116 protein-coding genes and 6 pseudogenes (2 of these 122 running past the window's edge) are annotated in these 115,343 nt (G+C 42.0%); 100 read left to right on the top strand and 22 right to left on the bottom strand.

The window, feature by feature from the left end:
* Both MUN89_RS14805 and MUN89_RS14800 read left to right on the top strand, forming a co-directional pair.
* Positions 1 to 327 carry the end of an HAD-IIA family hydrolase gene (locus MUN89_RS14805; protein ID WP_244708557.1) on the top strand. Its footprint begins 501 nt before the window's first position, so the window shows 327 of its 828 coding nt (coding positions 502-828); its start codon lies off the left edge, out of view; the stop codon is at positions 325 to 327.
* A 171-nt stretch (positions 328 to 498) separates the two neighbouring features.
* Positions 499 to 2,220: a pyruvate oxidase gene (locus tag MUN89_RS14800; RefSeq protein WP_244708556.1), complete on the top strand. Its 1,722-nt coding sequence runs from the start codon at positions 499 to 501 to the stop codon at positions 2,218 to 2,220.
* Positions 2,221 to 2,246: 26 nt separating this feature from the next.
* On the opposite strand, the gene rnjA is transcribed toward MUN89_RS14800, so the two are convergent.
* Together rnjA and MUN89_RS14790 are read right to left on the bottom strand one after the other, a co-directional pair.
* Positions 2,247 to 3,914, bottom strand: coding sequence for a ribonuclease J1 (gene rnjA / locus MUN89_RS14795; protein WP_244708555.1), 1,668 nt, complete (start codon positions 3,912 to 3,914; stop codon positions 2,247 to 2,249).
* A 3-nt stretch (positions 3,915 to 3,917) separates the two neighbouring features.
* Positions 3,918 to 4,127 carry a DNA-dependent RNA polymerase subunit epsilon gene (locus tag MUN89_RS14790; RefSeq protein WP_244708554.1) on the bottom strand — a complete coding sequence of 70 codons (210 nt, stop codon included), beginning with the start codon at positions 4,125 to 4,127 and terminating at the stop codon, positions 3,918 to 3,920.
* A 433-nt stretch (positions 4,128 to 4,560) separates the two neighbouring features.
* On the opposite strand from MUN89_RS14790, the gene MUN89_RS14785 reads away from it, so the two are divergent.
* On the top strand, positions 4,561 to 5,349 hold the full coding sequence (locus tag MUN89_RS14785; RefSeq protein ID WP_244708553.1) for a Cof-type HAD-IIB family hydrolase: 789 nt from the start codon (positions 4,561 to 4,563) through the stop codon (positions 5,347 to 5,349).
* Positions 5,350 to 5,365: 16 nt separating this feature from the next.
* Here the strand turns inward: MUN89_RS14785 and def are convergent, their stop codons facing one another.
* Complete coding sequence (gene def / locus MUN89_RS14780; RefSeq protein ID WP_244708552.1) at positions 5,366 to 5,920, bottom strand: peptide deformylase; 555 nt, start codon at positions 5,918 to 5,920, stop codon at positions 5,366 to 5,368.
* Positions 5,921 to 6,124: 204 nt separating this feature from the next.
* Between def and MUN89_RS14775 the strand changes: the two genes are divergently transcribed.
* The 6 genes and pseudogenes from MUN89_RS14775 (at position 6,125) to lpdA (ending at position 12,087) form a co-directional block, all read left to right on the top strand.
* Positions 6,125 to 6,850 carry a YkyA family protein gene (locus tag MUN89_RS14775; RefSeq protein ID WP_244708551.1) on the top strand — a complete coding sequence of 242 codons (726 nt, stop codon included), beginning with the start codon at positions 6,125 to 6,127 and terminating at the stop codon, positions 6,848 to 6,850.
* A 422-nt stretch (positions 6,851 to 7,272) separates the two neighbouring features.
* On the top strand, positions 7,273 to 8,355 hold the full coding sequence (gene pdhA, locus MUN89_RS14770; protein WP_244708550.1) for a pyruvate dehydrogenase (acetyl-transferring) E1 component subunit alpha: 1,083 nt from the start codon (positions 7,273 to 7,275) through the stop codon (positions 8,353 to 8,355).
* A 3-nt stretch (positions 8,356 to 8,358) separates the two neighbouring features.
* On the top strand, positions 8,359 to 9,336 hold the full coding sequence (locus MUN89_RS14765; RefSeq protein ID WP_244708549.1) for an alpha-ketoacid dehydrogenase subunit beta: 978 nt from the start codon (positions 8,359 to 8,361) through the stop codon (positions 9,334 to 9,336).
* Positions 9,337 to 9,358: 22 nt separating this feature from the next.
* A pseudogene (locus MUN89_RS22095) lies at positions 9,359 to 9,526 on the top strand (biotin/lipoyl-containing protein); the annotation flags it as partial.
* A 228-nt stretch (positions 9,527 to 9,754) separates the two neighbouring features.
* Positions 9,755 to 10,672 (top strand): annotated as a pseudogene (locus MUN89_RS14760) (dihydrolipoamide acetyltransferase family protein); the annotation flags it as partial.
* 5 nt (positions 10,673 to 10,677) lie between these two features.
* Entirely contained in the window at positions 10,678 to 12,087 is a 1,410-nt protein-coding gene (gene lpdA / locus MUN89_RS14755; RefSeq protein WP_244708547.1) for a dihydrolipoyl dehydrogenase, read from the top strand.
* 236 nt (positions 12,088 to 12,323) lie between these two features.
* Here the strand turns inward: lpdA and MUN89_RS14750 are convergent, their stop codons facing one another.
* Positions 12,324 to 12,698: a hypothetical protein gene (locus MUN89_RS14750; RefSeq protein WP_244708546.1), complete on the bottom strand. Its 375-nt coding sequence runs from the start codon at positions 12,696 to 12,698 to the stop codon at positions 12,324 to 12,326.
* Between the two features lie 215 nt (positions 12,699 to 12,913).
* On the opposite strand from MUN89_RS14750, the gene MUN89_RS14745 reads away from it, so the two are divergent.
* Positions 12,914 to 13,123 carry a hypothetical protein gene (locus MUN89_RS14745; protein WP_244708545.1) on the top strand — a complete coding sequence of 70 codons (210 nt, stop codon included), beginning with the start codon at positions 12,914 to 12,916 and terminating at the stop codon, positions 13,121 to 13,123.
* Positions 13,124 to 13,125: 2 nt separating this feature from the next.
* On the opposite strand, the gene MUN89_RS14740 is transcribed toward MUN89_RS14745, so the two are convergent.
* Positions 13,126 to 14,658, bottom strand: coding sequence for a glycine betaine uptake BCCT transporter (locus tag MUN89_RS14740; RefSeq protein ID WP_244708544.1), 1,533 nt, complete (start codon positions 14,656 to 14,658; stop codon positions 13,126 to 13,128).
* Between the two features lie 21 nt (positions 14,659 to 14,679).
* Complete coding sequence (locus MUN89_RS14735; protein WP_244708543.1) at positions 14,680 to 15,759, bottom strand: FUSC family protein; 1,080 nt, start codon at positions 15,757 to 15,759, stop codon at positions 14,680 to 14,682.
* A gap of 141 nt (positions 15,760 to 15,900) precedes the next feature.
* On the opposite strand from MUN89_RS14735, the gene MUN89_RS14730 reads away from it, so the two are divergent.
* Both MUN89_RS14730 and MUN89_RS14725 read left to right on the top strand, forming a co-directional pair.
* Positions 15,901 to 16,755: a polysaccharide deacetylase family protein gene (locus tag MUN89_RS14730; protein WP_244708542.1), complete on the top strand. Its 855-nt coding sequence runs from the start codon at positions 15,901 to 15,903 to the stop codon at positions 16,753 to 16,755.
* A 202-nt stretch (positions 16,756 to 16,957) separates the two neighbouring features.
* The gene (locus MUN89_RS14725) at positions 16,958 to 17,068 is read left to right on the top strand and encodes a GapA-binding peptide SR1P (protein ID WP_244708541.1); all 111 of its coding nucleotides are present in this window, start codon (positions 16,958 to 16,960) and stop codon (positions 17,066 to 17,068) included.
* A gap of 493 nt (positions 17,069 to 17,561) precedes the next feature.
* On the opposite strand, the gene MUN89_RS14720 is transcribed toward MUN89_RS14725, so the two are convergent.
* Entirely contained in the window at positions 17,562 to 19,031 is a 1,470-nt protein-coding gene (locus MUN89_RS14720) for an aminotransferase class I/II-fold pyridoxal phosphate-dependent enzyme (protein WP_244708540.1), read from the bottom strand.
* A gap of 118 nt (positions 19,032 to 19,149) precedes the next feature.
* Between MUN89_RS14720 and MUN89_RS14715 the strand changes: the two genes are divergently transcribed.
* Together MUN89_RS14715 and MUN89_RS14710 are read left to right on the top strand one after the other, a co-directional pair.
* Positions 19,150 to 20,106, top strand: coding sequence for an NAD(P)H-dependent flavin oxidoreductase (locus tag MUN89_RS14715; RefSeq protein WP_244708539.1), 957 nt, complete (start codon positions 19,150 to 19,152; stop codon positions 20,104 to 20,106).
* Between the two features lie 14 nt (positions 20,107 to 20,120).
* A complete protein-coding gene (locus tag MUN89_RS14710) occupies positions 20,121 to 20,396 on the top strand; it encodes a UPF0223 family protein (protein ID WP_244708538.1) in 276 nt (91 codons plus the stop codon).
* Positions 20,397 to 20,911: 515 nt separating this feature from the next.
* Here the strand turns inward: MUN89_RS14710 and MUN89_RS14705 are convergent.
* A pseudogene (locus MUN89_RS14705) lies at positions 20,912 to 21,540 on the bottom strand (DUF1054 domain-containing protein).
* A 175-nt stretch (positions 21,541 to 21,715) separates the two neighbouring features.
* Between MUN89_RS14705 and MUN89_RS14700 the strand changes: the two are divergent.
* Positions 21,716 to 21,901 carry a hypothetical protein gene (locus MUN89_RS14700; protein WP_244708537.1) on the top strand — a complete coding sequence of 62 codons (186 nt, stop codon included), beginning with the start codon at positions 21,716 to 21,718 and terminating at the stop codon, positions 21,899 to 21,901.
* A 106-nt stretch (positions 21,902 to 22,007) separates the two neighbouring features.
* Complete coding sequence (locus MUN89_RS14695; RefSeq protein ID WP_244708536.1) at positions 22,008 to 22,817, top strand: inositol monophosphatase family protein; 810 nt, start codon at positions 22,008 to 22,010, stop codon at positions 22,815 to 22,817.
* 27 nt (positions 22,818 to 22,844) lie between these two features.
* Here MUN89_RS14695 and MUN89_RS14690 read toward each other — a convergent pair whose 3' ends face one another.
* On the bottom strand, positions 22,845 to 23,021 hold the full coding sequence (locus tag MUN89_RS14690; protein ID WP_244708535.1) for a DUF5325 family protein: 177 nt from the start codon (positions 23,019 to 23,021) through the stop codon (positions 22,845 to 22,847).
* 145 nt (positions 23,022 to 23,166) lie between these two features.
* On the opposite strand from MUN89_RS14690, the gene MUN89_RS14685 reads away from it, so the two are divergent.
* On the top strand, positions 23,167 to 23,547 hold the full coding sequence (locus tag MUN89_RS14685; protein ID WP_244708534.1) for a YlaH-like family protein: 381 nt from the start codon (positions 23,167 to 23,169) through the stop codon (positions 23,545 to 23,547).
* A 38-nt stretch (positions 23,548 to 23,585) separates the two neighbouring features.
* On the opposite strand, the gene MUN89_RS14680 is transcribed toward MUN89_RS14685, so the two are convergent.
* Positions 23,586 to 23,789 (bottom strand): YlaI family protein, encoded by a 204-nt coding sequence (locus MUN89_RS14680; RefSeq protein WP_244708533.1) that lies wholly within the window; start codon positions 23,787 to 23,789, stop codon positions 23,586 to 23,588.
* Positions 23,790 to 23,951: 162 nt separating this feature from the next.
* Between MUN89_RS14680 and MUN89_RS14675 the strand changes: the two genes are divergently transcribed.
* Positions 23,952 to 24,236 (top strand): hypothetical protein, encoded by a 285-nt coding sequence (locus tag MUN89_RS14675; protein ID WP_244708532.1) that lies wholly within the window; start codon positions 23,952 to 23,954, stop codon positions 24,234 to 24,236.
* Between the two features lie 29 nt (positions 24,237 to 24,265).
* Here the strand turns inward: MUN89_RS14675 and MUN89_RS14670 are convergent, their stop codons facing one another.
* On the bottom strand, positions 24,266 to 24,847 hold the full coding sequence (locus MUN89_RS14670; RefSeq protein WP_244708531.1) for a YhcN/YlaJ family sporulation lipoprotein: 582 nt from the start codon (positions 24,845 to 24,847) through the stop codon (positions 24,266 to 24,268).
* Positions 24,848 to 24,956: 109 nt separating this feature from the next.
* Positions 24,957 to 25,451, bottom strand: coding sequence for a hypothetical protein (locus MUN89_RS14665; RefSeq protein ID WP_244708530.1), 495 nt, complete (start codon positions 25,449 to 25,451; stop codon positions 24,957 to 24,959).
* 88 nt (positions 25,452 to 25,539) lie between these two features.
* Here MUN89_RS14665 and glsA point away from each other — a divergent pair, with 88 nt between their 5' ends.
* The 12 genes from glsA to MUN89_RS14605 all read left to right on the top strand — a co-directional run bounded on the left by glsA (position 25,540) and on the right by MUN89_RS14605 (position 39,236).
* Positions 25,540 to 26,472, top strand: coding sequence for a glutaminase A (gene glsA, locus MUN89_RS14660; protein ID WP_244708529.1), 933 nt, complete (start codon positions 25,540 to 25,542; stop codon positions 26,470 to 26,472).
* Positions 26,473 to 26,556: 84 nt separating this feature from the next.
* Positions 26,557 to 26,838 carry an Fpa/YlaN family protein gene (locus MUN89_RS14655; RefSeq protein ID WP_244708528.1) on the top strand — a complete coding sequence of 94 codons (282 nt, stop codon included), beginning with the start codon at positions 26,557 to 26,559 and terminating at the stop codon, positions 26,836 to 26,838.
* A 150-nt stretch (positions 26,839 to 26,988) separates the two neighbouring features.
* Entirely contained in the window at positions 26,989 to 28,170 is a 1,182-nt protein-coding gene (gene ftsW / locus MUN89_RS14650) for a putative lipid II flippase FtsW (protein WP_244708527.1), read from the top strand.
* The gene (gene pyc, locus MUN89_RS14645) at positions 28,158 to 31,601 is read left to right on the top strand and encodes a pyruvate carboxylase (protein ID WP_244708526.1); all 3,444 of its coding nucleotides are present in this window, start codon (positions 28,158 to 28,160) and stop codon (positions 31,599 to 31,601) included. The genes ftsW and pyc overlap by 13 nt, the downstream gene beginning before the upstream one ends.
* Before the next feature lie 423 nt (positions 31,602 to 32,024).
* Positions 32,025 to 32,963 (top strand): heme o synthase, encoded by a 939-nt coding sequence (gene cyoE, locus MUN89_RS14640; protein ID WP_305852458.1) that lies wholly within the window; start codon positions 32,025 to 32,027, stop codon positions 32,961 to 32,963.
* A gap of 78 nt (positions 32,964 to 33,041) precedes the next feature.
* Positions 33,042 to 34,100: a cytochrome c oxidase subunit II gene (coxB, locus tag MUN89_RS14635; RefSeq protein ID WP_244708525.1), complete on the top strand. Its 1,059-nt coding sequence runs from the start codon at positions 33,042 to 33,044 to the stop codon at positions 34,098 to 34,100.
* A 40-nt stretch (positions 34,101 to 34,140) separates the two neighbouring features.
* Positions 34,141 to 36,000 carry a cytochrome c oxidase subunit I gene (ctaD, locus tag MUN89_RS14630; protein WP_244708524.1) on the top strand — a complete coding sequence of 620 codons (1,860 nt, stop codon included), beginning with the start codon at positions 34,141 to 34,143 and terminating at the stop codon, positions 35,998 to 36,000.
* Positions 35,997 to 36,620 carry a cytochrome (ubi)quinol oxidase subunit III gene (locus tag MUN89_RS14625; RefSeq protein WP_244708523.1) on the top strand — a complete coding sequence of 208 codons (624 nt, stop codon included), beginning with the start codon at positions 35,997 to 35,999 and terminating at the stop codon, positions 36,618 to 36,620. Before ctaD ends, MUN89_RS14625 begins: the two co-directional genes overlap by 4 nt.
* 3 nt (positions 36,621 to 36,623) lie before the next feature.
* Positions 36,624 to 36,944, top strand: coding sequence for a cytochrome c oxidase subunit IVB (ctaF, locus tag MUN89_RS14620; protein ID WP_244708522.1), 321 nt, complete (start codon positions 36,624 to 36,626; stop codon positions 36,942 to 36,944).
* Between the two features lie 156 nt (positions 36,945 to 37,100).
* Positions 37,101 to 38,000 (top strand): cytochrome c oxidase assembly factor CtaG, encoded by a 900-nt coding sequence (ctaG, locus tag MUN89_RS14615; RefSeq protein ID WP_244713832.1) that lies wholly within the window; start codon positions 37,101 to 37,103, stop codon positions 37,998 to 38,000.
* Between the two features lie 78 nt (positions 38,001 to 38,078).
* Positions 38,079 to 38,534 carry a DUF420 domain-containing protein gene (locus MUN89_RS14610; RefSeq protein ID WP_244708521.1) on the top strand — a complete coding sequence of 152 codons (456 nt, stop codon included), beginning with the start codon at positions 38,079 to 38,081 and terminating at the stop codon, positions 38,532 to 38,534.
* 162 nt (positions 38,535 to 38,696) lie between these two features.
* Positions 38,697 to 39,236, top strand: coding sequence for a GNAT family N-acetyltransferase (locus MUN89_RS14605; RefSeq protein ID WP_244708520.1), 540 nt, complete (start codon positions 38,697 to 38,699; stop codon positions 39,234 to 39,236).
* A 49-nt stretch (positions 39,237 to 39,285) separates the two neighbouring features.
* Here MUN89_RS14605 and ytvI read toward each other — a convergent pair whose 3' ends face one another.
* Both ytvI and MUN89_RS14595 read right to left on the bottom strand, forming a co-directional pair.
* Positions 39,286 to 40,344: a sporulation integral membrane protein YtvI gene (ytvI, locus tag MUN89_RS14600; protein ID WP_244708519.1), complete on the bottom strand. Its 1,059-nt coding sequence runs from the start codon at positions 40,342 to 40,344 to the stop codon at positions 39,286 to 39,288.
* Positions 40,345 to 40,558: 214 nt separating this feature from the next.
* Positions 40,559 to 41,038, bottom strand: a complete 480-nt coding sequence (locus tag MUN89_RS14595; protein ID WP_318036085.1) for a YugN family protein — start codon at positions 41,036 to 41,038, stop codon at positions 40,559 to 40,561.
* A gap of 197 nt (positions 41,039 to 41,235) precedes the next feature.
* Here MUN89_RS14595 and MUN89_RS14590 point away from each other — a divergent pair, with 197 nt between their 5' ends.
* The 4 genes from MUN89_RS14590 (at position 41,236) to MUN89_RS14575 (ending at position 43,761) form a co-directional block, all read left to right on the top strand.
* Positions 41,236 to 41,664 carry a CBS domain-containing protein gene (locus MUN89_RS14590; RefSeq protein ID WP_244708518.1) on the top strand — a complete coding sequence of 143 codons (429 nt, stop codon included), beginning with the start codon at positions 41,236 to 41,238 and terminating at the stop codon, positions 41,662 to 41,664.
* Between the two features lie 122 nt (positions 41,665 to 41,786).
* A complete protein-coding gene (locus MUN89_RS14585; RefSeq protein ID WP_244708517.1) occupies positions 41,787 to 42,824 on the top strand; it encodes a CAP domain-containing protein in 1,038 nt (345 codons plus the stop codon).
* A 58-nt stretch (positions 42,825 to 42,882) separates the two neighbouring features.
* Positions 42,883 to 43,248 (top strand): YlbD family protein, encoded by a 366-nt coding sequence (ylbD, locus tag MUN89_RS14580; protein WP_244708516.1) that lies wholly within the window; start codon positions 42,883 to 42,885, stop codon positions 43,246 to 43,248.
* Between the two features lie 75 nt (positions 43,249 to 43,323).
* Positions 43,324 to 43,761 carry a YlbF/YmcA family competence regulator gene (locus MUN89_RS14575; RefSeq protein WP_244708515.1) on the top strand — a complete coding sequence of 146 codons (438 nt, stop codon included), beginning with the start codon at positions 43,324 to 43,326 and terminating at the stop codon, positions 43,759 to 43,761.
* On the opposite strand, the gene MUN89_RS14570 is transcribed toward MUN89_RS14575, so the two are convergent.
* Complete coding sequence (locus MUN89_RS14570) at positions 43,762 to 44,091, bottom strand: hypothetical protein (protein ID WP_244708514.1); 330 nt, start codon at positions 44,089 to 44,091, stop codon at positions 43,762 to 43,764. It abuts the gene before it with no gap.
* 86 nt (positions 44,092 to 44,177) lie between these two features.
* On the opposite strand from MUN89_RS14570, the gene MUN89_RS14565 reads away from it, so the two are divergent.
* Positions 44,178 to 44,453, top strand: coding sequence for a YlbG family protein (locus MUN89_RS14565; RefSeq protein WP_244708513.1), 276 nt, complete (start codon positions 44,178 to 44,180; stop codon positions 44,451 to 44,453).
* 50 nt (positions 44,454 to 44,503) lie between these two features.
* On the opposite strand, the gene MUN89_RS14560 is transcribed toward MUN89_RS14565, so the two are convergent.
* Positions 44,504 to 44,893 (bottom strand): DUF7147 family protein, encoded by a 390-nt coding sequence (locus MUN89_RS14560; RefSeq protein ID WP_244708512.1) that lies wholly within the window; start codon positions 44,891 to 44,893, stop codon positions 44,504 to 44,506.
* Positions 44,894 to 45,294: 401 nt separating this feature from the next.
* Here MUN89_RS14560 and rsmD point away from each other — a divergent pair, with 401 nt between their 5' ends.
* Both rsmD and coaD read left to right on the top strand, forming a co-directional pair.
* A complete protein-coding gene (rsmD, locus tag MUN89_RS14555; RefSeq protein WP_244713830.1) occupies positions 45,295 to 45,858 on the top strand; it encodes a 16S rRNA (guanine(966)-N(2))-methyltransferase RsmD in 564 nt (187 codons plus the stop codon).
* Entirely contained in the window at positions 45,855 to 46,334 is a 480-nt protein-coding gene (gene coaD, locus MUN89_RS14550) for a pantetheine-phosphate adenylyltransferase (RefSeq protein ID WP_244708511.1), read from the top strand. Before rsmD ends, coaD begins: the two co-directional genes overlap by 4 nt.
* 274 nt (positions 46,335 to 46,608) lie before the next feature.
* Here the strand turns inward: coaD and ylbJ are convergent, their stop codons facing one another.
* Entirely contained in the window at positions 46,609 to 47,835 is a 1,227-nt protein-coding gene (gene ylbJ, locus MUN89_RS14545) for a sporulation integral membrane protein YlbJ (RefSeq protein WP_244708510.1), read from the bottom strand.
* A 122-nt stretch (positions 47,836 to 47,957) separates the two neighbouring features.
* Between ylbJ and MUN89_RS14540 the strand changes: the two genes are divergently transcribed.
* The gene (locus tag MUN89_RS14540; protein WP_244708509.1) at positions 47,958 to 48,746 is read left to right on the top strand and encodes a patatin-like phospholipase family protein; all 789 of its coding nucleotides are present in this window, start codon (positions 47,958 to 47,960) and stop codon (positions 48,744 to 48,746) included.
* Between the two features lie 3 nt (positions 48,747 to 48,749).
* Positions 48,750 to 49,763, top strand: a complete 1,014-nt coding sequence (locus MUN89_RS14535) for a SepM family pheromone-processing serine protease (RefSeq protein ID WP_244708508.1) — start codon at positions 48,750 to 48,752, stop codon at positions 49,761 to 49,763.
* Between the two features lie 155 nt (positions 49,764 to 49,918).
* Here MUN89_RS14535 and MUN89_RS14530 read toward each other — a convergent pair whose 3' ends face one another.
* A complete protein-coding gene (locus MUN89_RS14530) occupies positions 49,919 to 51,136 on the bottom strand; it encodes a nucleotidyltransferase (protein ID WP_244708507.1) in 1,218 nt (405 codons plus the stop codon).
* 211 nt (positions 51,137 to 51,347) lie between these two features.
* On the opposite strand from MUN89_RS14530, the gene MUN89_RS14525 reads away from it, so the two are divergent.
* From MUN89_RS14525 to MUN89_RS14510, 4 genes are all read left to right on the top strand, one after another.
* Positions 51,348 to 51,872: a YceD family protein gene (locus tag MUN89_RS14525; RefSeq protein WP_244708506.1), complete on the top strand. Its 525-nt coding sequence runs from the start codon at positions 51,348 to 51,350 to the stop codon at positions 51,870 to 51,872.
* 48 nt (positions 51,873 to 51,920) lie between these two features.
* Positions 51,921 to 52,094 (top strand): 50S ribosomal protein L32, encoded by a 174-nt coding sequence (gene rpmF / locus MUN89_RS14520; RefSeq protein WP_244708505.1) that lies wholly within the window; start codon positions 51,921 to 51,923, stop codon positions 52,092 to 52,094.
* Between the two features lie 119 nt (positions 52,095 to 52,213).
* A complete protein-coding gene (locus tag MUN89_RS14515) occupies positions 52,214 to 53,005 on the top strand; it encodes an enoyl-CoA hydratase/isomerase family protein (protein ID WP_244708504.1) in 792 nt (263 codons plus the stop codon).
* Between the two features lie 61 nt (positions 53,006 to 53,066).
* The gene (locus MUN89_RS14510) at positions 53,067 to 53,543 is read left to right on the top strand and encodes an RsfA family transcriptional regulator (RefSeq protein ID WP_244708503.1); all 477 of its coding nucleotides are present in this window, start codon (positions 53,067 to 53,069) and stop codon (positions 53,541 to 53,543) included.
* A 52-nt stretch (positions 53,544 to 53,595) separates the two neighbouring features.
* Here MUN89_RS14510 and MUN89_RS14505 read toward each other — a convergent pair whose 3' ends face one another.
* Positions 53,596 to 54,084 (bottom strand): N-acetyltransferase, encoded by a 489-nt coding sequence (locus MUN89_RS14505; protein ID WP_396266024.1) that lies wholly within the window; start codon positions 54,082 to 54,084, stop codon positions 53,596 to 53,598.
* Positions 54,085 to 54,238: 154 nt separating this feature from the next.
* Between MUN89_RS14505 and MUN89_RS14500 the strand changes: the two genes are divergently transcribed.
* From MUN89_RS14500 to pyrE, 41 genes and pseudogenes are all read left to right on the top strand, one after another.
* Complete coding sequence (locus MUN89_RS14500; RefSeq protein WP_244708502.1) at positions 54,239 to 55,126, top strand: 2-dehydropantoate 2-reductase; 888 nt, start codon at positions 54,239 to 54,241, stop codon at positions 55,124 to 55,126.
* Positions 55,123 to 55,506, top strand: a complete 384-nt coding sequence (locus MUN89_RS14495) for a DUF3397 domain-containing protein (RefSeq protein WP_244708501.1) — start codon at positions 55,123 to 55,125, stop codon at positions 55,504 to 55,506. The genes MUN89_RS14500 and MUN89_RS14495 overlap by 4 nt, the downstream gene beginning before the upstream one ends.
* Before the next feature lie 86 nt (positions 55,507 to 55,592).
* Complete coding sequence (gene bshC / locus MUN89_RS14490) at positions 55,593 to 57,218, top strand: bacillithiol biosynthesis cysteine-adding enzyme BshC (RefSeq protein WP_244708500.1); 1,626 nt, start codon at positions 55,593 to 55,595, stop codon at positions 57,216 to 57,218.
* Between the two features lie 241 nt (positions 57,219 to 57,459).
* Positions 57,460 to 57,891, top strand: a complete 432-nt coding sequence (gene mraZ, locus MUN89_RS14485) for a division/cell wall cluster transcriptional repressor MraZ (RefSeq protein WP_244708499.1) — start codon at positions 57,460 to 57,462, stop codon at positions 57,889 to 57,891.
* A 23-nt stretch (positions 57,892 to 57,914) separates the two neighbouring features.
* Positions 57,915 to 58,895, top strand: a complete 981-nt coding sequence (gene rsmH / locus MUN89_RS14480; protein WP_244713826.1) for a 16S rRNA (cytosine(1402)-N(4))-methyltransferase RsmH — start codon at positions 57,915 to 57,917, stop codon at positions 58,893 to 58,895.
* A complete protein-coding gene (gene ftsL, locus MUN89_RS14475; protein ID WP_244708498.1) occupies positions 58,892 to 59,257 on the top strand; it encodes a cell division protein FtsL in 366 nt (121 codons plus the stop codon). The genes rsmH and ftsL overlap by 4 nt, the downstream gene beginning before the upstream one ends.
* An 18-nt stretch (positions 59,258 to 59,275) precedes the next feature.
* Positions 59,276 to 61,411: a penicillin-binding protein gene (locus tag MUN89_RS14470; RefSeq protein ID WP_244708497.1), complete on the top strand. Its 2,136-nt coding sequence runs from the start codon at positions 59,276 to 59,278 to the stop codon at positions 61,409 to 61,411.
* A gap of 92 nt (positions 61,412 to 61,503) precedes the next feature.
* Positions 61,504 to 63,425: pseudogene (locus MUN89_RS14465) on the top strand (stage V sporulation protein D).
* A gap of 84 nt (positions 63,426 to 63,509) precedes the next feature.
* Positions 63,510 to 64,985: a UDP-N-acetylmuramoyl-L-alanyl-D-glutamate--2,6-diaminopimelate ligase gene (locus tag MUN89_RS14460; protein ID WP_244708496.1), complete on the top strand. Its 1,476-nt coding sequence runs from the start codon at positions 63,510 to 63,512 to the stop codon at positions 64,983 to 64,985.
* Positions 64,982 to 66,340, top strand: coding sequence for a UDP-N-acetylmuramoyl-tripeptide--D-alanyl-D-alanine ligase (locus MUN89_RS14455; RefSeq protein WP_244708495.1), 1,359 nt, complete (start codon positions 64,982 to 64,984; stop codon positions 66,338 to 66,340). Before MUN89_RS14460 ends, MUN89_RS14455 begins: the two co-directional genes overlap by 4 nt.
* A gap of 42 nt (positions 66,341 to 66,382) precedes the next feature.
* On the top strand, positions 66,383 to 67,369 hold the full coding sequence (mraY, locus tag MUN89_RS14450; RefSeq protein WP_244708494.1) for a phospho-N-acetylmuramoyl-pentapeptide-transferase: 987 nt from the start codon (positions 66,383 to 66,385) through the stop codon (positions 67,367 to 67,369).
* Positions 67,366 to 68,712 (top strand): UDP-N-acetylmuramoyl-L-alanine--D-glutamate ligase, encoded by a 1,347-nt coding sequence (gene murD, locus MUN89_RS14445; RefSeq protein ID WP_256463991.1) that lies wholly within the window; start codon positions 67,366 to 67,368, stop codon positions 68,710 to 68,712. Before mraY ends, murD begins: the two co-directional genes overlap by 4 nt.
* 61 nt (positions 68,713 to 68,773) lie before the next feature.
* A complete protein-coding gene (gene spoVE / locus MUN89_RS14440; RefSeq protein ID WP_244708493.1) occupies positions 68,774 to 69,874 on the top strand; it encodes a stage V sporulation protein E in 1,101 nt (366 codons plus the stop codon).
* A 292-nt stretch (positions 69,875 to 70,166) separates the two neighbouring features.
* On the top strand, positions 70,167 to 70,952 hold the full coding sequence (locus MUN89_RS14435) for a cell division protein FtsQ/DivIB (protein WP_244708492.1): 786 nt from the start codon (positions 70,167 to 70,169) through the stop codon (positions 70,950 to 70,952).
* A complete protein-coding gene (locus MUN89_RS14430; protein ID WP_244708491.1) occupies positions 70,939 to 71,637 on the top strand; it encodes a DUF881 domain-containing protein in 699 nt (232 codons plus the stop codon). Before MUN89_RS14435 ends, MUN89_RS14430 begins: the two co-directional genes overlap by 14 nt.
* 5 nt (positions 71,638 to 71,642) lie before the next feature.
* A complete protein-coding gene (locus MUN89_RS14425) occupies positions 71,643 to 72,362 on the top strand; it encodes a DUF881 domain-containing protein (protein WP_244708490.1) in 720 nt (239 codons plus the stop codon).
* A gap of 3 nt (positions 72,363 to 72,365) precedes the next feature.
* Positions 72,366 to 72,734 (top strand): small basic family protein, encoded by a 369-nt coding sequence (locus MUN89_RS14420; RefSeq protein ID WP_244708489.1) that lies wholly within the window; start codon positions 72,366 to 72,368, stop codon positions 72,732 to 72,734.
* Positions 72,735 to 72,918: 184 nt separating this feature from the next.
* The gene (ftsA, locus tag MUN89_RS14415) at positions 72,919 to 74,208 is read left to right on the top strand and encodes a cell division protein FtsA (RefSeq protein WP_244713821.1); all 1,290 of its coding nucleotides are present in this window, start codon (positions 72,919 to 72,921) and stop codon (positions 74,206 to 74,208) included.
* 78 nt (positions 74,209 to 74,286) lie between these two features.
* Entirely contained in the window at positions 74,287 to 75,435 is a 1,149-nt protein-coding gene (ftsZ, locus tag MUN89_RS14410) for a cell division protein FtsZ (RefSeq protein WP_244708488.1), read from the top strand.
* 380 nt (positions 75,436 to 75,815) lie between these two features.
* Complete coding sequence (gene spoIIGA / locus MUN89_RS14405) at positions 75,816 to 76,748, top strand: sigma-E processing peptidase SpoIIGA (RefSeq protein WP_244708487.1); 933 nt, start codon at positions 75,816 to 75,818, stop codon at positions 76,746 to 76,748.
* A gap of 22 nt (positions 76,749 to 76,770) precedes the next feature.
* On the top strand, positions 76,771 to 77,490 hold the full coding sequence (gene sigE, locus MUN89_RS14400; protein WP_396266023.1) for an RNA polymerase sporulation sigma factor SigE: 720 nt from the start codon (positions 76,771 to 76,773) through the stop codon (positions 77,488 to 77,490).
* Between the two features lie 83 nt (positions 77,491 to 77,573).
* The gene (gene sigG / locus MUN89_RS14395; protein ID WP_244708486.1) at positions 77,574 to 78,353 is read left to right on the top strand and encodes an RNA polymerase sporulation sigma factor SigG; all 780 of its coding nucleotides are present in this window, start codon (positions 77,574 to 77,576) and stop codon (positions 78,351 to 78,353) included.
* A gap of 122 nt (positions 78,354 to 78,475) precedes the next feature.
* Entirely contained in the window at positions 78,476 to 78,751 is a 276-nt protein-coding gene (locus MUN89_RS14390) for a YlmC/YmxH family sporulation protein (protein ID WP_244708485.1), read from the top strand.
* A 55-nt stretch (positions 78,752 to 78,806) separates the two neighbouring features.
* Positions 78,807 to 79,607 (top strand): peptidoglycan editing factor PgeF, encoded by an 801-nt coding sequence (pgeF, locus tag MUN89_RS14385; protein ID WP_244708484.1) that lies wholly within the window; start codon positions 78,807 to 78,809, stop codon positions 79,605 to 79,607.
* 16 nt (positions 79,608 to 79,623) lie between these two features.
* Complete coding sequence (locus MUN89_RS14380) at positions 79,624 to 80,298, top strand: YggS family pyridoxal phosphate-dependent enzyme (RefSeq protein WP_244708483.1); 675 nt, start codon at positions 79,624 to 79,626, stop codon at positions 80,296 to 80,298.
* A gap of 21 nt (positions 80,299 to 80,319) precedes the next feature.
* Positions 80,320 to 80,763, top strand: a complete 444-nt coding sequence (locus MUN89_RS14375; protein WP_244708482.1) for a cell division protein SepF — start codon at positions 80,320 to 80,322, stop codon at positions 80,761 to 80,763.
* 3 nt (positions 80,764 to 80,766) lie between these two features.
* The gene (locus tag MUN89_RS14370; protein ID WP_244708481.1) at positions 80,767 to 81,036 is read left to right on the top strand and encodes a YggT family protein; all 270 of its coding nucleotides are present in this window, start codon (positions 80,767 to 80,769) and stop codon (positions 81,034 to 81,036) included.
* A 65-nt stretch (positions 81,037 to 81,101) separates the two neighbouring features.
* The gene (locus tag MUN89_RS14365; RefSeq protein WP_244708480.1) at positions 81,102 to 81,872 is read left to right on the top strand and encodes a YlmH family RNA-binding protein; all 771 of its coding nucleotides are present in this window, start codon (positions 81,102 to 81,104) and stop codon (positions 81,870 to 81,872) included.
* 93 nt (positions 81,873 to 81,965) lie between these two features.
* On the top strand, positions 81,966 to 82,499 hold the full coding sequence (locus MUN89_RS14360; RefSeq protein WP_244708479.1) for a DivIVA domain-containing protein: 534 nt from the start codon (positions 81,966 to 81,968) through the stop codon (positions 82,497 to 82,499).
* 247 nt (positions 82,500 to 82,746) lie between these two features.
* A complete protein-coding gene (gene lspA, locus MUN89_RS14355) occupies positions 82,747 to 83,220 on the top strand; it encodes a signal peptidase II (protein WP_244708478.1) in 474 nt (157 codons plus the stop codon).
* On the top strand, positions 83,220 to 84,128 hold the full coding sequence (locus tag MUN89_RS14350; protein WP_244708477.1) for an RluA family pseudouridine synthase: 909 nt from the start codon (positions 83,220 to 83,222) through the stop codon (positions 84,126 to 84,128). Before lspA ends, MUN89_RS14350 begins: the two co-directional genes overlap by 1 nt.
* A gap of 165 nt (positions 84,129 to 84,293) precedes the next feature.
* Complete coding sequence (gene pyrR, locus MUN89_RS14345) at positions 84,294 to 84,836, top strand: bifunctional pyr operon transcriptional regulator/uracil phosphoribosyltransferase PyrR (RefSeq protein ID WP_244708476.1); 543 nt, start codon at positions 84,294 to 84,296, stop codon at positions 84,834 to 84,836.
* A gap of 129 nt (positions 84,837 to 84,965) precedes the next feature.
* Positions 84,966 to 86,354 carry a solute carrier family 23 protein gene (locus MUN89_RS14340; RefSeq protein ID WP_244708475.1) on the top strand — a complete coding sequence of 463 codons (1,389 nt, stop codon included), beginning with the start codon at positions 84,966 to 84,968 and terminating at the stop codon, positions 86,352 to 86,354.
* Positions 86,355 to 86,490: 136 nt separating this feature from the next.
* Complete coding sequence (locus tag MUN89_RS14335) at positions 86,491 to 87,369, top strand: aspartate carbamoyltransferase catalytic subunit (RefSeq protein ID WP_244708474.1); 879 nt, start codon at positions 86,491 to 86,493, stop codon at positions 87,367 to 87,369.
* Positions 87,370 to 88,662: a dihydroorotase gene (locus MUN89_RS14330; protein ID WP_244708473.1), complete on the top strand. Its 1,293-nt coding sequence runs from the start codon at positions 87,370 to 87,372 to the stop codon at positions 88,660 to 88,662.
* Entirely contained in the window at positions 88,643 to 89,752 is a 1,110-nt protein-coding gene (locus MUN89_RS14325) for a carbamoyl phosphate synthase small subunit (RefSeq protein WP_244708472.1), read from the top strand. Before MUN89_RS14330 ends, MUN89_RS14325 begins: the two co-directional genes overlap by 20 nt.
* Complete coding sequence (carB, locus tag MUN89_RS14320; RefSeq protein ID WP_244708471.1) at positions 89,731 to 92,931, top strand: carbamoyl-phosphate synthase large subunit; 3,201 nt, start codon at positions 89,731 to 89,733, stop codon at positions 92,929 to 92,931. The genes MUN89_RS14325 and carB overlap by 22 nt, the downstream gene beginning before the upstream one ends.
* A complete protein-coding gene (locus MUN89_RS14315) occupies positions 92,931 to 93,692 on the top strand; it encodes a dihydroorotate dehydrogenase electron transfer subunit (RefSeq protein WP_305852457.1) in 762 nt (253 codons plus the stop codon). The genes carB and MUN89_RS14315 overlap by 1 nt, the downstream gene beginning before the upstream one ends.
* Positions 93,689 to 94,624 (top strand): dihydroorotate dehydrogenase, encoded by a 936-nt coding sequence (locus tag MUN89_RS14310; protein WP_244708469.1) that lies wholly within the window; start codon positions 93,689 to 93,691, stop codon positions 94,622 to 94,624. The genes MUN89_RS14315 and MUN89_RS14310 overlap by 4 nt, the downstream gene beginning before the upstream one ends.
* Positions 94,590 to 95,312: an orotidine-5'-phosphate decarboxylase gene (gene pyrF, locus MUN89_RS14305; protein WP_244713816.1), complete on the top strand. Its 723-nt coding sequence runs from the start codon at positions 94,590 to 94,592 to the stop codon at positions 95,310 to 95,312. Before MUN89_RS14310 ends, pyrF begins: the two co-directional genes overlap by 35 nt.
* Positions 95,287 to 95,919, top strand: a complete 633-nt coding sequence (pyrE, locus tag MUN89_RS14300; RefSeq protein ID WP_244708468.1) for an orotate phosphoribosyltransferase — start codon at positions 95,287 to 95,289, stop codon at positions 95,917 to 95,919. The genes pyrF and pyrE overlap by 26 nt, the downstream gene beginning before the upstream one ends.
* 250 nt (positions 95,920 to 96,169) lie before the next feature.
* Here the strand turns inward: pyrE and MUN89_RS14295 are convergent.
* Positions 96,170 to 97,890, bottom strand: a pseudogene (locus MUN89_RS14295) (Rqc2 family fibronectin-binding protein).
* Between the two features lie 153 nt (positions 97,891 to 98,043).
* Here MUN89_RS14295 and MUN89_RS14290 point away from each other — a divergent pair.
* The 14 genes and pseudogenes from MUN89_RS14290 to spoVM all read left to right on the top strand — a co-directional run bounded on the left by MUN89_RS14290 (position 98,044) and on the right by spoVM (position 111,572).
* Positions 98,044 to 98,925: a YicC/YloC family endoribonuclease gene (locus MUN89_RS14290; RefSeq protein WP_244708467.1), complete on the top strand. Its 882-nt coding sequence runs from the start codon at positions 98,044 to 98,046 to the stop codon at positions 98,923 to 98,925.
* A gap of 86 nt (positions 98,926 to 99,011) precedes the next feature.
* Positions 99,012 to 99,275 (top strand): extracellular matrix/biofilm regulator RemA, encoded by a 264-nt coding sequence (remA, locus tag MUN89_RS14285; RefSeq protein ID WP_079529790.1) that lies wholly within the window; start codon positions 99,012 to 99,014, stop codon positions 99,273 to 99,275.
* Between the two features lie 15 nt (positions 99,276 to 99,290).
* Complete coding sequence (gene gmk / locus MUN89_RS14280; protein ID WP_244708466.1) at positions 99,291 to 99,911, top strand: guanylate kinase; 621 nt, start codon at positions 99,291 to 99,293, stop codon at positions 99,909 to 99,911.
* A complete protein-coding gene (gene rpoZ, locus MUN89_RS14275) occupies positions 99,908 to 100,135 on the top strand; it encodes a DNA-directed RNA polymerase subunit omega (protein ID WP_244708465.1) in 228 nt (75 codons plus the stop codon). The genes gmk and rpoZ overlap by 4 nt, the downstream gene beginning before the upstream one ends.
* A 103-nt stretch (positions 100,136 to 100,238) precedes the next feature.
* Positions 100,239 to 101,432: a bifunctional phosphopantothenoylcysteine decarboxylase/phosphopantothenate--cysteine ligase CoaBC gene (gene coaBC / locus MUN89_RS14270; RefSeq protein ID WP_244708464.1), complete on the top strand. Its 1,194-nt coding sequence runs from the start codon at positions 100,239 to 100,241 to the stop codon at positions 101,430 to 101,432.
* A gap of 6 nt (positions 101,433 to 101,438) precedes the next feature.
* Complete coding sequence (priA, locus tag MUN89_RS14265) at positions 101,439 to 103,850, top strand: primosomal protein N' (RefSeq protein WP_244708463.1); 2,412 nt, start codon at positions 101,439 to 101,441, stop codon at positions 103,848 to 103,850.
* 17 nt (positions 103,851 to 103,867) lie between these two features.
* Positions 103,868 to 104,800: pseudogene (fmt, locus tag MUN89_RS14260) on the top strand (methionyl-tRNA formyltransferase); the annotation flags it as partial.
* Between the two features lie 6 nt (positions 104,801 to 104,806).
* Positions 104,807 to 106,153, top strand: a complete 1,347-nt coding sequence (rsmB, locus tag MUN89_RS14255; RefSeq protein WP_244713814.1) for a 16S rRNA (cytosine(967)-C(5))-methyltransferase RsmB — start codon at positions 104,807 to 104,809, stop codon at positions 106,151 to 106,153.
* 233 nt (positions 106,154 to 106,386) lie between these two features.
* Positions 106,387 to 107,151 (top strand): Stp1/IreP family PP2C-type Ser/Thr phosphatase, encoded by a 765-nt coding sequence (locus tag MUN89_RS14250; protein WP_244708462.1) that lies wholly within the window; start codon positions 106,387 to 106,389, stop codon positions 107,149 to 107,151.
* A 55-nt stretch (positions 107,152 to 107,206) separates the two neighbouring features.
* Complete coding sequence (gene pknB / locus MUN89_RS14245; protein ID WP_318036083.1) at positions 107,207 to 109,168, top strand: Stk1 family PASTA domain-containing Ser/Thr kinase; 1,962 nt, start codon at positions 107,207 to 107,209, stop codon at positions 109,166 to 109,168.
* A 12-nt stretch (positions 109,169 to 109,180) separates the two neighbouring features.
* Positions 109,181 to 110,062, top strand: coding sequence for a ribosome small subunit-dependent GTPase A (rsgA, locus tag MUN89_RS14240; RefSeq protein WP_244708461.1), 882 nt, complete (start codon positions 109,181 to 109,183; stop codon positions 110,060 to 110,062).
* A gap of 2 nt (positions 110,063 to 110,064) precedes the next feature.
* Complete coding sequence (gene rpe / locus MUN89_RS14235) at positions 110,065 to 110,715, top strand: ribulose-phosphate 3-epimerase (protein ID WP_244708460.1); 651 nt, start codon at positions 110,065 to 110,067, stop codon at positions 110,713 to 110,715.
* 198 nt (positions 110,716 to 110,913) lie between these two features.
* Positions 110,914 to 111,438, top strand: a complete 525-nt coding sequence (locus MUN89_RS14230) for a thiamine diphosphokinase (RefSeq protein WP_244708459.1) — start codon at positions 110,914 to 110,916, stop codon at positions 111,436 to 111,438.
* Between the two features lie 53 nt (positions 111,439 to 111,491).
* Positions 111,492 to 111,572 (top strand): stage V sporulation protein SpoVM, encoded by an 81-nt coding sequence (gene spoVM / locus MUN89_RS14225; RefSeq protein WP_244713812.1) that lies wholly within the window; start codon positions 111,492 to 111,494, stop codon positions 111,570 to 111,572.
* Positions 111,573 to 111,615: 43 nt separating this feature from the next.
* Here the strand turns inward: spoVM and rpmB are convergent, their stop codons facing one another.
* Positions 111,616 to 111,804, bottom strand: a complete 189-nt coding sequence (gene rpmB, locus MUN89_RS14220; RefSeq protein WP_244708458.1) for a 50S ribosomal protein L28 — start codon at positions 111,802 to 111,804, stop codon at positions 111,616 to 111,618.
* A 245-nt stretch (positions 111,805 to 112,049) separates the two neighbouring features.
* Between rpmB and MUN89_RS14215 the strand changes: the two genes are divergently transcribed.
* Positions 112,050 to 112,412 (top strand): Asp23/Gls24 family envelope stress response protein, encoded by a 363-nt coding sequence (locus MUN89_RS14215; RefSeq protein ID WP_244708457.1) that lies wholly within the window; start codon positions 112,050 to 112,052, stop codon positions 112,410 to 112,412.
* 27 nt (positions 112,413 to 112,439) lie between these two features.
* A complete protein-coding gene (locus MUN89_RS14210; protein ID WP_244708456.1) occupies positions 112,440 to 114,107 on the top strand; it encodes a DAK2 domain-containing protein in 1,668 nt (555 codons plus the stop codon).
* Between the two features lie 120 nt (positions 114,108 to 114,227).
* On the opposite strand, the gene MUN89_RS14205 is transcribed toward MUN89_RS14210, so the two are convergent.
* A protein-coding gene (locus tag MUN89_RS14205) for a DUF2515 family protein (RefSeq protein WP_244708455.1) crosses the window boundary here: on the bottom strand, positions 114,228 to 115,343 show its 3' portion. It continues 51 nt past the right edge of the window; only the last 1,116 of its 1,167 coding nucleotides appear in the window; its start codon lies off the right edge, out of view; it ends in the stop codon at positions 114,228 to 114,230.

The following is a 115,343-nucleotide window of genomic DNA, read 5'->3' as shown; positions in this document are numbered from 1 at the left end:
GGAATGCTGGGCGCCATTGAAGCATCCACGGGTGCGAGGGCTGATATCATTGTCGGTAAACCTTCTCACTATATGTTTGATAAAGCGATGTTAAAAATAGGATGTGAGGCGAGAGAAACCATAATAATTGGTGACAGCTTGACTTCAGATATCGCAATGGGAGAGTTATTTAGCATTTCTACGGGACTTGTTCTTACTGGGAATACCACTTTAAAGATGACAGAAGACTCCATTTACAAACCTGATTTCGTGATGGACTCAATTCGAGATGTAAGACAGAAGCTTCAGCTGATGAAAGGACTAAACCCGCTCAAGCCGCGGAAATAAATAGTAAATAGCGTAAACTAGAGGATGTCGCTGGGCATCCTTTTTGTTTTCATAAGACTGAGTAACCGCTTGCTAGGAAATCGCTGTGCTAAGCGGTTTATTTTTTTATCCTAGAGGAAATAAAGTATTTTATAGAGTTTATTAACCGTTATCTTAGAGAGGATGATGAGAATGTTTGATCAAAGAACAGGCGAAGTCTTGATTCAGCACTTAATAGACTGGGAAGTTAATCATATTTATGGACTTCCCGGTGATTCGATCAATGAATTTATCGACGATTTAAGAAATAGAAGTGAGGACATTTCTTTTATTCAAGTAAGGCATGAGGAGACTGGGGCATTAGCGGCATCTGCTTACGCGAAGCTTACAGGTAAGATTGGTACTTGCTTATCCATTGCCGGACCGGGAGCAATCCATTTACTCAATGGCCTGTATGATGCTAAAGAAGACCATGCACCGGTTCTTGCGATAGTGGGACAGGTAAGCAGTGATAAAGTAGGGACGCATGCCTTTCAAGAAATTAATTTAGAGCGGATGTTCGACGGCGTTGCTGTCTTTAATCGCCGGGCAGAAAGAGAAGACCAGCTCCCTGATTTATTAAATCAAGCTGTTCGTGAAGCGTATGACAAAAAGGGGGTATCTGTTCTAATTGTGCCTGATGACTTGTTCGCAGCTAAAAACACATCATCAGAAAGGTTGACGAACAGCACGTACTACCAACCATTGCAAGTACCAAGGAATGAAGATATCAACCAGGCTAGGAAGCTGATTGAAGAAGCAGATAAACCAGTCATACTGGCTGGGAAAGGGACGATTGATGCACGGGAAGAACTGCTGGAATTTGCAGAGAAAATTAACGCTCCGATCATTCTCAGTCTACTGGCAAAAGGAATCATTCCTGATCAGCATCCCTATTGTCTTGGACACAATGGGCAAATAGGAACGAAGCCAGCTTACCACGCAATGAAAGAAGCGGACTTAGTGCTGCTTGTCGGAACCCAATTTCCGTATCGGGAATTTTTCCCTGAGAAAGCGAAAGCGATCCAAATTGATGTTAATTCTTCTAATCTTGGAAGATATTACCCGATTCAAGCCGGACTTGCTGGTGACGCTAAAGAAACGTTAAAAATGTTGACGGACCAACTTGAACAGCAGGAATCTACTGGTTTCCTTGAAAAATATCAGGAAAAAATGAATGAATGGCGCATTTCCTTGCAAAGGGAGAAACGTATTCACGAAGATCCTGTTAAAGCTCCCCAAGTGATGTATCAGCTGGAACAGCTGATGGAACCAGGCGCGGTCGTTTCTGTTGATGTAGGAAATGTAACTGTGTGGGTTTCGCGTTTTCTACCTTTTGTTGACCAACGATTAGTAGTGTCAGGGAGACTTGCAACAATGGGGAGCGGACTTCCGGGAGCACTGGCTGCGAAGATTGCTCAACCTGATAAACAAGTCATCGGCATTTGCGGTGATGGAGGCTTTTCCATGGTTATGCAGGACTTTGTGACGGCCGTCAAGTATCAGCTGCCTATTAAGATTATTGTGCTTAATAATAGTAAGTTAGGACTCATTAAATATGAGCAGGCACAAATGGGACATCTTCCATATAAAACGGAGTTAGGAGAAATTGATTATGCTAAGATCGCTGAAGCATCTGGAGGAGTGGGGTATCGTATTGAAAGTCATGGTGAATTAGAAACGAAAATGAAGCAGGCGTTTGTATCCGATCAACCCGTCATCGTTGATGTAGTGGTTGAGGAGCAAGCCCCTCTTCCTGGTCACATTGATTATCACTCAGCAGTCCATTATTCAGAATATCTCATCAAAAATTTCTTTGAAACCGGAGGTATGGACCTGCCTGATATGAAAAAGGCAGTAAAAAGGCTGAAATAAAAAAACCCCGCATGGCGGGGTCTTTTTTATACTTCCATTATGATCGGCAGGATCATAGGACGTCGTTTTGTTTTTTCAAACAAGAATGGTGCTATCGTATCGGTAATTTCATTTTTAATTTCCGACCACTGTGTTGTTCGTCTATCCATTACTTTTTCGACGTGATTATTAACAAGTTTTTGAGCTTCCTTGATAAGATCCTCGGACTCTCTCATATAAACAAAGCCTCTCGAAATGATATCAGGACCGGAAGCGATCTTAAATTCCTTCATATTAATACTTACAACAACAATAACCAGTCCTTCTTCAGACAGGATCCGTCGGTCTCGAAGGACGATATTGCCGATATCTCCGATTCCACTTCCATCTACGTAAACAGACCCGGATGGAATCTTTCCGGCAATCATTGCTTCGTCTTTACCTAAAGCAAGTACGTCTCCATTATCCATAACGAAACAATCACCAGGATCTACGTCGCAGTCATGGCTTAATTTCGCATGTTCTTTCAACATTCGGTATTCACCATGAATCGGCATAAAGAACCTTGGGCGAATTAAGCGAAGCATCAGCTTCATTTCTTCCTGGCTTCCATGACCGGAAGTATGAATATCATTTAAAGGTCCATGAATAACATCTGCTCCTGCACGGTAAAGCTTATTAATTGTTCGGCTTACACTAATTGTGTTACCAGGGATTGGGGAAGAAGAGAACACAACTGTGTCGCCAGGCATAATTTGGATTTGGCGGTGGGTACCATTCGCTATGCGCGAAAGAGCCGCCATTGGTTCACCTTGAGAGCCCGTACACAGGATAACCACTTCATGGGCAGGAAGCCGGTTAATCTGCTGGGCATCGATAAAGGTTTCTTTAGGAGCGCGGATATATCCTAGTTCTTGACCAATAGCTATTGATGCCTCCATGCTCCGGCCAAACACCGCAACCTTACGATTATTTCTTACAGCTGCTTCAACGACTTGCTGTAAACGGTGAATATTAGAAGCGAAAGTGGCAAAAATCAATCGGCCGTTTACCCTTGTAAAGATATCCTGGATGCTTTGGCCGACGACTCGTTCAGACTTTGTAAAACCGGGTACTTCGCTGTTCGTGCTATCTGACAACAGGGCAAGAACACCTTCTTTGCCAATCTCAGCCATTTTGGCGAGGTTAGCGGGTTCTCCTACAGGGGTGAAGTCAAATTTAAAGTCACCAGTGTGAACGATATTGCCGGGTGGTGTTTTTACTACAATTCCGTAAGAATCAGGGATGCTGTGTGTCGTACGGAAGAAGGACACAGACGTTTTACGGAATTTAATAATGTCATCTTCTTGAATCGTATACATTTTTGTGTTTCGTAATAATCCGTGCTCTTCGAGTTTATTACGAATTAAACCAGCAGCTAATTTACCGGCATAAATAGGAATATTCACTTCTCTTAACAGATAAGGAATACCGCCAATATGATCTTCGTGGCCGTGGGTGATAAACAAGCCCTTGATTTTATCTTGATTTTGAACTATATAGGTATAGTCTGGAATGACATAGTCTATTCCTAAAAGTTCATCTTCTGGAAACTTAATTCCGGCATCGATGAGGATGATTTCGTCCTGAAATTGAATTCCGTAAGTGTTTTTACCAATCTCACCGAGTCCACCCAAGGCGAACACAGCGGTTTGGTCATTTTTAACAAATTTCATGAATTAAACATTCTCCAGAGAAAAATCTTCTGACTGCTTCTCGTAAGCCAAGTGATCCTCATCTAACACCTGGATATACTCAATATTTATATTTTTACTGGCCAGTTTTTTACGTACCTGTCTCTCTGTATCCGCTTCTACGTACAAGGCCTGTGTACGTTCGCGAACAGGAACTTCTTTCGCGAGTTCCTGATATAGTACTTTAAAAATCATTACTTTATCTCTCCTAACTAGATATAATTTCCACATTCTTGTTCTGCCACTAATAATAGCATGATTATTTACCCGCTGGTAATGATTAAAGATGCTAAAAGCAGATTGTTGTTTTTTATGCATACGTCTTCCGTTTTAATAAATCTTTCATACGTTTTCTAAGCTTTCTTCTAAGTCGTTTCATCATGGAGCACCCATCTCCTTTCGATGATAAAGAAAACCATTAAAAACGTTATACCGCCCAATCCCTGTTATCTCTAGTATAATACGGTTTGTATAAGAATGAAACAATTACATTGTATGAATTTCTTTTTTTATCCTGTGTTTAACTTCTCAAACCTATCCACTCGTGCTAAAGTATAGCCAATTGAATCATTATTTTATTCGTGTTTTTCCACTTTGTTAAACCTTTTTATATTTGGGAGGGGACTTAATGAGTAAGAAAATTGCTTTTTTTGATATAGATGGGACACTGCTGAATCACCAGAAGAAGCTCCAGGATGAAACAATTCAGGCTGTGAAGGAGCTGCAGAGGAGTGGTGTGTATTGTGCTATAGCTACTGGCAGAGCCCCGTTTATGTATGAAGATATTAGAAAAGTGTTGGGAATCGATTCTTATGTAAGCTTCAATGGTCAGTTTGTTGTGTTTGAAGGAACGCCTGTATTCAAAAATCCTTTAAATAGTGAACAACTTGAGCAGTTATCTGTGAAGGCAAGAGAAAGTGAACATCCGTTGGTTTACATGAATCACCAGGAGATGAAAGCCACCGATGCCGGCCAAGATTTTATTCAGGAAAGCCTGAGTTCTCTTCACTTTGATTATCCTGAAATTGATCCCACATTTTATAAAGATAGGGAGATTTACCAGTCCTTGTTGTTTTGTGAAGGGGATGAGATCAACAGATACCGTCAAGCGTATCCAGCATTTGATTATATCCGCTGGCATCAGTTTTCGTGCGACGTGCTTCCCAGTGGTGGTTCAAAAGCAAACGGGATTAGAAAATTAGTAGAAGCGGCTGGATTAAGCATGGACGACACGTATGCGTTTGGCGATGGATTAAATGACATCGAAATGATCCGGGATGCAGGAATCGGGGTTGCGATGGGAAATGCAGTAAAGGAAACAAAAGAGGTTAGTGATATGGTTACGGCAGATGTAAATGAAGGTGGGCTGGTAAAAGCGATTTATGATTTAAAATTATTGGAAAGAAGTAAAGTCTAGGGAGACCCCCTAGACTTTATCTATCTACCGGCAAAGCCCCTTCCGGTTCTTTAAAAGGCTGTTCCGCATCGATATGATCATAGAACATGATTCCGTGTAAATGGTCAATTTCATGTTGAAAAACAATGGCTGCATAATCCTTCAACCGCAGCTTCACTTCGTTTCCTTCCAAATCTGTTGCTTTAACGGTAATTCTTCGATATCTGGGAACATAACCAGGAACGTCCCTGTCCACTGATAAGCAGCCCTCTCCACTTGAAAGGTAAGTTTTCTCAACGGAGTGGCTGACGATTTTCGGATTGAACAAACCGTAGCTGTACGAACGGTCTTTTAAATCTGTAAAATGCACAGCGATCATGCGCTTGTTTACATTAATTTGCGGTGCAGCTAAACCAACCCCGGGTCTGAGGCTGTATCGTTCACACACAGCTTCGTCCTGGCTGTTTTTTAGATATTCGAGCATTTCGCTTAACGTATGGGTATCCTCTTCGGTTGGTGGTAGAGGTACTTCATCGGTCACTTTTCTTAAAGCAGGATGCCCTTCCCGTACAATATCATCCATGGTGATCATCTTGTTCATCCTTTCTCTACAACTTCTGCATTCAAAGTTTAACATACGATAGAGCCTGCAGCAGAAGCAATTGACGGAAATTATCCACAAATTGGAAAGTTTGTGGAAATGGCTCTTTCAATTTATTTTCATATATTATACTATGATAGAGATGGTGAGAATACAATTAGGATTCGTATGATTTTTTATTAAGGGGGAAGTTTTGTGCAGTCACGTTTTGTTTTGGGGATTATGGCTTTTGCGGTTTTGCTTCTAACTGCCTGCAATGGCAAGTCCGCGCAGGAAGAGATTTATGACCACTTGGAAAAAGCGGTTTCCTTAGAGGATACGTTTCGTGAGCAGCAGCAGCCATTAGTGGATTTAGAAAACAAAGAAAACGATCTCTATAACCAAATCATTGATTTGAGTATGGACGAATTCGATAAAATTAAAAAATTGTCTTCTAAAGCGGCTGATATTGTTGAGCAGAGAAAAGAGAAGCTCGAAATGGAAAAAGAGAGTATAGATTCCGCGAAGGAAGAATTCGATAAGATTAAACCTCTGATCAGTGAGATGGATGAAGATAAAAAAGAAGCAAAAGATAAAGCCGATGAACTCTATGATACCATGCAAAAACGGTATGATGCTTATCAAGACTTGTACAAGTCTTACAAAACGGCGTTAAAGCATGATTCAGAACTATATAAAATGCTTCAAAACAAAGACTTGAAAGAAGAAGACCTGCAGGCACAAATCAAGCAAATCAATAGTACGTATGATGAAGTGATTGAAGCTAATAAACAATTTAACAGCTATACAGAAAAATACAATCAATTAAAAAAAGAATTTTATGAAGCAGCAGGTTTAAAAGTTGAATATGAAGAATCTGGGAATAATAACTCCGGATCATCAAACGATAAGAGTGAAAGCGGCTCAGGATCGGGAGAGTAAGCAAAAACTTGAATAAAAATAACCGTCTGGATAAGACGGTTATTTTTATTTGCATCGAAAAATAAAACAAAGTAAAATTAATACAGGCTTAAAAATGAGGTGGTACAGTATAAGGGTACCACTGCTTATACAGCGCTCGATTTGTCGAAAATTGACATTTGTGCATCTCCATATATGATTATCCATTTCGAAGTAATTGACGAATCTTGTCATTTTGAGCTAAACTACTAAGAGGATTAACATTGTACCATTTTTTTTTGCTGAATGAATGTAACAGTTTGCAGTTGCTGCCGCACTGATGATTAGTGAAGAAGTGTACAGGGTAAAACGTAAAGAGCAAATCGGTACAGTTTTTTTTCATAATTGGGAAAGCTACTCACAGCATCCATTTTTTTAAAGTAGAAAGGAAGAGGTGAATTATTTTGAAACGCACTCTTGAAAACATTGAGAATCAATTTGAAACGTTTCAAATCCTGAATGAAGAAGGCGAAATTGTTAACGAAGACGCTATGCCTGAACTTTCAGATGATGATTTAAAAGAAATTATGCGCCGCATGGTTTACACACGTATCTTGGACCAGCGTTCGATTGCATTGAACCGTCAAGGACGCCTTGGGTTTTATGCTCCTACAGCCGGCCAGGAAGCATCACAATTAGGAAGCCAGTTTGCTCTTGAGAAAGAGGATTTCATTTTACCAGGTTACCGTGATGTTCCTCAACTGATTTGGCATGGACTTCCTTTATACCAGGCCTTTTTATTTTCCAAAGGACACTTTAAAGGAAACCAGATGCCTGAAGGAGTAAATGCCGTAAGTCCTCAAATTATTATCGGTGCCCAAATCACTCAGGCAGCTGGAGTTGGCCTTGGACTTAAAAAACGAGGAAAAGATGCTGTCGCAATTACTTATACTGGTGACGGTGGAGCGTCACAAGGTGATTTCTATGAAGGAATCAACTTTGCTGGTGCCTTTGCTGCTCAAACCATTTTTGTTGTTCAAAACAACCGTTTCGCTATTTCAGTTCCAGTAGAGAAGCAGTCAGCTGCTCAAACCATTGCACAAAAAGCTGTAGCTGCGGGAATTGAAGGTATACAAGTTGATGGTATGGATGTTCTTGCTGTTTACGCAGCAACTAAGGAAGCTCGTGAACGTGCCATTAATGGAGAAGGACCTACTTTGATTGAAACAATGACTTATCGTTATGGTCCGCATACTCTAGCAGGTGACGATCCGACTCGTTATCGTACAGAAGATATGGATAATGAATGGGAGCAAAAAGATCCAATTGTACGTTTCCGTAAGTATCTGGAAAACAAAGACCTATGGTCTGAAGATGAAGAAAATGAAGTGGTTGAACAAGCGAAAAAAGATGTAAAAGCAGCGATTAAAGAAGCTGACAATACACCAAAACAAAAGGTAACAGACCTTATTTCTCTAATGTATGAGGAACTTCCATCTAATCTGCAGGATCAAATGGAAGAATATAAGGAAAAGGAGTCGAAGTAGATCATGGCACAAATGACAATGATTCAAGCCATCACAGACGCATTACGCACAGAGTTAAAAAATGATGAAAACGTGCTGGTATTCGGTGAAGACGTTGGTCAAAACGGCGGCGTGTTCCGTGCAACAGAAGGTCTTCAGGATGAATTCGGTGAAGACCGCGTTTTCGATACACCTCTTGCTGAGTCAGGTATCGGCGGTATGTCTATTGGACTTGCCCTGCAGGATTTCCGTCCAGTACCGGAAATTCAATTCTTCGGCTTCGTTTATGAAACGATGGATGCAATCAATGGCCAAATGGCCCGCTACCGCTATCGTTCTGGTAACACTCGCCAGATGCCGATTACTATCCGTTCTCCATTCGGTGGAGGAGTGCATACACCAGAACTTCACGCGGACAGCCTGGAAGGATTGATGGCTCAACAGCCTGGGTTAAAAGTAGTCATTCCTTCATCTCCATATGACGCAAAAGGACTGCTAATTCAATCGATTCGTGATAATGACCCGGTCATTTTCCTTGAGCATATGAAGCTGTATCGTTCCTTCCGCGATGAAGTTCCTGAGGAAGAGTACACCCTTGAACTTGGAAAAGCAGAAGTGAAGCGAGAAGGAAAGGATGTCACTCTTGTAGCTTACGGTGCCATGGTACACTCTTGCCTGAAAGCAGCAGACGAATTGGAAAAAGACGGGGTAAGCGCAGAAGTAATTGATCTTCGCACAGTGAGTCCTGTCGATTATGAAACCATTCTTAAATCTGTAGAAAAAACCAACCGCGCTGTCGTAGTGCAAGAAGCGCAAAAACAGGCAGGTATCGCTGCTCACGTAGTTTCAGAAATTCAAGAAAAAGCGATTTTGCATCTTGAAGCTCCAGTCCTTCGTGTTACTGCACCGGATACCGTCTATCCATTCTCAAGTGCAGAAGAAGTATGGCTGCCAAATCACAATACGATAGTGGAGAAAGTAAACAACGTCCTGAACTTTTAATTAAACCTAATTTTAGGAGGTAATGACCTTGGCATTTGAATTTAAACTGCCGGATATCGGTGAGGGTATCCACGAAGGTGAAATCGCAAAGTGGTTCGTAAAAAAAGGCGATGAAGTTAAAGAAGATGACGTGCTTTGTGAAGTACAGAATGACAAAGCCGTTGTTGAAATTCCATCTCCTGTAGACGGTACTGTGAAAGATGTACATGTTGATGAAGGCGAAACGACTACTGTTGGAGAAGTCATCATCAGTTTTGACGCTGAAGGATACGAATCTGACGACAGCGAAGAAGAAAAGCAAGAAGAAACAAAAGAAGCTGAAAAAGATCAGCAAGCTTCTGAAGAAAAAGATGAGAAAAAAGAAACAAAAGAAGAAGCCCCTGCTGCTAAAGAAGAAGAAACGGCTGAAGAAGATGGAAAACGTGTCATTGCCATGCCTTCTGTCCGCAAGTTTGCTCGTGATAATGACGTAGATATCCGTCAAGTTAATGGCTCTGGAAAAAATGGCCGTATCTTAAAAGAAGATGTCGAAAGCTTCATGAGCGGCGAACAAACGGAAGAGCCAGCAGCTGAAGGAAAAGAAGAGAAAGAAGAAGCAGCTTCCCAACAATCGGTACCGGCTGCAGGTGAAGCTTATCCTGAAACTCGTGAGAAAATGAGCGGTATGCGCAAGGCAATTGCTAAAGCAATGGTTAATTCAAAACAGACGGCTCCGCATGTTACACTAATGGATGAAGTGGATGTTACAGAGCTTGTAGCTCACCGTAAGAAGTTTAAAGCTGTGGCCGCAGAACAAGATATTAAATTGACTTATCTTCCATATGTCGTCAAAGCTTTAGTATCAGCTACGAAGAAGTTCCCTGTGCTGAACACTTCCCTGGATGATAGTACAGATGAGATTATCCAAAAGCATTACTACAACATTGGTATAGCCGCAGACACGGATAAAGGCTTGCTTGTGCCTGTAGTGAAAGATGCAGACCGCAAGTCCATTTTCTCAATTTCAAGTGAAATCAATGAACTTGCTGTAAAAGCTCGTGACGGTAAACTCACATCTGAAGAAATGAAAGGTGCATCAACTACGATTACGAATATTGGTTCTGCAGGCGGTCAGTGGTTCACTCCAGTTATTAACCATCCTGAAGTGGCTATTCTTGGTATCGGCCGTATTGCTGAAAAACCAATGGTTCGTGATGGAGAAGTAGTCGTTGCTCCTGTTCTTGCACTGTCTCTAAGCTTCGACCACCGGATGATTGATGGTGCGACAGCTCAACATGCAATGAACCACATCAAGCGTTTACTAAACGATCCACAACTAATTATGATGGAGGCGTAAAGTATATGGTAGTAGGAGATTTCCCAATTGAACTAGACACATTAGTCGTAGGCGCTGGTCCAGGAGGTTACGTCGCCGCTATTCGCGCAGCACAGACTGGACAAAACGTAACGATTGTTGATAAAGGCAATCTGGGCGGTGTATGTTTAAACGTTGGTTGTGTGCCTTCCAAGGCTTTAATTCAAGCTGGTCATCGGTTTGAACATGCCAAAGGTGCAGAAGATATGGGAATTAAATCAGAAAATACAACGGTTGATTTTTCCAAAGTCCAAGAATGGAAAAGCAGTGTTGTTCAAAAGCTGACCGGTGGTGTAGAGGGTCTTCTAAAAGGAAACAAAGTAGACATCGTGAAAGGCGAAGTTTATTTTGTGGATAAGAACACTGTTCGTGTTATGGATGAGAAAAATTCCCAGACCTATACGTTCAATAATTGCATTATCGCTACTGGATCCCGTCCAATAGAGCTTCCAGACTTTAAATTCTCTGATCGAGTGATCGACTCTACAGGCGCTTTAGCTTTACAAGAAGTGCCTAAGAAGATGGTTGTAATCGGTGGAGGGTATATTGGTACAGAGCTTGGCACAGCGTATGCTAACTTTGATACAGAAGTAACGATCCTTGAAGGAATGAAAGAAATTCTTGGCGGATTCGAAAAACAAATGTCTTCCCTCGTTAAAAAACGTTTGAAGAAAAAAGGCGTAGAAATAGTTACCAATGCTATGGCAAAAGGTGTAGAGGAAAAAGAAGATGGAGTAACAGTGACGTATGAAGTCAAAGGCGAAGAAAAAACCATTGATGCAGATTACGTATTAGTTACTGTAGGCCGCCGCCCGAATACGGATGAAATCGGCCTTGAAGAACTGGGGCTTGATATGACTGATAAAGGCTTAATCAACATTGATAAGCAATGTCGTACAAGTATCGACAACATCTTTGCTATTGGGGACATCGTTGAAGGACCACCGCTAGCTCACAAAGCATCTTATGAAGGAAAAGTGGCGGCGGAAGTAATCGGTGGGGAGAACGCTGAAATTGACTATCTAGGAATCCCTGCAGTCGTATTCTCTGATCCTGAACTTGCCTCAGTAGGTTACACCGAGCAGGAAGCTAAAGATGCTGGATATGATGTGAAAGCTTCCAAATTCCCATTCGGAGCAAATGGACGTGCACTTTCCCTGAATGACAGTGACGGTTTCTTAAAACTGATCACTCGTAAAGAAGACGATCTTGTAATCGGAGCCCAAATTGCAGGACCGAATGCCAGTGATATGATTGCTGAGCTTGGACTTGCGATCGAAGCTGGTATGACTGCGGAAGACCTTGCGCTTACTATCCATGCTCACCCAACTCTAGGTGAAGTAACGATGGAAGCTGCAGAAGTAGCTATAGGTCAGCCGATTCATATCGTTAAATAATTTTGAAGTAGAAGCTTCCGTATTAGTTTTGAAGGCTGTCGAGCACTGCTCGGCAGCTTTTTTTAATTTCTGCACATCGTCCTTGAAGTTTGCGTCTTAGAATCGTTAATTGATGCGGTTTAGTGAGAATTGGATGATAAGTGTGAGGCGATAAAAAAACCCTTTGAAATTAGAGTCAAAGAGTCTGGATCTATTATATAGAATCACGGAATTCCGGTTGGAAAGGAAGAATGGTATTAATTATGATAACTGACGGATTGCTCAAGTTTTGAAAGGATGTTCTTTTGGTTACTATTCCCGGAAATTTTGGTTACCGTTTTCCCTTCTTTTTTTATAACTAATGCAGGTAATTCATTTTCTGAGACTTCAATGGAATTGGAGTCTGTTTTAGATTTTTTAAAAGCAAGCGTTCCATCATTGCCTTGTTTCATTTTCCAGTCCAAAAGTGCATTAAAATAACTTTCTGCCTTCTGTTTTTGGTCGGTCTGCGTATATAAATAGATATCATATCCTGATGGGCTTGCGCTAATAACTTCCACATTTTCTTTATGAGGGAAACACCCTGCTAGCAAAAAGACAAAGAGCATTGAAATGAAGATGTAAGGTCTCATGGGGCCTTTCCACTCCTTCCTTAATACATAGTTAGTGTATCAAAAAGAAGGAAGCTGGATGGGAATGTTATCTAATTGTTACGGAAATGAAAATACGCTGTTTCAAATTTAACGGCGCTGTTAATCATTTATACTTATGTAACAAAAAAGAGATGGGGGAAGGGTGGCTGCTGAAAACGTTCTTTCTCACTTAGAGGTGCTGTTAAAGTCTGGCGTTGATTCTTGCAAATCACTTATCGGTGGATGCTTGCCCCGGGCACTTTGATCAAGAAGAGCACTTGACGAAGTTAATCTTCGTCTCATGTGCCGAACGTCTCATCGATCGTATAAAAGAAGCCGAATTGAACGATCGAATCGTTCAATTCGGCTTCTATATTATGCATAAACTCAAAAGGGTGACTTCCGTAGTGCCTTCTCCTTTTTGATATTATTTAGATTTACTTTTTAGATCAACCACTTTGGCTTCTTCTTTAAATGCTTTCATTAGGGAGAAACAAATAAGAATCATAATGAAAGTAAATGGAAAGGCTGCAATAATCGCTGCCGTTTGCAGAGCTGTTAAACCACCTTGCCATAAAAGCACAGATGCGGCACCAGCCTGAATAATCCCCCAAACAAACTTAACCTGGTTTCTTGGGTTAAGGCTGCCTCCTGTCGTCTGCATTCCAAGCACAAAGGTCGCAGAGTCTGCAGAAGTAACAAAGAAAGTACTGATCAGTAATAGGCCTATGACGGACATAATTCCGCCTAAAGGTACGTGATCAAACATGGAGAATAAAGCAACTTCTGTACCCATATCATTCACATCAGAATAGATGTCAACACCATCAAAGAATTCCAGGGAGATAGTAGCTCCGCCGAATACTGAGAACCAGATGGCACCAAAAATAGTCGGTACGAGCAGTACTCCTAATATAAATTCACGAATAGTTCTACCTTTGGATACACGGGCAATAAACGTTCCAACAAATGGAGCCCAAGAAATCCACCATGCCCAGTAGAAAATGGTCCAGCTTTGTACCCAGGTGCTGTCCTCAAATGGAGTCAGTCTAAAACTCATATAAGGCAGGTCACGGATATACGAACCAAAAGTAGTGGTTAAATAATCCATAATGAAGTTCGTAGGACCTGCAAATAACATAAACATCATGAGCAGTATAGCCAGTACAATATTTGTGTTACTTAGATATTTAATTCCTTTATCAAGTCCGGTCATTGCCGAAACCATAAACAAAACAGTAACTACGGCAATGATAATCAACTCTAGGGTGAAATTATCTTCCAATCCAGGGATGGTAAATGCGAGTCCACTGGATATTTGCAATGCTCCCAAACCAAGTGATGTAGCAACTCCAAAAATGGTAGCAAAGACTGCGATAAAGTCTACGAGTGTACCTATAGGTCCTTTCACCCGCTTCTCACCTAAAATAGGCGTCAGAGCTGCACTAATCACTCCCGGGGCATTTTTTCTAAACTTAAAATAAGCAAGCGCAAGTGCGAGAATAGCGTAGATTGCCCAAGGATGGAATCCCCAGTGGAAAAAGCTGTATTTCATAGCCGACTGGGCAGCAGCTTCACTCATTGGCTCCTGAGAGGCAATAGGCGGCTCGTGGAAGTGTGAAAGTGGTTCTGCAGCTCCCCAGAAAACCAAACCGATACCCATACCGGCACTAAATAGCATCGCAAACCAAGTAATATACGGGTAGTCTGGTTCATCATCCGGTTTACCTAATTTAAGCTTTCCGTATTTAGAAAATATTAAGTAAATGGCAAACACTAAAAAGCCGGTAGCTGATAGGAGATAGAACCAGCCAAACTTATCTGTTAAAAATCCTTGTATATTCGTGGTGACATTTGATAAATTCCAAGTAGGCAGCACATCTTTTGGAATAATTCCCCAAATAATAAATAGAAATGCTACAACAACTGAAATGTAAAACACACGTGTAACTTGCTGCATTGTATCATCCTTTCTTCGAATTTACCGCTCAGCAGAAGGTTTGTAGCATTCTTCTACCATTCTATGCTGGCTTTTAGACATGCTGTGCAGCTCCTCTAGCACATCATGAAAACAAAGCAGCTCGTACATGAGAATGGTCTGAGGCGGCAGTTGATGACGGAATTTGGATTGTTTCTCCACGTGTTCTTCCTTCCATTTCCAGAATAGCTCGTCTAATTTTTCAACTCTTTGGAATTGTCCTTCGCAAATTGCGTGGGTTGGGTCTTGAAGCACTTGGACGTAATAATCCGTTAAAAGTTTCAATAATTCCTTCTCTTGCTCATTGAAATCGGTGTGATCAACGCGAACGTACTGCAAGTTTCCCAAATGGTAAACAATCTGCTGTAAAGCTCCCAGCTTCTTCTGGGCAAACTGAAACGCCCGCATCTCTTCCTTTGTATGGCGGTGGTATTTCCATTCTTCTCGTTGAAACTGTGAAAGCTGATAGGTTCGTTCCAGATGAGCAGTCAATTGACGATATGATCTCTGTATTCCCCTGTTTTTCTCTTTAGATTCTGCAATCGTGTCTGAAATTATTCGCTGGAGAAGAACACCAGCATGATTGTACAGGTCATTAATGTTTTTGTAAATCATCGGAGAATAATTGGGTGGAAGAAGGAAAAAATTCACAAGAGTTGAAACGACTATTCCAATAGACGTAGTACCCAATCTTGTGAAGAACGAAACAATGTAATGTTCATGAAACTCAGGAATCATTGCTGTAGCTGTAATGGTCGCAACAAGAATTCCTGCATCCAGTTTGAGTTTATGGCACACGGCAATCGTTACCATAGCTGCTAAGGCAAAGGTTAGAGCGCCTTTACCTAAAATGCCATAAAAGGAGGTGGCAAGTAAAGCCCCAATTGCCGAAGCAGGAAACCGTACCAGCGCTTTTTTAAGAGAGTCAGCAGCTGTATGTTCAACTGTAACGATCGCTGTGATGACCGCGAAAATAATTGGAAGATTAAAAAAGCCACAGATGAGAGCTGTTAAAAAAACGGAGATACCGGTTTTTAAGGTTCGTCCTCCTAATAATTTAAATCGTCTCAGCGAATGAATCATTGGGATCACCTAATTGTTGAATAGTTAATAAGTCACAATTTCATATTATATAATAAAAAGTGAAAAAACGATAGTGAAATTCTGAGTGGTTTCTATTTATAATGGAGGAGATGGAAATACATAACAGTTGGAGGGACACTCATGAAGAAATGGATCGGCCTCATTGTTCTCTTGCTTATTTTAGGCGCATGCAGCAATGCAGGCGGCAAAGGAAAGGAAACCAAGACGAATGAGGAACCGGATACAGAGGTAGCTTCGAATACGAATAAGGATCACGAGGCAGAGAAGGCAGATGAAAGTAAGGAAGCAAATAAAGATTCGGAGGATCAGCAGGCTGAAAATAAAGATTCCGAAAAGAAAACTCCTGAGCCTGAGTATCAAATAAATGAAAACTGGTTTTTTAAACCGATCGATGACGCCAACCCAAAAGTTGCATTACTGACATTTGATGATGCACCAGATGAACATGCTGTTCAAATGGCAGAAACTTTAAAGAAATTTAATGCTCCAGCCATATTTTTCGTAAACGGTCACTTTATTAATACTCCGGAAGGAAAAGAAAAACTGAAAAAAATTCATGAGATGGGGTTCATGATTGGCAACCATACGGAAACCCATTCATCTCTACCGAGTTTGACTAAAGAAGAACAAAAAAAAGAAATCGTAGCGTTAAATGATAAAATTGAAAAAATCATAGGGGAGCGCCCAAAATTCTTCCGCGCTCCTTTTGGGGAGAACACCGACTATTCTAAAAAGCTTGCTGCAGAAGAGAACATGCTGATTATGAATTGGACATACGGATATGATTGGAATAAGGAGTATATGGATGCAGATAAGATCGCAGATATTATGGTGAATACTCCTCTGCTTGCCAACGGATCCAATCTTTTGATGCATGACAGGGATTGGACTGCAAAAGCGCTTCCAAGAATTATTAAAGGGTTGAGAAATAAAGGGTATGAGTTACTTGATCCTCATTTAATTAAAACACCATAAGCAAAAAACTGACGGAAATCGATCCGTCAGTTTTTTTATGAATTAAACGTAACGTCAGACACATATAGTAAAATAATTAACAAGACAATTAGTATAACCTCTTTTTAAAAATGTTATACTTTTGGGCTTGAAAAAACCAATGTGACATATTAAAATAAGGTTATATTGAAACCGATTACAAAATTAAAGGAGTGGGATGTTAATGGGTACAATCGTTTGTCAAGACTGCCAAAGAGTCATCGAGCATTATGAGGATGAAAAAGTTTCTACTCTCTACAGCACCTGTCCTTCCTGTAACTCTGATAAAGAATAGCCATTTGAGCAAAGCCGCCTATGAAGGCGGCTTTTAAGCTGTTAGGAAAGTGCCATATCTGTATATAACTTTCTAAGCAGGTGCCTTATTTTAGAAAAGATCGTTAACATGAATGGGGATTATGAGTGATCAATTATGCTGGATACGACCGGAGTGAATGCCAGAGATAAAAATCGGTCCTCATCCATGCAAAGCTGTCCATTACCCCCTTGTGCAGTGAACCAAAACCAAAGGGGAATGCGTGTGTACAAAGACCACATGTTTGAAAACTGGCACGACCTGGCCTTATTCTCTAAAAAGACTCTCCTCCCTCTAGCTCGCTAGGGAGGAGAGTCTTTTCCGTTCTACATTTTTAGATGGGCAAATGTAGAAACACCATCAGATTTCTCTCCAAGCTTAAAGTCATCAAAAGGGAAATGAAGTCATTATGGAAAGGGATGACGGTCTGTTTCCCCAGGAATAGTTGTGGAGGATACATGGCGGTCTATATCAATCATTGAAAAGCACGGTATTCTTTAATAACTTGAATGGTCTCCAAGGTGTCATCTTCAGGCCCTTGTACGGGCAGTCCAGCTTCTATATTTTCATGAATGTACGTAATATTATCTTCGGTAATGATTTCTCCAGGAATAAAAATCGGTATTCCCGGCGGATAAACCATGACAAATTCAGCACTAATTCTTCCGGCAGCTTTTCTCAAATCGATCACTTCTGTGGAAGAATAAAAAGCTTCCCGGGGCGACATTGATAATAACGGAATCTCCGGGACTGTAACTTTCAGGGGCTGAAGGGTGTAGTTCGTTCGTTTTGTTTCAGCCAGCTGCTGAAGAGCATGAATTAAGAGATCAATGTCTTTTGTGCGATCCCCTGGTGTACAGAGACACAATATGTTATACAAATCGGAAAGTTCCACTTCGATTGAATAGTTCTCCCGCAGCCAAACCTCCACATCATACCCGGTAAGTCCCAGTTCTCTTACGGAAACAATTAATTTAGTCGGATCAAATCCATAAGTGGCTTCCGTTTCTAGAAGATCGGTGCCTGGACAATGCAAGTGGGGGATTTGGTTAATTTTTTTCCGAGCATAATCTGCTAAAGCAAGGGTTTCCTCTAATAAATGTCTGCCGTTAATAGCAAGGTTTCTTCTTGCAGTATCTAGAGAAGCCAATAGAATATAGGAAGTAGAGGTCGTTGTAAGCATGGAAAGCACTGCTTGAACACGTTCATGTGAGACAAGTCCCTCTCTTAAATTAAGTACAGAGCTTTGAGTTAAAGACCCGCCCAGCTTATGCACACTTGTGGCAGCTAGATCAGCTCCAGCTTGCATGGCTGAGAGAGGGAGCCGATCATGAAAATGAATGTGAACACCGTGCGCTTCGTCTACAAGGACAGGAATCGAATAGGAATGAGCAATAGTAACAATTTTTTTCAAATCCGCACTTATGCCAAAGTAAGTAGGGTTAATAACGAGCACAGCTTTTGCATCTGGATGAGCTTCACAAGCTTTTTTTACAGCTTTAGGCGTTATTCCATGAGAAATACCCAGCTTTTTGTCCAGTTCTGGATGGATAAACACCGGGGTGGCCCCTGAAAAAATAATGGCAGTTGTAATAGATTTGTGGACATTTCTCGGGACGATAATTTTATCTCCTGGATGGCATACGCTCATGATCATCGTCATGATGGCTCCTGATGTTCCTTGAACGGAAAAGAATGTATAATCAGCACCGTAAGCTTCTGCTGCAAGCTTTTGGGCTTGGTGAATCATGCCATGAGGATGATGAAGGTCATCCAAAGGCTCGATATTTATTAAATCTATGGAAAGCGCATTTTTGCCAATAAAATGCCTGAATTCTTCATCCATTCCTTTTCCGGCTTTATGGCCGGGAATGTGGAATTGGACAGGCTGTTTTTCAACGTGTTTTTTTAATCCCGTGAATAAAGGAGTTTCATTTTGGTTCATAACTGCACCTCTTTACTTTCATTAAAAACAATTGAATTATAGCAGTGTACTTCTTTCTTAGCCAGCATTATGTGAAAGTTTCTGTAAGTCATGTAAAATGACAGAGAGGAGGGATCCTATGAAATGGAATACACGTGTTACTGAATTATTAAACATTACATATCCTATTATTCAGGGAGGACTTGCCCATTTGGCTTATTCAGAACTTGCTTCTGCGGTGTCCAATGCCGGCGGATTGGGACAAATTACCGCCATGAGTATGGAAACCCCTGATCAGCTCAAAGAAGAGATAAAAAAAGTTAAAAATTCTACAGATCGTCCATTCGGAGTGAACTTTGCTATTGGTCAGCATGGAAGGCCGTTTGAGAAGATGGTTGAAACAGCCATTCAGGAACAAGTGCCTGTCGTATCTGTGACCGGGGGCAATCCTAAACCTGTGTTAGAGATGCTTAAAGAAACAGATATTAAATGTTTAGTGCTGGTGGCAGCCAAACGGCAGGCAAAAAAAGCGGAAGAATTAGGTGCTGATGCAGTGATGGTTGTCGGACATGAAGGAGGCGGCCACATAGGGAGAGATGATATAGGAACGTTTGTCCTCACTCCGCAAGTAGCAGAAGCTGTGTCCATTCCAGTGATTGCATCTGGAGGGATTGGTGATGGAAAAGGCTTGATGGCTGCATTGGCGTTAGGAGCGGAAGGGGTAGAAATGGGAACGAGGTTTATTGCTACAGAAGAATGCATTCACGCCCATGGTGCCTACAAGCAGGCTCTAATCCAGGCGGACGAAAATTCGACCTCTGTGATCAAGCGTTCGTTACGTGCTCCAGCCAGGGCACTGAAGAATACTTGGACAGACAAGATTTTAGAACTTGAAAAAGATGAACCGGGCTACGACCGGTTAAAAAACTATATCAGTGGAAAAGCCAACCAGAAATATATATATGAAGGAATTACAGAGGAAGGGTTTGCATGGGCCGGGCAGATAGCAGGCCGTATTCATGATATCCCTTCTGTAGAAGAGTTGTTAACACGTATGATCAAGGAAGCAGAACAAATCAGACATTCCTGGAGTTAGAAGGGAGGATGACCGTGAATTACCGTTATCCTATTGATGAAACCTTTTGGTCTAAAGAAGAAATTGTAGATGTAGTAAATTTTTATACGCTCGTAGAACAGGCTTATGAAAAATCGGTTAAGCGGGAAGAACTTCTTCTTGCTTATACGCGTTTTAAACAGATTGTGCCCTCTAAGAGTGAAGAAAAGAAGCTGTGTAACCAATTTGAAAAAGAATCAGGGTATTCTTGTTACCACACTGTAAAGAAAGCAAGAAGCTCTGCTCAAGAAGAAAAAATTAAGATGAATTAAGAAAAAGGGAGGAAACCAATTTAGTCTCCTTCCTCAGACTGTCGAGAAAGTTTCTCGGCAGTTCTTATTTTTCACTGCGTTAATTTGTTACACTACTTTTCATTTATTCCTAAAAAAAGTCCGTTCCTACTACTCTGAAGCCAATGGACGTCCTTCATAAAAGGTTGCCCTCCATCTAGCTAGGGTGAGCTAGGTGAAGGAGAGTCTTTTTTTGTCTTTCATGAATATCAAGGAGCGAGCTCTCTTCCACTCCTGAAGAAGAACGAGTGAGCCGAGATCGCCGAACGTGGGTTTCGCGAGGAAGATCGGGCGCTCGTCCGCGGAAAGGGAAGGGGCTATCGCTCCTTTCGGTAAGAAAAAAATTTGTAGAAAAACACGGGGTTTCTCTACAAGCTGAAAAGGAAGGAAACCATTTAGTTTCCTTCCTTTTTATGGTGAATGAAATGATCGTCTTGTCCAGTGATTAAGGACATTTCACATGAGTAAATTTGGTGTATTCAGTGCAAGCCAAGAGTTTATTTTTTAGCGTACGGATATAAGGTTGAGAGTTTTTGAAAAGTATTCCTGCATGCTTCTAAAAAGGCGTCATGACTTTTCAGACGCCCATCGTTTTTATCAATCGTCAACCCACACAGCAATTCCGCTTTTTTAACATTTTGCAAACGATCTGTCATCTTTTGAAATTGCTCCTCATCCACATCATGATGGGGGATGGTTTCCGGCTTCGTATGGTCGAGCGACCAAACGAATTCATTGGGAATATGGTCAAGTATTTCTTTTTTATGCTGCTGTAAAGCCTTGCCATAGTCTTCTTTGTTTGGATTTTCATAGATCACAGCAAACCAGATGAAAACGTGAGTCTCCCACAAGCCTATTTGAAAATGAGGGAGCTTTTTGTAACCTCGTTTATCCGCAGCGATGGCCGCCCAAGTATCATTGGGGGGTTTTTGCTCCGGCGGGCATGTCTTGCTACATGAACAAACATTTCGTCCCCAGTGAAGGCAGAGAGGTCGGGGGCAAGTTCAAGACCTAACGCTTCAAGCTTCGGAGAAATCTGTTCTTTAAGTACTTTCATGCGTTCTTCAAGCCCGGGTATTGAAAATACTTCAAAGTCTTTATGGGAAAAGCCTTCGAATTTTGTCATAACATCAACTCCTTTGTACACAGAAAGTGTATCATACCATAAACCGTCCTCTAAGTAATGTGTACCAATGGTTTGATTTATATGAAAATGGGTTACATATAAGTAATCTAATCGAAACTTCTTCCGGACTTTGCACATATATATAATTAAGGATTTTTTGAGGGAGGGAAAGGCAATGAAGCATGTCATGGAAGCGCTGCGTAAACGTGAAGCCGAAGAGAAGCTCCCAGTAATCCGCATGGAAATTGATTACGAATTGGTTACATTGCATGATGCAATGCTCGCCGAAGACAGGGAGCAGATGGAAGCTAGTAAAAAGAGACTGTCGGAACTTCGTAAACAGTTGATTGAATGGTCATAAATTTAAGGGCAACGATTAAGTTGCTCTTTTTTTGTTTTGATTAAGTGCAATCATGAAAACATTTTGATACGATAAAGTTTGAACTTATAAAAAGGAGTCCGTATTTATGGATAAACAATTGAGACAGGAACTATTTGAGCAAGCGCAAGAGTGGATGCTGGAAGCTGGTGAGAGGATTAGAGAGAAAATCGACGATCCTCGATCAATTGAGACAAAATCAAATCCTAATGATTTAGTTACAGAAATGGATCGTAATACGGAACAGTTCTTTGCTGAGAAAATTAAAGAAACTTATCCCGACCATTTATTATTTGGAGAAGAAGGATTAGGAGACGAAATTGAGGATTTAGCAGGAACGGTATGGATTGTTGACCCTATTGATGGAACCATGAATTTCGTTCACCAGAAGCGTAATTTTGCTATATCTGTCGGCATTTATGTAGAGGGAGAGGGTGAAATTGGTTTTATTTATGATGTCATGGACGACATCCTTTACTCTGCCAAAAAAGGAGAGGGAGCTAAAAAGAATGGGAAGGATTTACCGCAATTAAATGCGGAACGTCCGCTGCATGAATCCATTCTTGCATTTAACACGACTTGGCTTCTTCCGGAAAACCCACATGTGGATCATCAAGGGATGCAAAAGCTGATTAAACATCTCCGCAGTACAAGATCTTATGGTTCTGCTGCCTTGGAACTTGCCTATGTAGCAGAAGGGATTATTGACGGATACCTTACGATGAGTTTAATGCCTTGGGACATTGCTGCAGGAATCATCCTCATTAAAGAAGCTGGGGGGACGGTAGCGAGGGCTGATGGAAAGGACCTGGACATGTTAACAAAGACGACTTTGTTAGCTTCTCGAGCCAATATTCATGAAGAAATCATTTCTGAATATGTCACCCTTAAAAAATAACAAGCGGCCATAAATTGGCCGCTTGTTTCACGTTTGCTGACGTCTGCGCTTTCTTTTAAACCCTACTCCCATGAAAACAAATCCGAGGAGGAACAGGGAACCGGCAAGCCAGAATATGTGCTGACCGATTGCAAATCCAACGGAAGTGAAGGATAAGATAGCGAACAGAGCTAAGATTGCCATGTCCCATTGAAATTTATTCATTACGAACACCTCTATTCCTCCCCTATTATAAGGGATAGGTGAAAATAATTAAACTGTACGGCTTCTTTCAGCCTTGAAGAGAGGGTAGCATATTCCTGGACAATTTAGTATCATTAAACCCAGGAATGAATGGAGGAGGCAGGACATGAACGATTTACCCACCATCCAGGTGCCTACTGATTTATGGCCGGTAGCAGACTTCTTCTTTAGAGGCCTTGGGAATGAAGTGGATTTAAACAACGATCATCAAGTTGCATTGTTAATTCGATCCTTTCTTTTACTATACTTAACGACCGTCGTGCTGACAGCGATCACCTTTAAATTAGGATTCGCTCGAAAGCTTCCGCTGCTTCAAACTATTGTAGTTTATGCTGTCCTTGTGATAGGTACATTTATCATTACTCTAGTATTAGGATTAAATCTCCCTCTCCCTGAAAGTCTGTTTATAGCTGCTTGTATTCTTGGGCTCTATAGAATACGACTGCATAAAGAACGTCAGGGAAGACAAGAAAGCAAGGAAACTTAACAAAAGTGAACCCCGGCAATAGAATGCCGGGGTATTTTTTATAATAAATGTTTTTCAGCTTTCCGCTCACGATTAAACGTAAATTTTCCAGTAGCAAGGCGCTGCTTTGTTTTTTCTGCTATTCGTTCATGGCAGTCAGGGCACATATAAGTGTGGATTCTACGATTTCTTAATCTCTTCGCCTGTAAACAATAGCTGTCTATATTTTCAATGTTGTCACAAATGACACATTTCACACGCATCAAATCACCTCATTATAAACTATATTACCTATCCTATCATACAATAGGGCTTTCCGCATTTTACATTAGGATTACGACTTGGGAATTTGAGTATGCAGACGTTTCAATTTATCCATTTATGGGAACTTTAACAAGGGAAGAAGAAATTGAAAGGGTGATGATATGAGAAAAAGATGGATTTTTACAGCAGTAGGTGCAGTAGCTGGCGGAACAATCGCTTATATGATGAAAGATGAGGATAAGCGGAAAATGGCTATGGATAAGGCAAAATCCATTCAGGCAAATTTCACTTCTAAAGATGACATGCCTATACAGGAAGCGGGGAAACCTGAAGTGTCCGACTTAGAAAATGCAAAGATGGTATCAGAGGGCTCCCAATTCGGGGTTAAATACTATAATGAACTGACGGAAAAAGAACGGGAAATCTTAGAAAGAAGTAACAGCTAAATCCTGATCAGGATTTAGCTGTTTTTTTTTTATTGCTCTTTGGATTGGTTTTTTTCAACTTTATCTAACTGTTTCTTTTGCTTGCCGGGCACGGATTCTTTATTTGAGTTCGTATTCTGTGGATCATTGATTGGACCTTCCGGCATGTACCTTGCTACAATCTGACTCAGTTCATCAGTAAGAGCGTTGATTGGCTGCCCTTTGGACATTTTTTCACCGATTCCTCTCAACCGTTCAACACCGTCAGCGTCAGCGATGACTACTGCTTGCTTTCCGTACGGGTCATGACGGAGCGCTTCGGCTACGGAGTATTTAATAACACCTACGCGAGAGCGGTCCAGATCTTTGTCTACGTCAATCCCAACAGCCACGTATTTTCCAAGTACGACAGCTGTTGCATCGTGAACATCAGGAACGTCAGTAGCTAGTTTTGCTAAGTGCTGAGCAAGCTGTTTCCTTGATTTCTTAGGCAATTTGCTTGGATCAGCATCTGTCACATACCTAACTTTCGAATTCCCTTGTTTTTCCTGTAAAAGAGACTCTTCATCTGCCTGCTGCTGGCACGCAGCAAGAATTAGAGCCAGGCATAGAAACATCATTAATTTCTTCAAAAGGAACACCACTTTTTTATTTTAGCGTGTGTACCTTTTTTGTTTTTATTCAACGGATATAGGAATGTTCTAATTCAAAAAATGAAGACAGCCTATGCAGCTGTCTCCCTTACTCAAAAATAATTTTAGTTATCCCTTTGATGGGATCATGCTTGTTTGAACCGTCTTCAAAGTAGAGGTGAACGGGACCTCGTTCTTTTATGGGTTTTCCTTCCCTTGAGAAGAGCAGGAGTGCCTGTGCCAGGTCGTCCGTTTGCAGTTCAAGCTGTCCTTCGTCTGTCTCAAGATAAACTTTTTCTACTTTTGAATCAGGTTCACTAGTATGAATAAAGGGCTTAAGTGGCATAAGAAAAGTATCCTTTAATATCCTTTCTTTTTCATACCTGTTAATACTTTTATTTACAGGGGGGTTCAGCTTTTGCTGATAAACTTCACGGTCGAATCGCAATGATTTTCGTTTTAACTCGTTTTCTTCTTCGGCCTGTTTTTGAGCTTCAGCTTTATTAAATACTTCATCATAAGTACGCTTTCGATCATCAAATATCCAAATGGTCGGATCAAGAGTGATCGGGTATTTCACATTTCCTTTTATTTGCACGATCATGCAGGTACCACCTTTCGAAGTAAAAGATCTTACCTTTCAAACTATAGCAAAAATTGAATTCGATTTCATTAAAAGGAGGTTTGTAACAATGAAAAGAAAGCTCACAGCAAACGAATTGGAAGGTTGGCTGGATAATGTAAGGCCTTTTGCGCGGGATGGCAAGGTAGCTGATTACATTCCTGTACTAGGAAGGCAGGATCCAGAGGAGCTTGCGGTGGCGATCTATTTTATGAACGGCGAGGTTGTACACGCGGGACAATCCGATACTTGCTTTACTCTTCAGAGCATTTCCAAGGTGATTGCCCTGGCTCTTGCCTTATTAGATAATGGAGAAGAATACGTATTTAATCGTGTAGGTATGGAACCCTCCGGCGATCCGTTTCACTCGATCTACCGGCTGGAACAGCACCGTCCTTCCAAACCTTTAAACCCTATGATTAATGCTGGTGCCCTCGTGGTTTCTCATATGATTCATGGAGAGACTCCTGAAGAAAAGGTAGGCAGGCTTCTCAGCTTGATTCACGACATGACTGCAGATCACTCCATTGTTTACAATAAAGAGGTGGCATCTTCGGAATTTGAGACTGCTTTTTTAAATCGTGCGCTTCTTTTCTATATGAAACAGCATAAAGTTGTGACAGGAAGCGTTGAGGAAACGCTGGACGCTTATACAAAGCAATGCTCGATCGAAGTCAATGTCAAACATTTAGCAAGGATTGGAGCCATTTTTGCGAATGAAGGGAAGGATTTAGAAACTGGCAGGAGAATCCTGCCGAGGCATCTGGCTCGAATTTGCAAAACTTTTATGGTCACTTGCGGGATGTATGACGCTTCTGGTTCGTTTGCGATTAAGGTTGGCATTCCAGCTAAAAGTGGAGTTTCCGGGGCAGTGCTTGGTTCTGTTAATGGGTTTGGAGGGATTGGAGTATACGGTCCTTCGCTTGATGAAAAAGGAAATAGTGTTGTAGGGTTAAAGCTGCTTGAAATTTTATCAAATCGTTACGATCTTTCAATTTTTTAGTGGAAACCCCTCTATGATGTTGCAATTTTTTGTCCGAGGCGATAATATGATAAGAAGAAAGACTGTAAATGGAGGGGATTTTTGATGTTGTCTGATGTGGCTGTGGATCATCGGGAAAAAGCCTATGCCCTTCTAAAAGCGGACGCTGATAAAATTTTGCGGCTTATAAAAGTACAAATGGACAACTTAACCATGCCTCAATGTCCTTTATATGAGGAAGTTTTAGATACACAAATGTTCGGTTTATCACGAGAGATTCATTTTGCGGTTCGTTTGAATTTAATCAGTGATGAAGAAGGTAAGCGTATCCTTGATAACTTAGAAAAACAATTAAACGTCTTACATGAAGCTGCTCAAAAATCATGATGGACAAACTCAAATTACGACTACCTTTGTTGTGATTTGAGTTTTTTTGTTTATCTATGGCCGTGTTTAAGAAGTACCAGGAAATTAAATTGTCAGATAAGCAGGAATATTGTAATGCAAAGAGAAAACAAAAGGAGTAGGGATGAGGAAATGGTAAAAAAATTAAAAACCTTCGACTTTACTTTGTTATTTGCACCATTAGCATTGGTTGCATTTGGAACAGTCATGATTTACAGCGCAAGTATGGTCTACGCTCCGATCAGGTATGGTGTGAGCAGCGACTTTTTTTTAATCAAACAGCTTCAATGGCTCACCATAGGCTTACTCTTAATGTTTGGAGCTTCGATTATTCCCTACCGTCATTGGCAGAGACTTGCAAAACTAAGCGTTTTATTAATGGTTGTGCTGCTTGCCGGACTATTTGTATTTGGTGAAAATGTGAATAATGCCACTTCGTGGTACGATCTCAAGTTTATGAAATTTCAGCCTGCAGAGTTTGTCAAGATAGGGCTGATTATTTATTTAGCCGCTGTCTATGCTAAAAAACAAAAATATATTGGAAATTTTAATCGTGCCGTGCTCCCGCCGCTGATTCTAACTAGTTTTATTCTCGGTTTAATCGTTTTGCAGCCCGACATTGGTTCAGCTGCTGTCATCGGTTTTATCGCCAGTTTTATTATCATCAGCTCCGGCATCCACTGGAGGCATATTTTACTTTTGGTCGGAGTAACGTTAGGGATTTTAGTAATCGGTGGTACTCAAATGGTTACTCCTGAGAGGCTGGAAAGGTTTTCAGGTGCTTATCAGCCATTTCAGGCTCCTGATGCGGAAGGTTATCACCTTATTCAATCCTATGTTGCGATTGGTACAGGAGGAATTTTTGGGGAAGGAATAGGGCAGGGTGTTCAAAAGCTTGGGTACCTCCCTGAACCACACACGGATTTCATCATGGCAGTAATTGCTGAAGAGCTTGGGTTCATCGGTGTTGCTGTCACCATAGGCTTACTTGGATTAATCGTTCTCCGGGGCCTTTACATATCATGGAAGTGCCGGGATGCATTTGGAGCATTGCTTGCTTTAGGCATTTCGGTAATGGTTGCTGTGCAGGCGTTTATCAATCTCGGGTCTATGAGCGGTCTCCTCCCGATTACAGGGGTGACATTACCCTTTGTAAGTTATGGAGGATCTTCCTTGCTGATCATGATGTTTTCGGTTGGAATTCTCAATAATATTGCTAGAAAAGTTAAAGCAAATGAACAGGAAAGTTATGAAACTACTAAACTGACAAAAGAAGAGATGATGAAACAAGGAGTGAGGTCATGGCAGAATTAAAGAACATTCGTAAAGTTCTCGTAGCAAATCGTGGCGAAATTGCCATTAGGGTTTTCCGAGCATGCACAGAATTAAACATTCGTACGGTGGCCGTTTATTCTCAGGAGGATACAGGGTCCTATCATAGATATAAGGCGGATGAAGCCTATTTAGTGGGACAGGGTAAAAAGCCGATCGATGCTTATTTGGATATTGAAGGAATCATCGAAATAGCCAAAAGTGTAGATGTAGACGCTATTCACCCCGGTTATGGATTTTTGTCTGAAAACATACATTTTGCAAGACGCTGTGAGGAAGAAGGCATTGTATTCATCGGACCGACAAGTGACCATTTAAATATGTTCGGGGATAAAGTAAAAGCAAGGCATCAAGCAGTGGAAGCGGGCATTCCGGTGATTCCTGGCAGCGGAGGGCCGGTCAGCGGTATCGAGGAAATCCAAAAGTTTGGAGACGAACATCATTACCCGTTGATGATCAAAGCTGCAATGGGTGGCGGAGGTCGCGGCATGAGGATTGTGCGCAGCCCTGAAAATTTAGAGGAAGCTTATGACCGCGCCCGTTCCGAAGCAAGGGCAGCATTTGGCAGTGAAGAAGTATATGTGGAGAAGTTAATTGAAGAACCAAAACATATTGAAGTACAAATTATCGGGGATACTCACGGAAACATTGTGCATTTATATGAAAGAGATTGTTCTGTTCAGAGAAGACACCAGAAAGTCGTGGAGATTGCCCCTAGTGTTTCCTTATCTGAAGATTTAAGAGAAAGAATTTGTGAATCTGCAGTTCATCTGATGAAAAACATTGATTATGTGAATGCAGGGACAGTTGAATTTCTTGTTACAGGGGAAGAATTTTACTTTATTGAAGTTAATCCAAGGGTTCAAGTGGAACATACCATTACCGAGATGATCACAGGAGTAGACATTGTTCAAACACAAATCCTGATTGCAGAAGGCCGCAGTCTTCACGATAAGCAAATATCGATTCCGAAACAGAATGAGATCAGCACACATGGCTATGCCATCCAATCCCGGGTTACAACCGAAGACCCTCTAAACAATTTCATGCCTGATACGGGAAAAATCATGGCTTATCGCACAGGGGGCGGATTCGGAGTTCGTTTGGATGCCGGCAACGGATTTCAGGGAGCGGTCATTTCTCCTTATTACGATTCCTTATTAGTGAAGTTGTCAACCTGGGCACTCAGCTTTGAACAAGCAGCTCAGAAAATGGTTCGTAACTTGAAGGAATTTAGGATCCGCGGGATCAAAACGAATATCCCGTTCTTGGAAAATGTTATTCAGAATAAGCAATTTCTTTCAGGTGAGTACAATACTACTTTTATTGACAGATCCCCTGAACTTTTCGTTTTTCCAAAGCGTAAAGACCGGGGAACTAAAATGTTAGCGTACATAGCTGATCGTACAATCAATGGTTTTGAAGGGTATGGAAGTCGAAAGAAACCAGCTTTTTCAAAACCAAGAATACCTGAAGTGAAGCATTCAGAGACAGTGCCGAGTGGGACAAAACAGATATTAGATGAGAGGGGTCCTGACGGCCTTGCCAGTTGGCTCAAAGAGCAGAAAAGAGTCTTGCTGACAGATACTACGTTCAGGGATGCCCACCAGTCATTACTCGCTACTCGTGTGCGGACTAAGGATCTGGAAACCATTGCAGAACCAACGTCTCGTCTGCTTCCAGAATTGTTCTCGCTCGAAATGTGGGGGGGCGCTACTTATGATGTCTCTTACCGGTTTTTAAAGGAAGACCCTTGGGAGCGATTGCTGAAACTCAGGGAAAAAGCCCCGAATGTTCTTTTTCAAATGCTGTTGAGAGCTTCCAACGCTGTCGGGTATAAAAATTACCCTGATAATCTAATCCGTGAATTCGTTGAAAAAAGTGCAACGGCCGGAATTGACGTCTACCGTATTTTTGACAGCCTTAATTGGGTGGAAGGAATGAAACCTGCCATCGACGCTGTACGGCAAAATAATAAGGTAGCTGAAGCCGCTCTCTGCTATACAGGAGATATCCTGGATGAAGCACGCCCCAAATATGATTTAACTTACTATAAGAAAGTGGCCAAAGAACTTCAGGATGCAGGTGCACATGTCCTCGGGATTAAGGATATGGCAGGCTTGTTAAAACCAGAGGCTGCCTACCAATTAATATATACTCTTAAGGAAGCGATCGACATACCTATTCATCTGCATACGCATGATACTAGCGGGAATGGTATTTTCACCTATGCCAGGGCGATCGAAGCAGGTGTAGATGTAGTGGATGTGGCATCAGGGGCTATGGCGGGACTTACTTCACAGCCTAGTGCCAGCAGCTTGTATTACGCCCTGGATGGAAGTGAACGGCAGCCGCACATTAATGTGAATCATTATGAACAGCTTGGTCACTATTGGGAAGACACCAGAAAATATTACCACGATTTTGAAAGCGGAATGATGGCCCCGCACTCAGAAATTTATGAACATGAAATGCCAGGTGGGCAGTACAGTAATTTGCAGCAGCAAGCCAAGGCTGTGGGCTTAGGAAATCGCTGGGATGAGGTAAAGAAAATGTACCGCCGTGTTAACGATATGTTTGGGGATATTGTGAAGGTCACCCCTTCTTCAAAAGTAGTAGGGGATATGGCTTTATTTATGGTCCAGAATGAACTTAACGAAGATGAGGTTTATGAAAAAGGTGACTCTCTTGCTTTTCCAGATAGTGTAGTTGAATTTTTTCAAGGGTATCTTGGGCAGCCTTATCAAGGATTCCCATCTGAATTGCAGAGGATCATTTTAAAAGGAAGAGAACCAATTCAAGTCCGTCCTGGAGAACTATTGGATCCAGTTGACTTCAAAGCCTTGAAGGAAACATTGTTTCACCAATTGGATCGCCAGGTTACGAGTTTTGATATGATCAGCTATGCACTGTACCCGAAAGTATTTATGGAATATCAAAAGTTTACCGAGCAGTTTGGAAATATGTCTGTTCTGGATACCCCTACATTCTTCTATGGAATGAGACTCGGAGAAGAAATCGAAGTGGAGATTGAACAAGGAAAAACGCTCATTGTTAAGCTTGTATCCATAGGGGAAGCTCAGTTGGATGGGACACGGACGGTTTACTTTGAGCTGAATGGACAGCCAAGGGAAGTGGTAATAAGAGACGAAAACGTTAAAGCCACCGTTCAGGAACGTCCTAAAGCAGATAAAACGAATAACAAACACATTGGAGCAAGCATGCCGGGGACGGTTATTAAAGTAATCTCTGAAAAAGGAGAAAGCGTGAAAAAAGGCGACCATCTTATGATCACAGAAGCCATGAAGATGGAAACTACGGTCCAGGCTCCATTTGATGGAGTGATTAAAGAAATCTATGTGAAAAATAACGAAGCGATCCATGTAGGTGATCTGTTAATAGAATTCGAATAATTGCAATAGAAACCCCGGCGCTTTTAAGCAGCCGGGGTTTCTATTTATGACAATCAAATGAAAACAAGCGGGGAGAACGTGCACTTTCATTAATTATGTTGTACTATAAATAAGATGTATTTTTTAGGAATTAATAAGGGCTTGTGATTGAACGCATTTTATCGAATCGTTTTTTTAAGCCTGGCTGTATTTTTAATAGGAGATTACAAACGTTGTGAAAAAGCTTCACAAAATTGTCACAATTAAATAAAAATCTCCTGATTAAATAGATAGTAGAAAGATTCCATGATACAATTATTCTGATGTTTCTTGAGAATCATGCGCTTTTGCGTGGTTTAAGAAACAGCCTTAATTGTTTTGTAAAGTTTTGACTACATTTATTTTACAAAGCGATTAGGGATTTAGAAGGAGGAAGAATATATGATGGACAATCCACGAACAATTGAAACAGCTTCTTCCCAAGTGATGAGCCAATCGGATGTCCGCAAATCCTCGTTGTTAGCAGATATAAAAAGCCTAATTAAAGTAGGAATTATTAACTCTAACTTAATTACAGCGTTTGCTGGCTTTTGGCTGGCGCTTCACTTCACCGGTGCGTCGTTTTTTGACAAGCTAGGAACTTTTTTGCTGACAATGGCCGGTACGGCATTGGTTATCGCTGGCGGATGTGTAATAAATAACTGGTATGACCGTGATATTGATCCAATAATGACTCGAACCAGGCAAAGACCAACGGTTACAGGTACTATTCCTATGCCGGTTATTAAATATTCCGGGATCGCGCTTTCAATCATCGGGTTTGTGCTCTTATTGTTCACTACACTGGAAGCCGCTTTGTTTGGAGCATTTGGCTGGTTTGTTTATGTCGTGCTTTACACGATGTGGTCTAAACGCAAGTATACGATTAATACAGTGATTGGAAGTTTCTCCGGAGCAGTACCTCCGCTTATTGGGTGGGCTGCCGTTGAACCAGGCCTTCGAACAGAGGCATTTATCTTATTTCTCATTATGTTTATCTGGCAAACTCCTCACTTCTTATCCTTAGCGATGAAGAAAAAGGATGAATATAAGGAAGCCGGCATCCCTATGCTTCCTGTTGTACACGGGTTTAAAATGACGAAGCGGCAAATTGTCGTTTACGTTGCTTGCTTACTGCCGTTACCGGTTTATTTAGCTAGCCTCGGCAGCATCTTTTTAATCGTTTCCTTATTAATATCATTAGGCTGGTTAATACTAGGTCTTGCAGGCTTCATTATGAAAAACGATGAGAAGTGGGCGACATGGATGTTTGTTTATTCTCTTAATTATATGACGATCATATTTTTAATGATGGTACTTGTTACCTTGCCGTTTCCCTTTTAATGATACTGGCTCATAATCTTTATGAGCCAGTTTCAAAATATATTAAGGTATATACAAAGAGAAAGAGAGGTATCAATCATGAGAGGTTGGATGGTGAGATTCCGTTCCCTGATTGTGTTTGGAGCACTAGCTTTTGTCTTGTCCGGCTGTGGCGTTGAAAATGTAAGTGCTCTCAAACCTAAAGGGTACAGTGCGGAATTATTATTTGATCTAATGATGATCAGTATTGCGATAATGCTTTTTGTATTCGTTATCGTAATGGCCATTTACGCATTTGTTCTTGTCCGTTACAGGCAGAAAAAAGGACAAGAAGACATGATTCCCAAGCAAACTGAAGGGAATAAAGCTCTTGAAGTAATCTGGACAGTGATTCCAATCCTTTTACTGCTGGTGCTGGCTGTGCCGACGGTTCAAGCGACATTTAATTTAGCTGATCAGTCCAAGCAGGATGATAAGGACGCTTTAACAATCGAAGTGACAGGAAATCAATACTGGTGGCATTTTAATTATGCGGACCAGGAAATTGCTACTAGTCAGGACTTATATATTCCAACTGGTAAGCGAGTATACTTAAATATGAAATCCAGTGATGTCATTCATTCGTTCTGGCTTCCTGCAATAGCTGGAAAAATGGACACCAATCCTGGAGATAATATGAACACGATGTACTTAGAAGCCTATGAAGAAGGCGTTTACACGGGACACTGTGCCGAACTTTGCGGCCCTTCCCATTCGCTGATGGATTTCAGGGTCATTGCTGTTAGTCCTGAAAAATTTGACCAGTGGAAAAAGGACATGAAAAATGTAGATGCAGAAGCAAAACCTGAGACAACTAGTGCTCAGGAGGGACAAAAGCTGTTTAAAGAAAACTGCATGAGTTGTCATGCCATTGGAAATTCTGCCGCTGGAGTAGGTCCAAACTTAACCAACTTTGGCAATCGTACTAAGATTGCGGGTATTCTTGAGCCTACAAAAGAAAACCTAGTTGACTGGATCGTGAATAATAATGAAATAAAACCAGGGAATAAAATGCCGATGAATCTTGTTTCAGAAGAAGAAGCAGGAAAAATCGCTGATTATTTATTACAGTTAAAGCATTCAGAAGTTACGCCTGAGTCTGCAGGAGAGGGCAGTTAATAATGCTTTACATGATGGTTTTTGAAAGGGAGGTAACAGCGTGAGTACTGCAGTAGCACAAAAAGGCGGACTCGGCGCCGCTATATGGGATTACTTAACAACGGTTGACCATAAAAAGATTGCACATCTTTATTTGGTATCCGGTGGTTTCTTCTTCCTTATGGGTGGAATAGAGGCCATGATTATTCGTATCCAGCTGATCAAGCCTGATAACAATTTTATTGCTGCTGGACTTTATAATGAAATGCTTACCATGCACGGAACTACGATGATCTTCTTAGCTGCTATGCCGATTATTTTTGCTTTAATGAATGCAGCTGTTCCATTGCAAATAGGTGCACGTGATGTAGCATTTCCATTTTTGAACTCTTTAGGATTCTGGCTGTTCTTTTTTGGAGGAGTACTTTTAAATATTTCATGGTTTACAGGTGGAGCACCGGATGCAGGCTGGACGAATTATGCACCGCTCTCTACGACTTCCCCAGGTCATGGAGTCGATTATTACACCATTGGTTTACAGATCGCAGGGGCAGGTACACTAATTGGAGGAATCAATTTTCTCGTTACGATCGTGAACATGAGAGCTCCTGGTATGAGTTACATGCGGATGCCGTTGTTCACATGGGCTTCATTCGTAACAAGTACTTTAATTCTTTTTGCCTTTCCTGCATTGACCGTTGGTTTATTTTTAATGATGTTTGACCGTATGTTTGATGCAGCCTTTTTTGATGTTGCCCAGGGCGGGAATGTTATTATCTGGGAGCACCTGTTTTGGATATTCGGACACCCGGAAGTATATATCCTGATCCTGCCTTTATTTGGCGCGTTTAGTGATATATTCTCAACCTTCTCTAAGAAAAGGTTGTTCGGATACTCTGCAATGGTTTTTGCAACCGTTTTAATTGGATTTTTAGGTTTTATGGTATGGGCTCACCACATGTTCACCGTTGGAATGGGACCCATTGCTAACTCGATTTTTGCAGTTGCGACTATGGCTATTGCTGTTCCTACTGGTATTAAGATTTTTAACTGGCTGTTTACGATGTGGGGCGGAAATATTAAGATGACTTCTGCGATGCTTTGGTCTGTTGCCTTTATTCCATCTTTTACAATTGGTGGAATGACAGGTGTTATGCTCGCGGCTGCTGCTGCGGATTACCAGTATCATGATACTTATTTTGTAGTCGGTCACTTCCACTACGTAATTGTAGGCGGGGTTGTGTTTGGAGCATTTGCTTCCATCCATTACTGGTGGCCGAAGATGTTCGGTAAAGTGTTAAATGAAAAATTAGGAAAGCTTGCTTTCTGGCCATTTTTTGTAGGCTTCCACTTAACTTTCTTTATTCAGCACTTTTTAGGTTTAATGGGGATGCCTCGACGTTATTGGACTTTCCATGAGGGACTAGGATTAGATACAGGAAACTTAATAAGTTCCATTGGTGCTTTCTTGATGTTTATCGGGACGTTTATATTCTTAATTAATGTTATTTATACGTCAGTGAAAGAACCTAAGGCAAGTGGAGATCCATGGGACGGACGTACGCTGGAATGGTCCATTTCTTCTCCACCACCGCATTATAATTTTGCTCAGACTCCACTTGTACGCGGTCTCGACCCTTTATGGATTGAAAAAACAGAAGGGAAAAAAGGCATGACTCCGGCAGAGCCATTGGGTGATATTCATATGCCGAATCCTTCTATTCTTCCTTTTGTCATGTCGCTCGGATTTTTCATTGCTGGATTTGGGTTTATTTACCAAACGGAGAGCAAAAGCTTCCTTGCTCTAATTTTTATCGGAATGGGCATTTCCTTAGGTTCAATGCTGACACGTTCTCTTAAAGATGACATTGGACATCATATTCACAAAGAAGATCTTAAGGAAGGGGCTGGCAGCGAATGAGTCATGAAGACGTTCTGAATCCTAAAGAAATGCCTCGTGAACCAGAAAAAGCCACCCTTGAAGGTAGAAATAAATTCATCGGGTTTTGGTTCTTTCTAGGCGGAGAAACTGTATTATTTGCCAGTTTATTTGGCACGTACCTTGCGTTAAATGAGTCAACAGTTGGGGAAAATACTCCTGAACACCTCTTTGGACTTGATTTGGTATTCATTATGACGATGCTGCTGTTAACAAGTTCCTTAACGAGTGTGTACGCGATCTACCATATGAAAAACAATGATTTCGGCCGAATGCTGACATGGCTTTTTATAACCGTTGTCTTAGGGTTAGGGTTTTTAGGCTGTGAACTTTACGAATTTCATCATTACATTACGGAATATGAATTCACGTTTAGATCTTCAGCCTTTGGTTCCGCTTTTTATACCCTTGTCGGTTTTCACGGAGGGCACGTGTTATTTGGATTATTATGGATCACTACTTTGATGATTCGAAATTCCAAAAGAGGACTAAATCTTTACAATGCGCCGAAATTTTATATTGCCAGCTTATACTGGCACTTCATCGATGTCGTATGGGTATTTATCTTCACTGTCGTGTATTTAATGGGAAAGGTGGGCTAAACAATGGAACATCGATCCGTACCGAGTCAGCGAAGGGAATATGAAAGAACACAGCATAAGCAGGAAATGATTCAGCATGTAATTAGCTTTGTGCTGATGATCTTGTTTACTTTAGTTGCTTTTGGAATGGTGGTTTTTGATGTAAATTCCTATTTCATTATTCCTACCTTGCTCCTGTTAGCTGTTGTTCAAGTTATTTTTCAGCTTTATTATTTCATGCACTTAAAAAACAAAGGGCATGATATGCCAGCAATGATGATTTTCGGAGGGGTTGCAGTTGGAGCCCTGACCATCATTACTTTTACTTCAATTATCTGGTGGTAAATAGGAAAAGGCCGGAAATATTCCGGCCTTTTTTTATACGCTGCATAACTTATGTATATTTTATGAACATTCGAGAATTTGTTGTGAGCCGCTCGTTTTTTACGCGGAATTTCGTTAAAATAGAGGTACATTCTGTACCAAATAGAGGTGACACCTATGTGGCTTGAGCTTCATATGTTTGGATTCCGTGCATTATGGAGTCCTTATTATTTACTATTTGTCGCTGTACTTTGTTCCCTATATTATTACTTGACTGGTCCCGGTCGCAAAAGTGGAGAGGAAAAACCGGAAGTTCATCAGCAAATTATGTTTTATTCTGGAATGGCGCTGTTATACATTATCAAGGGGTCTCCGATCGATCTAATCGGTCATATCCTTTTTTCCGCCCATATGACTCAAATGGCTCTTTATTACTTATTGTTCCCTATACTTATCGTAAAGGGTGTTCCACGGTGGATTTGGGAGAAGGTCTTTTACTTAAAAGGGTTAAATAAGGTGCTTCATGTCCTTACTAAACCTTTAATCGCGCTTATTTTATTTAATGGTTTATTCTCCCTTTACCATATGCCGGACGTATTTGATTTTACAAAATCCAATTGGATGGCTCATGCTGTGATAGGAACGATCATTCTTTTTACGGCATTTTGTATGTGGTGGTCGATCTTTTCCCCGCTTGAGGAAATGGATACGTTAAGCCCTCTCCTAAAGATTGGGTTTATATTTGCTAATGGTGTATTGATTACCCCGGCATGCGGACTCATTATCTTTGCCAGTCATCCATTGTACGAAACGTATGCGTCGTCAGGCTCCTGGGTTCAAGCTATGAGTTTATGTGTACCTGCAGACGTGCTGAATAGTCTGCCAAGCTCTCTCAGTGGCCCAGGTTTCTTTACAAACCTTCCTCTGATCGAGGATCAGCAGCTTGGTGGAGTCATTATGAAGATCTCTCAAGAAATTATTTTTGGGGTAGTCATCGCTTATATCTTCTTCAGCTGGTTCAATAGAGAAAAAGACACCATCGATCCATTACCTAGTCACCTGCAAAGTGAATCGTAATCGATGAGATAAGGGGAGGTCTTTTACAACAGCCTTCCCTTTTTTAAAGCAACTTATATGATAAAAAGAGGTGTTGATATGCCATTGCTTCCAACAATGAGCACGAGTTTTATATTACTAAGCGCTATTCTTATTGCGATTGGCTGGGTGCTGATCGTTAAAGATAAACGCCGTGCGCATAGATTAGTTATGATCGCTGCAGCAATCAGCGCGCTGCTTTTCTTTCTTATTTACTTAAGCCGCACCATTTTTGTAGGAAATACAAGTTTTGGCGGCCCGGATGATATTAAAATATATTACACCATATTTTTAATTTTTCACATCATTCTTGCCACAGTAGGTGGATTATTTGGATTGGTTACCCTCCGGCTTGCGTTTAAAAGGAAGATCTCAAAGCACAGGAAAGCAGGACCAATTACAAGTATTATTTGGTTTTGTACAGCTGTGACCGGCATAGCCGTGTATTTGCTTTTATATGTATTTTATGACGGTGGAAAAACTACCAGCATGATCAAAGCTATATTAGGTACGTGAAGAGGGCTCTAAAGGCTCTCTTTTTTTACTAGTGCCAGTTTATGACAACTTTCACCTTCTTTCTTTAGCAGCGGAATAAAAAATATTGTTTACTTCTTTCAGTGAAAAGGTATATAGGTGAGTATAATTGGTCAATTTACATAGAGAGAGGGTGGATCACTCGTGGAGATTCAATCGTCCAGAATTACGTTTTTTCCCATTAATCTTGAGATCGCTCAAATCTTAATGAAAAATCCGCTGGCCTTTTATTATAAGTTTCAACTTCCTTGGAACAAGAATTGGCCGCATCATGGTTTAAAGGCGCTTTTACCTATTTATGCAGAGAATTTGGAAGAGGATGAAGATCAGTTTGGTTTTGGACCGTGGGTGATGATTGATAATGGTCGTGAACACGTAATAGGAGATATTGGTTTTAAAGGAAGACCGGATTCGGAAGGTACGCTGGAAATTGGTTACCATGTTGTCGTTTCTGAAAGGAATCAGGGGTATGCGTCAGAAGCCGTAGCCAAAATGTGCGATTGGGCATTTTCCAATCGTGAAGTCAAAGGTGTAGAAGCTCAGTGTGATAAAAATAACATTCCTTCTCAAAAAGTATTAATTAACAATGGGTTTAACCATACCGGAAGAGAAGGCGATGTTTTTCTTTTTAAAAAAGAAAAGAGCCGGAACAATTCTATGCCTCAGCGGTCTGAAAGTGAATAAAGGATAAATAAAAACAAGAGCTGAGGATGAACCTCGGCTCTTGTTTTGTTTATAATTTGAAACTCCACTTAATGATACCGGCTTCCTTAGCTGAATTGAAGGCGATGACCACTAGAGGCCCTAGAATAAATCCCATCAATCCGATAAGCTGGAGGCCTAAATACATAGCAATTAAAGTAGCCAGAGGAGAAAGGCCGATGTGGCGGCCCATGACTTTTGGTTCAACTGTCCGACGGATCGCAAGCAGTACAACAGCCAGTATGCCAAGCTTGATGCCCATTGAAATTTCTCCTGCTAACAGCATATATACAGACCATGGTCCGAGTATCACAATCGATCCAATAATAGGGATAAAATCAATCAGCCAAATGATCAGCGACATCATGATGGCTACTTCTGGTTCAATCCATAAGAGACCTATGAGGGAGACGATAAAGATAATAATACTGACTAAAAACTGTGCTTTTAAAAATCCAAATACGACATAGGAAAGACGAGCATTCATAAATTTCACTTTTTCTGAAGTGGCTTCTGTAAAGTTTTGGTGCATTTTATCACGCAGACGCGGTAATTCCAGCATGAATAGAAACAGTGCGATTAAATAGACTAAAAAGCTGACTAAATACCTTGGAATAGTCGTAGCGATAGCTGCTATATTAGATAATTGAAGCTTTTCTGAAATTGTTGCAGTCGTCTTATCGACAGCATTGCTGATTTCACTTGTCAGTTTATCAACGAATTCATCCGGCATATTCTGAGTGAAACTGTTCATGTTATTCTGCCAGTGAATGAACACTTCATTAATTTGGTTAACATAAGTAGGAGCATGATCGGCGATTTCGACGACTTGAGTAACGATTCTAGTTACCGCATAGGCTCCAAGCAGGCCAAGCATAATTAAAAAAAGCAAAAAAACGATAGTGACCGAAATTTTTCTGTTAATTCGAAACCTAAACTGCATCCAGCGCACAGCTGGGTTTAAAAATAATGCGGTAACAAAGGCTACCAATAAGGGTATGGAAACTGGAAGAATAAAGTAAGCGATGATTAATAAAAGGATCGAAAGTAATAGTAAGATCCATTGTCGTTTAGTCAAATAGCGAAACAATTTATGTAAAGAGCCCCTTTCTCTTTTATCTCCTAATCAAAAATATAGCAAAAAGAACAAGTTTTGAACAGCTAAATTAACTAGTTGAAGGGCTGAATGTAAAGAATTTTAAAAACAGCCACTCATCATGTAAAATGATGTGCGACTGTTTATTCGAATCATCTTCATCAGGTTTTACCAAGAGAACGACAGGCAGCTTTCCTTCTTGGTCATGTTATTTTTTCCAATGAGAGTCCTTAGTTAATTCCTCGACTTTATCCAATACATCCTGGTTTCCTTGTTCCTTCGCCCAGGCGGTCAGACGCTCAAGGACCACATGGTCAGGAACTTCAGTTACATAATTTAATGCCATTTCCTGAACCTTCATCACTTTATTCTTCGCTTTTTCTACAATGTTTTCAGGAAAGCCTTCTTCTTCACCGTATTCGATACCATGAGGGTAGTAATGACGGCCGAGTAATGGCGGAAGCAGCTGAATGACCGCGTTGCCTTGATCGACATCGCCTTCAATTGCAAAACCTTGGATACGGATATAATGGGTGATATTTTTTTCTGGAGCATCCATCTTATAGTCGTAAGTTACTCGTTCATAATCCCACGATCCACCTAAAATAAATCCGTTGCTTTCCATGAATTTCGTTAATGGTTTCTGGTCAATGACCAGCCCTTCAAGTCCTGTGCCTTCTAATTTCACGTTTTCCACCTCGCCTATTGTATGTATCTAAGTGTATCCCAGTATGAAAAACGCTTTGAATTTAAGCGCTTTCTCTTTTCATACCAAGCTTTATCGTTCCTTCATTATACTATAAAAGACTATAGCTTGCATGTAATATTTTTTACAAAAAGGGGACACTATATACTGAAATTCGAATACTTAAAGGAGGATCTTTTATGAAAACTATAAAAGACATTATGACGAGTGATGTATCCGTTTGTAAAGCTGAAGACACCCTTTATGATGCGGCGGTCTTAATGAAGCAGAAAAATGTTGGTGCCGTTCCTGTGTGTGATAATGAAGGTCAATTGATGGGTATGGTAACAGACCGTGACCTGGCTCTTCGTGGTTATGCGGATAAAAAGCCGGATACGACGGCAATCCAAGAAGTGATGAGTGGTCATTTGTACAAAGTAACACCGGATGCTACGCTTCAAGAAGCAAGCAGTTTAATGGCAGAACATCAGGTTAGAAGGCTTCCTGTAGTTGAAAATGGTAAGCTGACAGGGATAGTTTCCTTAGGAGACTTGTCTATTGATGAAATGTCAGATCATGCAGCGGGCGTGGCTCTTCAAGATATTTCTGAACGTCCGGAACTTCATTAAGTTATTCGAAATGCGGCCTGCTTTTATGCAGGCCGTTCTTCTTTCGCCATTTATTTCTTCATATAGAAATTTTTTTTTGCTTATAATGAATAGTATAGTGAGGATATGAGGAGTTTTAGCCAATGAAAAAAATTGCAGTTGTCATGATTATTTTACTTATAGCATTTGGTATCGTTCTTTCCATACCTCCAAAGAACGATCCGATCATTGAAAACGAAACGAATCATGCGCAAGACCAGGCAGAAAATATGGAGAACAGGGCTTCTTCTTTTATCGCTGAAGGTTCTTTTTTTCAATGGATGGGGGCTTCAGCCGAAGAGTTGATTGCCTCTATTGGAGAACCAATTCGAAGAGATCCAAGTGGCTACGGCTATGAGTGGTGGGTTTTTCAAATGGAAGATCACCAGTATGTCCAGTACGGCATTATGGAAGGTCAAGTGATTACAGGAGTGACGTTTAGTCCTCAGTCTAAAGACGCTCCATTTAATGTCGGGCAGGCGTATAGCAAGATTAATCAAAAATTTCCGTTCAAGCAGGAGATGAACTTGAAAAGCGAAGGCTCTTACACGATGCAGCTTACCGAAGAGGATCTGCAAATGAGACCTCTCGTTCCTCTAGAGGAAGGATGGACTGCTCAATTGTATTTTGACACAGTAACTAAAAAACTTTCGGCCATCCGGGTAATGAGAAATGATGTATTATTAAAATTGCAGCCCTACAAAGTGGTCTACCAAGGTCAGCTTCCGGAACAGCCTGTGCTGTCAGAAGAAGAATGGGATGCAGTAGAAGCTGGAAGTGAAAAACAGATCCTTGCTTTTACTAACATTCTGCGCAACAGGAGCAGTGTAAATGCTGTTCAACTAAATGAAGACGCCTCAAAAGCGGCTTTTCTTCACAGTAAGGATATGAAAGAAAATGAATATTTTTCTCATTTTTCCCCAAGTGGTGATGGCTTAAAGGAAAGGCTGAAGAAAGAAGATATTCAATACAGAAGCGCGGGAGAAAACATTGCCGCTCAATATGTGGACGCTGCAGCAGCTGTACAAGGGTGGCTGAATAGCAGTGGTCATCGCAAGACCCTCCTTAGTGAACGCTATACCCACATCGGAATAGGGGTATATCACAGGTACTACACCCAGGATTTCATTTCCCTTCCATGAACGTCCTGCTCCATTTTGCATAGGCTATAGAGTAGTTTATATGTGAGGTGTGAGCAAAATGAGTACAGATGGATTGCACCCAAGTGTAAAAAAGTTTAAAGAATTCGTAAATGACCATCCAAATGTAAAAGAGCAGTTAAGGAAGAACCACGATAATATTCAAAGCTATTATGAAAAATGGATGATTCTCGGTGAAGATGATCCTTTTTGGGAGTCACTTCCTAAAGCCAAGAAGGGGACTCAAACCAATAAAAAGGATTGGATGAAACAGCTTGGGGAGCTCATGAAGGATGTCAAATGGGAAGATGTGTCCCGGCAAATAGATGAATTGAATGGGGCCATCGGGCAGATCCAGCAGCTTATTACAACCGTGCAAAAAGAAAATAAAAAGAAAGACCGGCAAATTGAATATCCATATTATTAAAAATTCCTTTGCAGAATGAGAAGAGATTTCATTCTGCCTTTTTATTTGGTATGATGGGATTGGAGGTGCTAAAGCATGCTAGCAACAATGGAAATCGTTGACTTGCTGGATCGTTCTGAAGCTGTTGGACAAATGGTGATGGACTCAGAAACGATGCAGCACTACCAGCAAGCGAAACAGGATCTTGCTAATGATCAAGAAGCCCAACAACTCATAAAGAATTTTCAAGATATAAAAGAACATTATGAAGATGTTCAGCGTTTTGGCAGGTACCACCCTGATTATAACGACATCATGAAGCGTGTACGCAGTGTTAAGAGAGAGATGGACATGAATGAAAAAGTTGCCCTTTTTAAGAAGGCAGAACGTGAAGTACAGAAGCTTCTAGATGAGATCAGCGAAAGTGTTGCCTTTAGTGTCAGCCAGCAAATTAAAGTTCCGCGTAACGGAATGGCGCTTACAGATACCGGATGCGGCTGTGGAAGCGGGGGCGGCTGTGGCTGTGCTTCATAATTAAGGGTTCGTAAATCGAATGCAGTCGTCGCATAGGTTTCCGCAGCAAAACATTTTTCTTTGTGGAACGAGAAAGCGTACTCTGTACACATATCCTGCCTGACTTTTACGAACATAGCTCATCGTAAGAGTCAGGCGTTTTCCTTTCATGGCTTTGGCAGCAGCGATTTTAATTTGCTCTTCCAACTGCTGTTTTGATACGTGGGCCTCAGGCTGTAGGTAATAGAAGGGAAGCCCGGTAATATATTTAACGGTCACATGCATGATATGCCCGCTGTCCAGAAGCTTGGAGTGAAAGGTTTGTAAAGCCTTTTCGTGATCCGTAGTCATCAATGATCGTCCCCCTTGAAATGAATTGCCTGAAAAGCGTGCATTTGGTAAACTTACGATAAATACTTAACAAAGTAGGGGTCTCCATGAGAACGAAACGCCAAGGAATCATTGTTTATTTTCAGCATATGAAAAACATTCGGCAAATTAAAAAGCATGGTCATTTAATTCATGCTTCCAAAAAGCTAAAATATGCGCTTGTATATGTCAATCAAGACCAGATTGAAGAAAAAATGGAGCGGCTGGAGCGTTTACCTTTTGTATCCCGTGTCGTTCCTTCTTATAAGCCATACGTTCAAACCGAATTTGAAAATGCTAAACCCGATAAAGCAAAACAATATGATTATAAAATGGGGATATAGCTTTGCAAGCGTTCGAATATTCGAACGCTTTTTTTATGATTGAAGTTCGGTCAGGACAAAGGGGGCAGCATTTTATTAGTTCTTAAAATTCCTGTTAGATACTGATAGTATAAGGCTGTTTCTGGAAATGTGACAGAAGGTTTGATTGTAAATTCCTTTAATGATAGACCTGAATTTTCGACCATCTCTTGAAACATTGTAAATCTCTGATTAGGAATTTCATGAGGGTTCGGGATTCCTTCTCTGCATATGTAAATTGGCTGAAATTTATCTTTCAGAGCGGGTTTCATAATGAGAGCAAGGGAACAAACAGGTTTATTATTTTTCTCACTATAAAAGGCGACAGCCTGGTGGATTCGTTCTGGCATTCGATTGCCTAATTCAATCAGCTCATATAAATCGGAATAGCCTTCGCCAAGTTCAATAAATTTTTGAATCATAAAGCCTTCTCTTCCTTTCTAAGTCATCTCTACAAATTTACTTTAGCATGTAAGAAGACTAAGCAAAACCCTATTGATAGAACAAATCGTTGAATGAAGGCAAAAAAATTAGGGCTGTCCGACTTGGACAGCCCTACTCTTTTGAATCAAACATGATACAAAAAAGTAAAGGGAGAGGAGAAACCGGAGAAAGAACTTATGGGGATGTAAGTCTTCTCCGTTTTCAGAAGCATTCATCTGCTTCAACAGCTAGTATAGGCAGGTGGTGTCATATTTATTCAAGTTAGAAAAGAATTTGTTGCTATTGATAACGTTTTCTGGAGGGAGGCGAGAAGATTTCCTGAGGGTTTGAATTTATGGTAGGATTATGAGGAATGCTGTCTAAAGAGGTGAACAATTGGATGAGAGTTATTGCAGGTGAATTCAAGGGTCGGCAGCTGAAATCTGTACCTACCCATAAAACACGGCCGACAACCGATAAAGTTAAAGAAGCCGTATTTCATGTGATTGGACCATACTTTGATGGAGGAACGGCTTTGGATCTGTTTGCAGGCAGTGGCGGCCTGGGGATCGAAGCCTTGAGCAGAGGTATAGAATCCTGTGTATTTGTGGATCAGCAGCAGAAAGCGATCGGGACGATATATGAGAATCTTGAACTTCTGCGTTTGCAAAATAGAGTCGAAGTGTTCAAAACAGATGCTATGCGGGCATTAAAAGCTGCGAATAAAAGAGAGCTTGACTTTTCACTTATTTTTCTCGATCCTCCTTACAAGAAATTTTCCTACAAAGAGTTAATAGAGAAAATATTGAATTACAAGCTGCTTCAACAAGAAGGGACAATTATCTGTGAGCATGACGCAAGTGAGCACGTTCCTGATGAAATAGGGGAACTCAAGCTTGTTAAAACGGAACAGTATGGCACGAATATTGCTGTATCGATATATAAAGAAGGAGAGATCGTATGACACGCTTAGCTATTTGCCCGGGAAGCTTTGACCCCCTTACATACGGACACTTAGATATCATCCAACGGGGTGCTAAAGTATTTGATCACGTAATTGTTACTGTATTTAATAATCAAAGCAAATCCCCGTTGTTTAATGTAGAAGAACGAGTCGAATTAATTAAAGAATCGATTACTACAATTGAGAACGTTTCTGTTGATCAATGCGGCGGGTTACTAATGGATTACGCTGAGGAAAAGAATGCGCAGGCGATCATACGGGGGCTCAGAGCTGTTAGTGACTTTGAATATGAAATGCAAATTACATCGATGAACCGCAAGTTAAATGAGAAGATAGAAACCTTCTTTATGATGACCAACAACCAATACTCTTTTTTAAGTTCAAGTATTGTTAAGGAAGTGGCTAAATACCGGGCGAATATTTCAGATTTAGTTCCGCCTCCTGTTGAGGAAGCATTAAAAAACAAGTATAAGTGATTAAAAAGGGTCTGTAACAAAAAATTTTTGCCCTTATATCATCCGAATGGAGGTGAATGTTTATCATTAGATTTCACCACCATTCGGTTTTTTTTCGGCAGGTGAATTTCAAATCTAATTTCCGTCTTTATTTTTTACAGGAAGGGGAATGGCTGCTCCGCCTTCTCTTTTTGTAGTTCCGTGATAAGCGGTGTGCATTTCCGAAGCGCTCACTTGGGGTAATTTCCCTATCTCCCATTGTTTGTCTTGAGAGTAAATGCTGTATTCCCAGCCCTTAATTTTTTTCAGAGCGCCATTTAATGGCTGTCATTAGAATAATCATCATGATAGTTATTGGCGGTCCGTATTCATGAAACCAATAAAGCAATGGATAAGTAAAGCTTTCATTAGGACTCCATATCGGCAGTGTCTCCATTTGGAAACTATTAAAACTACTGGTCGCGTGGTAAAGAACTACCATAAGGATTGCTGCAATACAGCCATGTCCTATTCTTGCTATTGCATAGGGTTTAAATCGAATGTCAGTTTCAGCCAAAATGCTGGCGATCTGAGCTTGAATGGATAGTCCATGGAAGCCTAGTATAAAGCTTGCGATGATAAGCTGAGCGATTAAACTAGTATGGGTTTCGGTGACTTTTCCAATTCCGGTCGTCATTTCTAAGAGACCGGCAATGAAAGGAGCATGGAAGACTTGAGGCAGGCTTGTCCATGAAAGGAAATAGGAAAACAGGTCAATAGCTTGTGTCACCTTCATCAACTCATTAATAACTGAAAACAGCATGATAAATCCGCCTACCATTAATAAGGTATCTACGGATTTTACAACTGCATCCCCCATCAGCTTTCCAATAGGCCGCCCATCTTTTATCCTTGATTGGTGGAGGACACGAAATGCTTCAATTATAGAGGCATTTCCTCTTTTTTCAGTCGTTAACGGAGATTCTTTACTTTTATAGAATCGCATGAGTAAACCTATGATAAAGTTTCCACCATAATGAGAAAGTGCAAGCAGAATTCCAAGTGATGGATTGTGGAAAAAGCCGACAGCTACCGCTCCGAAAAGAAAGAGAGGACTTGACGAATTCGTAAAGGCTACGAGTCTTTCTGCTTCGATTCGGCTGACTTGTCCTTTTTTCCTCAAATCCACTGTCCATTTTGCTCCTGCCGGGTAACCGCTTGCCATCCCCATAATCCATACAAAGCCGCCAGCACCGGGTACATTAAATAACGGACGCATGAACTTCTCGCAAAGCACTCCCAACCCATGTACCACGCCAAAACCAATTAGCAGCTCTGCTGTGATGAAAAAAGGCAGAAGTGAGGGAAAGACGATTTCCCACCATAAGTCCAGTCCCCTGAGGCTTGCGGTTAACGCTTCCTTTGGATTTAAAATTAAAGCAATGGCTATACTTAAAGAAAGAGCAGTCAGCCAAATCGTTTTTAGCTTCGCAATGATAAGCGCCTTCTTTCCTTTTTCAGTTTTCTGTACTTCTAAAATCATCCATAGTAGAATGGGATTATGTTTGAAGCTTATGAGCTTGCTTCATTCAATGTTTACGCTCATAAGTGGAGAATTTATGCCATAAAATAATTGCAAGAAGTGATGTCAAGGAGCGATGACAGGTGAACCGACCCAAAATTGGATTAGCACTGGGTTCTGGAGGAGCAAGAGGTTTTTCACATTTGGGTGTACTTAAAGTTCTCGAGGAGAATAACATCCCTGTCGATATGATTGCAGGAAGCAGTATGGGAGCTTTGGTAGGTTCTTTTGTTGCGGCAGGGCAGACAATTGAAAACTTATACAAACTGGCATTCACCTTTAAACGGAAATATTACCTTGATTTTACTGTTCCTAAAATGGGCTTCATTCAAGGACGTAGAATTAAGGAATATATCCGTTTATTTACGTTTGGAAAATCAATAGAAGAGTTCGACATGCCCATTTCCATTATTGCGACCGATTTATACGCAGGTGAGAAAAAAATATTTACCACAGGACCTGCCAGTGAGGCTGTGCGTGCCAGCATAGCTATTCCTGGGATTTTTGTGCCTGAACGGATCAATGATCGCCTGTACATCGATGGAGGCGTCATGGACCGAGTACCTGTCTCGGTCGTAAAAGAGATGGGAGCTGATGTGGTTATTGCAGTGGATTGCGCTCATTTCGAAGCTGATCCTAATATCACATCCATCTATGATGTTATCATTCAAAGTATTGATATCATGCAGGATGAATTAGTGACGGCGATGGGCGTTTCTTCTGATGCTGATGTAATGATTCGCCCGGATGTTTCACAATTTAGCGCACGTGCTTTTACTAACATTCAAGAAATCGTAAAGGCGGGGGAAACGGCTGCACTTTCTCAGCTGAAACAAATACAAGAAAAGCTGGCGGGTTGGAAGGAGTCTTGATTGATGAAAGGGAATAAGAGAATCATTATTACGGGAGTCATAGCTATTCTGATTGTGGCTTTTCTAGGGGCGTATCGACTCCCTTATTACGTTTATAAACCGGGTACGGCAGACGCGCTGGATCCTATTGTAGAAGTAGACAATGGTTATAAAAGTGAAGGAGATATGCACCTCGTTACAGTTCGAGGTGGCCAAGCCACTCCATTACAATGGTTGATTGCCAAGATTAGACCCTACCAGGAAATCTATCCGATCGAGCAAATTCGGCCGGAAGGGATCTCTGAAGAGGAATATTTTCACGCTCAGCTGCGGATGATGGAATCTTCTCAGGAAGCTGCGAAGGTGGTGGCGTACAAAGCAGCAGATAAACAAGTAAATATTAATTATGAAGGTGTATATGTCGTAAATACACTTAAAGGTATGCCAGCCGAAAAGCAACTGAAGGGTGGAGACCAAATATTAAAAATCGATGGGAATAAGATTAAAGAATCCGCAGACTTAATTCAATATGTTGAAAAGTTAAAGAAAGGGGATACGGTTTCTTTAACGATCAAAAGAAAGGACAAAACATTAACGAAAGATGTCAAACTTGCTCCTTTTCCTAATGAGCCAGACAGGATTGGGGTGGGAATATCTTTAGTAACAGATCGATCTATCGATGTGAAGCCGAAGGTGAAAGTAAAAAGCGGTGAAATTGGAGGCCCAAGTGCAGGGTTGATGTTTTCGCTGGAAATGTACGACCAATTGACTAAAGGAGATTTGACTCAAGGGAAGCAGATCTGTGGAACTGGAGAAATTACTTACGATGGTCAAGTGGGTAAGATAGGCGGAATTGATAAGAAAGTTGTTGCCGCTAATAAAGAAGGCTGCAGCGTTTTCTTTGCTCCGAATGAAGAGGGCAGGGAGGATTCTAATTATCAAGTGGCAAAAACAACCGCAAAGGATCTGCATACTGATATGAAGGTTGTGCCTGTAGATACATTTAATGATGCACTTACGTATTTAAAGAAAATGTAACGCTGAACGAATATAAATGACTGTACTTAGAGGGCAGTTGAGCGTCTGCATTAAAATCGTCCGATTTTAATGCAGACTTTTTTTTCACCTTTTTCACAGGGATCCACTTATTTAATTGAAAAAAGCAGCCTTTCTTTCTATAGGTGTGGCCGTCATTATGAATGAATAATAACGGGGGCTTTGTATTCTCGTTGGTAAGCTGGAATCCGGTGTGTATCTTTAAGGATACTGTAATATGCAATAGAAGCTCTTGCTTCAGCTTCAAGCAGTGGATGATCCAACTGCTGCGGCTGAGTCAATAGTGGGACTTCAAGAGTTTTTTTCGCTTGATTTAAGTAGCTTTGCCCCCTCTGGTTCATGCCAAGCACACGAATGTAGGGTAAGGAGGGTTCATCCAGCAGTGGGCGGGCATCTTCTTTCGTTGTACCAGTAAGTATATGAACCAATGCCCGCTGCAGACGTGTCCAAGTATAGCGCTTTGTTTTTAAACGATCCATGAAATCTTGATAATTGGATGATTGTCTCATCGTTCTCTTTAAACGGTATTCAAGCCCTTCATCAACTCCGTGGATTCTTCTAAGGTCTTGTTCTTTGGAAGTGAGGATTCTATATTGCAGAAGTTGGAAATAATCTTCCCAGCGATGCCATTTTCCAGTCTTGCGCTGGTACTCAGACAATTTTTCCTGAGTAATGACCGGCAGAGTATGTGAAGCTTTCTCCGTTAAAGTCCCATGTTCAAGCAGTTCCCTGCGAATACTTGTCGCACTTGCTATATTTCCGTTAATGGATTTGTCGTGATATTGACTATTGGTCCGTGCAATGGTTAACGGCTCGATGGAAGGGTTGATAGCAAGAATCTGTTTTACATAGCTGTATCCTAAAATATTGTTCGGTTTAGATAAATCCATCTTTCCTTCAGCAAGTCCTATAGACTCATAACCGTACCTTGAAGCCTCTGGGAATGAGAATCCCCTGTTTAAATAATTCCTAACGGTTTCATCATAGGTGGATTTCTTCGACTTGAAATTTTCCCATGCCGTAATAAAAGGCTCGATTTCACCAATTTCACTTCCGAAGCAGATCGCTTCGACTCCTGCCGCGGCGAGGGTGAGAACAGCCCCTTTACTGAAATAATCACTGTGCTGGACAGCAAAAATATAGGGAAGCTCCAGGACAAGATCAGCTCCTGCTTGTAATGCAGCAGAAGCACGGTGCCATTTATCCATGATGGCAGGCTCGCCTCTTTGGAGGAAATTGCCGCTCATTACAGCTATCATACAGTCTGCCCCTGCCTTTTCCTTCGATTTGATTAAATGGTAGTGGTGCCCATTGTGAAAAGGATTGTATTCTACAACGACTCCGCACGCTTTCATAAGGATGCCTCCTTCGTAATATTTAGAAAACGATTGTTTGAAGATTGGTTGAGTTTATTTTATCATGGAGTAGCAGAAAATTCGCACCAGCACGGTGAATGTGTTACCGTTAAAGGAATTCCAGCTGCATATAATGCAGGTGTAAAGAAAAAATATTGACAAATGGTTAAAATCCTTTTACAATAACTCTTGTTGCCATGAGGTGATAACAATGAAATTTCCTCTACAAAAACTGAAACAAAGTGGGGATCAACCCTTTTACTTTGAAGATGAAGTAGATGTACATGAGCTGGAGGATATGAACAACGATATTCGAAAGATTCAGCCTGTTCACGTGAAAGGCCACGCAGACGTAAGTGGAGAAGAAGTGACGGTAAACTTTTCAATTGATGGAGAAATGGTACTACCTTGTGCAAGAACACTTGCCGACGTGAATTACCCTTTTCACATCCAACCTATTGAAGTTTTTAGTCTTTCTCCTTATTATACGGAAGAAGATGAGTCAGAAATTCACCCTGTACAGGGAGAGATGCTTGACTTAACGCCTTATATCAAGGAAAATGTACTATTGGAGATTCCGACTCGTGTGTTTTCAGATGAAGATCAGGCACATGACCAAGCCCCTCAGGAAGGAAAGGGCTGGCAGGTGGTTACAGAGGAAGCTGAGGAAGCCAAAGTGGATCCTCGCATGGCTAAACTGCAATCATTATTAGATGACAAAGAAGACAACCATTAAGAAAATCTCTGAATGGTTTTCGGTTGTGAGTAAAAGGAGGTGTACAACATGGCAGTACCTAAGCGTAGAACTTCTAAAAAAGTGAAGAACCAGCGTCGTACTCATAAAAACCTTCATGTACCTGGCATGGTGAAATGCCAGAATTGTGGGGAGTACACAAAACCACACCATGTTTGCAAATCTTGTGGACAGTATAATGGAAAACAAGTCGTTGAGCAGTAATGCGCACCTAGAACCTGATTGTTGTCAGGTTCTTTTTTTATGGATTCTAAGCTGAAGTGTTTTCGAAAACCTTAACTAATTCCAATCATTTTGATAAGTCTGCCTGGGGTAACTTAAAGATGAAGAAAAAGGAGCTGGGGCACGTGCCTGAAGTAGAATTTAGGATGGATAACCAAGGAATTGGCCGCATTGTATTAAATCGACCTGAAAAATTAAACGCTATTACAAAAGCTATGACAAGGAGTCTTCATCATGTAATCGATGAAGCCGCATCCTTTGAAGGGATAAAAGCCTTAACGATTACTGGAGCAGGCGGGAAAGCTTTTTGTGCAGGAGGCGATTTAACGGAGCTTCATGGAAATATGAACGCTGAGGAAGCCTACCTAGTACTTTCCCCTATGAAAGAAGCTCTGTTAAAGCTGGCGCGTTTCCCGGTACCAACTATAGCTCTGCTTAATGGTCAAGCCAGAGGAGGCGGTTGTGAGATAGCAACCGCGTGTGACTTTCGGTACGGAACAGAAGAGGGAACATTTGGATTTGTTCAGGCTAGTCTTGGAATAACACCAGGGTGGGGAGGTGGTGCCCTGCTGTTTAGACGTATTCAACCAACCTATGCTTCCCATTGGCTGACGGATGCTTCTATGTATGATGCCTTTACAGCAAAGAGAATTGGCTGGCTGAATAATCTTCTTCCTCAAGCATCGCTGCAAAAGTGGGAAGAGGATACGGAATTTACCAATAGGTCAAGCTCCCAGATGAAGTGGTTTAAGAAGCAGCTTCTCGCTGCTCTTCGTTCAGAGGAATTTGATCAATTAATGGAAGAAGAAGTGAAGCAATGCGCCGCTCTCTGGGAAGAGGAAGACCATAAGAGGGCTGTAGAAAAGTTTTTAAAAACAAGAAAAAAGTCATAAATGCGATTCTATCAACCTTCAGTCGTGCATAACTATAAACAAACGATAGAGGAGGGATGATATGGACGCCCCGAGACAAGATGCCTGGAAAGAAGAGGAAGATACTCTTTTGGCAGATACGGTCCTCAGATATATCCGGGAAGGAAAAACTCAGCTAGAGGCATTTCAAGAAGTAGCAGACCGTTTGCGCAGGACGCCCGCGGCCTGCGGATTCAGGTGGAATGCGACAGTAAGAAAGCAGTATCACTCGGAAATTCAGGAAGCGAAATTGAACAGAAAAGAGAAGCGAGCAGTATTTGCTACCGCTGGCGGCGGCGAAGAAACGCCCATGTCTCTGGATGCTGCTATCTCTTTTTTAAAAGAGATGAAGGTTAAACAGATTGAAGACAGTGGCAAGCAAAAGCTTGAATATGAACTTCAACAGCTGAGTGAAGATAATAAGCGATTAAAAAGCCAGCTAAAGCAATTGGAAGCAGCTTGGAATGAAATGGATAAGCTGATCCGCTGGGTGAAAGATCGAAATAAAAGTCCATTATAAAGTAAAAAGGCCGCTACAATATGAACTGTAGGGGCCTGATTTAATAGCTGTTTTAGTCTTCTTTTACATCCCGTTCCTCGACGCCTGAAGGCATCCAGATCAGAGGATTTTCTCCCAAATCGCGTTCCATATCATATTGGGCTTTTTGAAAGCCCATTTTTTCCCAAAAACCGTGGGAATTAATGCGGGGGTTCGTTTTAATAGGGAGTTTGTAGCTCTTAGCAAAATCCACGAGCGCTTTACCGAAGCCTTGATCTCTATAATCAGGAAGCACTTCCAGCTTCCACAATTCCAAGTAATCTTGCGGAGGTATAAAGTAATGGTCGTACTTTGCTCTTACCCGGTATAAACTCATCCTCGCAACTAAAGCGCTTCCATAATATATTCCGAAAAAAGGTGATTCACTATCGTTCTCCACGATATTGCTTTCTAAATCCTCAAGCATTGTTAATTCCTGATTGCCATATTCTTTAAAGCGTTTAAATTCCTCGAGTGTTTTATAGTTGACTAGCAATGGCTGAACCTTAGTAGTAGCCATCATGATGGATTCCCCTTTCTCTTATCTGTCTATTAATTATTATAATATAAAAATTTTCAGAATGAAATGCACAACCCCTTTATAAAAAAATCTTCTCCCCAACCATACTGATCTTTGCTACAATTAAGTAAAAAGACGGTTGACAATTGGAGTGGGGATGTTGTTAAATATCGGAATTATTGGTGGAGGATCGGTCGGCCTGTTAATGGCTGCCTACTTCGGAAGGAAACATGAAGTTCATGTTTATACGAAACGTTCTCAACAAGCCGGTCTGCTTAACGAAAGCGGTGTCTATTGCGACGTCCTCGGACAAGTGAATCTACGCGCTCATTTGTTTGGCGGTGCTTTACATAAGCATGACGTCCTGTTTGTAACTGTCAAACAACAGCAGTTAAGCACTGTGCTGGACTTATTGGAGGAATTATCCTGCCGCATTCCAGTAGTTTTTCTGCAAAATGGGATGGGGCACTTAGAACTTCTGCCTAAGAAAATCTACCCTGTTTATTTGGGGGTGGTGGAACATGGCGCAAAAAGAGCTTCCGATACGAAAGTGCTCCACACAGGCAGAGGCAGAGTCAAGGTTGCGGCTTATAAAGCTGAGCAGTCAGCGGAATGGATCGCAGACCTTCTGCATGAAGAGGATTTTCCTTTTCAAGCTGAAGGCGACTATTTTAACATGCTTGTAAGTAAACTGATGGTTAATACTGTAATTAATCCATTAACTGCGATCTTTCGCGTCCAGAATAAATTTATTGTTAAGAATACTGAACTGCGCTCCCTCGCATCTAAATTATGCCGGGAAGCATCTCAAGTATTTCAACGCTCCTATGAAGAAGAGTGGGAACACGTCCTTCGTGTTGCCGAACAAACAGGGGACAATTATTCATCCATGCTTACTGACCTTTCATTACAAAGAAAAACGGAAATCGATTATATCAGCGGGTATGTACTGAAAAAAAGCGTTTCTGAACTTCCTTATCATCAGTTTGTCGTAAGGTCTGTTCACGCTCTTGAGCAACTAGATGGGGAAGGAGGCCGTGTATGAGTGATTTTATTATTAAGGTAGCTGCACTTGTCATTACGCTCCCGATTCCTTTTCTCATCCTGTTTTATTTTTTTGCACGTAAATGGTGCCGCCATAAAAGAAAAGCTGTCCATTATACAGCGACCATAACCGCTCCTATATTCATTTTAGCTGTTCATGTTCTTCTATTTGTCCAGTTTGAACGCAGCTTTTTTGCCTACATTATTATCATGCTTTTATGTATTTTATCTTTTTCTATTATTATTCAATACAAACTGCACGAAGAAGTAAGGCTGGGAAGAGCATTTAAAGGATTTTTCAGGTTTAGTTTCCTGTTGTTTCTTATCGTTTATTCCGGACTCTCATTATTTGGACTGATCGAACGGTTATTTTTTACGTAAACAGATTAGGTGAACTTAGCCTGCAAATTATGTAAAATACTTAATGGTACATACCATTTTCGTAAAGATAAAGGAGAAGTTCATTCATGCGAATCGATCCCATACAATTGGAACCTAAATCAGAGATTGTATATGATTACCGCTATCATTTTGAAAATATAAAAGAAAAATTTGATTATTCCCCACATGAGGAAGCTACATGGCTGAGCAGGTGGAAGGATTTACAGGAGCGTTCTTTCAAACGGGCGGAGTTGACTGAAGTACTTCAAAAAATGAACGACCAATGGCAGGCTCCCTCTTCAGCCTTCCAGTCTATTGAGCGATTGAAGGATGGAGAAGCGACGGTAGCCATTGCTGGTCAGCAGGCAGGTCTTTTGACCGGACCGTTGTATACGGTTAATAAGGTTATTTCCATTCTACAGAGTGCCAGGCAGCAGCAGGAACGGCTGAACAAGCCGGTGATCCCGGTTTTCTGGATCGCAGGAGAAGATCATGACTTTGAAGAAATCAACCATGTTTTTTTGAAGGGGAAAGAACGGTTAAATAAAATTACGATTGGTCAGCGGCCAGAGTATAAATCTTCCGTTTCAGATTTGGAAATTGATCAGGATGAGGCAGAAGAATGGCTTCAAAAAGTATTCTCTGCAGTGGGGGAAACAGAGGTGACTTCTGATTTCTTTGAAGAGACCCTTCTCGCTCTGCGTCAGTCAAAAAGTTATGCTGATTTTTTCGCGAGACTCATCTATCTGTTATTTCCCGACCAGGGACTTGTAATTGTTGATGCTCATCATCCAGAGCTGCGTCAACTGGAATCCTCCTACTTCCAACAGCTGTTGGAAGAGAACCAGGTACTTTCACAGGGCGTATATGCAGCTGTTCAGCAAAGTAAACAACAGGGCTATCATGTCTCTCTGGATAGCGAACCTGAGGATGCTCATTTGTTTTACCATCAAGGCAATGACAGAGTTCTGCTGATGAGAGATGACGAATTCAATTTTCGCGGTAAAAATAATGAAGTGGTTTTTACAAAAGAGGAGCTAAAGCAGATCGCAGCATCATCACCTGAACGTCTTAGTAACAACGTTGTGACGAGACCATTAATGCAGGAACTAGTCTTCCCGGTGCTCTCTTTTATCGGAGGACCTGGGGAAATTGGTTACTGGTCTGTTCTGAGGCCGGCATTTCAAGCTCTTGAGCTTAAAATGCCGCCGATTCTTCCGAGGCTTTCCTTCACATTTATTGATCGAAAGTCCGAACAGCAATTGAACCGGCTGCAGATTGATCCAGTGGAGTGTATCCGTAAGGGAACAGGGGAAAGGAGGCTGAGGTGGCTATCCTCGATGACGTCTGTCCCTTTAGAAAAAATGAGTGAAGAGCTTAAAGGAGAGCTGGATAAACTGCATCTTCCTTTGAGAGAGACTGCTGCAGAGCTCGGAGGAGATATGGAGAGTCTTGCTAATCAAAATCTTCAGCGATTATATCAAGATATTGATTTTCTAAAGAAGCGGATATTCAAGGCTCGGGAAGAAAAGTACGAACTCGAATTGAAATCTTTCACTGACCTGGATCTTTTACTGCATCCTGAAGGGGGACTTCAGGAGCGTAAATGGAGCATCCTGCCCTGGGTGAATACGTATGGGGTCGATTTCTTCAATAGGGTGGATGGCCACCACTTTTCTTTTGAGCATGCTCATTATGTCGTTTATGTTTAATCCCCCCCACCTTGCTCCACTTTTTTCACCAAAGACTTACAAGACTCGTTCATACTGAAGGAAAGGGAGTACTTCCCTTTCCTTTTTTAGTGGGGAAGTTTTGGATTAATAAATTTATTAAACCCTTTAGAATCCTGCCATTATAGTCGGGATTTTTTTATTAGACAGAGAATGATAAAAAAGTAAGTGGAGAAAAGTGGGGCATTGTGGTAATGTTGAATCAGAAGGTGGGGACAGCTCTATGTTCATGGGTGAATATCAACATAACATTGATGCCAAAGGGCGAATAATCGTTCCTTCCAAGTTTCGTGATGATCTTGGAGCGAACTTCGTTTTAACACGGGGTCTCGACCAGTGTTTATTCGCTTACCCTATGGATGAATGGAAGCTTCTGGAAGAAAAATTAAAAAAGCTTCCACTCACTAAGAAAGATGCCCGCGCCTTCACACGTTTTTTCTTTTCGGGCGCTGTGGAATGTGAAGTAGATAAGCAAGGCAGAATTAACATCCCACAACCGCTGAGAAAATATGCTGCATTGGATAAAGAATGTGTGGTAATCGGCGTTTCCAACAGGATTGAGTTCTGGAGTAGTGACGAGTGGGAAACTTATTTCGATGCCTCAGAAGAGTCTTTTTCGGAAATTGCGGAAAACATGTTAGATTTTGATATTTGATAGTAAGAGAAACGAGTGAGATTATGTTTGACCATTATAGTGTTTTAAAAGCAGAAACCATTGACATGCTTCACATTAAGCCTGAGGGTACATATGTAGATTGTACACTCGGAGGAGGGGGGCACTCTGAGGAAATTGCTTCGAAATTGAATGAATATGGACGTTTGATTGCCTTTGACCAGGATACAACTGCTTTAGAGGCAGCTGAACAACGGTTGAAGCCTTACAAAGACCGCGTTACTCTTGTTCAGGCAAATTTCAGGCAATTAGAAGAAAAGCTTGAGGAATTGAAGGTCAGTCACGTGGACGGCATTCTTTTTGATTTAGGTGTTTCGAGTCCTCAGTTAGATGTCGAAGATAGAGGGTTCAGTTATCAAAATGATGCTGAGCTTGATATGAGGATGGATCGTTCTTCCTCATTAACAGCAAGAACGATTGTGAATGAATGGCCTTATGAAGATCTCGTCCGTATCTTTTTTAAGTACGGGGAAGAAAAGTTTTCAAAGCAAATTGCCAGAAAAATAGAAAATAAAAGAGGGCAGAAGCCCATTACTACAACAGGGGAACTTGTGGAACTCATTAAAGAGGGAATACCTGCACCTGCACGAAGGAAAGGCGGCCATCCGGCTAAACGTGTTTTTCAAGCAATTCGTATAGCAGTTAATGATGAGTTAGGAGCTTTTCAGGATGCTTTGCAACAGGCAGCCAAAGTTATTGCAGTCGAAGGAAGAGTGGCTGTCATCACGTTTCATTCCTTAGAGGACAGGCTGTGTAAGCAAGCATTCAAAAAGTGGAGTTCTAACCCGCCTCTGCCAAAAAATATTCCAATGATTCCAGAAGATAAACAACCTCCATTTCAACTAATTACACGAAAACCTATCGTTGCAAAAGAAGAAGAATTAGAAGATAACCGGCGGTCACGCTCAGCTAAGCTGCGAGTTGTTGAAAAAGTGAAGCCGTGGTCGAAGGATTTTCAATTTGAAGAAGGGTGGAAACAAACATGAGTGCAGAACAAGTGAGAAAGCAGCAGCCTTTACAGCAGCCAAACAGAGAGAAACAGGTTAAAGTAAAGGTACATAGGAAAAAGTGGATCAGTACCGGAGAAAAATTCTTGTATTCCATTGCTTCAACAGCGGTCATCGCTGCTTCTTTGTATATGGTCCATTTCTCATCTTCCACTGATAAACTGAATCGAGATATTCAACAGGCTGAACAGAAAATTGATGCGCAACAATCACAAAATGAAAACCTTGCTTATCAAGTTAAGGAGCTTAGCAATCCTGACCGAATTCTTAAAATTGCTAAGAAGAATGGATTGTCTATTAAGAATTCCCAGGTGAAGCAAGCGGGCAAGGTAACTAATTAGGAGCTTGGGTGATAGATAATGAAAAGTCCCAATACTCATAGAGGTGCAGCGCTTTTAATCTTATTATTTTCCATTATATTCCTCGTCATTGTAGGAAGGTTTCTTTATATTGAAACCACTTCGACAGTCGAAGGCGTAGATTTGGAAAAATGGGCAGAAAAAGCGCGGACAAGCTCATATGAGATCGATGCCACCCGTGGAAAAATTTATGATAAGAATGGCATGGTTCTTGCTTATGATCGCCCAACATACCGTCTATACGCTATAGTTGATCCTGAGTATTCAGCAAATTTAAAGGACCCAAAGCATGTAACGGATCCTGAAAAAACCGCCGAAAAACTGGCGCCGCTTTTAAATATGGATGCTGAGGACATCGAGCAAAAGCTCGAAGACGGAAGGGAAAATGGAAAATTCCAAGTGGAGTTTGGCAGCAAGGGCAAAGAATTATCGCAGGAAAAAATGGAAGAAATTAAAGACGAAGACTTAAATGGAATTCAGTTTAAGGAAGAGGCTAAACGCTATTATCCTAACGGCATGTTTGCTTCCCATGTAATTGGATTTGCACGCTCGGTAGAAGGGCATATAAAAGGTGTTACAGGGATCGAAAAACAAATGGAGAAGTACTTGAAGGAGCAAAAAGGAAAAATCAGTTATGAACGTGACAAGTACGGCACGAAGCTGTTAGATCCCAAAGAAGTTATGACAAAGCCGGATAATGGAGATAACGTGTATTTAACGATCGACCAGAAAATACAAACCTTCTTGGAAGACGCGATGAGCCAGGTAAACGAACAATATAAACCGAAAAAAATGGTAGCAGCAGTAATGGATCCTAAGACTGGACAGGTATTGGCCATGAGTAACAGGCCGAGTTATGATCCCAATGACCTTAGTGATGTCGACAACTGGTACAATGACGTCATTTCCTATCCTTTTGAACCTGGTTCTACGATGAAAATGTTCACGTGGGCTTCCGCGATGGAAGAAGGGGTATATAAAGGCAGCAAGAAATATAAATCAGGCTCCTATCAAGTGACAAAGAACTCAGCCACTATTCATGACTATAATCAATCCTGGGGAAAGATTTCCTACGATGAAGGCTTCCAAAGATCTTCAAACGTGGCAGCGGCAAAGCTTATGCAGGATGTGCTTGGACCTGATAAGTTCCGCGATTACTTGTCTGCATTCCATTTGGATCAACCTTCAGGGATTGATCTCCCTGGAGAGGAAACAGGAAAAATTCTTTACGGCCGTCCGATTGAACAAGTGACTACTTCTTTTGGACAAGGAACCACGGTAACCCCTGTTCAGCTCATGACGGCAGCTACGGCAATTGCCAATGACGGCAAGATGATGCAGCCTTACATGCTGGACAAAATTGCTTCAAGTGAAACTGGGGAGACTATTAAAAAAGGAAAGCCTAATCAAATCGGTACCCCGATTTCAAAAGATACAGCTGAAAAAATGCGTGACCTGCTTGGAACAGTTATTACAGGTGAGCATGGGACAGGCAGTGATTACAAGATTAATGACTTTTCGGTAGCTGGTAAAACAGGAACGGCCCAAATCCCCGGAGCGGATGGAAAGTATATGTATGGACACAATAATTACATTTTTTCTTTCATGGGAATGGCCCCTAAGGAAGATCCTGAGCTGCTCATGTATGTAGCCGTAAAACAGCCGGAACTGAAAGGAAACGAAACGGGATCTGAACCTGTCTCCCATATTTTTAAGACAGTGATGGAAAACAGCCTTCACTATTTAGATATCCAGCCAGATAAAAACAACGAACAAAAGGTTTCGGAACATACAATGGAAGACCTGTCTGGTTTATCTACTGAAAAAGCGAAGAAAAAGCTTGAAAAGACTTATAATAATGTCACGGTAATCGGAAAAGGCGATAAAGTTACAAAAACCATTCCAGAAGAGGGAACGAAGCTTCTGGCAGATGAAAAGGTCATGCTGGTAACTGACCAGCCTGTTATGCCTGATGTGAAGGGTTGGTCATTAAGAGACGTTCACAGGCTTGCTCAAGCCTTCGATTTAAAGATTGAAACGATGGGCAGCGGGTATGTTACGAAGCAAAGTATTGACCCAGGAACCAGCCTGAAAAATAATGGATATTTAGTGGTGGAGCTTGCTCCGCCGCAATAAATCTAACCATTCCCTGCAATGTTCTAATCGTTTCCCAATTGCATATAGTGATACAAGCTGATTTAGATTAACCAGTAAAAGGAGCAATGGTTATGAAGCGGATATCACAGGTAATTGTACGGAAACGATTAGTCACAGTTTTTCTTGTAGGGATGGTTATTTTTATGGTCATTGCCGGTCGTCTAGGCTATGTCCAGTTTGTTCTGAGTGATTTTTTAATTAAAAAAGCAGAGGAATCTTGGAGCAGGGATATTGTTTTTGAACCTGAGCGTGGGGAAATTGTGGATACCAATGGAGAGGTGTTAGTAGGCAATCAATCTGCTCCTACTGTCATGGTGGTGCCGAGACAGATTAAAGATAAAGAAGCAACAGCTAAACAACTGGCAAAAATTCTTGATATGAGTGAAGAAAAAGCGTACAAGCATGTAACGAAACAAATTTCTATTGAAAAAATTCATCCGGAAGGAAGAAAAATTACCGAGGCACAAGCAGAAGCAATTCAAGCACTTGACATACCGGGAGTGTACATAGCAGAGGATTCTAAACGGTATTATCCTCATGGTGCCTTTCTTTCACACGTGTTAGGTTTCAGCGGAATTGATAACCAGGGACTCTTAGGTTTGGAAGCTTATTATGATGATGAATTAAAAGGGGAAAAAGGTGCTCTTTCCTTTTTTTCCGATGCAAAAGGAAAAAGAATGCCTGATATGGCAGATATATATACCCCTCCTGTAGATGGAGAAGACTTAAAGCTGACCATTGATTATCGCGTTCAGTCGATTGTAGAACGGGAGCTGGATTTAGCGCAGGCTAAGTACAATCCAGATGGAGCTGTGGCAATCGTAGTGGATCCTAATACAGGTAAGGTTGTAGCTATGGCATCGAGACCAAACTTTAATCCAGCGAACTATCAGGATGTGAAGCCGACCGTTTATAATCGTAACCTGCCTGTTTGGAGTACGTACGAGCCAGGATCTACTTTTAAGATAATCACTTTGGCTGCAGCCCTGCAAGAAAAGAAAGTTGATTTAAAAAACGAGACGTTTTATGATTCCGGTTCTGTAAAAGTGGGGGCGCAACACTTCACTGCTGGAAGCGGGGAGGACATGGAAGCGAGACTTTTCTTGAAGTCGTTCAAAACTCCTGTAACCCCGGATTTGTAGAACTCGGCCAGCGTCTTGGCAAAGAAAAACTGTTCAGCTATATTAATAAGTTTGGATTTGGTCAAAAAACAGGAATTGATCTGGAAGGGGAAGGCAAAGGAATTCTTTTTAAACCAGAGAATGTCGGCCCTGTGGAGCAAGCTACTACCGCTTTTGGACAGGGGGTTTCTGTAACACCTATTCAACAAGTCATGGCAGTAGCAGCTGCGGTAAACGGTGGTTATTATTATGAGCCGTATGTCCGCGAAGCCTGGCTTGATCCTGTTACAGGAGAAGAACTGGAAAAGAATGAACCTGAGATGAAGAGAAGGGTAATTTCAGAAGAAACGTCCAAACAAGTGAGGGAAGCTCTGGAAAGTGTAGTAGCAAAAGGAACCGGACGGGGAGCCTATGTCGAAGGTTACCGCGTCGGAGGAAAAACAGGGACCGCACAGAAAGTAGGCCCTGATGGTACTTACATGGAAAACAACCATATCGTTTCTTTTATTGGCTTTGCGCCAGCTGACGACCCACAGCTTGTCGTTTACCTTGCGATTGACAACCCTAAGAATACTGTCCAGTTTGGCGGAGTTGTAGCAGCCCCTATTGTCGGCTCCATTATGGGGGACAGCTTGCGTACTCTTGGAGTTAAACCAAGAAAGGACGGCCTGGAAAAAAAATATTCCTGGCCTGAAGAACCGCTGATCGAAGTCCCTAACGTTACAGGATTGGAGAAGAAAGAACTTACCCAAATGTTAAGTGATTTGAAGGTAGATGCTAGTGGAAAGGGGAATAAAGTAGTTACTCAGGCTCCTGAGGCTGGAGTGAAAGTACCTGCCGGATCTACGATTCGAGTATTCTTAGGTAATTAATTACTTAAAATATTGTTTCATTTCCCCAGTGACTTGCAACTTTTGCTATAATAGATGGGAATGTTGATTAGAAGGATGATAGAAATGAAAATCGCTCAATTATTAACTCAAGTACCTTTTTATAAAATTACGAAAGCTATTGAACATATAAATGTTAAAGGACTTTCTATGGACTCCAGGTCAGTACAGCCTGGAGACCTATTTGTTTGCATTCGCGGCCACGAAGTGGACGGCCATGTTTTTGCCAAGGATGCTGTTTCCAAAGGTGCTGTTGTCCTTGTTGCTGAAGAGGAACTGGATACTGAAGTGCCTGTCATCATCGTCAATGATACGACAAAGGTGCTAGCTATGCTTGCTGCAGCGTTTTATGAAGCTCCGACCGAGTCTATGCAGCTCATTGGGGTAACAGGGACGAATGGAAAAACGTCCATTACCTATTTGCTGGATGAAATCTTTCGCGCTCACAAGGTAACAACTGGAGTAATCGGAACCATTCAAATGAGGATTGCAGGAGCTTCTTACCCTGCCAAAAACACAACACCGGATTCTCTCTCCCTGCAGCAAACCTTTGCCCGGATGAAAGAGGCTGGAGTGCAGACCGCCATCATGGAAGTTTCCTCTCATGCCCTGAATCAAGGAAGAGTGTACGGGTGTGATTTTGATATTGCTATTTTTACAAATTTAAGCCAGGATCATTTGGATTACCACGATAATATGGATGATTATCTTCGAGCGAAGTCTCTACTGTTTGCACAGCTGGGAAACAGTTATCATATGGAGCGGAGTAAAATGGCTGTAATCAATCTGGATTCACCGGTCGCAGGGAAATTGATCCGGTCAACAGCACAACCTGTTTTGACCTATGGAATAAAAGGAAGTGCCGATGTGAAAGCAGAAAATATCCATTTACACGAAAAAGGTGTTTCGTTCAGCTTAAAAACACCTGCTGAAACGATTGAAATCAATAGTCCTCTCATGGGGCTGTTCAGCGTGTACAACATGCTTGCATCGGCTTCGGCAGCACTTGCTTCCGGTGTCCCGCTTACAACCATCCGGCATTCATTTGAGCACTCCGAAGGGATCAGAGGAAGATTCGAACCCGTGCTTGAAGGGCAGAATTTTGGAGTGGTCATTGATTATGCGCATACCCCGGATTCTCTTGAAAATGTATTATCGACAGTGAAGGAATTCTGCCGCGGAGATATTCATGTTGTGGTCGGCTGCGGGGGAGACCGTGATCGTACAAAACGGCCATTGATGGCAGATGTAGCGATGAAATATGGCACTGATGTAATCTTTACGTCTGATAATCCAAGATCAGAAGATCCAAACGAGATCCTTCGTGATATGACCAATCATCTGGAGGGTGGCTACAAGGTCATAGAGGACCGTAGAGAAGCTATTCGTTCTGCTTTAGCAAGCGCAGAAAAAGGGGATGTCGTATTAATTGCTGGTAAAGGTCATGAGACCTACCAGGAGATTGATGGAATCAGACATGATTTCGATGATCGTGAAGTCGCAAGGGAACTATTAAAGCAGGTTAAGGAGAGTCAGTCATGAAACTTGAGGCAGCGGAATTAACCAAGATTTTTCCAAACTTTAAAGGGGTCGCTAACGACAGAATTCCTTTGAAGGAAATCATGACCGATACGCGGGAAGAAACGAGACAAAGCTTGTTTATTCCTATTATAGGTGAATCATTTGATGCTCATGATTTTATGAAAAAAGCGATTCAGCATGGAGCTGTAGCAGCCTTATGGCAGGAGGATAAACCACTTCCATCGTACGTTCCTACCGATTTTCCTGTTTTTTTTGTGCAGGACACAACTGAAGCATTACAGAAGCTGGCTGCCTTTTATTTAAACAAGGTTACTCCCATAGTGGTTGGAGTCACCGGGTCAAATGGAAAGACGACGACGAAAGACATTGCAGCCTCTGTACTTGCTACTGCGTATAGAACACATAAAACCAGCGGGAATTTCAACAATCATATCGGCTTGCCTTTAACTATTTTATCCATGCCTTATGAAACGGAAGCTTTGGTTTTAGAAATGGGTATGAATCATAAAGGCGAGATTTCGTTATTATCTAATCTTGCTAAACCTCATTATGGGATCATCACAAACATTGGGGAATCTCACTTAGAAAATCTCGGCTCGAAAGAAGGCATTGCGGAAGCTAAACTTGAAATTATGGAAGGGCTCACGGCTGATGGGAAAATAATTATCGACGGAGATGAGCCTTTGCTCTCGCACATTAAATCCGACCCGCGTACAGTAAGCTGCGGATTTATGGAACCTGTAAATTACCTTGCGCGCATTGAACGGAGAGAGGACCAGCAGACGACTTTTTACGTAAATAGTGAAAAATATGAATTGCCAATGGCTGGACGTCATAACGTAAAGAATGCGAGTTACATCATTGCGCTTGGTGAACAGCTTTCTATCTCTAAAGAAAACATTCAGAGCGGGCTGAAACAGCTGAAAATGTCTGGAATGCGTTTTGAGAAACACGAGGGGATTAACCATTCATTAATCATTAATGATGCATATAATGCATCTCCGACCTCTATGAAGGCGGTTATAGAAGTGGTCAGCCAGTGGAAGTCTAAAGAGTATAAAGTGCTTGTCCTTGGAGACATGCTTGAATTAGGAAGCGAATCCCGGAACCTTCACGGGCAGGTAGGCAGCGAGCTGCCTGAAGAGATTGATGCGGTGTACACGATTGGGAATGAAGCAGAAGAAATTTCTTTAGCCGCAAAAAAAGCTCACCCGTCGATGGAAGCGAGACACTTTAATCATAAAGAAGAGTTAGCCGAACAGCTGCTGAAAAAACTTTCGCCGGAAACGATTGTATTATTGAAGGCATCTCGAAAAATGAAGCTGGAAGAATTATTGCTCGATCTCACAGACTGAAAAAACAGGCGATGACGATCATGTAAAAGGAGGAAAACAGCAATGAACGACTACATATTGTTAGTAACGATGGCACTATCATTCATTCTTACTGTCGTGATATCGCCGATCCTTATCCCTTTCTTAAGACGGTTAAAGTTTGGACAGAGTATTAGAGAAGAAGGACCGCAATCCCATCAAAAGAAATCAGGGACCCCTACTATGGGAGGAGTTATGATTATTCTCTCTGTTACGGCGGCAACACTGATTTCTTCGGTATGGATCAATAAAGAAGCAGCAGATGTTCATTTGTTCCTTGTGCTGTTTGTGTTATTGGGGTACGGTTTATTAGGGTTTCTTGATGATTACATTAAAGTAGCTTTAAAGAGGAACTTAGGTTTGACCTCTAAGCAGAAAATGTTAGGTCAGATCGTGATTGCTCTCGTCATTTATTTTATTTTAAACCAAACGGGTTTCCCGACCTTTATTGAAATTCCAGGCACTTCATTTCAATTGGAATTAGGCTGGGGGTATGCGTTTCTTATTTTGTTTATGTTAGTAGGAGGTTCGAACGCCGTTAACCTTACGGATGGCTTGGATGGTCTGCTTGCAGGCACTGCAGCTATCGCTTTTGGTGCTTTCGGTATTTTAGCGTGGTATGGAGATCAAAATATTGAAACCTCTATTTTTGCCTTGGCCGTAGTAGGGGCGCTGCTTGGATTCTTAGTTTTTAACGCGCACCCTGCTAAAGTCTTTATGGGAGACACCGGTTCTCTCGCTTTAGGCGGGGCGATTGCCATTATAGCAATCCTGACTAAACTTGAGCTGCTGCTTGTGCTCATAGGCGGGGTTTTCGTGCTTGAAACATTATCTGTTATGATTCAGGTGGCTTCTTTTAAAACAACCGGAAAACGTGTCTTCAAGATGAGCCCTTTGCATCACCATTATGAGCTTAAAGGCTGGTCTGAGTGGCGTGTAGTGACGACTTTCTGGACACTGGGGCTGATTTTTGCAGTAATAGGAGTGTATATTGAGGTGATGTTCAGTTGAATACATTAAGACATTTTCCATACCAGCATGTTTTGGTGCTTGGTATGGCAAAAAGCGGAACAGCAGCAGCACACCTGCTTTTAGACAGCGGTATTCAAGTTCGCATTAATGATTTAAAAGCCAATAAAACAGATGCTGAAGTTCAGGCATTACTATCTAAAGGTGCGGAGGTTATTACAGGATCTCACCCACTCGAAGTCTTGGATGACGTCGATTTAATGGTGAAAAACCCTGGAATTCCTTACAATAACCCGCTTGTAGAAGAAGCTGGGAATCGTGACATACCAGTGATTACAGAAGTGGAGCTTGCCGGCAGAATTCACGAAGGACCTCTTGTGGCCGTCACAGGTTCAAATGGGAAAACGACGACAACGACACTAATCCATAAGATGATTAAAGCTGATCGGAAACCGGTAGCTGTAGCCGGGAATATTGGGAAAGTAGCTTGCGAAGTGGCAAGAACAACGGGACACGACGAAACTATGGTCATTGAACTTTCCTCATTTCAGCTTCTGGGAACCCAAACCTTTAAACCGGATATTTCAGTTTGGCTCAATTTATATGAAGCTCATTTAGATTATCACGGTACGCTTGAAAACTACCATCAGGCTAAAGCGAAGATTGCGAAGTTTCAAACCGAAGAAGATTTCCTCGTCTATAACACTGATGACAAAGAGATCCGTAAATTTCTTCCAGAAGTAAAGGCAGAGCTTGTCCCTTGCTCGATTACAGAAAGGACAGAAGGGGCCTGGGTCGATGAGAAATGGGTATATTTCAAGGATGAGCCTATTATTAAAAGAGAGGACATCGTATTAGTTGGAGAACACAATCTTGCTAATATCATTGCAGCAGTAGCAGCTGTTAAGTTAAACGGGGTAACTAATGAAGCCATTTTTGAAGTGCTGACCACCTTTTCAGGGGTCGAGCACCGTCTTCAATTTATAGAAAAAAAACAGGGCAGGTATATTTACAATGATTCCAAGGCGACCAATATTCTAGCCACATCCTATGCCCTGCGCTCCTTTCAAAAACCTGTCATTCTGCTCGCCGGTGGACTTGATAGAGGGAATAGTTTTGATACACTCATCCCGTTTCTTACTCATGTCAAAACAATGGTATTATTTGGCGAAACAGCGAATTTATTAGAAGCAGCTGGCAAAGAAGCGGGAGTTAACGATATCGTTAAGGTTTCATCGATGGATGAAGCAGTGGAAAAAGCATTTGAGCTGTCATTACCAGATGAGGTCATTTTACTGTCGCCAGCCTGTGCGAGCTGGGATCAGTACCGCACTTTTGAAGAAAGAGGAAACATGTTTATCGAAGCTGTGCATAAGCTGAAGTAAGGGCTTATTGCGACAAGCTGTTTGCCCTGATTTCCATTAAGATGGGAGTGGGGCTTTTTTTATGGACAAACCTCAGAAAAAACCGGATTTATGGCTTACTGCGGCCATTATAGGGATTCTTGTTATAGGGATCGTTATGGTGTATAGTTCATCAAATATATGGTCCGAATATAAATTCAATGATGCCTGGTATTTTGCAAAAAGGCAGATGTTGTTTGCTGCAGCAGGTATTATGGCTATGATCACTTTATCAAGGATCCCTTACTATACTTGGTACCGACATGCGAAATGGATATTGATAATCTGTCTTATTTTTCTAATCGGGGTATTAATCCCAGGAGTCGGGATGGTTAGAGGTGGGGCCAGGAGCTGGATTGGAGTAGGAATGTTCAGTATTCAGCCTTCGGAATTTATGAAACTGGGACTGATCATTTTTCTAGCGCGTTTTTTGTCAGAACGACAGAAAAAGATGGCGTCTTTTCAGGAAGGCTTTCTGCCTGGCCTCACTATTATTGCCATTCCTTTTGCCTTAATTATGCTTCAGCCTGATTTAGGGACAGGCGTAGTTATGGTGGGAACCTGTCTAGTCATGATGTTTGCAGCAGGAGCTCGAATCGGTCACTTTATGCTCATCGCTGGAGCAGGGGCAGCCGGCATGGTTGGTTTAATTGCATCAGCCCCTTACCGAATTAAAAGGATTACCGCATTCTTGCATCCTTGGGAGGATCCGCTTGGAAGTGGTTTTCAAATTATCCAGTCTCTTTATGCCATCGGCCCGGGTGGTCTCCTCGGCATGGGGCTTGGAAACAGCATGCAGAAATTTTTCTATCTTCCAGAGCCGCAGACCGATTTTATATTTGCTGTGCTTGCGGAAGAACTAGGTTTCTTAGGCGGTATAGGGCTGTTAGGATTGTTTTTCTTACTCTTGTGGAGAGGGATTCGCACAAGTCTCTATGCTCCTGATTTATTTGGCACTCTTTTATCGCTTGGTATTGTTGGTATGATTTCTATTCAGGTAATGATCAATGTGAGTGTAGTTACAGGGCTGATTCCTGTTACCGGAATCACACTTCCGCTAGTCAGCTATGGGGGCTCATCACTAACTTTGACTCTTGCCTCTCTAGGTCTCCTTCTGAGTGTAAGTCGATATTCATCTAAATAAAGCTTAAGAACTGTGCGGATGTTGAAGCTGCACAGTTTTTTTTGTATTTCTTTGTCACGGGACACACAATGAAAGCGGGAAGTGATAAACTAGACGGTATAGAGAATGATGGCTAGTTTAAAGGGGACTTCCCTTAATAAAAGTGATGTAAATCTAAGTCAACACTACCAATCTATTAAGGTCAAAATTGTGATATAATTAGAGTTATCTGAGAAACGGAAATCGGTTTGTCAGTTACAGCAACGTTGAATACATCATCAGGGTGTTACGGTGATAAGGAGATATGCCCGATATGGAAGAAAGAAAAGTTGTTTCCATAGAAGACCGCATACCGAAACTGAAGCAATCGCGAAGGAAGAAAGCCAATCGGAGATTAATTTTATATCTTTCTATCCTGTTTTTGCTTATCGCTACGGTAATCTATTTGCAGTCCCCATTGAGTAATGTAAATAAAGTGGTCGTAAAAGGCCAGCAGCATGTAAGTGCTGAAGAAATAAAAAAGTTATCAAAGATTACGAATAAAAATAACTATTGGAAAATTGATCCTTCGGAAGTGGAGAAAAGAGTAAAAAAACACGTGCAGATTACAAATGTACAGGTTTCGCGGCGCTTTCCAGGGACAGTAATGATAAATGTGGATGAAGCAGAGCGGATTGGCTATATTCAAAAAGACGGAAAGTTTCAGCCTATACTTGAGGATGGAAGCCGGTTATCGGCAACTTCAAAAGTACCTACTGGTGACGCCCCGGTACTGAGCGGGTTTACGGACGAGATGTATTTGAAAGAGATCTCTCAGGAGTTAAAAAAGTTACCTGAAAGTATAACCAGCCTGATTTCAGAAGTGCATTGGGATCCTGATGATGATAATCCATACAGGATTCGTCTCTATATGAGTGATGGATATGAAGTAGTTGCATCCATTCGGAACTTCTCGAGTAAAATGCCTGCGTATCCATCAATAGTTGCCCAGCTTTCCCCTAAGGATAAAGGGATCATACACATTGATGTAGGAACTTACTTTGAAAAGTATCCGAGTAAAGAAAAGAAAGAGGAGAATGACGAGCATGGACAAGGGTAAATCGTTAATTCTTTCCCTTGTTTTGCTTGCATCCGGGTTTCTCATTGCATACAGCTACCAGCAGACTAAGAGCCGTCCGGAAATGGTTCAGCTGAACGATTCCCAATGGGAAAAACGGTATTTCTATAAAAAACAGCTGATAGAAGTGGAAGAGCGTAATAAGAACCTGCGTGAAGAATTAAGCAAGAAAAGGGCGAAGGTCCAGCAAATTGAGGATAATCTGGCTAAATCAGAGCAAGTTGTAGCTGACTTTGTTCAGCGTAAAAAGAAGCTTCAGCTGCTTGCTGGAGAGCTGCCTGTGGAAGGAAAAGGAGTAAAAGTAGTATTAAGTGATGCCGATTACGTGCCTGAACGTGATAATGTAAATAATTACATCGTGCATGAAGGCCATATCCACAAAGTCATCAACGAACTGTTAACTGCTGGAGCGAAAGCGATAGCTATTAACGGCCAACGTGTATTTGCAGACAGTTACATTGCTTGTACAGGTCCGGTCATCACTCTAGACGGCGTACAGCATCCCGCTCCTTTTGTAATTACGGCTATTGGCGACCAGGAAGTGCTTGCTTCAAGCCTTGAGCTGAAGCAGGGAATCATCGACCAGCTGGAAAAAGAGAATATCCAAATTTCGTTATCTATAGAGGAAACTATTACTATGCGAGCAAGGCTGTCTGCTGAAGGATGAATGGAATGAAGAAGAGAACAAAGTGGATCGTATCATTTGTTTTTTTGCTGGTGGGTTTCATGGTAGCTGTCCAATTTCAAACCACTTCAGAAGAACCCGAAAAAAGAGAAACTCGGGATCAATGGGAAGTAAGAGAAGAATTATTAAACCAGCAGGAGGAACGTCAGGAATTATTAGTAAAGATTTCTGAAGCTGATAAAGTGCTGGCTGATTATAAAGAGGAGTCTTCGAAAAAGAAAGTGGACACTCTGAAACAGTCCATTCATGAGTTGGAAGAAAAAATAGGGTTAAGTGAATCCGAGGGCAGCGGGGTGGAAATAACGATTAAGCCCATTTTTCAAGAAAGTGAAAAAGGACAGACATATCCTGCTGTTTCTCCAGAGCTGCTATCAAAGCTGATCAATGAGTTAAACATGTTCGGTGCTCAGGAGATTGCAATAGGAAATGAGCGATTAACGAATTTGTCTCCTATAAGGGATGTCAATGGATTTACTTATGTGAACAATCGGCCCTTACCTCCTCTTCCTGTAAAGATTCATGTGTTATCCAAAAATCCAAAAAAGCTGCTTGATTATATTGAAGCGAGCCAGTCTAAGGATTTTTTTGCTATAGAAAATCTTGGAATAGAGGCAAATTCAAATCCATCACTCGTACTTCCAAAGTATGAGGATCCATTAAAGCTTGAGTACTTACAGGAGAATAAAAAGAAGGAGACAGGTGAATAATTTATGTGGCTGCCCATTGTTTTTCTAGTCATCGGACTATCCTTGGGCTTACTGACAGATATCCGTGTGCCAGAAGCCTATTCCGATTACCTATCCATTGCTGTCTTAGCCGCATTTGACACACTTCTCGGCGGAATTCGCGCACAATTGGAAAAAACTTTTAACGACACTGTATTTCTTACAGGTTTTATATTTAATGTAGCGCTTGCAGCCTTGCTTGCATTTCTCGGTGTACAGCTTGGCGTCGACTTATATCTGGCAGCAATATTTGCCTTTGGAGTGAGATTATTCCAGAATTTAGCCATTATCCGAAGAATTGTGATCGACCAAAAGCTTTTAACAAAGAAAATTGAAAAAAATAAGCGTAGTTAAAAGGATATTCAAGAAACTCTGTGGAAAACAACTATAGTATGATTTTAAGATTTAGGAAGTAAGCCAAATGAATTACTTTTTATATCATTTCATTTACGTTTTTATTTCACCGATTGTTTTTTAAAGATGAATTCGATATGCTTTTTACTATTCATATGGCTTGTTATTAGGAGGTGCGTCATTGGTGAATCAAAATGAAATATTAGTAAGTTTAGATATCGGTACGAGTCGCATTAAAGTCATCATTGGAGAAATCATGAATGACTCGTTAAATATAATTGGAGTCGGCTCCTCTAAATCAAATGGAATGAAGAAGGGTGCCATTGTTGATATTGATCAAACTGTACAGTCCATCAAGTCTGCTGTAGAACAGGCTGAACGCATGGTCGATATGAAAATAGACCGAGTCGTAGTAGGAGTGAACGGAAACCATATTCAACTTCAGGCCTGCCATGGCGTGGTTGCAGTATCCAGTGAAACCCGAGAAATTGGTAATGAGGACATCACGAGGGTCATAGATGCGGCCCAGGTCGTTTCCATACCGCCTGAAAGAGAAATTATTGACGTCATTCCGCGTCAATTCATCGTGGACGGACAGGATGAGATCACTGATCCAAGAGGAATGATCGGCGTGCGCTTGGAAATGGAAGGTATGATCATTACGTGCACGAAGACGGTTTTACATAACACTCTTAAATGCGTGGAAAGAGCAGGTCTTGAAGTGTTGGATGTATGCCTGCAGCCGCTCGCTGCCGGGACTGTTGCCTTGTCTAATGATGAAATGAACTTAGGCGTCGCCTTACTGGATGTCGGAGGCGGATCCACGACCATTTCTGTGTTTGAGGAAGGTCACCTGAAGGGTACAAGCATGATCCCTTTTGGCGGGGACAATATTACGAAAGACCTTTCCATTGGGTTGAGAACCTCCACTGAAGAAGCAGAACAGGTAAAAGTGGAGCATGGACATGCATTTTTTGATGATGCTCACGAAGAAGAAAATTTTTCTGTAACAATTATAGGAAGTAATCGCGAACAGGCATTCAATCAATTGCAAATCTCTGATATGATTGAAGCTAGACTAGAAGAAATTTTTGTCTTTGCTGCTCAGGAAATTCAAAGGATGGGTGTGCGTGAACTGCCAGGTGGATTTGTTTTAACAGGCGGAGCGACCAATATGCCGGGAGTACTTGAATTAGCACAAGATGTCTTTCATTCAAATGTAAGGTTGGCGATTCCAGATTATATTGGAGTGAGAGAACCTCAGTTCACAAGCGGAGTTGGTATCTTGCAATTCGCTTATCGTAATGCGAAAATACAAGGGAAAGCAATTTTTCCTTCAGTTTCGAACAATTTTGAAGAATCTGCACCAGTAAAGCAAAAGAGGGTGCAAAAACAACCGAAAGAAGAGAAAGATAAGCCTGATAAGAAGAAAGAATCAGGTCTCTCAAATCTATTAAAGTATTTCTTTGATTAAGATGATACAGGTTAGTACGAATAAATCTAGCGGATTTAAGAATAAATCTTGGAATCTCGTGTTTAGGAGGAACGGAAGATGTTAGATTTTGATACAAGTATGGATCAATTAGCAACAATAAAGGTTATCGGTGTTGGCGGTGGCGGAAGCAATGCTGTCAATCGTATGATTGAACATGGTGTTCAAGGCGTTGAATTTATTGCAGTAAATACAGATGCTCAGGCTCTTAATCTGTCAAAAGCAGAAGTGAAAATGCAGATTGGGGAAAAGCTTACCCGTGGATTAGGCGCTGGTGCCAATCCTGAGGTAGGACGTAAAGCAGCTGAGGAAAGCAAGGAGCAATTGGAAGAGGCTTTACAAGGAGCAGATATGGTATTCGTTACCGCTGGAATGGGCGGGGGTACTGGTACGGGAGCCGCTCCAGTTATTGCTCAAGTAGCCAAAGAATTAGGTGCTTTGACAGTCGGAGTAGTAACGCGGCCGTTTACTTTTGAAGGGAGAAAGCGTTCTACTCAAGCCACTGGAGGAATTGATGGATTAAAAGGCAGTGTAGACACCTTGATTGTCATTCCCAATGACCGGCTGCTGGAAATCGTTGATAAAAATACTCCGATGCTTGAAGCGTTCCGTGAAGCAGATAATGTACTTCGTCAAGGTGTACAAGGAATCTCTGATCTTATTGCCGTCCCAGGACTAATCAACGTCGACTTTGCCGATGTGAAAACAATCATGGTTGATAAAGGCTCAGCTCTTATGGGCATTGGGATTGCAACTGGTGAAAGCAGGGCAACAGAGGCAGCTAAAAAAGCTATTTCATCACCACTATTGGAAACTTCCATCGATGGAGCCCATGGAGTACTTATGAATATCAGCGGTGGTACAAACCTTAGTCTTTACGAAGTTCAGGAAGCGGCCGATATTGTCACTTCTGCTGCTGACCAGGAAGTGAATGTTATTTTCGGGTCGGTCATCAATGAAAACTTGAAGGATGAAATTGTTGTCACCGTTATCGCTACTGGATTCGATGAAACGCAATTAGCAGAAGGACAGAAAAAGCGTCCATCGGTCGGCCAGCCGCAGTCAAAACCGAATGTAATGGAGCGTCCTCAACGCGAAGAGCAGCCTCGTCGTGAAGCTCCTCAGTCACAGTCCAAACCATCTTCTAACCAAGAGGAAGATACGCTGGATATTCCGACTTTCTTAAGAAATAGAAATCGTCGCAGATAAATATATTGCTTACCATTCCTTCTAAAGGAGCGGGGAGCCTGCAGAATAACCCACTGGGTTTTCTGCAGGCTTTTTTTGTTCTGTTGGCATGTTTCTTACTTTGTCCAGGTGTCAATCGGGGTTCCTCTCATTTTTCTCTTAGAACAGAATCGTTAGGTTTTCTTTAGACACTTTGCTACAAAACTAGCTTTTCCCCTGCTCATAATTAGACAGACTTTTCAGCAGGACAGGCTTATAATTTTTTTAATAGAAGGGGCACTGAGTTGGTGCTGTTGGTTAAAAGATGAAAGCACAGCTATTAATCGTTCAAGCAGAACGGTATTTGCGACACCTTCTTTGCTCTAAAGAGAGCTCAACAGTAAGTTCCACAGTGCTTAAAGATGAAGCGGAAAGGAGAGGGGATGATTTATCTTGATGCTGTTTGGCTGCTTAATGTGCTGATGGATGGGATGATTCTATACTTGACTCAAGGATTAACTAGAACGAAAACTTCCGTGAAACGGATTTTTTTCGGTGCTGTCTTTGCCTCCATGATCGTTCCAGTTACCGTTTATATGCCTCACTCTTGGCTGGTTTCAAGTCCGGGCAAAGCATTGTTTTCCTGTTTCATCATTTTAGTCGCTTTTTCCTTTGTGTCGGTTAGAACTTGGCTGAAACAGTTAGCAAGCTTTTATTTCGTAACTTTTTCCATTGGTGGGTGTATGCTTGGCATCCATTATTTTTTATCTTCAGAAGCAAGCTTTGATGGAAGTACATTTATTACCCACAACGGAGGTTATGGCGATCCTGTAAGCTGGCTGTTTGTCCTTGCAGGCTTCCCTTTTGCCTGGTGGTTTACTAAGTGGAGAATGGAGCAAGCAAACCTTCACCGAATGAAATTGGAAGATCTTTATGATGTGGAGATCACTTGGAGGGATCGAACGTACACATGCAGAGGTATGGTCGACAGTGGCAACCAGCTTGTAGATCCCATGAGTAGAAAAATCGTTTTTTTAGCGGATCAAGCCGTATTCAATCAGTTTCTTACAAACGATGAGCTAGAAATGCTGAAGGTAGATGAAGTCATGACTCATATGGATCAGCTCAGTGAAGATCTGCAATCGTCGCTAAGACTGGTGCCCTACCAGGCTGCAGGAACAGAAGGCAAGCTATTAGTTACATTACTCATCGACCGGCTGGCAGTAAAAACCCCCGGAGGGAGCTTAGAAATCAAGCAGCCTCTGCTTGGCATACAACATCATGACCTTTCACGAGATGGATCTTATCATTTACTCATTCACCCTCACCTGATGGTACGTGGAAAAACGGCTTAACTATTGAAAGGAGAAGATGTTTATGATGAAATGGCTGTTTAAGGTAAGACTCTGGATATACAGGGTGTTAATAAAGCTTGGCATAAAGCAGGACGAAATTTATTACATTGGAGGAAGCGAAGCACTTCCCCCTCCTTTGTCCCGGGAGGAAGAAAAAGAATTGCTTGAACGTCTTCCTAAAGGGGATAAAGCAGCGAGAGCGATGCTGATTGAACGAAATTTGCGGCTGGTCGTTTATATTGCACGCAAATTTGAGAACACTGGAGTGAACATTGAGGATTTAATTAGTATTGGAACGATTGGTTTGATTAAGGCAGTCAATACGTTTGATCCTGAGAAAAAGATTAAACTTGCCACCTATGCCTCGCGATGCATTGAAAATGAAATATTGATGCATTTAAGAAAAAGCAACAAGCTCAAAACAGAAGTTTCTTTTGATGAACCACTTAATGTTGACTGGGATGGCAATGAGCTGCTGCTGTCGGATATCTTAGGAACTGAAGATGATATTATTACGAAAGGAATTGAAAAGAAGATTGATAAAAAACTGTTAAAGTCTGCTCTGGAACAGTTAAACGATCGAGAAAAACAAATTATGGAGCTTCGGTTTGGGTTAATTGGAAAAAAAGAAAAAACCCAAAAGGATGTGGCTGATATGATGGGCATCTCCCAGTCTTACATATCAAGGCTGGAAAAGAAGATCATCAAACGGCTTCAGCGTGAATTTGACAAAATGGTCTAATATTCCAGTGAACAGGAATGCATAAATTTTCCTCCCAGGGAGATACTGAGAACTGATTACAGCTTCTTGGGAGGGTCTTACTTTTGACACGACATAAAGTGGAAATTTGCGGGGTAGATACTTCAAAGCTACCTGTACTTAAAAACAAAGAAATGCGGGCCCTGTTTGAACGGTTACAAAGCGGCGAGACCGAGGCTAGAGAAGTACTAATCAACGGAAACCTCCGCCTTGTATTATCCGTCATCCAACGGTTTAACAATCGGGGGGAATATGGCGATGATTTATTCCAGGTTGGCTGCATCGGTTTAATGAAATCGATCGACAACTTTGACTTAAGCCACAATGTGAAGTTCTCTACCTATGCGGTTCCGATGATCATTGGAGAAATTCGAAGATATTTAAGAGACAATAACCCGATTCGAGTCTCTAGATCGTTGAGGGACACCGCATACAAAGCTCTGCAAATGAGGGAGAAATTAATCAGTGAAACTTCTAAAGATCCGGCTCCCCATGAAATTGCTGAGAAATTAGGAATTCCCCACGAAGACGTAGTGTTCGCAATGGACGCCATTCAGGACCCGGTTTCATTATTTGAACCTATCTACAACGATGGAGGAGATCCAATATTTGTGGTCGACCAATTGAAGGACGACCGTGAAAAAGATTCCGTCTGGCTGGATGAGCTTTCCTTAAGAGAAGGTATGAAAAGACTGAATGAACGAGAAAAAATGATTCTTACGAAGCGTTTTTTTCAAGGCAAGACACAAATGGAAGTGGCCGAAGAGATTGGTATTTCCCAAGCTCAAGTCTCAAGACTTGAAAAGGCCGCTATTAAAGAAATGAATAGCTCCATGTTTCAATAAAACATGGTACGAGCTGCTGAAGTCCAACTTTGGCAGCTTTTTTTATTTGAAAATGGCACAACTCGCTTTTGGGGAAAGTGAAGGAGATCTTCTGCATATAGTTTAAAAAGGAGGAATGTACGATGAAAATTTCAGACTTACAGGTAAAAGATGTCATAGCTATGGAAACAGGAGAGCGGCTTGGATATATCAGTGATTTGGATATCGACACGAATAGAGGCAGGCTGAAAGGACTCGTGGTTACTCTAAAAGGCAAAGCGATGGGTTTATTTGGAAAGGAAGAAGAGCTTGTCATCCCCTGGGATCAAATTGTTAATATTGGTGCGGACGTCATTTTAGTAAAGAAATCCACCTATAATGCACTAACAGCAGCCAAAAAGTCAGATTCAAATGAATAAAAACAGGAAATACAATGAATAATGTGATAAAATGAAGGGAAATTGAGGTGGTAGAATGACCGAGCCCTTCAAGCACGAGTCTTCCAGACAATTATCGTGTTTTGTTACTAAACCGAAATTAACTGCCGGTATCACAACGAGACAAGGCGGATTCAGCAGTCCTCCCTTTGATTCTTTAAACATGGGGCTGCATGTAAATGATAATGAAGACCACGTACTGCAAAATCGTAAACAGCTTGCTATCGATTTAAACATCGATCTTAACAAGTGGGTGGTAGGAGAACAAGTTCACCAAACAGTGATTCACACTGTCGATGGTTGCGATCTGGGAAAGGGTACACTAGACCATTCTACAGCGATTCAAGGTGTAGATGGGCTGATTACAAACAAATCCGAGGTATTGCTTACTGCATTCTATGCGGATTGTGTTCCTTTATATTTCCTGGATGAAAAATCCGGCTGGCTGGGAATTTCTCATGCAGGCTGGAAAGGAACCGTAAATCATATGGCTTTCCAAATGATTGAGGCTTTAAAAAGCCATGGCGCTGATCCAGAAGATATTCAAATGATTATTGGTCCTTGTATCAGCAAAAAGCATTATGAAGTTGACGAGAGAGTTATCAGCCAAGTGAATGAAGAGCATAAGCATGATGTGGCTTCGCCAACGACGAAAGGAAAGTACCTGCTTGATTTGAAGATGTTAAATAAACAAATCGCTTTACAAGCTGGTCTATTGGACAAAAACATTTCCATGACTAGCTACTGTACATATGAGGAGGAAGAGCTCTTTTTCTCTCATCGCAGAGATGGCGGCCAATCCGGACGAATGCTTGGATACATTGGCTGGTTAAGTTGAGGGAAGGAGTAATGAAATGGCATCTGTAGAAACGAATCTTGCTCATATCAACCAACAAATAAATACTGCTTGTGAAAACAGCGGGCGTAATCCAGAAGAGATTACCATCATTGCCGTTACAAAATATGTGTCGTCACAAAGAGCTGAAGAAGCTCTGCACGCCGGTATCACTAATCTTGGAGAAAACCGGAAAGAAGGGCTGCTGGAAAAGTATGAGGTAATCGGCAGCCAGGCTGATTGGCATTTTATTGGTTCCCTGCAGTCAAGAAAAGTAAAAGATGTGATTGATAAAATAAGTATGATCCATTCCCTTGACCGAAAATCCTTGGCAAAAGAGATTAATAAACGCGCGGATCATCCGATCCCTTGTTTTATCCAGGTGAATGTGAGCGGGGAGGAGTCCAAGCATGGACTGGCTCCTGAAGAAGTTATTCCATTCATCGATTCTTTACAGAACTATAAAAATGTACAGGCTGTCGGTTTAATGACAATGGCACCGCATATTGAGGATGAAGAACAGCTGAGAGGCGTGTTTAGAAAGCTGAGAGCACTCAGAGACACGATCCGTAATAAGAACTATTCACACGCACCGTGTGAATGGCTGTCCATGGGAATGAGTAATGATTTTCAGCTGGCGGTAGAAGAAGGAGCCACTCATATCCGAATAGGCTCGAGTCTGGTAGGAGAATAAATTAATCCGAGGTGATGAGCAATGAGTATGAAAAATAAATTCCGTTCATTCTTTACTTTAGATGACGAATACGAATATGTAGATGAAGAAGTCATGGAGGAAGAGGAAGACGAGCCTGTCCAGAGGGGGAAAAAGAGATCTGAAGCACAGAATGTAGTGAGCTTGAAAAGTGCCCAGCAATCCTCTAAGATGGTCCTCAGTGAACCGAGCAGTTACAATGAAGCGCAGGATATTGCCGATCAGCTTGTAAATCGCCGGGCAGTCGTTATTAATCTTCAGCGTGTGGACCATCATCAGGCAAAAAGAATCGTAGATTTTTTGAGTGGAACTGTATATGCTATAGGAGGAGACATACAAAAGCTGGGTTCCCAGACTTTTCTATGTACTCCTGACAACGTAGAAATTTCAGGTTCTATTTCAGAAATTTTAAGCAGAGAAGAAGATGATATTCATAGAAGGTGGTAAATAATGGGCTTTGTGTTTCAAATTTTAACAACGGCACTGACAATATACAGTTGGATTCTAATTATATATATTTTAATGTCCTGGTTTCCTGGTGCACGCCAGTCAAGTTTCGGTGAGATTCTTGGCCGGTTGGCAGAACCATTCCTGGAACCATTTCGCAGAATAATTCCTCCGCTTGGGATGATTGACATTTCCCCAATCGTTGCTATCCTCGTTCTGCGTTTTGCCTCGTATGGCCTCAATGAGTTGTACTATATATTACTGGGACTATAATTTTAAAGGAACAGATGGGCGATGGTTTCCCTATCTGTTCTTTTTTTGCGAAGGACGTGAAAAGTATGGAGATCTACCAACACTTCAGGGAAGAAGAAAAACCGTTTATAGATCAGGTTCTTGCATGGCAGAGTGATGTGGAGATGAGATTTCAAAGAAAATTAACCGATTTTCTAAATCCAAGAGAACAATATATTTTTAACACAATCACCTCACAAGGTGAACTCGTCACTGGTTTATTCGGTGGATACGGACAAACAGAAAGAAAACGGGCGATTATTGCCCCGGAATATGAAACTCTTGGAAACGAGGAATTCCAGGTGGTTCTCCTTGAAGCGGACTACCCTGATAAGTTTATAACCATTGAGCATCGAGATGTGCTGGGAGCCTTTATGTCACTCGGTATTCGGCGGGACAAAATAGGGGATATGAATGTGAGAGATGGAAAAGCCCAAATCATTGCAGCTGAAGAGATTAGTGATTATCTTCGAATGAACTTAAATGGCATAAAGAAAGCCAGTGTCACATTTACAGAAAAGCCTTTGCAGGAATTTATGGAAAATGGAGAACAATGGGCAGAAAATGATACGACGCTGTCTTCTTTAAGACTGGATATCCTCGTTAAAGAGATCTACGGCATGTCGAGAAAGAAAGCAAGTATGCATATAGAAGGCGGCCTGGTGAAAGTAAATTTCCGCACGGTGGAGTCCCCTTCCTTCCTCTTGGAAACAGGGGATTTAATCAGTGTCAGGGGCAAAGGAAGAAGCAAAATTAAAGATATTCATGGAAAAACAAAAAAAGATAAAATAAAAGTGACAACAGCTAAATTAATGTAATTCATTCTTTTAAAGCAGGACTTCGTTTACAGGTGTCGAATTTATATAGGCAAGACAAGTTTGTGTCGATAATTTATTTTGGAGGTGGTCGGTGTGCCTTTAACACCATTAGATATTCATAACAAAGAATTTACTCGAGGCTTTAGAGGCTATGACGAGGATGAGGTCAATGAATTTCTTGACCAGGTGATTAAGGATTATGAAATTGTCATTCGCCAAAAAAAAGAATTGGAACGGGAAGTTGAGAAGCTTAATGAACGCCTCGGTCATTTCAACAACATTGAAACCACTCTGAATAAATCGATTTTAGTTGCTCAGGAAACAGCTGAAGATGTTAAAAACAGTGCAAATAAAGAATCTAAGTTAATCCTTAAGGAAGCCGAGAAGAACGCTGACCGTATCATTAACGAAGCCTTGCAGAAATCGCGGAGAATTGCGATTGAAGTGGAAGAAATGAAAAAACAGGCTAAAGTATTTAAAACCCGTTTGCGCATGCTGGTTGAAGCTCAAATGGAAATGATTGAAAATGATGATTGGGATCATTTGTTTGATGTGGAAATCGACGAGAAAACGGATGTGGAAAAAGAAGAAAATAAAGAAAAAGAATACGCTAATCACAATTCGTAGTTACATACGTTTTAATAGGTCTTTTAACAATAACTTTCTTCTAAGCATAGATACTCCATAGAGCCGGGCTAGATATATGAAAGATTCATTAAGCGATTTATTTAAGACCTTTCTTCCTTTTAAGGAAGGAGGTCTTTTCTTAATGAACAGTAAAAATATACAAGCAGAAGGGTAAAGACCATGCTTTTTCCGCTTCTCTTGAATTGTGGTACAATAGCAAAGGAAAAATAAATTTTGGAGGCGGCTTATGTACTGGTATTATCTTATAGCTATCGGAATTATTATACTGGATCAGCTTACGAAATGGATGATTGTTCATTTCATGGAGTACCGTGAAAGCATTCCAGTTATTGAAAATTTTCTATACTTAACTTCACACCGGAATACTGGGGCTGCCTGGGGAATATTAGAAGGACAAATGTGGTTTTTTTATTTAATTACAACCATCGTAATCATAGTCATCATTTACTATTTGCAGCAGTATGGTAAAAAGAGCCGGTGGGCAGGGTTTGCTCTATCGCTTATTTTGGCCGGCGCCATCGGGAACTTTATCGACCGCTTATTTCGCAAGGAAGTGGTTGATTTTGTAGACGTCTACATATTCAAATATGACTACCCCATTTTTAATGTTGCGGATTCGTCACTTGTAGTAGGAGTTATCCTCGTTATGATTGCTACTTTAGTAGATGAAAGCAGGAAGAAGAAAGGAAGTAGTAAATAGTGAGTCAACACTACGAGGTTTTAGAGAATGACCAATCGAAGAGGATTGATAAACTGTTAACGGACATCATTTCTGATGCGTCCCGTTCACAAATTCAATCCTGGCTGAAGAACGACCGTGTTGAGGTCAACGGGACAGCTGTAAAAAGCAATTATAAAGTCCAGCGCGGAGATCAAATCAGCTGGACGATACCGGAAGTGGAGCCTTTAGAGCTGACGGCTGAAAATATTCCGTTGGAGATCATTCATGAAGATGAAGATGTCATCGTTGTGAACAAGCCTTCAGGGATGGTCGTTCATCCTTCTGCCGGCCACGAAAGCGGTACGCTCGTCAATGCTCTTCTTTATCATTGTCGAGATCTTTCTGGAATTAACGGCGTAGAACGACCGGGCATCGTCCACCGTATCGATAAAGATACAAGCGGATTATTAATGGTGGCCAAAAATGATCTTGCTCATCAATCATTAGTGCAGCAGCTTTCTAATAAAACGGTAGAACGAAAATATGTGGCGATCGTCCATGGGGACATTTCTCATGAGTATGGAACGATTGATGCCCCGATCGGCCGTGATCCAAAAGAGCGTCAGCGTATGGCTGTTGTAGAAGACGGGCGTGAAGCGGTCACCCATTTTCAGGTGCTCGAACACTTTAAAGACTTTACTTATGTTGAATGCACCTTGGAAACGGGAAGGACGCATCAAATCAGGGTACACATGCGCTACATTAACCATCCTTTAGCAGGTGATCCTAAATACGGCCCTAGAAAGACATGGGGACTTAACGGACAGGCTTTACATGCTAAATCAATAGGATTTTCTCATCCCAGAACAGGTGAGTGGAAAAAGTTTGAAGTCGAAGCACCGCAGGATTTCAAAGAAATGCTCGAATATTTACAGAATCGCCGTTGACATTCGAAAGATCTTCTGCAATAATCAATAGAAGAATAAAGTGAATAGACCTTTAATAGTCAGTCCCGTGAGGCTGAAAAGGGAACGGAGTAAGTAACGTTGATACACCCTTTTTCTGCCTTCATGCGGAAAAAGGGTTTTTTATTGCAAAGAAAGGGTGGGCCGATGAAACCAAAAGCTACCGTATTAGATGAGGCAGCCATTAGAAGAGCGCTCACAAGAGTTTCACATGAAATTATTGAAAAGAATAAAGGCGTGGAAGATCTCGTCTTAGTGGGAATCAAAACTCGTGGAGTTCCTATAGCTGAACGGATAAAACGTAAAATCAACGAAATCGAAGATAAGCCTCTTCCAGGGGGAGAACTGGATATTACATTATACAGGGATGACCTTTCGCCAAAACATGAACAACCAGAACCAGAGCTGAAAGAAACCAACGTGAAGGCGGATATAAACGGAAAGAAAGTGATTCTTGTCGATGATGTCTTATATACCGGAAGAACGGTGCGTGCCGCAATGGATGCATTGATGGATCTTGGCAGACCGGCCCAAATCCAGCTGGCGGTGCTTGTAGACCGCGGTCATCGGGAACTTCCGATCCGGGCTGATTATGTCGGGAAAAATGTCCCGACTTCCTTAAATGAAGTGGTTACGGTCACCTTAGCCGAAACGGATCACGAAGACCAAGTCATGATTTATGAAAAATAAACAGGAATACCTTTAAAGAAAGTCCAGAGAGGCTTACAAGGTCGTACAACGATGACGCAGCAGCTGCGTCTGCCTCTTTGCGTACTTGTGAGCAAAGAGGTTTTTTAATGCAAAAAGGAGGAAGATTGAATGAAAACACATCAAGCGGTATTAGGTATTCGTGACATCCCCGAAAAACATAAATGGCTCGTCTTAAGTTTGCAGCACTTATTTGCTATGTTTGGCGCTACGATACTCGTTCCATTTTTAACTGGGCTATCTCCTGCGGTGGCTCTTGTCTCCAGTGGAGCAGGGACACTTGCTTACCTCATGATCACCCGGGGCAAAATACCAGCATATCTCGGTTCTAGTTTCGCTTTTATTTATCCAATTTCCGTTGTGAGCGAATCGAGCGGCGTTGCCGGTGCGATGATGGGCAGTTTTTTTGCGGGCCTGTTCTATGGTTTAATCGCCCTGTTGATTTCTATGTTCGGATTAAATTGGCTGATGAAGCTTCTACCGCCGGTAGTGGTGGGGCCAGTCATCATTGTTATCGGTCTGGGACTTGCATCGACAGCGGTGGAGATGGCGATGTATCTTCCTAATCAGGAAGAGAATGTGTACAGCCTCACCCATTTAATTGTAGCCTTAGTGACGCTGGGAATAACCATTGTTGCATCCATTTTCTTTAGAGGCTTCTTCTCATTAGTTCCGATTTTATTTGGAATTGTCGGCGGCTACATTTTCGCACTTACGCAGGGGGTTGTCGATACGAGCGGCATTCAGGCAGAATGGACGACTCTAGCTTCCTCCGGGTCTTTCATTGGATTTTTTGGGAATTTATTTCAAATGCCTGAGTTTGTAATTCCTTTCGTCGATTTTTCCCCCTTTGAAGTGTTCAGCTGGAAAATAGCTCTATACATGCTGCCATTTGCTTTAGTGACCATTACGGAACATACAGGGGACCAGATGGTTCTATCAAAAGTTGTCGGAAAGAACTTCTTAAAAGAACCAGGCTTGAACTTTTCCATCCTAGGTGACGGAGTCGCGACGATGATCGCTTCTATGCTGGGCGGACCTCCGAATACCACCTATGGAGAAAACATTGGCGTTCTTGCTATTACCCGTGTTTACAGCGTGTTTGTGATAGCCGGTGCCGCGGTGATTGCGATATTCTTTGGCTTCATCGGTATGATCACGGCCCTCATCAGTTCCATTCCATCTGCAGTAATGGGCGGCGTTTCCATTCTTCTCTTTGGAATTATTGCTTCAAGTGGACTCCGGATGCTGATTGACAACCAAGTCGACTTAGGAGAAAAGCGGAATTTAATTATCTCATCGGTCATTCTTGTGATCGGCGTAGGCGGAGCAATGATTAAAGTAGGTGATGTGGAAGTGGCAGGGATGGCCCTTGCAGCCATTGTAGGAGTAGTGTTAAACCTCATTCTCCCTGGACAGGATAAAAGCCAGGGAAACGGCAATATGTTTAAAGTTTCTGACATTTCCACTGAAGAAAAAAATAATGATGGCGCAGCTTAACTGAACCAGATGTACACGTTTTAATAAAGTCCTGTGAGGCTTTCAAGGGTGTAGAAGGGTTTAGCTCATTTGCGATGCAAACAGAGCACCCCCGGACACCCGGGGGTGCTATTTTTATGGAAAAGGAGAGAGGGATATGAAGCATTTACACTCAATGACCCAGCTGACAAATAAAGAAATTGAGCACATTATCCACACTGCGAAATCAATTGAAAATAAACAACTCTCACCTAACTACTCCGGCCGTTTTGCAGCTAATATATTTCTTGAACCGAGCACACGTACGAAACACAGTTTCTACATGGCTGAAAGGCGGCTGGGTTTAGAAGTAGTGGACCTTGAAGAAAAAGATTCCAGCTTGATTAAAGGAGAGAGTCTCTATGACACATTAAAAACATTGGAAGCACTCGGAACCGAAATCGCTATTGTTAGACAGTCCCAAAACGGCTTAATCAAGCAAATTACGGAACAGCTTGGGATGTCAGTCATTAATGCAGGAGATGGGACCGGGGAACATCCGACTCAATCGTTGCTGGATCTTTTCACGATCAAGGATGAATTCGGCACTTTTGAAGGACTGTCCGTCGTCATTGCAGGAGACATTAAACACAGCAGGGTGGCAAGGTCCAATGCTTACGCACTTAAAAATCTAGGTGCGGACGTGAAGTTTGTCGCAAAGCCTGAATGGCAGGATAAGACCATCTCGGACAAATACATATCCATTGATGAAGCGGTGGAGGAATGTGATGTGCTGATGCTTTTAAGAATACAGCATGAACGACATCGGGATCCCTTTCAGTCCTCTCAATATCTAGAAGACTTTGGATTAACTATAGAGAGGGAAGGGAGGATGAAACGATCATCGATTATTCTTCATCCGGCCCCGGTAAACAGGGGAGTTGAAATATCAGCTTCACTTGTAGAGTCAGAGAAATCAAGAATATTTAAGCAGATGACGAATGGGGTCACAATCCGGATGGCTCTGCTTCATTTACTACTTGAGGAGGGGATATAAATGAAACTTAAGTTAACCAACGCCAAACGACTCGTCAATGAGAAGCTTGAGGCATGTGAAGTGCTTATTGAGGATGAATCCATTAAGGAAATTTCAGAAAAGGTAAGCGAAGGATCCAATCAGCAAATTGATCTCGGTGGAAAATTAATCAGCTCAGGATTTGTGGATGTCCATGTTCATTTAAGAGAACCTGGCGGGGAAGCAAAAGAAACGATCGCTTCAGGAACTAAAGCCGCAGCCAAAGGTGGTTTTACGACCATATGTTCCATGCCTAATACCCGGCCTGTGCCAGATTGTGTAGAAACACTAAACGAATTATACGAAAAAATTAATCAGGATGCAGAAGTAAGGGTGCTGCCTTACGCTTCAATAACCAAACGCCAGCTTGGAAAAGAGATGGTGGATATTGAGGCCCTGTCTGAAGCAGGTGCATTTGCTTTTACTGATGATGGAGTGGGTGTTCAGGAAGCAGCAAAAATGTTTGAGGCGATGCTTGCAGCAAGCCTTCAAAATAAAGCAGTCGTAGCTCATTGTGAAGATAATTCGCTTGTATATGGAGGCGTGGCACACGAAGGTTCAGCAAATAAGAAGCTCAAGCTTCCTGGTATTCCTTCCATTGCAGAATCGGTGCAAATCGCAAGGGATGTGTTATTAGCTGAAGCAGCAGATTGCCATTATCACGTCTGCCATGTATCCACGAAAGAGTCAGTCCGTGTTATTCGCGATGCAAAACGAGCAGGAATCAAAGTGACCGCAGAGGTAACTCCTCACCACCTGGTTTTAAATGAAAACTCCATCCCTGGGGATGATGCTATGTATAAAATGAATCCACCACTGAGGTCAGTGGAAGATCAGGAAGCACTGATTGATGGTCTGCTTGATGGAACGATCGATTGTATAGCTACCGATCATGCTCCTCACACTGAAGAAGAAAAGCAGGAAGGGTTTTTGCGTTCCCCGTTTGGAATTACCGGGTTTGAAACAGCTTTTCCAATTTTATATACACACTTAGTAAAACAGGGCACCGCAACGCTAGAAGAACTCATTAACTGGATGACTGTGCGCCCAAGTGAACTCTTTTCACTTCCTTACGGGCGGTTTGAAAAAGGGGCTGCTGCCGACTTGGTCGTCATCGATTTGGAAACGGTGAAAACCATCGACAGGCACCAGTTAGTTTCAAAAGGAAAGAACAGTCCATTTCACGGCTGGGAAGCAAGTGGCTGGCCGGTAATGACGATTATGAATGGAAAAGTTATATGGGAGGAATCAAATTATGAAGCAGCTCGTTCTTGAAGATGGCACGACATTCGTAGGGCAAGGTTTTGGAAGCCAGAGAGAGACCATGGGAGAAATTGTTTTTAATACCGGGATGACGGGATACCAGGAAGTCATTTCAGACCCTTCTTATTGCGGGCAGATTGTTACGTTTACTTACCCGCTCGTAGGAAATTACGGCATCAACCGTGACGATTTTGAAACGGTAGATCCTGCAATCCTAGGCGTTGTAGTAAAAGAACATTGTGAACAGCCTTCCAACTTTCGCAGCGAAGAATCGCTGGATGAATTTTTAAAGGCAAAACGGATCCCAGGCATCAGCGGAATTGATACACGAAAACTGACGAAGATCATCCGTAAGTACGGAACGATGAAAGCGATGCTCACTTCTGTAGACCGTCCTGTAAACCAAGTGCTTGAGACGATGGAAGCTACTCCGCTTGCCAGGGATCAAGTGAAGCAAGTGTCAACGATTAAGCCATATGTCGTTCCTGGTAGAGGCTATCGGATTGTCTTGATTGATTTCGGTATGAAACATGGAATTCTTCGTGAATTTACGAAAAGAAATTGTCACGTAACGGTTGTCCCGTATCATACGTCTGCGGAAGAAATCGAGCGGCTCCGTCCTGATGGCATCATGCTGTCCAACGGACCCGGAGACCCTAAAGATGTACCAGAGTCGATTCAAACTATAGCTAAACTCATGGGGAGAATACCGATTTTTGGGATTTGTCTCGGGCATCAGCTGATCGCCCTGGCTTCGGGAGCTGATACATCAAAAATGAAATTCGGCCACCGCGGGGCCAACCAGCCGGTTAAAGATCTAAGAACCGGGCGTACCGTTATTACCTCCCAGAATCATGGATACGCTGTGAACACTGAATCATTGACAACAACAAATCTATCGCTTACACAAGTATCTTTAAATGACGAGACGGTAGAGGGTCTTGCCCATGAGAGCCATAACGTATTCTCTGTGCAATATCATCCAGAAAGCTCGCCAGGTCCGGATGATACTTCTCATTTATTTGATGAATTTCTGGAAAGAATTACAAACGAACAAGCTAAATTGAAGGAGGGGTCTTCATGCCTAAACGTACAGATATAAAACGCATTCTCGTCATAGGATCAGGTCCGATTATCATTGGACAGGCAGCTGAATTTGATTATTCAGGCACTCAAGCATGCCAGTCGCTGAAAGAAGAAGGGTACGAAGTTATCCTGGCCAACTCCAATCCAGCAACAATCATGACAGACCATACGTTTGCGGATGAAGTCTATATGGAGCCGCTGACGCTGGAATTTTTAAAAAAGATTGTTCGTAAAGAAAAGCCAGATGCCATCCTTCCAACTCTAGGTGGCCAGACAGCCTTAAACTTAGCTGTTGAACTCGATAATTCTGGCATTTTGGAAGAATACCATGTCGAGCTGCTGGGAACTCCGCTGTCAGCGATAGAAAAAGCAGAGGATCGTGAAAAGTTCCGCAGTCTAATGAACGAAATGAATCAACCTGTAGCAGAAAGCGAGATCGTAAGTTCAGTAGATGCTGCTTTAAAATTTGCTGAGAAAATTGGATATCCCGTCATTGTCCGGCCTGCTTACACAATGGGAGGTACAGGCGGAGGCATGTGCTATAGTGAAGCAGAATTAAAAGAAACAGCTAGAACCGGGATTGCTGCTTCTCCGGTCCAGCAATGCTTAATTGAGAAAAATATTGCCGGTTTTAAGGAAATAGAATACGAAGTGATGCGTGATAAAAAGGATCAAGCGATCGTCGTTTGTAATATGGAGAACTTTGATCCAGTCGGCATCCATACCGGGGACTCCATTGTAGTAGCTCCTTCTCAAACATTGAGTGACCGGGAATACCAGATGCTGAGAAATGCTTCTCTTGATATCATTAGAGCTCTTGAAATTGAAGGCGGATGTAACGTCCAGCTCGCCCTTGATCCGGACAGCTTCCAGTACTATGTGATCGAGGTTAATCCCAGAGTAAGCCGCTCTTCTGCCTTAGCTTCTAAAGCGACAGGTTATCCAATTGCGAAGCTTGCTGCTAAAATTGCGATTGGCTTAACCCTGGATGAAATCAAAAATCCGATTACTGGAACAACTTATGCGTGTTTTGAGCCGGCACTAGATTATATCGTCACTAAAATTCCACGCTGGCCATTTGATAAATTTGCCAAAGGTAATAGAAAATTAGGCACCCAAATGAAGGCGACTGGAGAAATCATGTCCATAGGCAGGACATTGGAGGAGTCTCTGCTAAAAGGTGTTCGATCTTTAGAAGGTGAAACAGAGGAGCTTTATTTGAAAGCTTTAGTCAGCTTGAGTACGGATCAGCTGATCGAGCGGATGAAACACGCGGATGATGAAAGAATTTTTGTCCTAGCAGAAGCATTGCGAAGAAATATGCCTCTTGAAGAAATTCATTCCTACACCGGCATTGATTTTTTCTTTCTTCATAAGCTTTTAAGAATCATCAGGATGGAAAATGATGTAAAGGAGCAAGGGCTACAGTATGAAACGATACACAAGGTAAAACAGGCAGGATTTTCGGACATCCAAATTGCCCGGCTTTTAAGCGTTGATCTGGATGAAGTGATCCAATTCCGGAACAGCCATAACATTCGTCCGGTCTACAAAATGGTAGACACTTGTGCTGGGGAATTTGTCTCAGAAACGCCTTATTTCTACAGCAGTTATGAAGAGGAAAATGAATCAATTGTGACCGATAAGAAAAAGGTGCTGGTGATTGGTTCAGGGCCGATAAGAATCGGCCAGGGGATCGAATTTGATTATGCCACTGTACATTCAGTGCTTGCCTTGAAAGAAATGGGCTATGAAGCCATTATTATGAATAATAACCCGGAGACGGTTTCTACTGACTTCAGTGTTTCAGATAAGCTGTATTTTGAACCACTGACATTAGAAGATGTCCTGCATGTCATTGATTTAGAGAAGCCGGAAGGTGTGATCGTCCAGTTTGGTGGACAGACTGCCATTAACTTAGTAGAAGGTCTGCACCGATTCGGAGTCACTATTCTCGGAACAACGATGGATGCCATTAACCAGACGGAGGACAGGGATCTGTTTGAACAGCTTTTAAATCGTTTAAACATCGCCAAGCCTGGTGGAGAAAGCGTGACGAGCGAGAAGGAAGCGGTTGAAGCTGCCGCTCATATTGGTTATCCCGTTGTGGTCAGGCCTTCTTACGTCTTAGGAGGGCGTGCGATGGAAATTGTGTATTCAGAAGACGAGCTGCTCATCTATATGGAAGAGAATGTCCGCGTTCACAATGGTCATCCTATCTTAATTGACAAGTACATTACCGGAATGGAAATAGAAGTCGATGCGATCACAGATGGAACAGATGTGGTAATTCCGGGGATAATGGAGCATATTGAACGAGCAGGCGTCCATTCAGGAGATTCCATGGCCGTTTATCCCACCCAGCGTTTAACAAAAGAACTTGAAGACCAGTGCATAGACGCCACTACAAAGATTGCCCGTGATTTGAATATGAAAGGGTTAATTAACATTCAGTTCGTCGTTATGGGTGACCAGGCATACGTACTAGAAGTCAATCCTAGAGCGAGCAGGACGGTTCCATTTTTAAGCAAGATTACCGGAGTTACCATGGCTCGTCTTGCCACTAAGGTTATTTTAGGAGAATCACTGGCTTCACTCGGCTACCGTTCTGGAGTAGCTGTAAAGCCGGACGGAGTGTATGTGAAAGTTCCTGTGTTTTCGTTTGAAAAGCTTCGGAGCGTAGATATCACTCTCGGGCCGGAGATGAAATCGACAGGTGAAGTGATCGGATATGACCAGACGCTTGAAAAAGCATTATATAAAGGAATGACGGCTTCAGGTCTTAAAATCCCAACGCAAGGCTCTGTACTGTTAACAGTTGCGGATAAAGATAAAGAGGAAATGGTTGAGATCGCAAAGACTTTCTATCAGCTCGGATTCCAGTTGTTTGCCACCGAAGGAACCGCCCACGCTATTCAAGAAGCGCATCTTCCTGTTGAAGCGGTTGGAAAGGTCGGTTCAGAACAACGGGATGTCATTGACTTAATTCAAAGTGGAGCGGTGCAATTTGTCGTCAATACGTTAAATAAAGGCCAGCGGGCCCGTACGGACGGTTTCAGAATTCGAAGAGAAGCGGTGGAGCACGGAATTGCCTGCCTGACTAGTCTAGACACTGCGAAAACGATCGTCGACGTTATTGACGCGATGACTTTTACGGCACGGACCATTCAAACTAAAGAGGCGGTATTTCAATGATGCAGCGAGAATGGATGAGGATAGTAAAGCACACGGAAGTAGCTCGCGATACCTATCAGCTCATTCTTAACGGTGATGTGGCACAGCACGTTCGTGAGCCTGGTCAATTCGTACACGTGCAGGTAAGCCAGGAATATTTTCTAAGGCGGCCGGTTTCTATTGCTGATGTAAATCAAGACGAAAGCACGATAACACTGCTTTATAAAGTCATGGGCAAAGGTACAAATGCGCTTACAGGAAAAAAAGCAGGAGATTTCATTGATGTTCTAGGTCCAGGGGGCAAAGGATTTCCGCTTCACGACCTTAACACTCAACAAGCACTCTTGATTGGGGGAGGAATTGGAGTGCCTCCCCTGCACTACTTAGGGAAAAAGCTGAAGGAAAAAGGTGTTCAGGTGACTTCTGTGCTCGGTTTTCAAACGAAAGAGGATGCATTTTATGTAGAGAAGTTTAAGGAATTAGGCAAGGTTTTTGTCACAACCAATGATGGCAGCCTGGGCACGAAAGGATTTGTGACGAACGTTCTGCCTGATCTTAAAGACAGGATAGACACATTTTTTTCCTGCGGACCTACAGTGATGCTTCGTGCGGTAAAGGAAGAAATGTGTGATGTCCCTGGTTACATCTCCATTGAAGAACGGATGGGGTGCGGAATTGGAGCATGTTTTGCTTGCGTTGTAGAATCAAATGACGACCAGGGCTATCGGAAGATTTGCTGCGATGGCCCGGTCTTTCGTCCGGATGAGGTGATCCTGCCATGAATACCAGAGTGGAACTGCCTGGGCTAAATTTGAAAAACCCTGTGATGCCGGCATCTGGCTGTTTCGGTTTTGGACGTGAATTCGCGCAATTTTATGATCTTTCACATTTGGGTGCTGTGATTATGAAAGCAGCAACAGGAGGGAAGAGATTCGGGAATGTGACCCCTCGTGTGGCGGAAACATCCAGTGGAATGCTGAATGCAATAGGTCTGCAGAATCCTGGAGTTGAGGGAATCATTGCTAAAGAAATCCCTTTCTTAGAGACGTATCCTACCCCGATTATTGCTAATGTTGCAGGGAGTACGGTGGAAGAGTATGTGTCAGTTGCCGAAAAACTTTCCGAAACTTCCGTTAGTGCCTTTGAATTAAATATTTCCTGCCCAAACGTAAAAGAAGGAGGAGTACAATTTGGTACAGACCCTTTTTTAGCAGAAAACGTCGTGCGGGAAGTGAAGGACGTTTCCGATGTACCTGTTTACGTAAAGCTTTCACCAAATGTAGCAGATATTGTGTCGATGGCCGAAGCATGTGCCAAAGCAGGAGCTGACGGTCTTTCCATGATCAATACGTTAACAGGGATGAGAATTGATCCGAAGACTAGACGTCCAATTATCGCTAATAAGACAGGAGGCCTTTCCGGTCCGGCGATAAAACCGGTGGCGATCCGGATGATTTACCAGGTGTACGAAGCGGTGGATCTCCCGATTATCGGAATGGGTGGAATAGAAACGGTCGATGATATCATTGAATATCTGCTTGCAGGAGCAAGTGCGGTGGCCATAGGCAGCGCCAATTTTAAAAACCCACTCGTATGCAAGGAGCTTATTGATCAGCTGCCTGAAGGGCTTAAGAAGTATGGCTTCGAATCCGTGAACGATGCGATTGGAGGTGCTCATGATGAAACGTATTCATCCTCTATATCTCGCTCTTGATTTTGAAGAGGCACAGAAGGCCCTGCATTTTCTGGAAGTTAACCATCTGAGTGGCATCCCGGTTAAAGTAGGAATGGAAATGTATTATAAAGAAGGCCCTGCTATTGTTCATGAGTTAAAACGAAGGGGGCATGCTATTTTCCTGGATTTAAAGCTTCATGATATACCGGTGACGGTTAAAAGGGCGATGAGTACGATTGCTGGCTTAGGTGTCGATGTTGTCAATGTTCATGCCCAAGGTGGAAGCAACATGATTGCAGCAGCACGTGAGGGTCTCGAAAGACAAAGTGGACGGCCCTTATTACTTGCCGTGACTCAGCTGACCTCTACAGATGAGGAAATGCTGAAACGGGAACAACTAGTGCCTGAACCTATGGAAGAAGTGGTGGCTCATTATGCTGGTTTGTCGAAACGAGCAGGAGCAGACGGGGTTGTCTGTTCCGTTAGGGAAGTTGAATCCGTGCGTCGCTCATGCGGAGCAGAATTCATAACTTTGACTCCAGGTATCCGGGCAAAAGAGGATGAAAAACACGACCAAAAGCGTGTGGCCACTCCTTTTCAAGCTGGTATTGCAGGGAGTCACGCTATCGTGGCTGGTCGAAGCATTAAATCAGCACAAGATCCCTTATCGGCTTATGAATCTATGAAAAAGGAGCTTGAAAATGGCAGACAAGCAATTAATCAATGATTTGTTGGAGATTGGTGCAGTCCAAGTGAAGGTAAAAGACTTCTTCACCTGGACATCAGGTCTCAAATCCCCTATTTACTGTGATAACCGGCTCACGATGTCTTTTCCTGAAATTAGAAACAGGATTGCTTCACAATTTGCTGAAAAAATGAATACTCTTCCCTATCCCGTGGAAGTCGTTGCCGGGTGTGCGACTGCCGGTATCCCTCATGCTGCCTGGGTAGCGGATTTATTGAATCTGCCGATGGTGTATGTACGCTCTTCTGCTAAAAAACACGGGAAAGGAAACCAAATTGAAGGAGTGGTAAAGGAGGGCATGCGCGCAATCGTAATTGAAGATTTAATCTCTACCGGAAAATCTTCAATTGATGCGGCTCTTGCCCTTAGAAACGCAGGAGTTGAAGTAAATGAAGTTTTCTCGATTTTCACTTATAACTTTACCGCAGCGGAAGAGGCTTTCCGGAACGAAGGGCTCACTTATACTTCTTTAGCCACGTTTGATGAACTGCTGGAGTCTATGATTGTAGAAGGAAAGATCAACGATCAGGAACTGGAGCGTCTTCACAACTGGAAAACCAATCCAGAGATTTTTACCCAGGCCGAATAGACAACTTGAGTAAGACAAGAAGCTATTATTTATTGAAGGGAACTACAATGTTTTGCTCCCTTCAACTTACGAGATTTGGGGAGGCTGATTCTCTTTTTCCCGGCTGCATTAACAGGGAAAAGAGTTTGTTACTGATGAAAAACTATAGATTATCTTCACACTTACTTACTAAGGGAAATTGTAGCCATCTAAAAAACTACCAGACTGGTGGGGTTTTATCTCAACAGTCTGGTAGAAAAAAAGCTGGAAATTATGAGGTGATTTGTTTACTTTTCAAGTTCCTGATAAAGGAAGCATCAGGAGTAACAAACAACGTCTGCTGATGGTCATAAATGACATAACCGGGTTTAGCCCCCGATGGCTTCTTCACGTGTTTTACCCGTGTGTAATCGATGGGGACGGAGGAAGAACGGCTGAATTTACAAAAGTTTGCCGCCAGCTGTGCGGCTTCAAAGAGCGTTTCTTCACTGGGTTCCGCTTCACGAATGACGACGTGAGAGCCTGGAATATCTTTTGCGTGCAGCCAAATGTCGGATTTTCTTGCCAGTCGGTTCGTTAAATAATCATTCTGTTTATTATTTCTTCCTACATAGATGGTCACCCCATCTGTGGATACGTAGGAATCGGGTTCAGGTTTTGCAGGTTTGTTTTTCTTTTTGGACGACTGCGCTTTTTTCCTTAAATAGCCCTCTTCTCTTAGTTCTTCCCGAATCTCTTCAATGTCCTGTTCTCTCGCTGTTTCTACTTGCTGAATAAGCTGGTCAAGATAGGTAATCTCACGTTCAGCCTTCTTGATTTCCTTCTTGACTACCTGCTTGGATTTTTTAAGTTTTTGATACGTTTGAAAATAGTTTTGGGCGTTTTCACTTGGTGTTTTATTAGGGTTTAAATCAATGACCCGTTCAGATTGATCCGGGTCATAATAATCGACGACTCTTACTTCCTCATCCCGGTCTTTACTAAATGCATATGAGCAGTAAGCAATTCCCCAAGTCTTTGATATTCCTCGGCAGATTCAGATTTTATTAACGTTTGTTCGTGTTTCTTAATCTTCCGTTGATTTTTATCCCGTTCATTTTTTAAGAACCGATAAAGGTCACCAGCCTGCTGCTTGACGCGGTCTCTTTCTGCTTTTCCAGAGTAATAAGCATCAAGCATGCTGCTTACTGTACTAAATGTTTCTGTTTTTCCACTGAAAGCTTTAAGAGGGAAAATGTAAAATTGCTCCTTCTCTCCTCGGAAAATTTGCGGCTCATAGTCATTTTGCTGAATTCTTGTCCTAAGCTCGCGATAAGCATTTTCATATGCTTCAGCTCCCCCTAAATAGGCACGGGCAGCAATTTCCTTCGTAATTAATGGAGAAAATCCCATCACAATCTGTAATATTTGTTTATCCATTTTTCCAGCATTGAAGTCTAGTTTACGGAGGAGTTCCTCGGGTTCAAGATCGAGAGGGTTTATTTTTCCCTGCTCTGGAGGAAGTTTGTAAGGCTGACCTGGCATAACGGTTCGGTGTCTGTTCTGGGAAGGAGGCAAGTGCTTAATACTGTCTAAAATGTATCCTTGCTCTTCATCGATCAATATGATGTTGGAATGTTTGCCCATAATTTCTACCATTAACGTTTTGGTCGTTTCATCGCCGATCTCATTTCGGGCACGGACTTTAATTTTTACGATTCTTTCCATGCTTACCTGCTCGATGCTTTCGATAAAGCCTCCGACTAAATGCTTTCTGAGCAGCATACAGAGCATAGGCGGCTCTTTCGGATTGGTATATTGATCCTCCGTTAAATGAAATCGTGCATAGGAAGGATGGGCAGAGATAAGCAGCGAATGTTTGCTGCGGTTGCTCCTGATTGTTAAGACCAGCTCCGTATCAGTGGGCTGATAAATTTTCATAATTCTCCCTGTCTGCAGGGTTTGATTTAATTCATGAGTGATGGCCCTCGTAACAATTCCATCAAATGACATCGTAATTCACCTCTCTAAATTTTGAGTATAGCATGAACGACCGGTGCTTCACTATCCATAAGGATTGGAAAGTGTGGCTCGCTTTACCTGCCTATGATTTGATAAAATAAAGAATAACAGAACATTGACTCTAGCAGGCTGGAAGTGATACACATGGTTAAAAGTATGACAGGATATGGAAGGAAATCACTGGAAGTCGAAGGGATGCAGCTGCATGTGGAAATACGCAGTGTTAATCATCGATTCTTAGATATTTCAACGAAACTTCCTCGTAACCTTTTATTTTTAGAGGAAAAATTAAAGCGGTTGATCCGGTACCATCTCTCCCGGGGGCGTGTAGACTTATATGTTACCTTGGAAGGACAGGGCTTGGTAAAACGAACGCTACACGTTGATTGGAACATCGCTGATCAGTATATTGAACGGCTGGTGGATATGAAAAAGCGATACGAGTTGACTGGAGAAATTACAGTTGATATGGTAACAAGGTTAGAACACGTTTTTTCCGTTCAGGAAAAAGAAGAAGATTCAAGTATTTTACATTCCAATTTGTTGCAAGCTGTTCAGGAATCTTTAGATCGATTATCAACCATGAGAAGTGAGGAAGGCAGAAGTCTTGAAGCTGATCTTACAAGCCGCTGTCAAAAGATAAGCGCTGTTTTACAAAAGCTTGAAGACAGGCGTCCTTCTGTCGTGGAGGAATACAAAGAAAGGATACGCCAAAGAATTGAAGCCTATACTAAAGAAGAAGTCCTGGCAGAGCAATCGCGGGTTCTTCAGGAAGTCGCCCTGCTAGCTGAAAAAGGGGACGTAACGGAAGAATTAACGCGGTTAAAGTCTCATCTGGATCAATTTTCAAAAACACTGCAAAAACAGGAATCTATTGGCCGTAGACTCGATTTTATCGTTCAAGAAATGCATAGAGAGGTCAATACTATCGGTTCCAAGTCCAATGACAATCTTGTTACCGAGTGGGTCGTGGAACTGAAAAGTGAAATTGAAAAACTGAAGGAACAAGTACAAAATGTAGAATAATAATTGTGATTTTGCCTGCTTTTTTCATATAATAGAGATGGTGTAATCGTGAAAGAGATTCGTGCTACTAGAAGGAGGAGTCACGTTTGAGTTTAAAACTGATAAACATCGGGTTTGGAAATGTTGTTTCTGCCAATCGTATTATTTCTATCGTATCTCCGGAGTCTGCTCCGATCAAACGTATTATTACGGTGGCTCGTGACAATAATAAATTAGTAGATGCTACATATGGGCGCCGTACCCGCGCCGTTATCATTACTGACAGTGATCATGTGGTGTTGTCTGCCGTTCAGCCAGAAACAGTCGGACAACGTGTAATCAGCAATGATGAAATGTCAGATGAGAATTAGGGGAGGACTTCTGAAGTGATAGATGAGAAGGGGATATTATTTATTCTTTCCGGACCTTCCGGAGTTGGAAAAGGAACAGTAAGAAAAGCGCTTTTCGATCAATCGACAGACTTGCGCTATTCTATTTCCATGACTACCCGGAAGCCTCGTGAAGGGGAAGTTGATGGTGTGGATTATTTCTTCAAATCCCGCGAAGAGTTTGAAGAATTGATCCTACAAGGGCAGTTGATTGAACATGCCGAATACGTTGGGAATTATTATGGCACACCTAGGAATTATGTGGAAGAGACCCTTGATCAAGGGAACGATGTCTTTTTGGAAATTGAAGTGCAAGGAGCTCTTCAGGTAAGAGAAAACTTTCCGCAAGGTGTTTTTATCTTTTTAATTCCTCCGTCTCTTGAGGAACTAAAGGATCGTATTGTAAACCGTGGTACGGAAACAGAAGAGAAGGTTAAAAATCGACTGTTGGCTGCTAAAGAAGAAATCGACATGATGGATGCTTATGATTATGTCGTTGTGAATGATGAGATTGACCATGCGGTAAGCAAAGTTCAATCGATTGTGGTTAGTGAACACTGCAAACGGGAACGTGTTTCACATCAATATAAAAAAGCATTGGAGGTCAATGAATTATGATGCTCGAACCAAGCATTGATTCGCTTCAAAAGCAAATCAAATCCAAATATACTCTCGTTACACTTTCAGCCCGCAGAGCCAGGGAACTGAAGCAAGGAAGTGCGCCAATGATTGAAAAACCATCCTCCCATCAGCAAGTGGGGGTAGCTCTTGAAGAAATTCGCGATGGCAAACTTGGTTTTGCGTATTCGGATGAAATTCAATCACGTACGGAAACCCTATAACCATCTAAGCTTTTATACAGTCTTCAGGAAAGCCGCGCTTTTATTTACGAAAAAAGCGCGGCTTTTCCTTATTAAAAAGTGAAGGATAAAGGAGTATGGTCGTATGTTAAATGGAAAAAAGATAGTACTTGGTGTGTCAGGAGGGATTGCTGCCTACAAAGCTGCAGCACTGGCGAGCAAACTTGTTCAGGCGAAAGCAGAAGTGAGAGTGGTCATGACAGAGAGTGCCCAGAAGTTTGTGGCACCGACTACTTTTCAAGCTCTTACTCGGCATCCGGTTTACACTGATACATTTGACGAAAAAGATGCGACGCAAATCCAGCATATTGATGTGGCCGATTGGGCTGACTTCGTTCTTCTCGCTCCGGCAACTGCCAATTTAATTGGAAAGTTGGCAAACGGATTAGCGGATGACATGCTTTCTACGACACTGCTTGCTACTGAAGCCCCCGTCTATATCGCTCCAGCCATGAACGTACACATGTACAGCCACCCGTCAGTGATGAGGAATCTACAAAGACTCGACCAATGGGGGTTTCATTTCATCGAACCAGGTGAAGGCTATCTTGCATGCGGGTACGTAGGGAAAGGGAGGCTTGAGGAGCCGGAAACGATCGTAGAAGTGCTCGAAAACCAGCAGCATCCGAAAGTATTAAAAGGAAAGAACGTTTTGATTACAGCTGGACCTACAAGGGAAAAAATCGATCCCGTCCGTTATTTTACCAACCCTTCTACAGGGAAAATGGGATTTGCTCTAGCCAGACAGGCAGCTTTTCTCGGAGCAGAAGTGACGCTCATTACCGGTCCTGTCAATTTAACTGCCCCAGCAGGTGTCAAAAGAATTGATGTCATTACGGCAGAGGATATGTATAATCAGGTGCTTGAGCATTTTAGTACGAACGATATCGTCATTAAGGCAGCAGCCGTTGCCGACTATCGTCCGAAACAGACATTTGCTCAGAAAATGAAAAAACAACCAGGAGAATACACTGTGGAAATGGAGCGGACAAAGGATATATTAGCAGAGCTCGGAAAGCGGAAAGAACATCAATACTTAATTGGTTTCGCAGCGGAGACAAATGACGTTGAACGGTACGGAAGAGAAAAGTTAGCCAAGAAGAATCTGGATGCCATTGTAATTAATAATGTCAGTGAAGCTGACTCAGGATTCGGCCATGATACGAATTCATCCTTATTTATTACAAAACAAGGGAGAGAAACGACCTTCCCTGTCATCTCAAAAGATGAAATGGCTCGACAAATATTAATGAAATCATTGGAAGAACTCGGATGGTGATACAACGTGAATTACGCAAGAGTCATCGTTGATGTGCCTTCACAAAATACAAACAGGCCATTTGATTATCAAATACCTGAGAAGTTCAAAGGCATAGTCCAGCCTGGAATCAGAGTCATCATTCCTTTTGGACCTAGAAAGATTATGGGGTATGTTGTCGGGCTGGCTGAAGAAACAACTTTACAAAAAGTAAAGTCTATCACTGACTGTCTTGATGTTACACCAGTTTTAACGGACGAGCTGCTTGAATTAGGAAAATGGCTTTCCAATTATACACTCAGCTATTATATATCTTGCTTACAAGTCATGCTTCCGCAAATTATGAAAGCAAAATATCGCAAAGAATTATGGAAAATGACGGACGAAGATTTGGATTCAGATTTGGAACATGTCTTTCAGGGCAGAGGAGTTATTCCATATGAAGAATTTGAAAATTCCAAGCTAAGTTATCATGTGTTAAGAAAACATATTCAAGCGGGAGAAGTAGATGTTCATTATGAAGTGAAAAGCCGTGAAACGAAAAAAGTCACCCGCATTGTAGAACCAGGAGCTGAGGAGATACAGCTCATTGAAGCACTGGAGGATTTGCCTAAGCAAGCGAACAAACAGAAGCAAATACTCGAATATTTTGCAGAAAATAAACAACCCGTTCCAAAGAAACAACTGTTGGAAACGCTCGCTACTACTGCAGCTTCACTCAAGCCTTTAGTTGAAAAAGGCTTAGTCAAGGAATATCAGCAGGAGGTTTTCCGTGATCCTTATGAGAACCGGCGATTTGAAAGAACCGAACCTTTTCCGTTGACGGAGGAGCAGTCTGCAGCGATCTCTCCAATACTACAAACCATTAAAAATGAAAAGCATGATGTATTTCTGCTTCATGGTGTGACAGGCAGCGGGAAGACGGAAGTTTATCTCCAATCGATTCAAGAAGTTCTTGATAAAGGACAAGAAGCCATTATGCTTGTTCCGGAGATCGCACTTACTCCTCAAATGGTGGAGCGGTTCAAAGGACGATTCGGCTCTAAGGTAGCTGTTCTCCACAGTGCATTATCGGCAGGGGAAAAATACGATGAATGGCGTAAAATTCAAAGAAAAGAAGTGCAGGTGGTCGTAGGTGCCCGTTCTGCCATTTTCGCTCCTTTTACTAATATTGGGCTCATCATTATTGATGAGGAGCATGAGACCAGCTATAAGCAGGAAGACCGGACTAGGTACCATGCGAGAGATGTGGCAATAGAACGCGGAAAAAACAATCTCTGCCCTGTGGTCCTCGGAAGTGCCACGCCTGCGCTTGAATCGTACGCAAGAGCAGTAAAAGGAAATTACCAGCTGTTGTCATTGAAAAAACGTATGAACGAGGCAGCTATGCCGGAAGTTGAACTTATTGATATGCGGGAAGAACTGCACGCAGGAAATCGCTCTATGTTTTCCACGTTATTAAAAGAAAAACTGGAAGAAAGGCTGGCTAAAGGGGAGCAGTCAGTCTTGTTTTTAAACCGGCGTGGTTACTCAACGTTTGTTATGTGCAGAGACTGCGGCTATGTGATGGAATGTCCTCACTGTGATATTGCCTTAACCTACCACCGAAAACATGAGCGGTTAAAATGTCATTATTGCTCTTATGAAGAACCAGTACCTTCGAAATGTCCAGAATGTGAAAGCAAAACGATCCGATATTTTGGGACGGGAACACAAAAGGTGGAAGAAGTGCTGCAGCAGTTAATACCTGAAGCCAGAGTACTAAGGATGGACGTCGATACAACGAGGCGGAAGGGAGCCCATGAAAAAATTCTTGGCAAGTTCGGCAGCAAAGAAGCAGACATCCTATTAGGAACTCAAATGATCGCAAAAGGGCTCGACTTTGGGAATGTTACCCTTGTCGGTGTGCTTGCGGCTGATGCGCTGCTGAACCTGCCTGATTTCCGCTCTGCAGAAAAAACCTTTCAATTAATCACTCAAGTCAGCGGCCGGGCGGGACGTCATGATAAGCCTGGAGAAGTCGTAGTCCAGACATATACTCCAGAGCATTACAGCATTGAACTTGCCGGGAGCTATCAATACGAGCAGTTTTTTAATGAGGAGATGAAGCTGCGGAAAGCATTTAATTATCCTCCGTATTATTTTTTAACACTGGTTACAGTTTCCCACCCTAATCAGTTGAAAGTACAGGAGGTTACCCAAAAAATTGCCCAATTCATGAGGCAGAAATTGAGTGAACACTCCCATGTGCTCGGCCCGACGCCCTCAGCACTTACCCGGATCAATAATAGATATCGATATCAATGCATGATAAAATACAAGCAGGAACCAGAGCTTCGGAAATTAGTCCAGCGAATATTACACTATTACGAAGAAGAAATGAAACAGGAGAACGGCTTGCAAATCACCGTTGATTTTCAGCCTTATCAGTTAATGTAGGAAAGGAGCCTGGCGAGATGACAAAAATCGCTTTTATGGGAACCCCGGATTTTGCAGTTCCTATACTTAATGAACTCATCCATCAAGGTTATGAAGTTGTCGTAGCAGTAACACAGCCGGATCGGCCAAAGGGAAGAAAAAAAGAACTCACTCCGCCGCCGGTCAAAACCGCCGCTCTTAAGCATGGCATTCCTGTATATCAACCAGAAAAGATAAAAAATGAATATAAGGAAGTTTTGGCATACCAGCCGGAATTAATCGTCACCGCCGCATTTGGGCAGCTGCTTCCTGAGGAACTGCTTCAAGCTCCAAAATTTGGCTGCATTAATGTCCATGCCTCTTTGCTGCCAGAACTGCGGGGAGGAGCTCCGATCCATTATTCTCTTATTCAGGGTCATAAGGAAACCGGTGTCACGATTATGTATATGGTTAAAAAACTCGATGCCGGGGATATGATTGCGAAAGTACGTGTTCCAATTGAGGAAAATGACCATGTAGGTACGCTTCATGATAAGCTTTCGAAAGCAGGTGCCCAATTAGTGAAAGAGACACTTCCAAAGCTACTGGCGGGGGAGGTTTCTCCCGAAAAACAGGATGATACGAAAGCTACGTTTGCTGCTAATATTAAGCGGGAGCAGGAACGGATCGATTGGACAAACGACCAGCAGGCGGTATATGACCACGTTCGAGGTATGCATCCTTGGCCGGTTGCTTTCACTTACTGGAGAGGAAAACCGTTAAAGGTATGGTGGGTGGAAAAAATGAAAGGAAGCTATGACCAGTCGCCCGGTACAGTTCTTCAAATAGAAGAAGATGGTTTTTTAGTGCAGACCGGGGATGGGAAAGCAGTAAAAATCGTTGAGCTCCAGCCTTCTGGAAAAAAACGAATGGATGGACAATCATTTGTCAATGGAGCAGGGCAATCGTTAAAGCAAGGGGAACGTTTGGGGAGCAGAATGAGTAAGTACGCATTAAGAGAAGCAGCTCTTCAGTTGCTGACGAGAATTGGAGAGAACGGTGGTTACAGCCACGTGCTTCTGGATCGGGAAATTAATAAACAGCAATTATCTGAGCAGGACGGAAGATTACTCACTGAAATGGTTTATGGAACCCTCAGCCACAGGGATTTAATTCACTATTATTTAACTCCGTACATGAAAAAACAAAAGAAAATCAGGCCCTGGGTAAAGTGGCTCCTCTATATGTCTGTTTATCAAATGGTGTTTTTAGAAAGAGTTCCTGACCATGCGGTATTGCATGAAGCTGTTGAAATTGCCAAAAAGCAAGGACACAAGGGAATCGCATCATTAATAAATGGAGTACTGCGCAATATCCAACGTAATGGTGTAGCAGATGTAGAAGAGATTAAAGATCCTGTTGAAAAGCTCGCAATCGAGTCAAGCCATCCTCATTGGCTTGTGGAACGCTGGGTGGAACAATACGGATTGGAAATAACTCAAGGAATGTGCAAAGCGAACATGCACCATCTTCCTATGTCGGTGAGAATTCAGCCGCTCAGAATTTCATTAACTGAAGCCATCCATCAATTACAAGCTGATGGTTTCACAGTAGAAAAAAGCCTGCTTTCTCCTCAGGGGATCGTAATAAGTGAAGGCCAAATTCTCAGGCATCCGCTATTTATTGAAGGCAGGCTTACAGTCCAGGATCAAAGCTCGATGCTGGTTGGTGAAATGATGGATCTTTCTCCCGGCCAGAAAGTGTTAGATGCCTGCAGTGCTCCTGGAGGCAAGACGACGCACATGGCTGAGAAAATGGAAGATGAAGGAGAAGTAGCTGCCTATGATTTGCACGCGAAAAAAGCTAAGCTAGTAAATGAAAAAGCCCGTCAGCTCGAGCTGACGATTATTCATGCAAAACAGGCAGATTCCAGAAAAATTACAGATGAGCATCATTTGGAAAGCTTTGACCGCATATTATTGGATGCTCCCTGTTCAGGTCTCGGCGTGCTGAGAGGAAAACCTGATATAAAATACCACAAAAAGGAAGAGGATATTTTCAGTCTTAGAAACATACAAGATGATCTGTTAAATGAAGTCAGCAAGCTGCTTAAACCAGGAGGAAAGCTGGTTTACAGCACATGTACAGTCGATAGGCACGAAAATGAGGAAGCAGTGGCTGCTTTTTTATGTCGGCACCCTGAATATGAGGTAGACCCAAGCTTCACAAATGATCTTCCAGAACCGCTGCAAACTTCTCATGGACGTAGTGAATTTGGGCTCCAGCTGTTTCCCCAGGACTTCGACACCGATGGTTTCTTTTTAACAAGACTTATCAGAACGTGACCGCCGGCCTGTAAAAAAAATGAATCAAACGAGTATGAAGGTTGTAAATTAATGGATAATCTGAAGAGGAGGGGAAGAAAAATCACTTCCCCCCTAACTTAAGCAGGAATACGGTTACTAAGTGGAGTAATTAACGAAAGAGATGCCTAACTCAAATGACAGATGTTCTTATGGACAGGCAGCAGACTTACCGCTTCTAGACGTAGAGCGTATTGCAGAAATGAGGTGAGACCATGAACGGTTGCTTTTTAACAAATGTGGGTAAAGTAAGAAATCATAACGAAGATGCAGGCGGTATTTATAAAAATGATACCGGTCAAATGCTGGCCGTTGTAGCAGATGGCATGGGCGGCCATCGTGCTGGTGATGTCGCCAGCCAAATGGCAGCAGCTAATTTACATAAAAAATGGCAGGATGTTTCCTTGCTGAGCACCCCTGAACAATCCGAAAGCTGGCTGGAACATGCAGTTCAGGATATCAACAGCGAGCTTTTTCATTACGCCAGTGAGCATGAAGAATGTCAGGGGATGGGGACAACAATTGTAATTGCCATATGTACGAAGTATTTCACTACTATTGCTCATATTGGAGACAGCCGATGTTACCTTGCCAATGCTTATGGATTTAAGCAAATCACGGAAGACCATTCTTTAGTCAACGAGCTGGTCCGATCGGGACAAATTACGGAAGAGCAGGCGGAACACCATCCTAGAAAGAATGTACTTTTGAAAGCCTTAGGCACAGAAAATCAAATCGATGCTGACATTAAAACGTACAGCTTTGAGCAGGATGACCGGCTGCTTCTCTGTTCAGATGGATTAACGAATAAAGTAAAAGATGAAGAGTTAGCCGAACTCTTAACTTTTGAAGGTGAATGGTCTGACTTTTGTCAAAAGCTGATTGATAAAGCAAATGATCGTGGAGGAGAAGACAACATCACCCTGGCAGTTGTTCATTACACCAGCACAGAAGGGAAAGAAGGTGCTGATGAATGTTAAATAACCGTCTCCTTAATGAAAGATATAAAATTCAGGAGATGATTGGCGGCGGGGAATGGCCAATGTCTATTTGGCCCATGACATTATTCTCGACCGGGAAGTGGCCATTAAAGTTCTTCGACTGGAATATGGAAATGACGAGGAATTTATTGCTCGCTTCCATCGCGAGGCTCAATCAGCTACCAGCCTTGCCCACCCTAACATCGTGAATATATACGATGTAGGGGAAGAGGATGATATTTATTATATGGTCATGGAATATGTGGATGGGATGACTCTGAAGCAATACATTCAGCAGCATAGTCCGATAGATGTCGGCGAGGCGCTTGACATTATAAGACAAATCACATCTGCTATTTCCCATGCGCATGACAATAATATCGTTCATCGTGATATAAAACCACAAAATATTCTGATCGACCATTATGGCCATGTCAAAGTGACAGACTTTGGAATTGCTATGGCTTTAAGTGCTACAGCTCTTACTCAGACGAACTCTGTACTGGGGTCTGTCCATTATCTTTCTCCCGAGCAGGCAAGAGGCGGGATGGCCACTAAAAAATCTGATATTTATTCGCTTGGAATTGTATTATTCGAGCTTTTGACAGGGAGACTTCCTTTTTCAGGGGAATCACCAGTTTCGATTGCCTTGAAGCATTTGCAGCACGATACCCCTTCTTTGAAAAGATGGATTTCTGATCTGCCTCAAAGTGTAGAAAATATCGTCTTAAAAGCAACCGCCAAGGATCCGTTTCATCGTTATGGTTCGGTTATGGAAATGGAAGAGGATTTAGAAACGGCTCTCGATTATGATCGTGTCAATGAACCGGTTTTCTCCATTCCAAATGAAGAGGATGAAGAAAAGACAAAAGCCATACCAGTCATTACAGAAGAAGCGTTTAGCAACCAGCAGGAAGAAGATACGATCGTGCATACGGGCAGCTATGAAACAGTCAGTAAAAACGAAGAAACAGCTGAGGAGAAAGAGAAGCAGACGAAGGCTGATAAACCGAAGAAAAAAAGAAAAAAATGGCCATGGATAGTGGCTGTTATTTCGGTGTTCCTGCTTGCCGGCATTGCCGCCCTGTTTATGATTCCAGGTATTGTTCAGCCGGCCGATGTGAAAATGATTGACGTAAAAGGTATGGAATACGAAGAAGCTTACAGCAAGCTCAGCGAATTAAAATTAAAAGTAAAAAGGGAAACCATGTATTCCGATACCGTCGAGGATGGGTATGTCGTCAAGACAGATCCAGAGGCAGGAATGACTATTAAAGAAAACTCTGAAGTGACCGTTTATTCCAGCAGAGGAAAAGAAAAGGTTGAGTTTAAGGATTATACAGGTCAGGATTTCGAAAAAATTAATAAAGAGCTGGAGGATAAAGGCTATCAATCTGTTTTCCCGATCGAAGAGAATTCAGACCAGCCTGAAGGACAGATTATTGAACAAATTCAGCCTCAGCCTGGAGAGGAAGTCGTGCCTGAGGATACACGAGTCATTTTCAGGGTCAGTCTTGGGCCGCCTAAAGTTACTCTAAGGCCGCTTGAAGGGGAATCGGAACAGGAAGCTAAGACGTATTTAAACAATAACAATTTAAAGGCTGAAGTAACTGAACAGTATTCAGACGATGTTCCTAAAGGGATCGTAATTTCCCAGAGTCCTGAAGCCTCCAGTCAGCTGGAGCAGGGAGCCACTGTAAATCTCACTGTGTCCTTAGGTAAGAAAGAGGAGCCTCCTAGAACAGAAAAAGTAAAAGTAGACGTTCCGTACAAAAAAGAACAAAATGAGGATCCTAATCAGGACCAGCAGGACGATAAAAAAGATGAAAATCCAGAACAAAAAGTATTGATCTACGTGAACGATTTGGATCATGACATTTCAGAAGTTTTTAAAGAGGAAAGTATAACGAAAGATACGACGATTGAATTTGAAGTAAGAGTTGCTCCGGACTCGGAAGCTACTTATAAAGTACAAAGAGGTGATGAAGTCATTGAAGAAGGCAATGTACAATATTAGGTGGGTGGCCAGATGGCAGTAGGTAAGATTGTAAAAGCGCTGAGCGGATTCTATTATGTATTTCATGATGGTGAAGTCTATCAATGCCGGGGCAGGGGGAACTTCAGGAAGAAAAAAATCACCCCGCTTGTCGGGGATGTCGTGGAATTTAAAGCGGATAACACTGAAGAGGGATACATTCTCTCTATTCAGAATCGGAAAAATGAATTCGTTCGTCCTCCGATTGCTAATGTGGACCAGGCCTTAATCGTGACGTCAGCCATTCAGCCGCAGTTTAATTCGCTTCTGCTGGACCGGTTTCTAGTATTGGTGGAAGCAAAGCGAATTGAGCCGCTGATCGTCATTTCTAAAATGGATCAGCTGACTGATGCTGCAATTAGGGACATGCAGGCTTATAAAGAGCTTTACGAAAAAGCAGGGTATCCCGTAATCCTATCTTCCTTCAATGATATGCCGTCCATTGATCTGATTCAATCCCACTTAACAGGTAGAACGACAGTGATCGCAGGCCAATCCGGAGTAGGGAAATCCTCTTTATTAAATGCAATTGATCCGCGGCTCTCCATCGATACAAACGAAATTTCTGAAAGTCTGGGACGAGGAAAACATACAACCCGGCATGTGGAACTATATGAAATTTCCGGTGGACTTGTAGCAGATACTCCAGGGTTTAGTTCGCTTGATTTTGGAGAATTAGAAATGGACGAACTGCCTGAATGTTTTCCAGAGTTCGTGCAAGTTCAGCATTTATGTAAGTTTCGGGGATGCTTGCATCATAAAGAACCTCACTGCGCTGTAAAAAAAGCGGTAGAACAAGGAGAAATTGCTCGACGTAGATATGATCATTATCTCCAATTTTTAGAAGAAATACAGAACAGAAAGCCGAGGTATTAACAATGACTAAAATCGCTCCTTCTATACTAGCATCCAACTTTTCAGAACTGGCGAGAGAAATTCAAGACGTCGAAGCTGCGGGGGCAGATTATATTCACGTGGACGTTATGGATGGCCGCTTCGTACCCAACATTACAATCGGTCCATTAGTTGTGGAAGCGGTCCGGCCGGTGACTTCCCTTCCACTTGACGTTCATTTAATGATAGAAGAACCAGATCGGTATATTGAAAGCTTTGCTAAAGCAGGGGCTGATATTCTTACTGTCCATCAAGAGGCGTGCCCGCATCTGCACCGGACGCTTCAGCTCATTAAAAGCTATGATGTAAAGGCAGGGGTAGTCATAAATCCTGGGACTCCTGCGGAAATGCTTGAGCCTGTTCTTGGAGAAGTGGATTTAGTGCTGCTTATGACTGTCAACCCTGGTTTTGGAGGTCAGCAGTTTATCGAATCTGTAGTTCCTAAAATCCAAAAGCTTGCTGAGTGGCGAGAAGAACACCAGTACACCTTTGAAATCGAAGTAGATGGCGGGGTTAAAAAAGATACAGCAAAGATTTGTACGGAAGCAGGCGCTGATGTTCTTGTAGCCGGCAGTGCAATCTTTAATCAGGAAGACCGGAAACGGGCAATTGAAGAAATCAGAAATTCTAAATAAAATTAACTTGCCCAAAGGATGATTAATCCTTTGGGTTTCTTCTGGCAGAATCATTGAAGGAGTGGATTATGTGGCTGAAACCGTAGCTATTGTAGGGGAGGGCCGAAACACTTTATCCCAGCTTTAGCAGCTTACGACAGTGATGAAGTAGTATGGATTGGTGCAGATCAAGGTGCAGAAGTACTGGTGGAAAACGGAATGACACATTTTACTGCAATTGGTGATTTTGATTCTGTCAGCGAAGCTTCATTTAAAATCATCCAAGCAAATGCTCAGCAAACCTTGGTTTATCCAAATGAAAAAGATGAGACTGATTTAGAGTTAGCTGTAGAACAAGCCCTTATGTACAAACCGGAAAAAATTCTATTATTCGGGGTAACAGGTGGGAGAATGGATCATGCTCTTGCGAATGTACAGCTCTTATATCCTTTAATGAAAAAAGGCGTTCCAGCACGAATTATCGATGTACAAAATCAATTGGAATTAGTGGAGGCAGGTACGCATAAGCTTGAAGCAGATGAGGAATATCCATACGTGTCTTTTCTACCTGTGTCGTTAGAGGTTCACCAATTAACCTTAGAAGGCTTTTATTATCCTTTAACCGATGCGTATTTACCCTATGGCTCGACTTTATGCATTTCTAACCGTTTGATTGGAGATCCTGGTACTTTTTCTTTTTATTCAGGCATACTCTTAGTAATAAGAAGCAAAGACTTGAACTAATAGAAGACCAAGGGATGTTGGAAATAGCTTTTATATAGGAGGAGGGGGCTTTTTTGAAATTTTATACGATTAAACTCCCACGATTTCTCGGGGGCATTGTACGGGCCGTTATTGGTACGTTCAAAAAAGAATAGCACAAAAAAAGCACCCAGCAGCGGGTGCTTTTTTTGAATAAAGTTAGACGCGGGTAACTTTACCAGATTTTAAATCGCGAGCAGAAACATAAGCTTTCTGCGGCTTGCCATCCACGAGAATACGAACTTTTTGCAGGTTAGCTTTGAATTTACGTTTATTAGCGTTCATGGCGTGTGAACGGTGGTTTCCTGTTTTTGTACCTTTGCCGGATACAACACATCTGCGTGCCATATGAAAATCCCTCCTGTTACATACGAAAATCTTCAAATACTTTCTAAATGTATCATATCAGACATTTTAATGCAATATAACAATAGCAATTATATCAAGAATTTTCTCTTGACAGATATGTGGATTTGTTTCAAAGTATAGAAGTGGAAAGCGCTGTGTAATTGTACATTCCTCTTCGCTAGCAGGTGGAATTTGTGTGTTATAATTGATTCACGAAGATGAGGGAGTTTTAAAGGAGGATAACTATGTCCGTTGATTTAAATACCAAGCATGGCCATATTACAATTAGCAATGAGGTAATCTCATCCATTGCCGGAGGTGCTGCAGTAGAGTGCTACGGGATTGTGGGCATGGCATCGAAGAATCAGCTTCGTGATGGGCTGGCAGAAATGCTGCGTAAAGAAAATTTCTCTAAAGGTGTCCTTGTAAGACAGGACGATGAAAATTTACACATAGATATGTATATTATAGTAAGTTATGGAACGAAAATATCAGAAGTAGCACACAACGTACAATCTCAGGTAAAATATACGCTGAATAAAACGGTAGGGTTATCCGTAAGCTCTGTAAATATATATATTCAGGGCGTACGGGTTACCAGCGAGTAGGTACGCTAGTCAAAGGAGGCAGTATTCGTGACGTTACAAAGATTAGACGGCAAGACGTTTGCCGAAATGATCCTGCAAGGAGCAAGCCATTTAAAGCAGAACTCTCAGATGATTGATGCCTTAAATGTCTTTCCAGTTCCAGATGGGGATACAGGAACAAACATGAATTTATCGATGAACTCTGGAGCGGAAGAAGTTAAAAATGTGCAGGAAAACCATGCGGGTGTGGTAGCCCAGGCCTTGGCCAAAGGCCTTCTCATGGGTGCAAGAGGGAACTCGGGTGTCATCTTGTCCCAAATTTTCCGCGGGTTTTCAAAAGCCATTGAAGATAAAGAAACATTAACTACAATGGATTTTGCTGAAGCCATGCAGGGAGGAGTAACGACAGCCTATAAGGCGGTTATGAAACCTGTAGAAGGAACGATCTTGACTGTAGCTAAAGAAGCAGGAGAAGCTTCAAAGGACCTTGCCAGCAATGAGTCTGACTTTATTCCATTTATGGAAAGAGTCGTCAATGCTGCGAAAGAATCATTGAAACGTACGCCGGAACTGCTTCCTGTCTTAAAAGAGGTTGGGGTTGTCGACAGCGGTGGCCAAGGATTACTGACTATTTATGAAGGGCTCCTTGCCAACCTCAAAGGTGAAGACATGCCTGCTTATGACGAAACAGTAACAATGGATGATATGGTTAACGCCGAACACCATAAGCTTGCTCAGGATTTCATGGCGACAGAGGATATTACTTTCGGATACTGTACCGAATTTATGGTGAAATTTGAAGAAGACAAGCTGAAGCGAAATCCTTATGATGAAGAACGCTTTCGCAATCAATTAAGTGAAATTGGAGATTCATTATTGGTCGTATCAGACGAAGATTTAGTCAAAGTCCACATCCACGTGGAACAGCCAGGAGACGCTTTGAATCTTGGCCAGCAATTTGGCAGCTTCATTCATATAAAAATTGAAAACATGAGGGAACAGCATACTTCTATTGTTGGTGACCGAAAGCCGGCGAACGAACCGCCTGCCGAGAAAGCAGAGTATGGCATTGTTACAGTAGCTATGGGGGATGGCGTTAAGAAATTATTTGAAAGCCTAGGGGCAACCGTAGTAATTGAAGGCGGGCAAACGATGAACCCAAGCACTCAAGATCTCTCCCAAGCGATCGTGAAAGCTCATGCCAAGCGTGTCATTCTATTGCCGAATAATAAAAATATCGTCATGGCTGCTGAACAAGCGGCAGATATGTCTGAAGATGAAGTCATCGTCATTCCTACAAAAACGATTCCCCAAGGAATGAGTGCATTATTAGGGTTCAATCCGGAAGCTGAGCTGGAAACGAACAAACAAGAGATGAGCGGATTGATGAGTGTTGTTAAAACCGGCCAGATTACTTATGCTGTGCGTGATACTCAAATCGAAGGGCTGACTATAGAAAAGGGGCACTTCATGGGAATCGCCGAAGGGAAAATTTCATCTACCGATAAAGATAAGCTCACTGCTGCAAAATCATTACTAAAGCAAATGGTAGATGAAGAAGAAGATGAAATTCTTACTGTTATTTATGGGGAAGATGTGAAAGCCAGTGAAGTGGAAGAGCTGGAGACATTCCTTGAAGATCAGTTTGAGGATTTAGAAATTGAAGTTCATCAAGGCGGCCAGCCCATCTACTCTTATATCTTTGCGGTAGAATAGTGCTTCACGTCTCAATCGAATCGAGAATCCGCCTAACCTTTCATTATTTATACCTTTTATCAGCCTGCAGGGAATCCTGCAGGCTTTTTTTACTCTCTCATCGAATAAATTAGACCCGTCTCACTCCCTTTTTTTAGTGGAATTTTCCTTGTTTGAAACTCTTTGTTGATCTTTATGAAGGAACAATTTTTCTATATATACAGCACGTTCCATTTTTTCGATTGCTCCGCAGTACGCTTCATAAATATTTACAGCTTTTTCTTCAGTTGGTGGAGCGAAGAATTTCAGCACCTTTTCATCGTCAAACCAATCTCCTCGCTCCGCTTTTTCCTGAATCGTGTCTTTCCAAGCAGAAGAAAGTGTCGGACTGAATATGAGAGGAGCATTTTCTTTTAAGGAGCAGGCGCTGATTCGAGTACCGTGAAGTGAGCCGCTTCTACTTTTGGCAGTCGCACTAAATAATTGCGGCCAGTAATCTGAGCGTGAACCAGTATGAAGGTGATCGCCTGCCCATGCTGTAATTCGACTAAGTTTTGAAGGGGTACTGAAAATCATAGCGTAAAGCTTTTTTCCAAATTCAATCCGTTCTTCAAGCGATGCGAAATGATGGAGTACAGCACCGGAAAGTTTAGTTTCCTTTTTATCTTCGCTGTAGTAAGGAATTAATAGGTGATTAAGGTTAAGGATGTCTTGAAGCTTAAACATCATCGTGTTCAATACGGAAATCTGGTATGATTTGTGGGCGATTACACGCTTTTCAATGTACATTTGCTCATTAATGATAAGTGAATAAGATAGTAAATTCTCGTCCTTTTCTTCCCAAAAGTATGTCCACATCGCTTTCATGAATGAGGAAATTTGGAGATGCGGCAGCAAATGAAATAAACTCCTCCCACTCTCCAAGCTTTTCTCATAAAGCAACAGCTGCGGGTATGCATCCTGAAAGATGAGCCAGTTGCCTCGTTCTAAAAAACAGAAAAAGTTGTGCTGCTCCTTTTCAGGCAATAGCAGTGAAAGAAATTCCCCTTTTAAATCAGTCATATTCCACCCCCCGTTTCTAGATACCAGGTGGGCGAGCAGTGCCCACTTTATTTCGGGATGGTTAAGGTAGTATTCATAATAGGCTTTCGTTCTAGTAAGGTTGTTACGATTATTTTTTTCCGTTAAGCTGCGAATTTCTTTCAATATTGCTGTTTCTTTTTCATTGCACGAAATTTTACTGCCTTTACTGGATTG

This window comes from Halobacillus salinarum (genome assembly GCF_022919095.1).
GTDB classification, from domain to species: Bacteria; Bacillota; Bacilli; order Bacillales; family Halobacillaceae; genus Halobacillus_B; species Halobacillus_B salinarum.
This window is presented reverse-complemented; position numbering and strand designations above follow the sequence as displayed.

Coding starts and splice junctions, on each gene's coding strand:
- MUN89_RS14800 (WP_244708556.1), top strand. CDS start 499: ATGTTTGATCAAAGAACAGGCGAAGTCTTGATTCAGCACTTAATAGAC.
- rnjA (WP_244708555.1), bottom strand. CDS start 3,914: ATGAAATTTGTTAAAAATGACCAAACCGCTGTGTTCGCCTTGGGTGGA.
- MUN89_RS14790 (WP_244708554.1), bottom strand. CDS start 4,127: ATGATTTTTAAAGTACTATATCAGGAACTCGCGAAAGAAGTTCCTGTT.
- MUN89_RS14785 (WP_244708553.1), top strand. CDS start 4,561: ATGAGTAAGAAAATTGCTTTTTTTGATATAGATGGGACACTGCTGAAT.
- def (WP_244708552.1), bottom strand. CDS start 5,920: ATGATCACCATGGATGATATTGTACGGGAAGGGCATCCTGCTTTAAGA.
- MUN89_RS14765 (WP_244708549.1), top strand. CDS start 8,359: ATGGCACAAATGACAATGATTCAAGCCATCACAGACGCATTACGCACA.
- lpdA (WP_244708547.1), top strand. CDS start 10,678: ATGGTAGTAGGAGATTTCCCAATTGAACTAGACACATTAGTCGTAGGC.
- MUN89_RS14750 (WP_244708546.1), bottom strand. CDS start 12,698: ATGAGACCTTACATCTTCATTTCAATGCTCTTTGTCTTTTTGCTAGCA.
- MUN89_RS14740 (WP_244708544.1), bottom strand. CDS start 14,658: ATGCAGCAAGTTACACGTGTGTTTTACATTTCAGTTGTTGTAGCATTT.
- MUN89_RS14735 (WP_244708543.1), bottom strand. CDS start 15,759: ATGATTCATTCGCTGAGACGATTTAAATTATTAGGAGGACGAACCTTA.
- MUN89_RS14730 (WP_244708542.1), top strand. CDS start 15,901: ATGAAGAAATGGATCGGCCTCATTGTTCTCTTGCTTATTTTAGGCGCA.
- MUN89_RS14725 (WP_244708541.1), top strand. CDS start 16,958: ATGGGTACAATCGTTTGTCAAGACTGCCAAAGAGTCATCGAGCATTAT.
- MUN89_RS14720 (WP_244708540.1), bottom strand. CDS start 19,031: ATGAACCAAAATGAAACTCCTTTATTCACGGGATTAAAAAAACACGTT.
- MUN89_RS14715 (WP_244708539.1), top strand. CDS start 19,150: ATGAAATGGAATACACGTGTTACTGAATTATTAAACATTACATATCCT.
- MUN89_RS14700 (WP_244708537.1), top strand. CDS start 21,716: ATGAAGCATGTCATGGAAGCGCTGCGTAAACGTGAAGCCGAAGAGAAG.
- MUN89_RS14695 (WP_244708536.1), top strand. CDS start 22,008: ATGGATAAACAATTGAGACAGGAACTATTTGAGCAAGCGCAAGAGTGG.
- MUN89_RS14690 (WP_244708535.1), bottom strand. CDS start 23,021: ATGAATAAATTTCAATGGGACATGGCAATCTTAGCTCTGTTCGCTATC.
- MUN89_RS14685 (WP_244708534.1), top strand. CDS start 23,167: ATGAACGATTTACCCACCATCCAGGTGCCTACTGATTTATGGCCGGTA.
- MUN89_RS14680 (WP_244708533.1), bottom strand. CDS start 23,789: ATGCGTGTGAAATGTGTCATTTGTGACAACATTGAAAATATAGACAGC.
- MUN89_RS14675 (WP_244708532.1), top strand. CDS start 23,952: ATGAGAAAAAGATGGATTTTTACAGCAGTAGGTGCAGTAGCTGGCGGA.
- MUN89_RS14665 (WP_244708530.1), bottom strand. CDS start 25,451: ATGATCGTGCAAATAAAAGGAAATGTGAAATACCCGATCACTCTTGAT.
- glsA (WP_244708529.1), top strand. CDS start 25,540: ATGAAAAGAAAGCTCACAGCAAACGAATTGGAAGGTTGGCTGGATAAT.
- MUN89_RS14655 (WP_244708528.1), top strand. CDS start 26,557: ATGTTGTCTGATGTGGCTGTGGATCATCGGGAAAAAGCCTATGCCCTT.
- ftsW (WP_244708527.1), top strand. CDS start 26,989: ATGGTAAAAAAATTAAAAACCTTCGACTTTACTTTGTTATTTGCACCA.
- pyc (WP_244708526.1), top strand. CDS start 28,158: ATGGCAGAATTAAAGAACATTCGTAAAGTTCTCGTAGCAAATCGTGGC.
- cyoE (WP_305852458.1), top strand. CDS start 32,025: ATGGACAATCCACGAACAATTGAAACAGCTTCTTCCCAAGTGATGAGC.
- coxB (WP_244708525.1), top strand. CDS start 33,042: ATGAGAGGTTGGATGGTGAGATTCCGTTCCCTGATTGTGTTTGGAGCA.
- MUN89_RS14625 (WP_244708523.1), top strand. CDS start 35,997: ATGAGTCATGAAGACGTTCTGAATCCTAAAGAAATGCCTCGTGAACCA.
- ctaF (WP_244708522.1), top strand. CDS start 36,624: ATGGAACATCGATCCGTACCGAGTCAGCGAAGGGAATATGAAAGAACA.
- ctaG (WP_244713832.1), top strand. CDS start 37,101: ATGTGGCTTGAGCTTCATATGTTTGGATTCCGTGCATTATGGAGTCCT.
- MUN89_RS14610 (WP_244708521.1), top strand. CDS start 38,079: ATGCCATTGCTTCCAACAATGAGCACGAGTTTTATATTACTAAGCGCT.
- MUN89_RS14590 (WP_244708518.1), top strand. CDS start 41,236: ATGAAAACTATAAAAGACATTATGACGAGTGATGTATCCGTTTGTAAA.
- MUN89_RS14585 (WP_244708517.1), top strand. CDS start 41,787: ATGAAAAAAATTGCAGTTGTCATGATTATTTTACTTATAGCATTTGGT.
- ylbD (WP_244708516.1), top strand. CDS start 42,883: ATGAGTACAGATGGATTGCACCCAAGTGTAAAAAAGTTTAAAGAATTC.
- MUN89_RS14575 (WP_244708515.1), top strand. CDS start 43,324: ATGCTAGCAACAATGGAAATCGTTGACTTGCTGGATCGTTCTGAAGCT.
- MUN89_RS14570 (WP_244708514.1), bottom strand. CDS start 44,091: ATGACTACGGATCACGAAAAGGCTTTACAAACCTTTCACTCCAAGCTT.
- MUN89_RS14565 (WP_244708513.1), top strand. CDS start 44,178: ATGAGAACGAAACGCCAAGGAATCATTGTTTATTTTCAGCATATGAAA.
- MUN89_RS14560 (WP_244708512.1), bottom strand. CDS start 44,893: ATGATTCAAAAATTTATTGAACTTGGCGAAGGCTATTCCGATTTATAT.
- rsmD (WP_244713830.1), top strand. CDS start 45,295: ATGAGAGTTATTGCAGGTGAATTCAAGGGTCGGCAGCTGAAATCTGTA.
- coaD (WP_244708511.1), top strand. CDS start 45,855: ATGACACGCTTAGCTATTTGCCCGGGAAGCTTTGACCCCCTTACATAC.
- ylbJ (WP_244708510.1), bottom strand. CDS start 47,835: ATGATTTTAGAAGTACAGAAAACTGAAAAAGGAAAGAAGGCGCTTATC.
- MUN89_RS14535 (WP_244708508.1), top strand. CDS start 48,750: ATGAAAGGGAATAAGAGAATCATTATTACGGGAGTCATAGCTATTCTG.
- MUN89_RS14530 (WP_244708507.1), bottom strand. CDS start 51,136: ATGAAAGCGTGCGGAGTCGTTGTAGAATACAATCCTTTTCACAATGGG.
- MUN89_RS14525 (WP_244708506.1), top strand. CDS start 51,348: ATGAAATTTCCTCTACAAAAACTGAAACAAAGTGGGGATCAACCCTTT.
- rpmF (WP_244708505.1), top strand. CDS start 51,921: ATGGCAGTACCTAAGCGTAGAACTTCTAAAAAAGTGAAGAACCAGCGT.
- MUN89_RS14515 (WP_244708504.1), top strand. CDS start 52,214: ATGAAGAAAAAGGAGCTGGGGCACGTGCCTGAAGTAGAATTTAGGATG.
- MUN89_RS14510 (WP_244708503.1), top strand. CDS start 53,067: ATGGACGCCCCGAGACAAGATGCCTGGAAAGAAGAGGAAGATACTCTT.
- MUN89_RS14505 (WP_396266024.1), bottom strand. CDS start 54,084: ATGATGGCTACTACTAAGGTTCAGCCATTGCTAGTCAACTATAAAACA.
- MUN89_RS14500 (WP_244708502.1), top strand. CDS start 54,239: ATGTTGTTAAATATCGGAATTATTGGTGGAGGATCGGTCGGCCTGTTA.
- MUN89_RS14495 (WP_244708501.1), top strand. CDS start 55,123: ATGAGTGATTTTATTATTAAGGTAGCTGCACTTGTCATTACGCTCCCG.
- bshC (WP_244708500.1), top strand. CDS start 55,593: ATGCGAATCGATCCCATACAATTGGAACCTAAATCAGAGATTGTATAT.
- mraZ (WP_244708499.1), top strand. CDS start 57,460: ATGTTCATGGGTGAATATCAACATAACATTGATGCCAAAGGGCGAATA.
- rsmH (WP_244713826.1), top strand. CDS start 57,915: ATGTTTGACCATTATAGTGTTTTAAAAGCAGAAACCATTGACATGCTT.
- ftsL (WP_244708498.1), top strand. CDS start 58,892: ATGAGTGCAGAACAAGTGAGAAAGCAGCAGCCTTTACAGCAGCCAAAC.
- MUN89_RS14470 (WP_244708497.1), top strand. CDS start 59,276: ATGAAAAGTCCCAATACTCATAGAGGTGCAGCGCTTTTAATCTTATTA.
- MUN89_RS14460 (WP_244708496.1), top strand. CDS start 63,510: ATGAAAATCGCTCAATTATTAACTCAAGTACCTTTTTATAAAATTACG.
- MUN89_RS14455 (WP_244708495.1), top strand. CDS start 64,982: ATGAAACTTGAGGCAGCGGAATTAACCAAGATTTTTCCAAACTTTAAA.
- mraY (WP_244708494.1), top strand. CDS start 66,383: ATGAACGACTACATATTGTTAGTAACGATGGCACTATCATTCATTCTT.
- spoVE (WP_244708493.1), top strand. CDS start 68,774: ATGGACAAACCTCAGAAAAAACCGGATTTATGGCTTACTGCGGCCATT.
- MUN89_RS14435 (WP_244708492.1), top strand. CDS start 70,167: ATGGAAGAAAGAAAAGTTGTTTCCATAGAAGACCGCATACCGAAACTG.
- MUN89_RS14430 (WP_244708491.1), top strand. CDS start 70,939: ATGGACAAGGGTAAATCGTTAATTCTTTCCCTTGTTTTGCTTGCATCC.
- MUN89_RS14425 (WP_244708490.1), top strand. CDS start 71,643: ATGAAGAAGAGAACAAAGTGGATCGTATCATTTGTTTTTTTGCTGGTG.
- MUN89_RS14420 (WP_244708489.1), top strand. CDS start 72,366: ATGTGGCTGCCCATTGTTTTTCTAGTCATCGGACTATCCTTGGGCTTA.
- ftsZ (WP_244708488.1), top strand. CDS start 74,287: ATGTTAGATTTTGATACAAGTATGGATCAATTAGCAACAATAAAGGTT.
- spoIIGA (WP_244708487.1), top strand. CDS start 75,816: ATGAAGCGGAAAGGAGAGGGGATGATTTATCTTGATGCTGTTTGGCTG.
- sigE (WP_396266023.1), top strand. CDS start 76,771: ATGATGAAATGGCTGTTTAAGGTAAGACTCTGGATATACAGGGTGTTA.
- MUN89_RS14390 (WP_244708485.1), top strand. CDS start 78,476: ATGAAAATTTCAGACTTACAGGTAAAAGATGTCATAGCTATGGAAACA.
- pgeF (WP_244708484.1), top strand. CDS start 78,807: ATGACCGAGCCCTTCAAGCACGAGTCTTCCAGACAATTATCGTGTTTT.
- MUN89_RS14380 (WP_244708483.1), top strand. CDS start 79,624: ATGGCATCTGTAGAAACGAATCTTGCTCATATCAACCAACAAATAAAT.
- MUN89_RS14375 (WP_244708482.1), top strand. CDS start 80,320: ATGAGTATGAAAAATAAATTCCGTTCATTCTTTACTTTAGATGACGAA.
- MUN89_RS14370 (WP_244708481.1), top strand. CDS start 80,767: ATGGGCTTTGTGTTTCAAATTTTAACAACGGCACTGACAATATACAGT.
- MUN89_RS14365 (WP_244708480.1), top strand. CDS start 81,102: ATGGAGATCTACCAACACTTCAGGGAAGAAGAAAAACCGTTTATAGAT.
- lspA (WP_244708478.1), top strand. CDS start 82,747: ATGTACTGGTATTATCTTATAGCTATCGGAATTATTATACTGGATCAG.
- pyrR (WP_244708476.1), top strand. CDS start 84,294: ATGAAACCAAAAGCTACCGTATTAGATGAGGCAGCCATTAGAAGAGCG.
- MUN89_RS14340 (WP_244708475.1), top strand. CDS start 84,966: ATGAAAACACATCAAGCGGTATTAGGTATTCGTGACATCCCCGAAAAA.
- MUN89_RS14335 (WP_244708474.1), top strand. CDS start 86,491: ATGAAGCATTTACACTCAATGACCCAGCTGACAAATAAAGAAATTGAG.
- MUN89_RS14330 (WP_244708473.1), top strand. CDS start 87,370: ATGAAACTTAAGTTAACCAACGCCAAACGACTCGTCAATGAGAAGCTT.
- MUN89_RS14325 (WP_244708472.1), top strand. CDS start 88,643: ATGAAGCAGCTCGTTCTTGAAGATGGCACGACATTCGTAGGGCAAGGT.
- carB (WP_244708471.1), top strand. CDS start 89,731: ATGCCTAAACGTACAGATATAAAACGCATTCTCGTCATAGGATCAGGT.
- MUN89_RS14315 (WP_305852457.1), top strand. CDS start 92,931: ATGCAGCGAGAATGGATGAGGATAGTAAAGCACACGGAAGTAGCTCGC.
- MUN89_RS14310 (WP_244708469.1), top strand. CDS start 93,689: ATGAATACCAGAGTGGAACTGCCTGGGCTAAATTTGAAAAACCCTGTG.
- pyrF (WP_244713816.1), top strand. CDS start 94,590: ATGAAACGTATTCATCCTCTATATCTCGCTCTTGATTTTGAAGAGGCA.
- pyrE (WP_244708468.1), top strand. CDS start 95,287: ATGGCAGACAAGCAATTAATCAATGATTTGTTGGAGATTGGTGCAGTC.
- MUN89_RS14290 (WP_244708467.1), top strand. CDS start 98,044: ATGGTTAAAAGTATGACAGGATATGGAAGGAAATCACTGGAAGTCGAA.
- rpoZ (WP_244708465.1), top strand. CDS start 99,908: ATGATGCTCGAACCAAGCATTGATTCGCTTCAAAAGCAAATCAAATCC.
- coaBC (WP_244708464.1), top strand. CDS start 100,239: ATGTTAAATGGAAAAAAGATAGTACTTGGTGTGTCAGGAGGGATTGCT.
- rsmB (WP_244713814.1), top strand. CDS start 104,807: ATGAGTAAGTACGCATTAAGAGAAGCAGCTCTTCAGTTGCTGACGAGA.
- MUN89_RS14250 (WP_244708462.1), top strand. CDS start 106,387: ATGAACGGTTGCTTTTTAACAAATGTGGGTAAAGTAAGAAATCATAAC.
- pknB (WP_318036083.1), top strand. CDS start 107,207: ATGGCCAATGTCTATTTGGCCCATGACATTATTCTCGACCGGGAAGTG.
- rsgA (WP_244708461.1), top strand. CDS start 109,181: ATGGCAGTAGGTAAGATTGTAAAAGCGCTGAGCGGATTCTATTATGTA.
- rpe (WP_244708460.1), top strand. CDS start 110,065: ATGACTAAAATCGCTCCTTCTATACTAGCATCCAACTTTTCAGAACTG.
- MUN89_RS14230 (WP_244708459.1), top strand. CDS start 110,914: ATGACACATTTTACTGCAATTGGTGATTTTGATTCTGTCAGCGAAGCT.
- rpmB (WP_244708458.1), bottom strand. CDS start 111,804: ATGGCACGCAGATGTGTTGTATCCGGCAAAGGTACAAAAACAGGAAAC.
- MUN89_RS14215 (WP_244708457.1), top strand. CDS start 112,050: ATGTCCGTTGATTTAAATACCAAGCATGGCCATATTACAATTAGCAAT.